The following is a 115,343-nucleotide window of genomic DNA, read 5'->3' on the forward strand; positions in this document are numbered from 1 at the left end:
AGAGAACTGGCCGGTTCTTTCTGACGGAGTAATCATACAAGCCCGGACAGGCGCGCCAGCGCCGCCTCCGGGACGGTGTCGGGGTGATGCATCGGCGCGGCTTTTTCCCGGCTCGCGCTGCGCTTAGCCGGGCTACGGATTGGTAGCCCGAACAGGCGCGCTAGCGCCGCCTCCGGGAGAACGATCGGTGCGAAGCTTAATGCTTCACCAGCGTGGCAAAGTAGTAGACCAGCGGAATCGCAAGGATCCACAGCCCGATGGGGATTTCCCGCCATTTGCCGGCAATCGTTTTAATCACCACATAAAACAGCAGCCCGCCGGCAATCCCGGTCCCGAAGCTATTGGCAATCAGCGTAATCATCACCATCATCAGCACCGGCAGGCCGTCGGTGAAGTTTGCCAGGTCCACTTTGCGCAGGCCGCTGAACATATTCAGGCCAATGAGGATCAGCGCAGGCGCGGTCGCCTCTTTCGGAATCATCAGCGCCACCGGGGTAAACAGCAGCATCAGGAGGAACATCACCGCCGCCGACAGCGCGGTTAACCCGGTTTTACCGCCGGCTTCCGCTGCCGCTGAGGATTCAATCAGCGCGGTCGCCGCCGGAATGCCCAGCCAGGGGCCAACGGCCGCGGCGATCGAGTCAACCATAAACGGGCGATTGATATGCGGCATATTGCCTTCTTCATCCAGCAGGCCCGCTTCGCCGCCTACCGCCAGCGTGGTGCCCATCGTGGAAAAGAACTCTGAGGCGAAAAAGACGAACAGGAACGGCAGGAAGGCGATATTCAGCGCGCCCAGCATATCGATTTGCCCCAGCACCGGCGTCAGCGAATGCGGCATATCGATAAAGCTGCCCGGGAGTCTGGTGACGCCCATCGGAATGCCGACCAGGGTGGCAAAGAGAATCGCCCACAGAATTGAGCCGGGGATTTTTCTCGCCTGCAGGGCAATGGCCAGAAACAGCCCGCAGAGCGCCACCAGCGCCCCCGGTGAGAGAAAATCGCCGAGCATCAGGGCGTTGGTTTTGGCGTTAGCCAGCACCAGCCCGGCGTTACGGAAACCCAGCACCGCGACAAACAGCCCAATGGAGGCCGTCAGGCCGAGCTTGATCGATTGCGGCACCGAACGGGTCACCACTTCACGCAGGCCGAACCTGGTTAGCAGGAAAAACAGAATCCCCGACCAGCAGGCGATCCCAAGACCAATCTGCCAGCCAATGCCTTCGCTGCCTGCCAGCGTGACGCCGACCAGCACCGAGCCGCCGATGCCCGGCCCGACGATAAACGGCAGGTTGGCATAAAACGCCATCAGCAGCGTGCCGCCGACGAACACCAGAATCGTGCCGGTGGTTGCCGCGCCTTTATCCATCCCGCCAACCGCCAGCAGGCCGGGGATAACCACCAGCAGGTAGGCGGCGGCGAGAAAGCCGGTGATGCCCGCGAGGCATTCGGTGCGCAGCGTGCTGCCGCGGGAATACAAGGCAAAACGGCGCTCCAGCCAGCTTCCTTGCGTGGATGAATGAAGGGTATTGTCGGCCATGCTCAGGCTCCCTGATGATTATTGTTGTGTTCTGTGTGTTCCGGGATTTCCCGGCAGTCTATCAGCGGCTCGACGATCTGGCGGGTGCTGCCGTCGGTCAAACCTAAATCGGTCAAATGCGGTCCGGCGTTACAGGCAAGGCAGGTGCCTTCGATAGCCTTAAATACGCGATAGGGCGGCTCCCAGTCGGCGACCTCCGCGCTCAGGTCGCGAAGCTGGCGGAACTGTCTGGCCAGCTCCGGAGCGGGCAAGTCGGAAAGCATTCCGGCAATCGGCATCGCCACGTGGGCAAGGATTTTTCCCTGCTGAGACAGCGCCATACCGCCGCCGGAGGCGATCAGGCGGTTTGCCGCCAGCGCCATCTCGTCGGCATCGCGGCCGAGCACCACCAGGTTGTGGGAATCGTGGGAGTAGCTGGTGGCGATGGCGCCGCGCAGCTCGCCCCAGCCTTCCAGCAGCGCAATTTGCGGCGTCGCCTGGTGACGACCGTGGCGGTGCTTAACCCAAATCAGGCTAAACCCGTCCGGGATTTGCACCCGGCCATCGCGGACCTGCACCTCAACCTCTCCCCACTGGGTAAAGCGCGCGCCGCGAATATGCCGCAGGCGGGCGACGCCGTGGCGAATCGCGCCGACGCGGAGGATAAAATCGTCAGGGCTGAGCGGCGGCATCTGCAGGGTATCGCGCGGCGGGGTAATACCCGCCGCCGGCGGAATCGACTCAAGCAGTGCGCCCTCGCGGGCAATCAGCTTCCCGGCGACGTACACCTCCCGCGCGTCGAGCTTTTCTAATGAATCAAAAACCACCAGATCGGCGCGGCGTCCGGCGGCAATCAGCCCCAGATCGTTACGTTGCAGACGGATCGCCGCGTTTAAGGTGGCGAAGCGCAGGACGTCGGTGGCCGGCAGTCCGTGCTCAATCAGCAGGTTGAGCAGGGCGATAATGCCGCCTTTTTCCAGCAGCATATCCGGCGGCACATCGTCGGTGCAGACGGTGATTTGCGAGGAGAGATGCGGCAGCGTTTTCAGCGCGGTAACGATATCCGGCAGCAGGTAAGGGTGCGAGCCGCGAATTTCGATAGTCAGCCCGGCGCGCAGTTTTTCCAGCGCATCGTCCGCCGAGGTGAGCTCGTGATCGGAGGTGACCCCGGCGGCAAGGTAGGCCTGCAGATCCGCGCCGCGCAAACCGCGGGCGTGGCCTTCGATCAGCTTGCCGCTGTTGAGACCGGCCTGGATAATCTCCTGCATCCGCTCGCTGCCGTGCAGCACGCCGTGCATATCCATCACTTCGGCGACGCCGCAAACTTCCGGCCAGGCCAGCATGGTTTCCATCTCCGCGCCGGCAAAATCGGCGCCGGACATCTCCAGTCCCGGCGTCGACGGCACGCTGGACGGCGCCGCGACCATCACCTGCAGCGGCAGATGGCGGCTGGCGGCGACGGCGTAGCGCACGCCTTCGACGCCCAGCACGTTGGCCAGCTCGTGCGGGTCCCAGAATACCGCCGTGGTGCCCTGAGCCAGGACGATTTCGGCATAGCGTTCAGGCGGCAGGTGGGAGCTTTCAAGGTGGACGTGCGTGTCCATCAGCCCCGGCGACAGGAAATATCCCGCCAGCGAGCGGCGTTCGTGGGCATCGGAGCGGCTGCCGCGCGGGTGCACGCTGGCGATGGTTTCGCCGACGATCCCGACGTCGGCCTCGCGGATCTCTCCGGTGGCCATATCGACAATCTGCGCGTCGGTTAATAAGAGATCGAACGGGGATTCGCCGCGTGCGGCCTGCACGGCGCGGCGGCGGGTTTCAGCACTGCTGGACATAACAACTCCGGCACAAGGATAATGGGGATACTCTAGGGGCAGAGCAAACGTTTGCCCAGATGAATAAATTTATCGCCCGATAACCTCGGGTTATTCTGCATGCTCACCATTGATGAAAACATGATGACTGAACCCTGGCAGCGTCTGCCCGCGCTCTCCCTTAAGCAGATCCAGTACTTTGTGACCCTGGCCCAGCTACGCCACTTCACCGACACCGCTAACCGGCTGGCTATCAGCCAGCCGGCGCTAAGCAGCGCGCTGCGGCAAATCGAGACGGTGCTCGGCGGCAAGCTGGTCAACCGTACCGCCTCGGCGGTGACCTTAACCGAGCTGGGGGCGGCGATTTTGCCCCACGCCCGACGGGTGCTGAGCGTGGCGCAGCTGGCGTTTCAGGATATGCAGCAGATAGTCGAGGCCGGCGGCGACGGTACGGTGCGTATCGGGCTGGTGCCCTCGGTGAGCTCGCTGCTGTTTCCGCTGCTGCCGCAAACGCTGGCCCAGGCGTTTCCGCGCCTGAGGGTGGAGTTTCACGATCAGACCAACGACGCCCTGTTTTGCGAGCTGCAGTCGGGAAAGATAGATTTTGCCGTTGGCGCAATAGACAGTTCGTTACCGCCTGAGCTGCAGGTTTATCCTCTGCGCGACGATCCGTTTGTGGCGGTGCTGCACTGCGACGATCCGCTGGCCGGGCAGCCGCATCTGCCGTGGAAGCTGCTCGCGGGGCGCGATATCGCGGTGTTCTCAAAGGGCAATATTCAGCGTCTGGTCGGCGCGCTGGCGGAGAGCCATCGCCTCACGCTGAATACGCGTTATCAGGTTGACTATATTGAAACGCTTTACGGCCTGGTGCGTTCCCGGCTGGCGGTGGCGATTCTGCCTGAGCTGTATACTACCCACCTTCAGGATCCGGCGTTAAAGGTGGCGCAGCTTCAGCAGCCCGCGCTGACGCGAACCGTGGCGCTGATGCGCGGGCCGCAGCCTTTGCCGCCGCTGATTGAGGAATGTTTCGCATTATTACTAAGTTCGCTGCGCTGACCGGCGCGCGTCGACTCCGGGAGGGGAACCCCGCAGCTGGCCGCCGCGGGAGCTTATTTACGGCGTCACGATATTGAACCAGAACTCAAATTTATCCATATAGCCCAGCATCTCGTCCAGCTTCGCGCCGTCGCCGGTCACTTTGACTTCACCCTTATCCTCCGCCTGTTTTAGCGTTTCCTCTTTCAGGATGATTTTGTTCAGCGTGGCGCGATCCAGCGCGATGGTAGCGTCGGCGTCTTTGGCTTCGGCATCGGCGGTGTGGTTGAGCACGCCGTTTTCCAGCTCTAGCTTATATTTACCGCCATCGTTACCAAGGTCGATATTGAATACCGCTTTGGCGGTTCCGGCTTTTTCGCCGTTGATGTGGACCGCAAGATAGTCGAAAAACATTTCCGGGGTCATGGCCCGCACGGTATCCGGGCTGGCGGTATTCGGCGTCGGGCCTTTCACGACGCCGTTGCGTAGCTCCTGCGCGCCGGTCAGGTAGAAATTACGCCACGGTCCTGATTCCGCCTGATAGCCCAGCTGTTCCAGGGCATCGGCTTCCAGATTACGCGCCTCCAGATTACCGGGATCGGCGAAGACAATTTTGCTGACTACCTGAGCTACCCAGCGATAGTTGCCCTGGTTGTAATCTTCTTTGGCTTTCTTGAGGATAGCGTCGGCGCCGCCCATATAATCAACGAACTTCTTCGCCGCTTCTTCCGGCGGCAGCTCGTCCAGCGTAGCCGGGTTGCCGTCGAACCAGCCGAGATAGAGGACGTAGGTAGCCTTCACGTCATGGCTGACGGAGCCGTAGTAGCCGCGGTTGGCCCAGGTATTGGCCAGGCTGTCCGGCAGCTTGAATTTAGCGGCGATCTCATCGCGGGTCAGGCCCTCGTTGGCCATGCGCAGAGTCTGGTCATTAATGTACCGATACAGGTCGCGCTGGCTCTTCAGCAGGTTAACCACGTTCTCATTACCCCAGGTCGGCCAGTGGTGCTGGGCCATAATGATTTCAGCCTTGTCGCCCCAGCGCACAATGGCGGCGTTGATATATTTCGACCACGGTAGCGGTTCACGAATTTTCGCCCCGCGCAGCGAGTAGGTGTTATGCAGGGTATGGGTGACATCTTCGGCGGATTCAATGAGCTTCTTCTCTTCGATATACCACAGCATTTCCGACGGTGCTTCCGAGCCCGGCGCCAGCATAAAATCGTAGGTCAGGCCGTCGATAATCTCTTTCTGGCCATCTTTCTCGATGATATTGGTGGGAGCAATCAGCGTGACGGTGCCGGCAGAGGTCGTGGTGCCGAGACCTGCGCCAACCTGGCCGGTGGCATCCGGTTTGAGCAGGTTGCCGTACATATAGCTGGCGCGACGGCTCATCACGTTACCGGCCATAATATTTTCAGCAACGGCGGCTTCCATAAAACCGGAAGGCGCGTAGATTTTGACTTTGCCGGATTTGACATCGGCTTCATCGACCACGCCGCGCACGCCGCCGTAATGGTCAACGTGGCTGTGGGTGTAGATCACCGCAACGACCGGCTTATTGCCGCGATTTTTGTAATACAGATCCATTCCGACCTTTGCGGTCTCCGCTGATACCAGCGGATCTACAACCGTGATGCCCTCTTTACCTTCAATGATGGTCATATTGGAGAGATCGAGGTTGCGGATCTGGTACACGCCTTCGGTCACTTCAAACAGGCCGCTGATATTGATGAGCTGGGATTGACGCCAGAGGCTGGGGTTGACCGTATCCGGCGCCTTTTCCCCCTCTTTAATAAAGTCGTACTGCTGCGGGTTCCAGATAACGTTGCCCTGTTCACCTTTAATCACCTCCGTAGGAAGCGCGGCAATAAAACCTTTATGCGCGTTGGTAAAGTCGGTGTTGTCGGAGAAGGGGAGCTGTTTATACAGCGCGTCGTTTGCCTGTTTGGTCGCCGCAGCGGCTTCTTTCGGCGACGTTTCGGCCCAGCTGGTCACAGGGAGAGTCGAGATAATTCCTGCCAGAGCCAGACTTTTCATAATCGGTGTTAATTTCATCGGAATCCTCATGGGTTTACGCTGATTCACTCGTTAATTTCGATATGACGTCGGGTTACATCCTGTAACGCCTCCTAAACTATAAACACGTATCTGCAAAAGTGTTTGTTTTGTTAATTATTTGATTGCTTATTGTTAATTTTGAATTGCCTTGCGCTTGTATACCTACGCCGGGCCGGCTTGCGTTGTCCCGCGACTTACCGTAACCTGCCCGCTGAGAACGTTTTTATCTCTCAATGACTCGGGGTGCCCTTCCTTGTGAAGGCTGAGAAAAACCCGTACCACCTGATCTGGATAATGCCAGCGTAGGGGGCCGAAATTCGGCCTACTTATCATGAGATTGACTCTCTTTTTGTCGGTGCGTAATGCACTTGAGGTACAAAAAGGGTGTATTCATGGGGTACAAAACTCTTCCATACACGTTTCAGCGAAACGGCAACTACTACCTGCAAATCCGGCTTTCAAATGGCAAGATGTATAAGAAATCTCTCCTCACTGACAGCTATCGTGAAGCATCTGCTTTGATGATTGGCGTTACGCCACACATTCCTTTTGTTCAATCATTAGCTACGCCGCTCCTCGTGTTCGAATCATTTTTGTCTAATCTGATTGCGTCAGAACGCAAGGCTGCGAGAAATCCATTTTTGGCCCACCAGCAGATCGCTCCTCCTGTTGAAATCGTGGAATCTCAACCGCCAGCCGAACCGGAAAAAGTGCTAACTCTCTCGGATGCGTGGACGATGTACAAAGACGAAAAGGGACGCAACTGGACGAAATCGATCTCAATGGCAAATGAGCGATACATGGAAGTGCTGTTAACGGTCTTGGGAGGGGAAACTGATGTAGCGACGATTAGCAAACAGAACATTAAACAGGTGATGGAAGTTGTTGAGAACCTCCCTAAGCGCGTTGTACAGCCTTATCGCTCAATGAGCATTCAGCAATTGATAGAATGTGACGATGTCCCAGCTGATGAACTGGTTGGGGTTGAAGCCATCCATAAACATCTAAAGCTCTACAAATCACTGTTCAAAACTTTTCTTACTGAAAGCAAAGACGTTTTGCTGAAATCGCCAACTGATGGAGTAGTGGCTGCACCATCGAAAGCAAGATTTGGCGCATACAGTACAGCCGAGATGAAAAAGTTTGTAGGGTGGGCGCTTAAGCAACCCGATAATTGGCAAAAATGGATCACGTTGTTATTGGCATACACGGGAGCGAGAAGAGGCGAGATAGGAAAGCTGGAGAAGTCACAGATTAAATTTGACGAAGATAGCCAGCGTTACTATTTCCTGATTGCTGAAGGAGGGCAGGGGAAAACTGAGAACGCTACGAGGCAGGTAGTCATCCACCCTAAGTTAATCGAATGGGGTTTCATGGAGTACGTTGATCGCCAGTGGAAAGAGCGGATTTTTTCAGAAGTGGCAGGTACAAACATGACTAAGATCGGTAAAGTCTTTGCTGATGTTCGAGATCAGTTGGGTATTCCTTATCTGGACGATTATGGACAACGGCGATTACTGCATTCCATCCGTCACTCAGTTTGTTCTACAGCTATGGCTGGATGGGTGAAAAACATCCTGCACCTGCAGCAAACAGTAGGCCATGAGAAGAGCGGAGGGATCACTAAACGATATTTACATACGTTTCCTCTATCTACAGTCTCCTATGTAGTTGATGGACTTTGCTGGGTCTAACATCGAAGACATGAGAAATCAATCGTAGGGACGCAAAGTCAGCGATGGCTACTGGGCTATCTTAGCTCATATATGTTTGTCTACATGATTGATTTGTCAAGCAGTCAAGATAGAATGTTCTGACTTATCAGAGGGGGTGACATGAATATCCGGGAATTTATAGGCCAGTATCGCAACCACCCAGTGCTTTTCATCGGAGCAGGTGTTAGTTTGAGATATCTTAACAATTCGCATACATGGGATGGATTGTTAAAGTATATTGCTTTTGAGTTGAAAGGAAATAATGAGTTTTATTTAGATATTAAAGCTGAATGCCAAGTTGATGGTAAATATAACTATTCCCTAATTGCTACTAAATTAGAAAAAGCATTTAACCAAGCATTAGGTGAAGATCGTAATGGTAAATTTAAAGACATAAATGATTATTTCTATGCTGAGATGGAACGTGAAAATAATCTGAGCAGATTTAAAATATACATTTCAAAGTTAGTAGGGAGCCTTGATTATAGAGAGAATAAAAAAGAGGAATTGGCAGAGTTAAAGAAAATCAGGAAAAATGTAGGCTCAGTTATAACTACAAACTATGATGGTCTTGTTGAAGACGTATTTAGCTTTGAACCGTTAGTAGGGAATGATATATTGTTGAGCAATCCCTATGGTTCAGTATACAAGATTCATGGCTGTATTAAAGACCCATCTAAAATCATCATAACTGAAGATGACTATGCTCATTTTGATAACAAGTATGAGTTAATTCGTGCTCAATTACTCTCAATTTTCATTCATAACCCTATTATATTCATGGGGTATGGAATTGGTGATGAAAACATAAAGAGCTTACTGAAAACTATTTTTACTTATGTCGAACCAAACTCACTTACTGCACAACGTATTAGAAATAACTTTCTCTTGGTTGAGTTTGAAAAAGATTCAGCATCACATGATATTACTGAGCATGACATTGATTTAGAAGGTTTTTCCACAATAAGAATTAATAAAATAAAGACAGATGATTTTATAGAAATATATAGATCACTATCTAACTTGAATCTACCAGTGTCTGCTATGGATATACGGAAAGTTCAAAGTATTGTTAAGGATATATATTCTGGTGTACATGATGATGGTACCAGTATAAAAGTCAATATTACAGAGGATATCGACTCTCTGAATAATAGCGATAAAATATTAGTAATAGGATCAAATAATTCTATAAAATACGAGCATAAGAACTCGTCGAATTTCATGACGGATTATTTTGATATAATTGATGAATCAAACCATCAATTGTTACAATTGATCGACAAAATAAATATAACATCTACCCAATGGTTTCCAATATATGGCTTCTGTCAGGTTTGCCATGAGCTTGCTAAGTGTGAACCGCTTAAAAATCAACAAAGAAGAAAAATCGAAGAGTATCTTGCTGGTTTGCCAATTGCTGTGCAAAATACGCATGATAATTGGGGTGATATTTATTCCGATGAATCAATAACTCGAACTAATAAAATAAATTCTATTATATGGTCAACATGGAACAATATTATTGTTCCTGATGATGTCGAAGGGCTTTTACGTTCGATGCCAGACAAAAAAGGAACAGATTATAGGCGTTTACTCTGTGTGTACGACTATAAAAAATATGGTGATCCTCATTAGCAATATAACTGTCAGTTAGTGTTGTATAACTATATGAAATAGAAGATGCCCACATCAGTGGGCATCGTCAATTTACAATTTATATTTCTTCTGCATGTTTTGCTGCTTTGATACGGTTGAATTCTAAGACTTCTTCAACAACATAGCTGATGTGATGATTAGTATCAAATCCGATCCAGTCCTGTGGCCTGCCTTTCAATTTCTTCATACTGCAATCAAGTATTTTCTCATCGCCCCATGAAAATTCCGGCCCTAAGTAATGAGACGAATTTACAATAACCTTGGCGAGGTCATAAATTTGCTCACCTTTATTGCCTTTTTGCTTAGAATGTCCTCGAGCCACAAAATATCTATTAGAAATAGTGTAACGAATTTTCCCATTTGCATGAGTTGCAATAATGTCATCTGCTGCTGAAGGATTTCGTATCCCATAATCCGCGAATATGAGGTTGTGATTACTATCTTCCATAAGTGTTTTCCAAACAACCATTTCACGGCGTTCGACATAGTCAGTAGAATCTTCATCCTTAACGGCTTCGTTAATAATCATTGGAAATGAAGCACCAGCCATCATCACAGTGCTAAATTTATATTCACTGACAATCTTAAGAAGATGTTGCAGATCTGCAAGTAATGAAACGATAGATTTTTTAGTAACATCGCCAAAATCAAGCAAAATGATGATTTGCTGGTTTGTGAGATTTAATCCCTGAATTATGCTGTCAATGCTATCTTTGAAATAATCTTCATCATAAGCATCTTCTATTGTTTCCGAGTCAATACGCAAACAAAAATATGTGTCGTCTGCAATGGATAAATTACACAACGCATTCTGATAATCAACATCATCCCATCGGTCAAATCCCACAACTGGATGAACTTTCAAGCCACTTTCTGAGAGTTTACGATACATGTAACCGTATACATGCTCTCCTGTTTCGGTATATTCATTTGGCTTCCATTCAAAATGATCAAAAAAGATTGCCGAACTTTTACATGATTTTGAAATTTCATTTGAAATCTTATCGAGATAATGTTTTTTAGGCTGGGTGGAGTCACGATAATAAGCCTGTTCACGCATTTTTTGTGTGAATTTAGGGATCTCGAAAAAAGGTGTTATCCTTTGTGAATATGCAGTTTTAAGTTTTTCTAATGCCGCAAATTCACCAGGCTTTGCTTTCAGTATAGGAACATAAGTAGGATACATATAACGGCCTCCGGAAGCTATTCGATAACTGCTGTAGATAAAATTCTACTAACCTCACCCTGACCGATGAGATCTGCAAAAAGACGGTAATTTCCTAACTCTCTTCTTAATCTTCCCGCAATGATTGCTGGTGTTATTTTTAACTCCCTTGATAAAATGTCTATGTTTTCTTTTGTTGGGGATATATAAGCATCACTTCTTTTCCAGACGGCTCTTGGTATAAATGCTTCCCTTGCCAACCTATTTGCTTCTGATTCTTTTTTATCATCCGAAGATGCATCTAAATCATCCAGAAATGTTTCTTCATTATGAACATGCTTCCAGATATGAGCGACTTCATGAAGCAAAGTAAACCAGAAATTATCAAGACGATCATATCTTAGGCTAAGGCCAATGATAGGTTGTCCATCAATATCTTTTAATGCGGCACCATCAATACGAGTACCTTTTAAACTTGGCTCTATTATAATTGCTATCCCATGTTTCTCGAGAAATTCTACCGCAAGAAGTGGGCCTTTTTCGAACCAGCTTAACTGTGCGAGATCTCGTAGAAAACTTGCCGATAACACATTTGGGTCGAAAATCCCGAGAGAGCTTTTTTTCTTCCGCGCTTGCTGCACAACTCTACTAACCCACGCATACAATGCATATTGTGTTGAAGGCGAGTAAGCATCACCAGACAATGTTCTTTTGAAAGAAAGGCTTCCGCTTTGCCAGCCTAACTGGTTTATAAAACCTTTGATAATGTCTTCAGCCGAACTTTTTAGAGCATTTCCGTTTTCAGCAATCCATCCACGGTTGATCATTTCTTTTAAGGGAAATTTGGACCAATCTACACCTTCCTCATGAGATTGATTATCATCTGAATTTATGCCTATCAGTGTATCAGTAGAAATCCCCAATCCAATGGACAAGGCTTTAATCATTGAGACTGTTAAGGGGCGCTTCCGGGAAAGAATTTCAGAAACACGGCTTCTTGTTCCCAAATAGGGAACGAGATCAACCTGTTTTAAACCCTTTTCATGCATCCTAAACAAAATTGCATCAATAGGATCAGGTGGCTCAATCGGATACTTCGAGTTTTCATAGGCTTCTACGACCGTGATTAGAAGCTCGAGTTCTTCATGCTCGTCCGAGCGAGTCGGTGGCATCATAAGCATCAAAGAATGGATTCGCTCCAGGTAGTCCTGATGCTGTTGTTCTGTCTTTATAACTTTAATACCCATTCATGTGACCTTTACAGCAATAATCAATACAGTCAACGCATTGAAATCCATGATGGTTTCAATGACCATATCACAGCCATCAACTTTGAATGTGAACATACAATTCTCAATACAAACGACTGATGGGAATCGATCTTTCACCTCATCAACGGATTTCCAACTGCATGAATCAATCTCAGATGACCATGCGGTTACCCAAACTTTAGTGGCGGAACTCTTACTTTTAAGCTGGTTCAACCGATTTCTTCCAAGCAACTTCATAATTTGTTCCTAATATGGGAACATCTTAGTGTTCTTTGATTGCTATGTCAATGTGTTCCCAAAAGTGGAACTCAATGTGTGAGGGGCTACAGTTTCTATGATAACAATAGGGTCTTTTATGTACTGAATCAATGAAATATTCATATTTATCAAACCGATCCAAGGATGGGTGTTATTGCATTCCTATCCCAAATGGATGTTTGTGAATTTATTTACATCATGGATGATAGAGGCGGAATTGATTGATGATCTACGCGTTTACTTAGACTGCTCAGCACTTTTTTCCTGCCCCCCAATTTTAAACTACACAATTTTCAAATATCGGAGAGATGACCGGATGTCTTTAATCGGTAGAAGGTGGCTTTGCTGATCGCTAACCTTTCTTGGACTGCTGCTGGTGGTAAACCTTGTGCTAACAACTCTTGTACCTGTTCAACTGTCGCTTTAATAGGTCTGCCGCAATGCTTACCTTCTGATTGTGCACGTTTTATTCCTGCTGTTCTACGTTCTGCTATCAGATCTTTTTCCAGGCTGGCAAGTCCTGCCATCATAGTCAGCATCGCTTTACCAACTGGTGTTGATAGGTCGAACCCTTCACGCAAGCTGACAACTTTCACGCCTTTTGTCTGCAACATTTCCACGGTGGAAAGAACATCAATCGTGTTACGCCCCAGGCGGTCTATAGCAATCACGATCAGCGTATCGCCTTCTCGCACATAGCTTAGTAGTTCACCAAACCCTGGACGTTCTCCTGCCTTAACTGCACCACTCACCGCTTCATCGCTGAACCAGCGAGTGACGCTATAACCAGCATCGGCAATCTGCTGCTTCTGGTTTTCAACGTTCTGGTCGCTGGTGGAAACTCGCACGTATCCGATCACAGTAGTCATGATGTTCTCTAAGTCTCAAAAAGTAGTATCAAAATAATAACTGTCTCAAAATAAAAGATCAACCTTTTGAGATAAGGCGAAACCGCATTCTGTGGTTGCGTCGATGTGGTCTTAAAAGGAGATGGTTTTGAGACTTGAAACGAGGAGTTGAATTCGTTTTGACGAGCGAAGATGAAAATGGCGTGATCACACACGCCAGTCGTTGCATGAGATGATTATTCTTTGAAGAACTGTGTGGCTGACCATCCACCATGACCACCTGGGGTAATGAAGAAAACAAACCCCTTATCGTCTACGTTCTGAATCTCAACTGTCATCGATTCTTTTAGGAGACGGCATTTACCGGAAGTGATGAGGCCCATCATACCCTGTTGGTCTTTGTCCTGGATGTAACTGATCATCTCGTAAAAGTCGGTCAGCTTCTTACAGTTAAATGTTCCTTCTTTTAGGGTGGCGGTATCTCCATGACTCAATGCATAAGCGTTCGGTATCACTGACAAAAATATGGCGGCTGCGAATAGTTTTTTCATTACCGCCCCTTATAGCTCAGAGCATTCGCTGAGGTTGTAAGTGCCTTTTCTACCGTCATCATTAACCAGATGCAGAACAAAAATGAGCGGGTTGCCGTCAATGAAAGACACGGCGACACTGCCGTTGTCGGTGCTATAGAGCTTGGCAATTTGCTTCTCCCCGATGTACGAGAGATCCCAGCTTGCGTTATTTAAACTGAAGTGCATCTGAGAACCATCAATTTCAATGCTGGATTGTGCTGTGACTGTCTTCCCATTGCTACCCAGTTGCCCTTGCTGAAGAGCTTCACATTGATAGGAGCTTGCATAAGTTGACAGAGGCAGCAGTAAGAGTGCAGCAAGAGTTATCCCCTTCATAGCGTTCCTTTTTTCGATTGGTGTTAGACATTCATCGGGAATCAGTATAAAACCATCAATTGATAAAAACGATCGGTTTATCATTTATCGATCGATAAAATTGATCAATGTTGAAACTATAATGTCTTGCACAGTTCTTCGCTATGGATGAGTCTTGATAGACGAAAGAGCATGCACAGGAGAAATGCAGTGAGAAGAGCACTGATAGTGATATTTGGGTTACTGGTTTCACAGATGGCAGCAGCAGGACAGATCACAATGACCGATCCCCAGCAGGATACGACCGAGAATGGTAAGACGCTTTGCACCTACGAAAACAGCATCTATCTGTTCACCTACGTTACCAAAGGAAAATGCCCGTATGCGAAGACGTTTGATACTGTAGATTCAGAGTGAAGGGGGCTTAAAATATAGGTTTGTTTAAATTTCCAAGTTAGGTGGAGTTGCTTAGCAAAAGAATCATGTTTTTTTCTTCGATTGTGCTGAAACCCTTATAGAATAAGGGGTGGAGGGATTTTCATCAATAGGTTAAAGCGCTGTAAGAGTGTTATAGACTGGTTAATATGAGTAGAATTAGCATAGATTAAACCTATTAATAATCATCATTTATTAGTTGATTATCGCTTGTAATTTAGTCAACTTTTCCGGCTCTATGGAGAGTTGTTTCATGGTGAGCACTGCGACCATGAAAAGTATGCTGCATGAGTAGCATGTAATGCGGAGCATGAAAGATATCAATTACAGGAGAGCAACCTTTGCACCAGAAGCGATTTTAAGGAGTGATTCTCCTGTAAAAGTAATCTGCTATGCTCGCATTGCTCACATAATGAACATTAAAACCAACAAAACCGCTAACTACTGTTTAAATAATAAACAGTTATTGATTCCATTTTATGTGCTCGTACAACTCGCCCATGCGTTAACTGTGCAAGATACGCTTAAAAAAATGAGTTTATGCAACCACTCCACACCGATAGTGTTCCATTGTAAGCCTTCACTTTTACCGAAGATGCAAATAACTCTAAAGAGACTTTAGACTTTTCTGCACCCTCTGTATCAGGTTACTTGTGCAAATGGCATAGCCATAAGATCGGCTTACTTGCATAATAAGCCGGAAATCTCATTGCTAACATTATCGGAGCTGCCGCCGCGTTAGCGACTTAATGGAGCAGGCGAGCGCCTCTTAACGCATCCATCGTTAGGGTAGTCGGCTGGGCGTAAGTAATGGAGCTACATAATGAAACGATGGTTTCAATGTCCTGGATGGTGATCTGATAGGTTCCAGTGCCGGGGTTGCCAATGTCCCGACAGATTATCCAGCCCGCATTTTCCAGATCGCCAATGACGGTAATCACTCGTTTTTGCGTCATACCGAGGTCACGGGCCGCACAACTTAGGTCGAACATCACACATCCGGCTATCTCGCTCTGTTGGCTTCTGAGGTATGCCCACATCTGTTTATGATCGGTGGTGAAAGTCAGCACCTTGGGGTGTCTGCTGCGTTTCTGTGGATGCGTTACTTCGGTGAAATACGGCACGAGACTATCAAACATCTGTTCGATGGTGTTCGTTACTTGCGTTGGGGTAGTGCTGGAGTGGGTGGTAAATGTCTCTGTGAAGAGTGCTTCAACTTCGGTTGGGGAAAGTCCCTGGTTATCTGTCATATTAATCCTCCTGTATGTTTTGTAGTCAATAAATCCTCATAGTTGAGTTGTTAACGTTCATTTTTTATTTGCTTGTTTTTTTAAAAAGAAGCGTTCAAATAAAGGTTGGCAAAACTAACATTTATTTATGTTAAATGCAATCTCAAATCGTGCTTGTTTTATTAACGTGTTGAAAATGATCATAAAATAGTTGACTTTGCAACCGATTTGATGTACAATGAATAGTAGGTAGTTAACAATCGTTATAATAAGGAGGTACATGTACCAAACGAAAACTGATGTGCTCGAAGCTCTGCGTAGCGGAAAGCTCCTTCCCAAGATTTGCCAGCAATACTCCCACAACAAAAATCTCTCCGACGAACGACGCAAGATGTTCAGGGTGGCCTTGATCAGCTACCGCATTGAGCAGCTTCAAGAGAGTTTACGTAACGAGGAACAACCGAATGAACATCCGATTCACCGATGAAACCCACAAGGCGCTTGTTGAACGTGCCAACCGTGAAGACAAGTCAGCCGCTGCGCTGGTGAGTGAATTAATAACAGCAGTCCTAAACCGAGAGGAACCGAATGACCGAAAAGAAACCAGTAGTAAACTTCGTTAATGCGATTTGCGGCTCAGGAAAGAGCCACCGTCTGAAAGAGTACATCCTGAGCTTCAAGAACGAAGCTGTCCCAGAAAAGTTCTTAATCGTAGTACCAACCCACGCTTTAGCCGATCAGTTCAAGCAAGATCTGAATCATTTTAGAATCTCAAACCATCACATTTTCGTTGAAGGGGCGACTCTCAACCTGAAAAGTACTTTGGCTGATAGCTTCCAGATAAATGTTGTGATAACAACCCATGAATGTTTCACCAACTACTGCCACCTCGCTACGTTCAATCTTGAGATGCGTTCTCTACTGGCAGAACACAATGTGGTGATTGACGAGATCCCTGATGGCTGGTTTGGAGCAGAAGCAACGATCCGTCATGCTGACAGGACGGCAGAAAACTTCCCATTCCTGGAATGGCTGGAAGAACGAAACGGGCTTCTGTACCTGCGCGAAGAGCACTACGACAATCTGTACAAGTATTACCACGAGAAGCACGCTAACAGTGATAACTTGAAGAAGGTTCTTTACGTGGCGCTCGACGGTTGTGGTGTGATGCACACCGAATGTGATTCGTCATACAGCTTCTTTGCCTACACCTATAATCCGATACTGAAGGCCGCAACATGGGCGAAGAGCTTCACTGTGCTCGGCGCTGGCGTGAATCGCAGTGGGTTTGTCTGGATGGCAGAGAACGTCGCTCAGATGGCGGTTCAGGAAGCGGGTGAACACCTTCAGCCTGATCCCGAGAGACGCAAACATAAAAACGTGCCTATCAAAATCGTTGCTGTCCTCTCAGAAGATATCAAAAGAGCGGGGCAGTCAGAACTCGCTAATATCTTTAACAACCACTTGAGGGAAATACGCCAAATCGTCGGAAAGGATTTTATCTTTGCAACCAACAACGACAAAGCTATCTGCGATTTTAAGACCATTGGACTCACTGAACTTGGTGATCGCATGGGTGGTGTTGACGTTTCAATGTCCAGCTACGGGATAAACAGCTATCAGAGCATTCATTGTGCCGTGTTCCTCGGATGTGCAAATCTGGGCGATAAAGACCGTAAGCGATGGGCAGACTATTGCGAACGTATCGGTTGGGATTTTGAAACGGTGATGGAGAAGAAGCGGCAGGCAATGTATTTTGAACGGTGCTACCAGTTTCTTAGCCGAACATCCATTCGCAACACTGATACCGATCACCCTCTCGTGTTTGTCGTTCCCGACATGGCGGCAGCGGAATACCTCAAAAACCATTACTTCCCTGGCTCAACCATCGAATGCCTTGGAATCAAGAAAGCTGGAAAGCAGCATGAAACGCGTTTGAAGGTTCTGGAATACAAGGCGCAAGGACTAACTCAGAAAAAGGCTGCGGAAGAAATGGCGGTGTCTCTGAGGACGGTAGCAACCTACTGGAACCAGGACACTCGCGTATGATCACCGCGCTTTACTGGTATGTGCTGTTCCTGTTTATCTGGGGTGTAATCCGCACCTTTGAACGACGTAGAAAAACAGAACGCAAAACTGAATCTCGGAATCCATGAGATCTTGGGTTATGTCACAAAGGAGCTTAACGGCTCCTTTTTTTGTTTCTGTGGTGGGGTACAAACTGAGGTACAAGCTGGGGTACAGCGTGAAGAAGCGATAACCGGAAGGGCGGGCTTGCTTCAGCAAGCAACTTCCCCTAAGCTGGCAAAAAGTATAGAGATTCAATTTTCATGACTCGGGGTGCCCCATCGCTGATGGGCTGAGAAATACCCGTACCACCTGATCTGGATAATGCCAGCGTAGGGAAGTCAGAGACCGCAGGGTCGTCGCTTCTTCATCGCCTGGCGGGAGCAAACGATGTCTGACCTGCTGAACCCCGCGCATATTGCCCATCTGCGGCACCTTTTTCACCGCCATTCTCCTCTTGTTCACTGCATGACCAACGACGTGGTGCAGACCTTTACCGCCAACGTCCTGTTAGCGATTGGCGCATCCCCGGCGATGGTTATCGACCCGGACGAAGCCAGCCAGTTTGCCGCCATTGCCGATGCGCTGCTGATTAATGTCGGTACGCTGACGGTTGAACGCGCGGCGGCGATGCGTGCGGCGGCGCACAGCGCGCAGCAGGCGGGTAAACCGTGGGCGCTGGACCCGGTGGCGGTCGGTGCGCTGACCTTACGGACAGAATTTTGCCGAGAACTGCTGGCGCTGCAGCCTGCCGCCGTTCGCGGTAATGCGTCGGAAATTATGGCCCTGGCCGGAATGAGCGGCGGCGGGCGCGGCGTCGATACGACCGATACCGCCGCCGCAGCGCTGCCCGCGGCCCAGGAGCTGGCTCGCCAGCTGAATACCGTTGTCGCGGTAACCGGCGAGGTCGATTACGTGACCGACGGCCAGCGCACGCGCGCGGTCACCGGCGGCGATCCGCTGATGACCCGGGTAGTCGGCACCGGCTGCGCGCTATCGGCGGTGGTTGCCGCCGCTGCGGCGATGCCCGGCGATCGGCTGGAGAACGTGGCCGCGGCCTGCGGTCTGATGAAGCTTGCGGGGGGAAAAGCGGCGCTGCAGGGCGGCCCCGGCAGCTTTACTCCCGCCTTCCTCGATGCGCTCTATGCGGGAGGCGATCTGTGAAACGAATTAATGCGCTAACCATCGCCGGCACCGACCCGAGCGGCGGCGCGGGGATCCAGGCGGATCTCAAAACCTTCTCGGCGCTGGGCGCCTACGGCTGCTCGGTCATCACCGCGCTGGTGGCGCAAAATACCCGCGGCGTCCAGTCGGTGTACCGGATAGAGCCTGATTTTGTCGCCGCGCAGCTCGATTCCGTTTTCAGCGATGTGCGCATTGATACCACCAAAATCGGGATGCTGGCGGAAACCGATATCGTCGAGGCGGTGGCGGAACGGCTGGCGCGTTATCAGATTAAAAATGTGGTGCTCGATACCGTCATGCTGGCGAAAAGCGGCGATCCGCTGCTCTCAGCCTCGGCGGTAGAGACGCTGCGCCAGCGCCTGCTGCCGCAGGTCTCGCTGATCACCCCGAACCTGCCGGAAGCGGCGGCGCTGCTGGATGCGCCGCATGCCAGAACGGAACAGGAGATGCTGGAGCAGGGCAGAGCGCTGCTGGGAATGGGCTGCGGAGCGGTATTAATGAAAGGCGGCCATCTCGATGATGCGGAAAGCCCGGACTGGCTCTTTACCCGCGACGGGGAGCAGCGCTTTACCGCGCCGAGAGTCCAGACCAAAAACACCCACGGTACCGGCTGTACGCTGTCGGCGGCGCTGGCGGCCCTGCGTCCGCGTTACGAGGATTGGGGGCGAACCGTGACGGAAGCCAAGGGCTGGCTTTCGGCGGCGCTGGCGCAGGCGGATTCGCTGGAAGTGGGGCACGGGATCGGCCCGGTACACCATTTCCACGCCTGGTGGTAAACGGCAAGACAACGTGTCAGCAGACTATGCTGAAAAAATAGGCTCCCGGCTGGAAAATCTGCTGAGTCGGTACCAGGCTTAACCTGCCCAAAATAATTGGGTTGGGAAAACGCATGCCGGTTTCGACCGGCACTTATGGGAGATCGCTATGACTGATATTACGCAGTTGCTTGGCAAAGATGCCGACACGCTTTTACAGCACCGCTGTATGACGATTCCAGCCGACCAGCTCTATTTGCCGGGGTCGGATTACGTCGATCGGGTGATGGTTGATAACAACCGTCCGCCGGCGGTGCTGCGTAATATGCAAACCCTGTATAACACCGGCCGCCTGGCGGGAACCGGCTATCTGTCGATCCTGCCGGTCGACCAGGGCGTAGAGCATTCTGCTGGCGCCTCTTTTGCCGCCAACCCGCTGTACTTTGATCCGAAAAATATCGTCGAACTGGCCATTGAGGCCGGTTGTAACTGCGTGGCCTCCACCTATGGCGTGCTGGCCTCGGTGTCGCGCCGCTATGCGCACCGCATCCCCTTCCTGGTCAAGCTGAACCATAACGAAACGCTGAGCTACCCGACCGAATACGATCAGACGCTGTACGCCAGCGTTGAGCAGGCGTTCAATATGGGGGCCGTGGCGGTCGGGGCGACGATCTATTTCGGTTCCGAACAGTCTCGTCGTCAAATCGAAGAAATCTCCGCTGCGTTTGAGCGCGCGCACGAACTGGGCCTGGTGACCGTGCTGTGGGCCTATCTGCGTAATTCGGCGTTTAAGAAAGATGGCGTCGACTACCACGTTTCCGCTGACTTAACCGGCCAGGCTAACCATCTGGCGGCGACCATCGGCGCGGATATCGTGAAGCAGAAAATGGCGGAAAATAACGGCGGCTATAAAGCGGTGAACTTCGGCTATACCGATGACCGGGTTTACAGCAAGCTCACCAGCGATAATCCGATCGACCTGGTGCGTTACCAGCTGGCGAACTGCTATATGGGCCGCGCCGGGCTGATTAACTCCGGCGGCGCCGCGGGCGGGGAAACCGATCTCTCCGACGCCGTGCGCACCGCGGTTATCAACAAGCGCGCGGGCGGCATGGGGCTGATTCTGGGCCGTAAGGCGTTTAAAAAATCGATGGCCGACGGCGTGAAGCTGATCAATGCCGTGCAGGATGTCTATCTGGACGGCAAAGTCACCATCGCTTAAGCATTCGCGTGGCGGCGCTACGCCTGGCCGGGCTACGGTTTCGTGCGGTCTGGTAGCCCGGGTAGGGCGTTTACGCCGCAGCCCGGGATCTTGCTTACTCGCGAATCAGCCGCGCCGTGTGCTGTAGCGTTTTATACGCTTCATAGCGCCGCTGATGATCGGCGCTATACTGGGCAACGCAGCGGTAGGTTTTATCCACCCGGGTAAACTGCTTCATCGCTTCCGGCAGGGACGGGGCGATCTGGCCGGCCACCGCGCCGAGAATCGCCGAACCTAACAGCACCGGTTCGTTGGATTCGGTACTCACCACGCTCACTCCGCAGGCGTCCGCCAGCAGCTGGCGCACCAGCGGATGCTGCCCGGCTCCGCCGCTGATGACGATATTCTCGCTGTGGATGCCGCACGCCTTCTGGGCGTCAATAATCTGCCGCAGGCCGTAGCCGATGCCGCACAATCCGGCGACGTAGAGCGCCATCAGGTTGTCCAGATCCCGCTCCATCCCCAGCCCGGCGATAATCGCTTTCGCGTGCGGGTCGGCCAGCGGCGCCCGATTACCTAAAAATTCAGGCACCACGTGCAGCCCGGCGGCGAGTTTGACCGCGGCAGAAGGACGTTCCACTTTCGCCAGCACGCTATCGGCAAGATAAACCGGCAGCGGGACGCCGCGCGCCCTGGCCAGCGCCTTAGCCTCGGCGGCAGCGGGATGGAAGCTCAGCAGCTGGTCGATGGCCGCTCCGGCCGCGCTCTGCCCGCCTTCGCTCAGCCAGAACCCCGGCACCATCGCCGAGTAATATGGCCCCCAGACGCCGGGCACGAACACCGCTTCCTGCGTGGTGGTCATGGTGCAGGAGGAGGTGCCGAAGACGTAGGCCATATTGTTGACCGCGCCGTTAAGCACGCCGACGGTGCCGATACCGCCCGCGTGGGCATCGATCATCCCGACCGCCACCGGAGTACCGACCGGCAGGCCCATCTCCTCTGCCGCCGTGGCGCAAAGGCCGTCGCCGCAGGGGGTTCCCGGATCGACAATCCGCTGGCCGATGCGGACAAAATCTTCATCCGCCAGCTCTTCGAGGCCAATCTGGCGGAAGTAGCTGGCATCCCAGCGTTGTTCATGCGCCAGGTAGGTCCATTTACAGGTCACGGTACAGACCGAGCGGGCTAAATCGCCGGTCGAGCGCCAGGTGAGATAATCGGCGAGGTCGAAGAAGTGGCGCGCCTGCTGATAAATGTGCGGGCGGTTCTCCTTCAGCCAGAGAATTTTCGGCGTTTCCATCTCCGGCGAGATTTTACCGCCGACGTACTGCAGCACCGCGTGGCCCGTGGCGTTGATCTTTTCCGCCTGCCCGGTGGCGCGGTGATCCATCCAGACGATAATGTTGCGCTCCGCATCTTCCGAAGGCCCAACCGCCAGCGGGGCGTCGTTATCGCCAATCACCACCAGCGAGCAGGTGGCATCGAAGCCGATTCCGGCAATCGATGACGGCGCGACCCCGGCGCTGGCCACCGCCGTTTTAATGCAGTAACACACCGCCTGCCAGATCTCGCGGCTCGACTGTTCGACCACGCTTCCGGCGCTGCGAAACAGGGTAATTTCCCGGGTCGCGTGGGCGAGAAGCTCGCCCCGCAGATTGAACACCCCGGCGCGAACGCTGCCCGAACCGACATCGACGCCAATAATATGTTGCGTATCGATTTGCATAACATCCTCTCACACAGTCTGGTTGAACGGTCAGAGATCCACGCTGTTCGGCAGGATCACAATGTCGCGTACGGTGACGTTTTTCGAGCGCGTCACCATAAACAGCACCGACTCGGCCACCTCAATCGGCTGCATCAGGCTGCCGTTGGCCAGCGCTTCGTCCATTTTGGCTTTCGGCCAGTCGTCCAGCAGGGCGGTGACCACCGGGCCCGGCAGCACGGCGCCGACGCGCACACCGTACTGCGAAACCTGGCGGCGGGTAGTATGAACAAACGCCTGGACGGCAAATTTCGACGCGGTATAGATAGGCTCCCAGATCACCGGCACCACCCCCGCGATAGAGCTGGTGAAGATAATGTCCCCGGACTTTTGCGCGATAAGATGCGGCAGGACGCTGCGCACGCAGCGGAAGGCGGCGTTGGTGTTGAGGTGCAGCACGCGGTCCCACACGTCCGGATCGCCCTCGGCCACCGGCCCGCCGATGTAAGCTCCGGCGTTGGCGTGGAAAATATCGAGACGCCCGGTAAGCTGCAAAATACCCTGCAGAATATTATCGACCTGATCCGCCTGCATCAGGTCAACCTGCATGGCGAAGGCGTTTTCGCCGAGTTCGGCGACAAGTTTGTTGAGCTTCTCGCCTTCACGGTCGATAAGCACCACTTTTGCGCCAGCGCCCAGCAGGGTTCTGGCGCATTCGAGGCCGATACCGGACGCCGCGCCGGTAATGGCGGCGACTTTACCGCTAAGGGAAGTATTCATAGAGGAGACAGAGTGGTTCATTTTATAATCCTTTACAGAGTCTGGTTGGAACTATCGAACGCGAGGGCATCGCGTTCGACGCTGGAGACGAAAACTTGTTAAGGTATTGAATATGAGCGTCATTTTTTTGATGTTCGCTGGCGTATTCACGCTGAATGCGTTAATACTTCGGGAAGTAAAATGGAAGCTCAATCGATGAAGCTCATGTTGCGCTAGCTTCATCGATTGAGCAAGTGGGGAAATTAACAGCGAAATGATTTTGTGACGCAAGTTGGGAAAATGAAGAAAATCACGATTTACGACCTGGCGGAACTGTCCGGCGTTTCGGCGAGCGCGGTGAGCGCTATCCTCAACGGCAACTGGAAAAAGCGCCGCATCAGCGCGAAGCTTGCCGAAAAGGTGACGCGGATTGCCGAGGAGCAGGGCTATGCGATTAACCGCCAGGCCAGCATGCTGCGCAGCAAAAAATCGCGCGTCATCGGTATGATTATCCCCAAATACGATAACCGCTATTTCGGTTCGGTGGCGGAGCGCTTTGAGGAGATGGCCCGCGAGCGCGGCCTGCTGCCGATTATCACCTGTACGCGCCGGAGGCCGGAGCTGGAGATCGAAGCGGTAAAAGCGATGCTCTCCTGGCAGGTTGACTGGGTGGTGGCCACTGGGGCAACCAATCCGGACAAAATTACCGCCCTGTGCCAGCAGGCAGGCGTGCCCACGGTCAATCTCGACCTGCCGGGCTCTGTCGCCCCGTCGGTGATATCGGATAACTACGGCGGCGCGAAGGCGCTGACCCACAAAATCCTCGCCAACAGCGCTCGCCGCCGGGGAGCGCTGGCGCCGCTGACCTTTATCGGCGGGCGCAGCAGCGACCATAACACCCGCGAGCGTTTACGCGGCTTCCACGATGCGCATCGGGAGCAGGGGCTGGTCGTGCCGCAGGAAAATATCCTGGCGCCCGGCTATTCAAAAGGCAAAGTTGAGGCCTGCCTGCAGGAGCGGTTTGCTACCGCGAAGACCCCATTGCCGGGGCTATTTGTCAACTCGACAATATCGCTGGAAGGGGTGGTGCGTTGGCTGTCGCAGGCGGGACTTACCGGCAGCGAGCAGCCGCCGATGGGCTGCTTCGACTGGGACCCGTTTGTCTATCTGCTGGGGCACGATATCGACATGGTGCAGCAGGACGTGCCGGCGATGCTGGAAGCGGTGTTCACGATTATTGACGCCGGCGAGGCCGGGCAGCAGCGGATTGAAATCCCGCCGCTGTTGATGAGCAGCCGCTGATCCGGCTGCCGCCGTTAGCGCGTCAGCAGCCAGCGGGCGGTGTGCTCGTCGGTCACCAGGCCGTTGATCCAGCCGCCTTTAAGCGCCGCCAGAATCGCCGGGCGTTTGTACTCGCCGCACGCCACCGCGATGCGCGGGCACTGGTTCTGGCGGATATCGTAGCTGGTGATCATTCTGTTGATTTCGCTCTCCACCACGCCGCCTTCGGCATCGATAAAGCGTCCCATGATCTCGCCGATGCCGCCGCGTGCGGTCAGCTCATCCATCTGCGCCTGATTGATAAAGCCATCTTTGAAGATGGGGCTTTGGGTACCTAATGGCCCAATGCCGACAAAAATAACGTCCGCCCGGCGGGCGACGGCGGAAACGCTGCGAAACAGCCGGCTGGTACACCACATGTCGTACTCGTCCTGGGTCTGCGCGTAGCGCGGCGCGGGCCACTGATAGTACTTGGCCTTAATTTTGCTGGTCAGCAGCAGCGGGACGTCATCGTAATAGTTACACTGGCCGTCGGCGTCCATGGCGCTGATCAGGGCGACGCAGCGGGTGTTCAGACTGTCGAAGTCGATGCGCTGCAGCGCTTTTTTCAGGGTCAGGCCGGAACCCAGGCCGATGATTTTCTCTTTATCATCCTGCAGATAGCGGGCCATCAGCTGATAGCAGCCGAAGGAGACGCTATCCAGGGTGCTTTCTTCGTTAAAGGCGGGGACGATATTGCACTCGATAAGCCGGTACTTCTCCTGCAGCAGCTGCGCATAGTCGAGGCAGTTCGCCACCGGGTGGTGCAGACTAATCGACACAATCCCTTCTTCTTTCGCGGCGGCGATCAGCCGCTGTACCACCGGCCGCGACGTGCCAAGCTGGCTGGCGATCTCGCTCTGATTCTGCCCGGCGATGTAGTACATCCACGCGGCGCGGACCTTTTGATCCAGCCGGATATCATCTTCTTTGCTCATGCTTTCCTGCCCTAAGTGTCGGGCCGCGGCGATAATTTCGCCCGGCGAATACCCGCATTCTCGCCGTGGTCGGGAAAACTGGCAAGCTTTTGCTCTTTTCTGGTCATTTGTAATTTTATTGGGTAATTGTTCTTTTGTGATCCGTGGCTCTTATTTTGGTCAATTGATCATTTACAGTGAGGCCATCAACTCAAGGAGAGCGGAACATGAACAATCAATTCACATGGCTTCACATTGGTCTGGGTTCTTTTCATCGCGCGCATCAGGCGTGGTATCTGCATCGTCTGATCGCTTCCGGAGATAAACGCTGGCACATCGCGGCGGGGAATATCCGCAACGACGCCGAACAGGTGGTTCAGGCGCTGGCGGCGCAGGGCGGGCGCTATGTGCTGGAAACCGTCAGCCCGGAAGGGGAACGTGAATATGAAGAGATCACCTCCATTCAGAAACTGCTGCCGTGGCAGGCCGGGCTGCAGCCGCTGATTAACGAAGGGGCAAACCCGCAGACCAAAGTCATCGCCTTCACCGTGACGGAAGGTGGCTACTACCTGAATACCCGCCATAAGCTGGAAACCAGCAACCCCGATTTGCAGGCCGATCTGGCAGGGGAGTGCAAAACGATTTACGGCACTATCGCGCGGATTCTGGAAAAGCGTATGGCGGACAACGCCGGGCCGCTGACTCTGCTGAACTGCGATAACGTGCGCCATAACGGCGAACGCTTCCACGACGGTATGGTTGAGTTCCTGCAGCTAACCGGCAAGCAGGCGGTGATTGACTGGATGGCCGCCAACACCACCTGTCCGAACACCATGGTCGACCGCATCACCCCGCGCCCGGCGGCGGACCTGCCCGCGCGCATCAAAGCGCAGACCGGCATTGACGATAAAGCGCCGGTGATGGGCGAGACCTTTATCCAGTGGGTGGTGGAAAACAACTTCCGCGATGAACGCCCGAACCTGGAAGCGGTCGGGGTTGAGATGGTGGCGTCGGTGATTCCTTACGAAGAGGCGAAAATTCGCATTCTGAACTCGTCGCACAGCTGCATTGCGTGGGCGGGAACGTTAATTGGCCAGCAGTACATTCATGAAAGCACGCTAACGGATTTCATCTACGCCATTGCCGACCGCTACGTTACGGAAGATGTGATCCCATGCCTCGGCGATAACGGCATTGACCTGCCGGCCTATCGCGACGTGGTGCTCAAACGCTTTACCAACCCATATATCCAGGACACCAACCAGCGCGTCGCCGCCGATGGCTTCTCGAAAATTCCGGCGATGATCGCCCCAACCCTGCAGGAGTGCTACCAGCGCGGCGTTCGCCCGCAAGCCACCGCCATGCTGCCCGCGCTGTTCTTCGTCTTTATGGAGCAGTGGCACAAGGGCACCCTGCCGTATGAGTACCAGGACGGCATCCTCGACGCCGAGGGGGTGCATCAGATGTTTGAAGCCAACGATCCGCTGGCCCTTTACGCCCGCGATAAAGCGCTGTTTGGCGAACTGGCCGAAAACGCCGATTTCCTCGCGCTGATGCGCGAAAAAGTGGCGGCCGTTTATACGCTGATTAACTAAGAGGTGGCTATGTATCTGGGTATCGATCTCGGCACATCGGAAGTCAAAGCGCTGGTCATTGATGAGAACAATGAGGTTATCGCCAGCCATAGCGCGCCGCTGAGCATTCAGCGGCCCCATCCGCACTGGTCAGAACAGTCGCCGCAGTCATGGTGGGAGGCGACGGAGTATCTGATGACCACGCTGCGGGAAAAATGCGCCCAGCACTGGCCGGCCATTAAGGCCATTGGCCTTTCCGGGCAGATGCACGGCGCGGTTCTGCTGGATGCCGACGGGGAGGTGATTCGCCCGGCAATCCTGTGGAACGACACCCGCTGCGCCGCGGAGTGCGCGGAGCTGGAAGAGATGGCGCCGGAGCTGCATCAGGTGGCGGGAAACCTGGCGATGCCCGGCTTTACTGCGCCGAAGCTGCTGTGGGTGCGTCGCCATGAGCCGGAAAACTTTCAGCGCACCGCCACGGTGCTGCTGCCGAAGGATTATCTGCGCTACCGGATGACCGGTAAAAAAGTCTCCGATATGTCCGACGCCGCCGGGACGCTGTGGCTGGACGTGGCGAAGCGCGACTGGTCCGACGCTCTGCTGGATAAATGCGGCCTGGCGCGCAGCCAGATGCCGACCCTGGTTGAAGGCTGCGAGGTCTCCTCTACCCTTGACCCGCAGGTGGCCGAACGCTGGGGGCTGAACGCCTCGGTAGCGGTAGCCGGAGGCGGCGGCGATAACGCGGTCAGCGCCATAGGCGTCGGCGCGGTTTCGCCCGGGGATGCGTTCATTTCGCTTGGTACCTCCGGGGTGCTGTTTGTGGTGACCGACGCCTATCGTCCGGCTCCGCAGTCGGCGGTCCATGCGTTTTGTCACGTGCTGCCGAATCTGTGGCATCAGATGAGCGTGATGCTCAGCGCCGCCAGCTGTTTGCAGTGGTTCTGCCGCCTGACCGGCACCACGGAAGTGGCGCTGCTGGAGGAGATTGCCGAACTTAGCGAAGAGGAGAAGTCCCACGCGCCGTTCTTCTTACCCTATCTCTCCGGCGAACGTACGCCGCACAACGATCCTGACGCGCGCGGCATGTTCTGGGGCATGACCCACTCCAGCCTGCGCGCCCAGCTCGGCTACGCGGTGCTGGAAGGGGTGAGCTTCGGCATCAGCGACGGTCTGCAGGTACTGAAAGAGAGCGGTACGCAGATCGAACAATGTTCGCTGGTTGGCGGCGGCGCCCGCAGCCCGTTCTGGGCGCAGCTGTTGGCCGATATCCTCGATATGCCGGTGGTGACCCACAAAGGCGGTGAGACCGGCGGCGCGCTGGGCGCGGCGCGGCTGGCCTGCCTGGCGGCGGGCAAACCGATTACCGAAGTCTGTGAAAAACCGGAGATCTGGCAGACCTGGCGCGCGGACCCGGTACGCCATCAAACCCTGATGCGGCGCTATGCGCAGTTTAAGGCCCTGTATTTAAACGATCTGAACTATCGGCAGCATTAATTTTTATCACCATAACCGTTCCGGTGAACTGACCGGAGCGGCCTCCTGTACCCTAAAAACGAGGTCATTATGTCCATCAATAATAAACAGTGGCTCGGTTTACCCCTGAACCTGCTCTGGGGATACATCGCCATTGCCGTATTTATGACCGGCGACGGTTTTGAACTGGCATTCCTGTCGCACTACATCAAAGAGCTCGGGTTCTCCCCGGCGCAGGCATCGTTCGCCTTTACCCTCTACGGCCTGGCCGCCGCGCTGTCGGCGTGGATCTCCGGCGTGGTGGCGGAAATCATCACGCCGCTGAAGACCATGATGATTGGCTTCGTGCTGTGGTGCGTGTTCCACGTGCTGTTCCTCGTTTTCGGCCTCGGTCACGCGAACTATGCCCTGATCCTGGTTTTCTACGGCATCCGCGGCTTCGCGTATCCGCTGTTCCTTTACTCGTTTATCGTCGCCATTATCCACAACGTGAAAAGCGATAACGCCAGCTCGGCGATCGGCTGGTTCTGGGCGGTTTACTCGATCGGCATCGGCGTGTTCGGCAGCTATATTCCGAGCTTTACCATCCCGCATATCGGCGAGCTGGGGACCTTGTGGCTGGCGCTGGCTTTCTGCGTCACCGGCGGCATCATTGCGCTGGCTTCCCTGCGCCATATTAAAACGCCGCACCATATGCAGAACCTGACCACCCGCGAGAAGTTTGCCGAACTGGGCCGCGCGGCGACGCTGCTCTATACCAACCACAATATTCTGCTGTCGAGCATGGTGAGAATTATCAACACCCTGTCGCTGTTCGGCTTTGCGGTGATTATGCCGATGATGTTCGTCGATGAGCTGGGCTTTACCACCTCGGAATGGCTGCAGGTGTGGGCGGTCTTCTTCTTCACCACCATTTTTTCGAACGTGCTGTGGGGCATTCTGGGCGAAAAACTGGGCTGGATGAAGGTGGTGCGCTGGTTCGGCTGCATCGGCATGGCGCTCTCCAGCCTGGCGTTTTATTACATTCCGCAGCACTTCGGACATAACTTCGCGATGGCGCTGCTTCCGGCTATCGCCCTGGGGATCTTTGTCGCCGCGTTCGTACCGCTGGCGGCCGTTTTCCCGGCGCTGGAGCCGAAGCACAAAGGCGCGGCCATTTCGGTATATAACCTGTCGGCGGGGATGTCGAACTTTCTCGCGCCGGCCATTGCGGTGATTTTGCTACCGTTCTTCAGCACCATCGGGGTGGTGATCGCCTATACCGCGCTGTACGTGGCGGCTTTTTTCCTCTGTGCGTTTATTCGCGTCGAGCAGCCGGGTTTTTCCCACAAGGAAGCGCCGGCCAGCGAGCAGGTGGAGTTCTCTTAAGGTGATGCGGCCGGCATGCCAGGCATGCCGGCCTTAATGAGGTGGATGATGAGTATTCAGGCAGTGATTTTTGACATGGATGGCGTAATTATTGATTCCGAAGCCCTGTGGCGGCAGGCGCAAATCGACGCCCTCGCGCAGTGGGGGGCAACGGCGAGCGTCGAGGAGTGCGAAACCCTGACCAAAGGCAAACGTCTCGATGATATTGCCCGCACCTGGTGCCGCTATTGCCAGCTTGAGCTTGCCCCGCAGCGGCTTGAGGCCGCGATATTGCAGCGTATTACCGGCCTGATCGCCGCCGAAGGCGAGCCGATGCGCGGCGTGCATGAGGCGTTACGCTATTTTCGCCATACCGGTTATAAAATTGCCCTCGCCACCTCCTCGTCCCGGCAGGTTATCACCGCCGTGCTGAACAAGCTCTCGCTCTGGCACTATTTTGATGTGATTTGCAGCGCGGACGATGAAGCGCAGGGCAAACCGCATCCGGCGGTGTATCTGACGACGTTGGATAAGCTGAATCTCGACGCCAGCCGGTGCCTGGTGATCGAAGACAGCTTCAACGGCTTTAGCGCCGCCCGGGCGGCGGGGATTGCCACGATAGTGATTGCCGAAGATAGCCAGCACGCGCGTTTTCAGGGCGCCGCTGGGCGCTATCGGGCGCTGCCTGAACTGCTGGAAGCCCTTACCGCCGAGGCGGAGGCGGTCGAATAACTCACCCTTTCGTGAGCGCAGAAAATCCCGGGATGTACACGGTCGGTTACTCTCTTTTCTGCGCTCACGCCCCCCTTTTTCACCATGCCGATCCGCCTCACATTTCGCTTATCTTTTGTGAAAACAGTCACGCCTTATTGTGCCAATGCCCAAATTTATTGCCTTGCTTAGCGGTGTTTGTCCGAGGCACTGCTGCGTAATTGTGCTTAGATTAGATATTGAAACATCTTTTCAATAATGTGAAACCACTTTGCCGATTTGCTTCTATCGATCGGATTTGGCCGTGATAAGGACCGAGCATGAAAATTGAATCTGTAAATGTCACCGTTTTCCAGTATCCCACGCGTCGGGTTTCCGACAGCGCCGGGCACTCCCATCCGGGGGCTGAAAGCATGGCCAAAATGGCGATGCTGACCATCACCGCCGATGATGGCGCGCAGGGCTTTTCGTTTGCGCCTCCGGAAGTGGTGCGCCCGTTCGTGGTGAATACCTTTTTCCGCAAGGTGCTGGTGGGGCAGGACCCGTTTAACCGCGAGCGTATCTGGCAGGCTCTTAACCACTGGCAGCGCGGCAGCGCTCACCAGCTGACCGAGCGCGCGCTGTCGTTTATTGAACAGGCGCTGTGGGACCTGATAGGCCGCAGCCTTAAGATGCCGGTTTACAAGCTGCTCGGCGGCTATCGCGACATCGTCCCGGCTTACGGCAGCACGATGTGCGGCGACGATCTGCCGGGCGGTCTGTCGACCCCGGAGGAGTATGCCGCCTTTGCCGAAAAGCTGGTCGCCCGCGGCTACAAGGCCATCAAGCTGCACACCTGGATGCCGCCAATCTCTTTTGCGCCCAATCCCAAAATGGACATTAAAGCCTGCGCGGCGGTGCGCGAAGCGGTGGGGCCGGATATTGACCTGATGATTGACGGCTATCACTGGTACAGCCGCGCCGAGGCGCTGTGGATCGGCAAAGAGCTGGAAAAACTCAACTTCGCCTGGTTTGAGGAGCCGATGGAGGAGGATTCGATGTCCTCCTACGCGTGGCTGGCGGAAAATCTGTCGATCCCCATCGTCGGGCCGGAGAGCTTCGGCGGCAAGCACCGCATGCGCGCCGAATGGGTGAAAGCCGGAGCCTGCGACATTCTGCGCGCCGGCGCTAACGGCGTGGGCGGTATTACCCCGACCATGAAGGTCGCGGCGCTGGCGGAATCTTTCGGCATGGATTGCGAAGTCCACGGCAACGGCGCGGCAAGCCTGGCGGTGGTCGGGGCGATCCGCAACTGCCGCTGGTACGAGCGCGGCCTGCTGCATCCGTTCCTCGACTACGATGAACCGGCGGCTTATCTCAATAGCATTGTTGACCCGATGGATGACCAGGGCTTTGTGCATCTGTCACAACGTCCGGGCCTCGGCGAAGACATTAATTTTGCGTATATCGAAGCCAATACCGTTAGCCACGACTGATTCAAAAAAATAAATGCCCGATGGCGCTGCGCTTATCGGGTCTGCGGCCCGGTAGACCGGATAAGGCGAAAATGCCGTCATCCGGCAACATGTACCCTACAGTACAGGCAAACAGAGATATGAAAAAAACCTCCCGACTGGCAGCGTGCTTGCTCGCGCTCGCCGTGTCGATGGGGAGCGGGGCGGCGATGGCGAAAACGCCGCCCGACCAGCTCATCATCGGTATGAATATGAATAACCTGCTCACCCTGGACCCGGCGGCGATGACCGGTAATGAAGTGGTGGGGATCGTGGTCAACCTCTACGACTCGCTGGTGGAGCTTGACCCTGAGCAGCTCACCAACGTTAAGCCCGCGCTGGCGAAATCCTGGGATATCAGCCCCGACGGCAAAACCCTGACCTTTCATCTGCGCGACGACGTGAAATTTCACTCCGGCAATCCGCTGACCGCCGCCGACGTGGTGTGGTCGATGCGGCGCATCCTGCACCTCAACCTGGCGCAGGCCTCGGTATGGAAATCCTACGGTTTCAGTCAGAAAAACATCGACAGCCAGGTCAGCGCGCCGGACCGCTTCACGGTGCAAATCGAGTTACCCAAAGATAACGATCCGCAGCTGGTGATTTACTCGCTGGCGGCGCTGGGCAACCTCGGAGTGCTCGACAGCAAAACGGTGCAAAGCCACCAGCAGGATAACGACTGGGGTAACCGCTGGCTGACCACCCATGAAGCCGGCTCCGGGCCGTTCACGCTGGAAACCTGGCAGGCGAAAGATGTGCTGCGCATGAAGCGCAATCCTGACTACTGGCGCGGCGAGGCGAAAATGAGCCGCGTGGTGCTGCGCCATTTCCAGGAGTCGCAAACCCTGCGCCTGATGATCGAAAAAGGCGACCTCGATATTGCCAACAATATGGCGGTTTCCGACATCAACGCCCTGCGCAGCGACCCCCAGCTGACCGTCGATGCGGTGCAGCGCGGCACCATGTACTACGTGGCGATGAGCATGAAAGAGGCGCACTTCGCCCATCCGAAAGTGCGTGAAGCGGTGCGCTATCTGATTGACTACCAGGGCATCAATAAAGCGCTGATGCCGGGCTACGGGGTGCTGCACCAGCGGCCGATTAAGGCGGGCATGCCGTCAACGCTGCCCGACCCGGGCTATAAGCTGGACGTGGCGCGGGCGAAAAAGCTGCTGGCGGAAGCAGGCTATCCCAACGGCTTTGATACCACGCTGCGGGTCCTCTCGGATCAGCCGTTCCTGAACATTGCTATCGCCGTGCAGTCGACGCTGATGCAGGCGGGGATTAACGCCAAAATTATCACCGGCACCGGTAACCAGATCTACGGCGCGATGCGCGAGCGTAAATTTGACCTGCTGGTAGGACGCGGCGGCAGCGGAATGGAGCCGCACCCGCACTCCAGCCTGCGCGCGCTGGTCTATAACCCGGATAACAGCGATGAGGCGCGCCTGACCAACTTCCAGGGCTGGCGCACCGGCTTTTACGACCCACAGCTCAACGCGATGATTGACCGCGCCCTGCTGGAACGCGATCCGCAAAAACAGGTGGCCGACTACCAGGCCATCCAGACGCGCTACGACCAGCTGGTCCCGGCCCTCATTCCGCTTTCGCAGATGGTCGATTCCGTGGTGGTGCGTAACGAGGTGCGGCAGTATCAGCCGCACCCCTCTGCCACCACTTTTCTGCGTGACGTCGATAAAGTCCGCGAAGGAGAGAAAGGATGAGTATCGCAATCCTTGCGCCCGGCTCACGCGGCCGGCGCTTATCAAAACGGCTGCTGCAGGTGGTGATTACGCTGTTCGGCCTGCTGTTGTTGACCTTCACTATTGGCCGCGTCATGCCCATCGACCCGGTGCTGGCGATTGTTGGCCCGGACGCTGACCAGAGTACCTACCAGCAGGTTTACCATCAGCTGGGGTTTGATAAATCGCTGACCACCCAGTTTGGCATCTATTTCGTCAACCTGCTGCACGGCGATCTGGGCAACGCGCTGCTGACCGGGAAACCGGTGGTGGACGACATTATCCGCGTCTTCCCGGCAACCATGGAGCTGGCGACGATGGCGATTCTCGTCGGCGCGGGCCTCGGTATTCCGCTGGGCGTGCTGGCGGCGGCGCGGCGCAATAGCGTCTCCGATTATGTCGTGCGCATTATCAGCCTGGCGGGCTACTCGACGCCGATTTTCTGGGTCGGGATGATGGGGCTTTTAGTCTTCTACGCCTGGCTCGGCTGGGTGGGCGGCGCCGGACGGGTGGACCTTGGTCTGGACGGTATGGTGCCGCGCCGCACGGGGCTGATGACCGTTGATGCGCTGCTGGCGGGCAACGGTCAGGTCTTCTGGAACGCAATTAATCACCTGATTCTGCCCGCCTCGCTGCTCGGCTTTCACTCGCTGGCCTACATCAGCCGCATGACCCGCAGCTTTATGCTGGCCCAGCTGTCGCAGGAGTTCATTATTACCGCGCGGGTGAAGGGGCTGACCGAGCGTCAGGTCATCTGGAACCATGCGTTTCGCAATATCCTCGTACAGCTGCTGACGGTGGTGGCGCTGGCCTACGGCGCGCTGCTGGAAGGCGCGGTGCTGATTGAAACCGTCTTCTCCTGGCCGGGTTTCGGCTCCTACCTCACCGGTAGCCTGCTGCTGGGCGATATGAATGCGGTAATGGGCTGCGTGCTGCTGGTGGGGGCGATCTTCGTGATGCTCAACCTGCTCTCCGACATGCTGTATCAATTCTTTGACCCGAGGACAAAATCATGACCGTTTCTCTGGATTCGCCGCTTTCGGGCGGCACGGGCGAAGGCCGTCAGCGGCTGCAACGCGCGGCGGCGCGGGCCGTCGGGTTTATCGGCAAAATGGCGCGCAACCCGCTAACGGCCATCGGCGGCGGAATTATCTTTCTGCTGCTGGTGGTGGCGATTTTCGCGCCGCTGATTGCGCCGTATAACCCGCTGGTACAGGACCTCAACAGCGCGCTGGTCGCGCCGAACGCGCAGCACTGGTTCGGCACCGATGAGTTTGGCCGGGATATCTTTAGCCGCCTGGTGTACGGCTCGCGCATCACGCTCTATATCGTGCTGCTGGTCTCGGTGACCGTCGGTCCGCTCGGGCTGCTGCTCGGCGTCAGCGCCGGCTATTTTGGCGGTAAGGTCGATATGGTGCTGATGCGCGTCACCGATATTTTCATCTCCTTCCCGAGTCTGGTCCTGGCGCTGGCGTTTGTCGCCGCCTTAGGTCCGGGGCTGGAGCACGTGGTTATCGCCATCACGCTCACCGCCTGGCCGCCGATAGCCCGCCTGGCGCGCGCCGAAACGCTCTCTCTGCGCCAGGCCGATTTTATCTCCGCCGTACGTCTGCAGGGCGCATCATCGGCCCGCGTCCTCTGGCACCATATCGTGCCGCTGTGTCTGCCCTCGGTCATTATCCGTATCACCATGAATATGGCCGGGATCATTCTGACCGCGGCCGGTCTGGGCTTTCTCGGGCTCGGCGCGCAGCCGCCGGAGCCGGAGTGGGGGGCGATGATCTCCAGCGGGCGCACTTACATGATGGAGTGCTGGTGGGTGGTTACGATTCCGGGGCTGGCGATTCTGATCAACAGCTTAGCGTTTAACTTCTTAGGAGATGGCCTACGTGACATCCTCGATCCCCGCAGCGAATAATGCTCCGCTGCTCGATGTGCGCGATCTGTGCGTCGACTTTGTTAACGGCAGCGCGGTGACCCATGCCGTGCGCGGCGTCTCCTTCCAGCTGGGGCGCGAAAAGCTGGCCATTGTCGGCGAGTCCGGTTCAGGTAAATCCACCGTTGGGCGCGCTCTGCTGCAGCTGCATCCGAAAAAGGCCCGCGTCAGCGCCAGCCGGATGCAGTTTGCCAACCTCGATCTGCTGCATCTTACTGAAGCGCAGATGCGCGGCGTGCGCGGCAAACGTATCTCCATGATTATGCAGGACCCGAAATATTCGCTTAATCCGGTGGTCTGCGTCGGTAAGCAAATCGCCGAGGCCTGGCTGACCCATCATCCGGGACGCAAAGATGAGGCGAAGGCAAAGGCGCTGGAGATGCTGGAGGTGGTGCGTATTCGCCAGCCGGAGCGCGTTTATCAGCTTTATCCGCATGAGATATCCGGCGGACAGGGGCAGCGCATCATGATTGCCATGATGCTGATTACCGACCCGGAGCTGGTGATTGCCGATGAGCCGACCTCCGCGCTGGACGTGTCGGTGCGCCTGCAGGTACTGGGCCTGCTGGATGATCTGGTTCAGTCGCGCGGGCTGGGGCTGATTTTTATTAGCCACGACATCAACCTGGTGCGCAGCTTTTGCGACCGCGTGCTGGTGATGTACGCCGGACGGGTGGTGGAGTCTATTGCCGCCTGCGATCTCGATAACGCCCGCCATCCCTATACTCAGGGGCTGATTAACTCGCTGCCGGATATGCAGCATCGTCGCCCGATACTGCCGGTGCTGCAGCGCCAGGCCAGCTGGTTAACGGAATAAGGAGTGGATGATGATTGAAGTTCAACGTCTCAACCTCGCGTTTGGCGAAGGGGAGAAGCGTAACCAGGTGCTGTACGACGTTAATTTCCACGTTAAGCCCGGCGAGATCTACGGTCTGGTGGGGGAGTCCGGCTCCGGCAAAACCACGGTGCTGAAGTGCCTGGCGGGGCTGTTTACCCACTGGCAGGGGGAGTTAACCATTGACGGGCAGCGCTTAGGGCATGAGATTAGCCGCGAGCGCTGCCGTCAGGTGCAGATGGTATTTCAGGACCCGTACGGATCGCTGCATCCCCGTCACACCATTGGCGATATCCTTGAAGAGCCGCTGCAGATTCATCGCATTCACGATCGCGACCGGCGGATTCATGCGCTGCTGGACAAAGTGGGCCTCAATCGTGCGTTTCGCGAACGCTATCCGCATCAGCTTTCCGGTGGCCAGCGGCAGCGCGTGGCGATTGCCAGAGCGCTGATCCTTGAGCCGCAGGTGCTGCTGCTGGATGAGCCGACGTCGGCGCTGGATGTGTCGGTGCAGGCCGAGATCCTCAACCTGCTGGCAGAATTGCAGCAGGAGGCTAAACTCACTTACCTGATGGTGACCCACGATTTGGGCGTCATTGCCCATTTATGCCAGAAGGTGGCGGTAATGCAGTACGGGAAAATCCTTGAAACCCTGACGGTCGATGCGCTGGTCAACGGCGAGGCGCAAACGGCCTATACGCAGATGCTGGTTAACGCCAGCCGGCAATATACGCGCGAAATGGCGCGCGAGGTGGCGGCATACTAAGCGATATGGCGCATTGTCTCGCGGACAATGCGCCCTGTTTTTGGATAAAACTTTGAAATGATATGTATTAATAGTTATAAATATCGTCTATTAATGTAAAAGTGGTGTTTAGATCTAAAATGAAAGTATCTGTTGTATGAATGAAAATATATGGAATCATAACTTGTGTTTATTATTCATTTTGAAATAAATAACCAGATTTTCTTCAAATCTCAAAATATTCCATGCTGTAAATTCATTTAAACCTTGTTAATTGCAAGGAAAAACTGCGCATTACGCCTCCAGATCCGCTGAGTAATAGAGTAAACTCGCCTGCGAATAATCTTAAGTTATCAGCTGCGTCATAAAGGATTACCGTATTTAGAGTAGGGTACCCATGCCGCTTATCCACTTGATTACTATTCTCAGGGAACAGGATGGAAAAAACATATACGATTAATGGAATAATTACATTTATTCCTCAACGTGGTGCTCTAATACTCATTGCTGACGAGACGAAAACGGTTTCATTAAATATGCCGGCCAGCCGTTGTTTATTGCTGCTTATTCAGCAGGATGGCAAAACCGTTGCCCGCGAAACCTTTTTCGAGGAAGTGTGGATAAAGCATGGCTCCCAGGTAACCAGCAACGGTTTCTACCAGAATATTTCTCTGCTGCGCCGGGCATTTAAAGAGCTGGGCATGGAGGGCGATATTATTATTACGCTGCCGAGGGTTGGCGTCAGGCTGGATGCGACAATATCGGTGACGGAGTCCCAGCCGTGCGAGATGGAGAAGGCGCCGGAGCCACAGGTGCCCCTGGATGGGCCCGTGCACGAGGAGGTCGCGGCTGCGAGTGTGCCTGAAAAAAAGCGGTTAAGGCCGCGATGCTCTCTGTTATGGGGGCTTGCGGCGCTGCTGAGCTGTCTGGTCGGCGGTTTTGTTGCGTGGCAAACAGAATTCGACTCTTATTTGCAAACTTATTCGCCCATAATTGCTAAACTTTCGCAACAATGTCATTTCTTTGCCAATAATGATGTGGTTGATCACGTTCGTCATGTCAATTTTATCAAGCGCAGCAAATTTGAATGTGAAGAATACTCGTGGATTTATTTGACGCTTTATCCCGGGCAAGCGCGGGTGTCGGTGATTCGCTGCCGTCAGCCATTTAGTCAATGGCGTGATAATCAATGCCTCACCAAATATTACATTAAGGAGGTAGCCAATGCGCCCGCGTGAAATTAAATGGTTAATCGCTATCGTATTTATCGGGGTGCTTAGCGGAATAATGATAAAATCCTGGCAATACTGGCAGCGCAATCATTTCCAGTGCAGCGGCGAGATGCGGCTAATTAACGCAGGCTACCAGGGCGATATTTCCTTACGCTACGTATTTGATAGCAGCCGCGGGCTGGCGATGGTCCGGGGGGAAATTACGCCGCCGCAGGGCGCTGCGTTTACCATTAATCAGAACATCTGGTTTAGCTTTACCCGCGACGGCCAGCACTACTTCCTGCGTTCGGAAACAGTCTCAGCCAGCATCGGCGAGACCGAGCAGGAGGAGCATGTAAAGCGTATCCTGCCAGCGTTTTTCCTCCAGCCGCAGGTGCCGTTTTACCTTAACATCCAGCGGCTCAACGAACGTACCCGGCTGCTGTATACCAGCCGGGCGCCGTCTTTGCTTTGCGAAACCTGATTAACGTAGCAGCGGGCAGTCCGGCGGCAGTCGGCAGCGTAGCGCGGCCGGTAATAGCTCCATACGGAAGGTTTTGCCGGTTAGCGGTTCACCATCGAGATTAAACGTCATCTCGTGGGGAGCGGTGATCTCGAACCACGATGAGACGCCGTCGATAATATTCGGCGAGGTTTCCGGATTGGCCAGGGTGCTGAACAATGCGGGGATTAGCTCTTCGCCGGTGAAAATGCGCAGATGCAGCAGGCCGTCGTTGATTAACGCTTCCGGGCACAGCTGCTGGCCGCCGCCGGCCTGGCGCCCGTTGCCGATGCCGATGACCAGCGCGTCGCCATGCCAGTGAAAGTTCTCGCCGCGGATTTCGCAGCGGTCAGGCTTAAGCGTATCCATGCGCATCAGGCCGTGGATTAAATAAGAGACGCCGCCCAGCGCGGCCTTGAGCTTCTCCGGGGTTTCGGTCGTGATTCGGGTGCCGAAACCGCCGGTGGCCATATTAATAAAACCGGTCTTATCGTTAACCCGTGCAACATCTATCGCCACATCGCGGCCAACGATGGCCAGCTTCAGGGCGCTGGCCAGATCCTGAGGGATGCCGACGCTGGTGGCGAAGTCGTTCGCCGTGCCCAGCGGTAAAATCCCCAGCGCCAGATTGCCGTCGCGCTCCACCAGCGCCGTCGCCACCTCATTGATGGTGCCATCGCCGCCGCCGGCAATCACCGTTTCGACGTTCAGCGTCAGGGCTTCATCGATAAACCGAACGGCATCGCCCTTTTCCCAGGTGACGCGGACGTGAATGTCGATACCTTCGTCGCGTAACAGTTTAACCGCCTCTCGCAGGGACGGTTCATTGGCGCCTTTACCATTCAGAATCAGTAAGCTGGCTGGAAACGTGGACATTATCAGGGGACCTTTGTTGCTCAATGATGCATAAAGTGTACCGCATGCGGAAAGGGAAGGCCGGGAGAGAGATAAAAAAATAAGCCCGCGTAAGGGAGATTACGCAGGCTAAGGAGGTGGTTCCTGGTACAGCTAGCATTTATGGGTTATGTTTTTCAGCGAAATGGATGATATCTGCTTTGAACGAACCGGTATGTGATCCGTTTCTAATATCTTTACATCGTGAAAAAATAACCCAAATTAACTAGTTACTGTGCGGGTTTCGGGTCGTCTGACCAGTAAAATTACGCATCAGCAGCGCATACTGCAGCGCCATATCTTCCGGAACAGGCAACCATACTGTGTGGCCATCGCCCGGCGCCACCGGCATGCGTTCGCCTTTGCCGTTTTCCATATGCTCGAGGGTAAAGTTAACGTTGCCCTGCGGGGTCATCAGCTCAAGGCTGTCGCCGACGGAAAATTTGTTTTTCACTGCCACCGCCGCCAGCTGGCCGTTGCGCTCGCCGGTAAATTCGCCGACAAACTGCTGGCGTTCGGAAACGGAGTAGCCGTGCTCGTAGTTCTGGTAGTCATCGTGCGTGTGGCGACGCAGGAAGCCTTCGGTATAGCCACGGTGCGCGAGGTTTTCCAGGGTATCCAGCAGGGAGGTGTCGAACGGTTTGCCAGCGGCAGCATCGTCAATGGCCTTGCGGTAGACCTGAGCGGTACGGGCGCAATAGTAATGTGATTTGGTGCGGCCTTCGATTTTCAGCGAGTGGACGCCCATCTGGGTCAGGCGCTCAACGTGGGCAATCGCGCGCAGATCTTTCGAGTTCATGATGTAGGTGCCGTGTTCGTCTTCGAAAGCGGTCATGTATTCGCCCGGACGTTTGGCCTCTTCAATCATAAACACCTGGTCAGTCGGCGCGCCGATGCCCAGCGTCGGCTCGACGTTCTGCACCGGGATCGGTTCGTGCTTATGCACGATATTACCGACGTCGTCTTCTTTACCTTCCTGCACGTTATACTCCCAGCGGCAGGCGTTGGTGCAGGTCCCCTGGTTTGGGTCGCGTTTGTTGATATAGCCAGAGAGCAGGCAGCGGCCGGAGTAGGCCATGCACAGCGCGCCGTGGACGAAAATTTCGATCTCCATTTCCGGCACCTGGCTGCGAATTTCGGCGATTTCATCCAGCGACAGCTCGCGGGAGAGAATAACGCGGGTGAGTCCCATTTGCTGCCAGAACTTGACCGTCGCCCAGTTGACGGCGTTGGCCTGTACCGACAGGTGAATATCCATATGCGGGAAATTTTCGCGCACCAGCATGATCAACCCCGGGTCGGACATGATCAGCGCGTCCGGCCCCATTTCCACCACCGGCTTCAGATCGCGAATAAACGTTTTTAGCTTGGCGTTATGCGGGGCAATGTTGACCACCACATAGAATTTTTTACCCAGCGCGTGGGCTTCGTTGATGCCGAGCTGCAGATTTTCGTGATTGAATTCGTTATTACGCACGCGCAGGGAGTAGCGCGGTTGGCCCGCGTAAACGGCATCTGCGCCATAAGCGAAAGCGTAACGCATATTTTTCAGCGTTCCCGCCGGGGAAAGGAGTTCCGGTTTAAACATGATTTTCTCGTTCTGATGACAGGTCAGATTCGCCGCACCCGGTACGGCGAGTTGGGGAGTGCCCCCACATTAAGGGCGGGCATTGTAGCGCCGTGGGGGAGGGGAGTAAACCGTCCGGCTTAATCAACACGCAGATAGCGCCCGTCGGCGTTGACGTTCATGCCAAAACCGCAGTTCATAGGCGTATCGGTCTCAGCCTCGATAGCTTCAGAGGAGAACGCCAGCGAGATATCGCAGTGAATATAATTCCCTTCCCGAAGCGCCACGACGGCATTATTGTTTGCCAGCGTGACCGCTTCGGAGAACTCCCCCATGTTGGGGCCAGCGTAGATCCCCATCAGGCCGAAATAATAGCCTTGGAAATCAACCTGATACTGCGATGGCTTTGGCAACTCTTTTACGATAATTACGTTCCACGAGGCGCGTCCGGCATAGCGCCAGTATTCTCCAGCGGCTGAAGCAGGCAGCGGCATGGCAGCAAGCTTATCTTTGATAAGTCCCAGATTGTAAACCGACTTACTGTCGTTTGGCCTTATCATCAGCCAGGCGCGGGCTTTGCGCCACTCCCCTTCACGTACCCAGGTTAACGCCACGTTGTTGTAGGCCGTGGCGATGGCGCTGTCGTCAAGAGCGCAGCTTTCGCTCCATGCGGCCTGCTGTTTAAAAGCAGCGCGCGCTTTGGCGTAGTTTTTCTCTTTATAGAATTGCTCGCCCTGGCTGGCCCAGGTCGAGATTTTTGCGCAGTCAGCTTCGATTTGCTGTTCCGTGATTTCTGCTCTGGCCGTCGTCCAGAGCAAAAGCAGCCCACAAAAAGAGAAAGTGGTTATTTTTATCATTATTTATTTAATCCATTGAAAATATTCAATAATATCTTTCGCAATATAGCATGCCGTTAGGTCATTTTTTTATTATTGAGGATATTTTCAGATTATGGCGCGCAGGGAGGCGAATTCCCCGGAGGCGGCGTTTGACGCGCCTGTCCGGGCTACCCGGCCCGCAGACGGCGGTGAGCCAGTAGCCCGGCTAAGCGCAGCGCGAGCCGGGGAAAGTCGGGCAGGGGCTAACTATGCCAGCCGGCAGGCGTCGGCTTCCCAGCGGTACCCTACGCCGTAAACGGCGCGGATAAACGACTGCTCGGCGTCCAGCGACTCCAGCTTACGCCGCAGGTTTTTGATATGGCTATCGATCGTTCGGTCGGTCACCACGCGGTAATCATCGTATAGATGATTCAGCAGCTGTTCGCGCGAGAAGACTTTACCCGGTTCCTGGGAGAGGGTTTTCAGCAGGCGGAACTCGGCGGGCGTGAGGTCCAGCAGCTTGTCGCGCCAGGAAGCCTGAAAACGACCTTCGTCGACAATCAGCGGGCTTTCCGCATCCAGCGCCTGCAGATCGCGCTGCGGTTTGCAGCGGCGAAGAATGGTCTTCACGCGGGCCACCACCTCACGCGGGCTGTAGGGCTTACAGATATAGTCATCGGCGCCGATTTCTAACCCCAGCAGGCGGTCGATCTCCTCGATTTTGGCGGTGACCATCACCACCGGTACCTCAGAGAAACGGCGGATTTCCCGACACAGGGTCAGACCGTCGGTGCCGGGCAGCATCAGATCCAGCAGGATCAGATGCGGCGGCGTCTGGCGAACGTACGGGAGAACCCGATCGCCGTGATTAATCAGCGTCGGCGCATAGCCCGCCGCCTGAAGGTAATCGATCAGCAGCTGACCCAGCTTGGGCTCATCTTCCACGATAAGAATGCGTGGCGTGTTTTCATCAACAGGTAATTCAGTCATACGTCTCTCGATAAATTACGTTCCAGAGGTAGTTCTACTTTAATGCTAACCCCGCCCAAAGGCGAATGGCCGGCACGCAAAGTGCCGCCGTGGGCCGCGACAATGTTAAGGCAAATCGCCAGCCCTAAACCAGAGCCGCCGCTGGCACGATTGCGCGACCCCTCAGTACGATAAAAACGCTCAACCAACCGCTCCAGCTGTTCATCGGTGACGCCGGGGGCGCTATCGGCAAAATCGAGAACCAGCATATCCCCGCTCTGGCTGGCGCTAATCTGCAGGCCGCCGCCGCTATCGGTATAGCGCAGGCTGTTTTCCAGCAGGTTATTAAACAGCTGCATCAGGCGATCCCGGTCGCCGAAAATCGTCGCGCTTTCCGGCAGCGAAACGCCGATCGACAGCCCGCGGCTGGCGAAGCGCTCGCGAAACGCGCCGGCGGCGACCTCCAGCAGATTGATGATATCCACCGAGGTTTTCTGGTAGGAGAGGGCGCCTTCATCGGACATCGACAGCTGGTGTAAGTCATCGACCAGTTTGGTGAGGGTGGCGACTTCCGCCTGCAGGGAGGCGATGGAGTCCGGGGTAAATTTGCGGATCCCATCCTGAATCGCCTCCAGCTCGCCGCGCAGCACCGCCAGCGGCGTGCGCAGCTCGTGGGAAATATCGGCCATCAGGTCCCGGCGCATCTGCTGGTTGCGTTCCAGAGTGCTGGCCAGCTGGTTAAAATCTTTGGCCAGACGCCCCAGCTCATCGCTGCTGGTGGCGGCGACGCGGGTGGAGAAATCGCCGGCCGCCAGACGGTGCGTCCCCTCAACCAGGCGTTTAACCGGCGCGAGCAGGCCGCGCGCCAGCGGGAAGGTGGCCAGCGCCGCCAGCAGCGTGGCGAGGGCGACAATCAGCCAGCTGGTACGTTTCTGCTGGCGGTCAAAGTTGATATCGGTGTTGCGCGTCAGGCGTTCAACCGGCGAGGCGATGACCGCGCCAACCTCAACGCCGTCGACCATAATACTGCGCCGGGTACCGTCCTTCGGCACGCGTTCGCGCGGGCCCACCAGTACGCGTCCTTTTTGATCGACCACCCAGAACATGGTGCGCCAGCCGTGCGGAGGCATATCGGGGCCGGGACCGCGGTCGCCACGATCGCCGCGTGGACCGTCGAGCGGCCGGTCCGGCGCGGCGTCCGGCGGCATCTCTTCCGGGCCGGGGCCACCGTGCGGCTCATCCATCGGACCGTGGCCCATACCGCGGCCCGGCGGCGAGCGGTCATCGTTGTCGCGTTCAAAGGTTTTCAGCAGCTGGAAAATAAAGCGGTCGTTGTTGCGCAGGAACGTCCAGCTGCCGTGCTGGGCATACTGCTCGCTCAGGGCATCGCCGAGCATGGTCAGGCGCTGTTCGTTGCCGCGCTTGATATAGTCAATAAAGCCGCGTTCAAAGCTGATACGCACCGCCCAGTGCATACTGATCAGCAGCACGATGCAGGTGGCGAGGATCGCGATAAACAGCTTGCCGGTAATGCCGGGACGCCAGAACTTCAAGACTCACTCCTTTTACGGCGACGAATCACGGTATTGGTCGTGGTGTCATCCGGTACGCGGGAAAAAAGCAGCGCCGGCAGCGCGATAATCACCGCCATGCTTAAGTAGGTATAGAGAAAGACCTGATGAGCGATCGCCGCATCGGCGCTGATATGCTGCTGGCCGTAGAGACCGAGCAGCATCCCGGCGATAGTGACGCCGATACTCATCGACAGCTGCATGACCATCGACAGCAAGCTGTTGCCGCTGCTGGCCAGATCGTCGGGCAGGTCTTTCAGGGTCAGCGTATTCATTGAAGAAAAGCGGCTGGAGTTAATCATCCCCTGCAGGAACAGCACCACCGGCAGCAGCCAGTACCAGCCGGCGAGCGCAACGGCCATAAACAGCAGGCTGACCAGCGCGAGGCCAATCGTCGAGGTCACCAGTACCCGGCGATAGCCGAAGCGGTTGACCACCTGGACCACAATGCGCTTCATCCCCATGCTGCCGAGCACCATCGGGATCATCATCAGCCCGGCGTGGAACGGCGTAAAGCCGAGGCCGATCTGTAAAAACACCGGCGTCATAAACGGCAGCATGCCGCTGCCGATACGCCCGGCGAAGCTGCCGCCAAGGCCGAGAGAAAAGGTGCGGTTGGTAAACAGCTTCAGGCTAAACAGCGCGTTGCGGTTGCCGCGCGCGTGCCACAGATAGCACAGCATTGACGCCGCGCCGATGGCCACCAGCGCCGTCAGCCACAGGGGGGAGAGCCCGAGCCCTTTTTTACCGTCGAGCGCCAGGGTCAGCGTCGCCATGCCGGCGGCCAGCAAAATAAAGCCGAAGATATCAAAGCGCCGGGTTTGCAGGGTGTAGTTGGGCATCAGGCACAGCGTGGCGATGGCGCCGACGATGCCGACCGGAATGTTGATCAGGAAGATCCAGTGCCAGGAGGCGTACTCCACCAGCATCCCGCCGAGCGCCGGGCCGAGCAGCGGACCCACCTGGCCGGGCAGGGTGACGAAGGTCATCGCCGCCATGTATTGACTGCGCGGGACGATTTTCATCACCGTCAGGCGGCCAACCGGCACCATCATCGCGCCGCCGACGCCCTGCAGCACGCGGGCGAGTATCAGCTGATCGAGCGTGGCGGCCTGCGCGCAGAACAGGGAGCCGGCGGTAAACAGCACGATGGCGCTAAAAAAGATATTCCGCACCCCGACCCGATCCGCCAGCCAGCCGCTGGCGGGCAGCATCACCGCCACCGTCAGCACATAGGAGACAATAACCATATGCATATGCAGCGGGCTCTCCCCGAGGCTCTGCGCCATGGAGGGGAGGGCGGTGTTAACGATAGTGGTATCCAGCGCCTGCATAAAAAAGCCGAAGGCCACTATCCACAGCTGCCAGCGCACGCTGGAGGGAAGATCTGTCATGTTATTCGCTTACCGGTTGAGGGACTTTTCGCGAAAAACGCAGCCGCAGACGGTCGAAGAACAGATAGACCACCGGCGTGGTGTACAGGGTCAACAGCTGACTCATCACCAGGCCGCCGACAATGGTAATCCCCAGCGGCTGGCGCAGCTCGGAGCCATCGCCGCCGGAGATAACCAGCGGCAGCGCGCCGAACAGCGCCGCCAGGGTGGTCATCATTATCGGCCGGAAGCGCAGCAGACAGGCCTGGAAGATCGCCTCTTCCGGCGGCAGGTTGCCGTTGCGCTGCGCCTCAAGGGCGAAATCGACCATCATGATAGCGTTTTTCTTCACGATGCCAATTAATAGCATAATCCCGATAAGCGCGATTAGGCTGAACGGGGCATCGAAAAGCTCCAGCGCCAGCAGCGCGCCGACGCCCGCGGACGGAATGGTCGACAGAATGGTCAGCGGATGAACGTAGCTCTCATAGAGGATCCCCAGCACGATATAGACCGTGGCAATGGCTGCCAGAATCAGGATCACCTGCGAGTTCATGGTCTCCTGGAACACCTGCGCGGTCCCGGCGAACGACCCGCGGACGCTGGACGGTACGCCAATCTGGGTCATCGCCCGGTTGATGGCGTCGCTGGCTTCCGACAGAGACTTGCCGGTAGGCAGGTTAAAGGAGATGGTCGACGCCGCCGACAGCCCCTGGTGGTTCACCGACAGCGGCGCGTTAGCCGGCTGCCATTTGGCGAAATAGGAGAGCGGAATCGGCTTGTCTTCGCTGTTGATCACAAACATCTTATCGAGGGCGCTGACGTCCTGGGTGTAGACCGGGTCGACCTGCATCACCACTTTATACTGGTTCAGCGGCTGGTAGATGGTTGAGATCTGCCGCTGACCGAAGGCGTTGTTCAGCAGATTGTTGGCGTCCTGCACGCTGATGCCGAGCCGCGACATGGTATCGCGATCGTAGATCAGATCCATCTCCGCGCCGTTATTCTGGCTGTCGGAGTTGACGTCCGCCAGCTCCGGCAGCGCCGCCAGCGTTTTGCGGATTTTCGGCTCCCATTCCCGCAGCGCCGCAAGGTCGTCCGACAGCAGCGTATACTGGTAGCTGGCGTTGGCCTGACGGCCGCCGACGCGGATATCCTGTACCGCCATCAGGAACAGGTTGGCCCCCGGCTCTTTGGCCAGCTTCTTCCGCAGCCGATCGATAATCTGCTGCGCCGTTTCATGGCGCTCATCGCGCGACTTGAGGGTGATAAACATCATTCCGCTGTTGACCCGCGAGCCGCCGGTAAAACCGGTGACGTTGTCCACCGCCGGATCTTCACGAATGATCTTCATAAAGTCCTCCAGCTTGCCGCGCATCGCCTGGAACGAGATGCTCTGGTCCGCCTGGATACCGCCCATCAGCACCCCGGTGTCCTGCTCCGGGAAGAAGGTTTTGGGAATTGAGATATAGAGCCAGACGCTCAGCGCGATGGTGCCAAGCAGCATCAGTCCGGTTAAGCGGCTGTGCTTCAGCACCCACTTCAGCGATTTGCCGTATCCGCCCTGAATCGCCACCAGCAGGCGGCCAACCCCGCGCTTGCGCGTCGGCTCGTGGGGCTTGCCGCTTTTCAGCAGCCAGCCGCACATCATCGGCGTCAGGGTCAGAGAGACCGCCAGCGAAATGCCAATCGCCACCGACAGGGTAACGGCGAATTCGCGCAGCAGCCTTCCCGGCAGGCCGCCCATCAGCAGCAGCGGCAGGAACACTGCCACCAGCGACAGGCTCATCGACAGGACGGTAAAACCGACTTCCCGGCTCCCCTGCAGCGCCGCCTGCAGCGGCTTCATGCCGGCTTCCAGATGGCGGGAAATATTTTCCAGCACCACGATGGCGTCATCGACCACGAAACCGGTAGCGATGGTCAGCGCCATCAGCGACAGGTTGTTAAGGCTAAAGCCGCACAGGTACATGGCGGCAAAGGTGCCGATCAGCGAAACCGGAACCGCCACCGCCGGGATCAGCGTCGCGCGCCCCGAGCGGAGGAAGAGGAAGACCACGAGGATCACCAGCGCCACCGAGATGACCAGCGTTTGCTCCACTTCCTCCAGCGAGGCGCGGATGGTCGGCGAGCGGTCCTGGGCGATTTGCAGATCGACAGAGGCCGGGATGGTGCGCTGCAGCTCCGGCAGGCGGGCGCGAATGCTGTCCACCGTCTCGATGATATTGGCTTCCGGCAGCTTGCGGATCATCAGCAAAATCGCCGGTTTGGCGTTAGTCATCCCGGCGTTGCGCACGTCCTGCACCGAATCGGTGACGTTGGCGACGTCGCCGAGGCGCACCGCCGCGCCGTTGTTATAGTGCACGATCAGCGGCTGGTATTCGGCGGCGGTCTTCAGCTCGTCGTTGGTCGCCACCTGCCAGCGGTGGGTGGCATCTTCCAGCGCCCCCTGCGGTTTACGTACGTTGGCGTTGCTGATGGCGGTGCGCACCGCGTCCAGCGATACGCCCTGGTTAAACAGCGCCTGCGGGTTGAGGTCGACGCGCACCGCGGGCAGCGAACTGCCGCCGACGTCCACGTCGCCGACGCCGTCAATCTGGGCAATGGTCTGCGCCAGCTGGGTAGAGGCGAAGTCGTACAGTTCACCCTGGGACCAGGTATCCGAGGTGAGGGTGAGGATCATGATCGGCGCGTCTGACGGGTTGGCTTTGCGGTAGGTCGGACGGCTCGGCATGCCGCTCGGCAGCAGACTTTGCGCGGCGTTAATCGCCGCCTGCACGTCGCGGGCCGCGCCGTTGATATCGCGGTCAAAGTTGAACTCAAGAATGATGCGCGTACTGCCGAGCGAGCTGGAGGAGGTCATCTCATTGACCCCGGCAATCCGCCCCAAAGAGCGCTCCAGCGGCGTCGCCACCGAAGAGGCCATGGTCTCCGGCGACGCGCCGGGCAGCGAGGCGCTGATCATGATGACCGGGAAATCCACCTGCGGCAGCGGCGCCACCGGCAGCAGGCGGAAACCGAGGATGCCGCACAGGGTAATGGCGAGCGAAATCAGAATCGTCGCCACCGGACGGTAAATGAAGAGGGCGAAAAACTTCACCTACGCCTCCTCCTCACGCCGCGGGAATCGGCTCTTCATATACAGCGACAGCCGGTCGAACAGCAGGTAGATAACCGGAGTCGTGAACAGCGTCAGCACCTGGCTGAGCATCAGACCGCCGACCATGCCAATCCCCAGCGGACGCCGCAGCTCCGCGCCGACGCCGGTACTGAGCATCAGCGGCAGTGCGCCCAGCAGGGCGGCGAGGGTGGTCATCAGGATCGGGCGGAAGCGCAGCAGGCAGGCCTGGTAGATCGCCTCGCGCGGCGGCATGCCCTGCTCGCGTTCGGCGGCCAGCGCGAAGTCGATCATCATGATGGCGTTTTTCTTGACGATGCCGATCAGCAGAATGATGCCGATAATCGCGATAACGTCCAGTTCGCTCCCCGCCAGCCATAGCGCCAGCAGCGCACCGACGCCCGCCGTCGGCAGGGTGGAGAGAATCGTTATCGGATGAATAAAGCTTTCATACAGCACCCCGAGGACGATATACATCGCCACCACCGCGGCAACCACCAGCCAAACGGTGCTGCCGAGCGCCGACTGGAAGGCCAGAGAGCTGCCCTGGAACTGGGTACGGATATCGCTCGGGAACGCCAGCGCCTGTTCGGCGCCAAGAATCGCTTCGACCGCATCGCCCAGCGAATAGTTGTCCGGCACGTTAAACGAGATGGTGGTAACCGGGAACTGATCGAGATGGTTTATGGATAGCGGGGCAAAGCGCTCCTCGACGCTGGCGATGGATTTCAGCGGCACAATCCCGCCGTCGCTGCTGGTCAGGCGAATATTATCCAGCGCCGCCAGCCCCGGCGTGGCCTGGGTATCATGCTCCAGCACCACGCGGTACTGATTCGCCTGGGTATAAATGGTGGAGATTAAGCGCTGACCGAAGGCGTTATACAGCGCGTTATCGACGTCCGCCATGCTGATGCCGAGACGGCTGGCGCTATCGCGATCAACGTTGATATACGCCGCCAGGCCCTTATCCTGCCAGTCGCTGCTGACGTCGGAGAGCTGCGGCAGCGCCTGCAGCCGGGCCAGCAGCTGCGGGACCCAGTTGCTGAGCGCGTCCAGCGAGTTGGCCTGCAGGGTGAACTGGTACTGGGTGCGGCTGACGGTGGTGTCAATGGTCAGATCCTGCGTCGGCTGGAGGTAAAGCTCAATGCCGGGAATGCCGCTCACCGCGTTCTGCAGGCGGCCGATCACCGTCTGCACGCGATCGTCGCGCTCGTCCAGCGGCTTAAGGTTGATTTGCAGGCGGGCGCTGTTGAGCGCCGGGTTGGTACCGTCGACGCCGACGTAGGAGGTAAGGCTTTCCACCGCCGGATCGTTAAGTATCGCCGCCGACACCTGCTGCTGGCGCTCGGCCATATTGGCGAACGACGCCGACTGCGGCGCCTGCAGCGTCCCCTGGATAATGCCGTTGTCCTGAATCGGGAAGAAGCCCTTCGGAATAAACACCCACAGCATAATCGACAGCACCAGCGTACCGAGGGCCACGCTCAGGGTCAGCCACGGATGATTCAGCACCCGGCTCAGCCAGCGGCCATAGACGGCGATCACCCGCTCAAAGAAACGCTCGCTGGCGCGCGAGAAGCGGTTCTGCTTGCGCAGCGACTCGTGGCTCAGCATGCGGGCGCACATCATCGGCGTCAGGGTCAGCGACACCACCGCGGAAATCAGGATCGCCACCGCCAGGGTAATGGCGAACTCGCGGAACAGACGGCCCACGATATCGCCCATAAACAGCAGCGGGATCAGCACCGCAATCAGCGAGAAGGTCAGCGAGATAATGGTAAAGCCAATCTCTCCGGCCCCTTTCAGGGCGGCGGCCAGCGGCTTTTCGCCTTTCTCGATATAGCGCGAGATGTTTTCAATCACCACGATGGCGTCATCGACCACAAAGCCGGTGGCGATGGTCAGGGCCATCAGCGTCAGGTTGTTAATTGAAAAATCGAGAAATACCATCACCGCAAAGGTGCCGACCAGCGATAGCGGTACGGCGATGCCGGGAATAATCGTCGCCGGGACGTTGCGCAGAAAGACGTAGATAATCATCACCACCAGGGCGATGGCCAGCATCAGCTCGAACTGGGTGTCGCTAACCGAGGCGCGGATATTGGTGGTGCGGTCGGAAAGCACCTGAACTTTAACCGATTTCGGCAGGCTTTCGGTGAGCTGCGGCAGCATCTGGCGGATGCTGTCGGCGGTCGAGATAATGTTGGCCCCCGGCTGGCGCTGGACGTTCATGACGATCGCCCGCTGATTGTTCGCCCATGCCCCAAGCCAGCTGTTTTCCGCGCCCTGTTCCACGGTGGCGACGTCGCCGAGGCGAATCGGCGCGCCGTTCTGATAAGCGATAATCAGCCGGCGGTAATCTTCCGCCGACTGCATCTGATCGTTGGCGGAGAGGGTCACCGCCCGCGACGGGCCGTCAAGGCTCCCCTTCGCCGAGTTGACGTTGGCGCTGGTTATCGCGGTGCGCACCGTTTCGCTGGTCAGCCCGAGGGCGGCGATGGCCTGGGCGTTGAGCTTGACGCGTACCGCCGGGCGCTGGCCGCCCGCGAGGGTGACCAGCCCGACGCCGGAAACCTGGGAGATTTTCTGCGCCACGCGGGTCTCCACCATATCCTCGACCTGGGTCATCGGCACGGCGGAAGAGGTGACCGCAAGGGTCATAATCGGCGGATCGGCGGGGTTAACTTTGCTGTAGACCGGAGGGTTAGGCAGGTCAGAAGGCAGCAGGTTGGTGGCGGCGTTGATGGCTGCCTGTACTTCCTGTTCCGCGACGTCCAGCGGCAGCGTGAGCTGGAACTGGAGCGTGACCACCGACGCGCCGCCGGAGCTCTGGGAAGACATCTGCTTGAGGCCGGACATCTGGCCAAACTGGCGCTCCAGCGGGGCGGTCACCGACGAGGTCATCACGTCCGGGCTGGCGCCGGGATAGAGGGTTACCACCTGAATCGTCGGGTAGTCCACTTCCGGCAGCGCCGAAACCGGCAGGAAACGATAGCCGATAATCCCGGCCAGCATAATGGCCACCATTAACAGCGTCGTGGCGACCGGGCGCATGATAAACAGACGGGAAGGGCCACCCGTGCTGCTCGGCGGTAACACTTGCATCAGGAGCGCGCTCCTTTTTTACCGTACTCGCGGCTGGTGGCTTTTTCCGGCTCGGCGGCGGTTGCCGCATCGTGGGCTTCGACGACCTCAACTTTTGCGCCTTCGGTCAGACGGTCGATACCGTCGGTTACGACGCGATCGCCGGCGGAAAGCCCGGCGTTGATCACCACTTTCAGGCTGTCCTGAATACCCGGCGTGACGGTGTGCTTGCTGACCTTGTTCTCATCGTTCAGTACCCAGACGAAATGGCCTTCGTTACCCATTTGCAGCGCGGCGGTTGGGATCACCACCGCGTTCTGCTCGGTATCGACCAGCATACGGGCGTTGACGAACTGATTCGGGAACAGGGCATCGTCCAGGTTAGTAAAGCGCGCTTTCAGCTTGATGGTGCCGGTGGTGGCGTCAATCTGGTTATCGAGGCTCAGCAGTGAGCCTTCGCTGATTTTCTGTTTATTGGTGCGGTCCCAGGCTTCGACAGCCAGCTTTTTCCCCGCCTTTTGCGCCTGTACCACCGTGGCGATTTGGTTTTCCGGCAGCGTAAAGACCACGTCGATCGGGTGGGTTTGCGTCAGCACCACAATCCCGGTGGTGTCGCCGCTGGCGATCTGGTTGCCGATATCCACCTGTTTTAAGCCGACCCGGCCGTCGATTGGCGCGGTGATGCGGCTCCAGTCCAGCTGCAGCTGGGCGCTGGCGACTGCGGCTTCGTCCGCTTTGATCGTACCCTGGGTTTCGCTGACCAGCGACTGCTGGGTGTCCAGCTCCTGCCGGGAAACCAGATTGGTTTTGACCAGCTGCTGGTAGCGCGCCAGATCGCGACGGGCGTTGGCCAGGGTGGCCCGATCTTTCGCCAGCTGGCCTTCGGCCTGGGCGAGGGCGACTTTAAACTGGCTGGGGTCGATTTCCGCGAGCAGATCGCCCGCTTTGACCTGCTGGCCTTCGGTAAAGTGGATGGCCAGCAGCTGGCCGTCGACGCGGCTGCGGACGGTGACGGTATTCGCCGCCGTCACGGTGCCGAGGCCGGAAAGGTAGCGGGGTACCGCTTCGCTGGTGGCGGTGGCCGCCTGTACCGGCGCGAGGGCGGCGCCAAAACGACCGGGGCGTCCGCCTCCGGGCTCCTGCTGACGCGCGCCTGATGCCGTCGGCGCGCCGCTGTTTGCCGCTTCGCGACCCTGCCAGAACCAGTACGCGGTGCCCGCGACGATCGCGACCACCAGCACCGCAGCCCAACGGCTTTTATTGCTACCTTTCATTAATTTGCTATCTCATCCTGAAACGTTTCACGGAATGATACTAGTTTAGCCAGCGAACGCTGCTTAAAAATGGAGGAATTATGAAAAGACTGTCCAGATATGTCTGTAAAAAACGCTTTTCGCAGAGCCGGTTACGGTGAATAGTTAGGCGTAAAATTCGCTTAATGATTTTGCTTAGCCGGGCGATGAATCCGGTTAGTTATTGCCCGTCATCCGCTGTTTCTTAAGGGTCACAGCGGAATACGTCGAATCTGAACTGATATACAGCGTGAATAAGCGGCCCCGGAAAGTGATTCAGCCTGATTGGCGGCGGCATCTGTTTGATAATCAAATTCACTCACGATTTTGCCTTAAGCAATGCGACCACTACCAGAGGGTTCTTTATGCATTTTACCCAAGCTATCGCCCGTCTTCCGGCCGCCACCTGCGGCGCAGGACAAACTACCGCCCGGCTGGGCGCGCCGGATATCGCCACCACCACCCGCCAGTTTCTCGCCTATGTAGAAACCCTGCTGCAGCTTGGCCTGAAGGTCACCGTACTGCCCGCGGCGGCGGATTATCCTGATGCGCACTTTGTTGAAGATACCGCGGTGGTGATGCCGGAACTGGCGGTGATCACCCATCCGGGCGCGCCGAGCCGTCAGGGCGAGGTCGATACCATTGCGCCGGTGCTGGCGGGGTTCCGTCCGCTGGCGCGGATGAGCGAGCGCGGGCATATGGACGGCGGCGACGTGCTGTTAGTGGATAAGCAGTTTTTTATCGGCCTGACGGCGCGCACCGATGAGCAGGGGATCCGCGAGTTTGCCGCCGCCGTTGAGCCGCACGGCTATCAGGTCGCGGCGATTGAAGTGAGCGCCGGTCTGCATCTGAAATCGATCGTCAACTATGTGGGCCGCAATACGCTGCTGCTGACGGAAGGCTACGTTAACCATCCGGCGTTTAGCGGCTTCAACAGCATCGTGATCCCGGAAGAGGAGGCCTACGCCGGAAATACGCTGTGGATCAACGATACCTTAATTACGCCGCAGGGCTACCCCTATACCCTGGGCGAAATCAGCAAGCTGGGAATGCCTATCGTGCAGCTCGACACCAGCGAATTTAAGAAAATGGATGGCGGCCTGACCTGCCTCTCACTGCGTTTTTAATCACCGCGCCAACACCGGGGAGATCGAAATGAAAATACGCCTTGCCGCACTACTGGCCTGCATGGCGCTCAGCGCGCCGCTGGCCGCCCAGCAGTTTGACACCATCAGCTTTGGCGTCGATGGCGGCTATCCGCCGTTTGACGTGCTGGCGCCCAGCGGTGAAATTACCGGCTTTGATATTGATATCGCCAATGCGCTGTGCACCCAGCTAAAAGCCAAATGCGTTTTCGTGAAGCAGCCGTTCGAAAGCATGATTGCCGCCCTCAACGCGCATAAGTTCGATGCCATTATCGCTTCGCTCAATATTACCGATGAGCGTAAAAAGGAAGTGGATTTCACCGACCGCTACTACCGCAGCGCGGCGCAGCTGGTGGCGCGCAAAGGCAGCCCGCTGCTGCCTGAAGTCGCCAGCCTGAAAGGCAAAACCGTCGGCGTCCAGACCGGCTCCACCCATGAAGCGTTTGCGAAGGCCAACTGGGCCAATCATGGCGTGAAAATTGTCGGTTACGCTAACCAGGATAACGTCTACCTCGACCTGCTCTCCGGGCGAATCGACGCCGCGTTGCAGGATAATATCCAGGCGGCGACCGGCTTTATTGATACCCCGCGCGGGCAGAAATTCGCCTTTGCCGGTCCGGTTATCCAGGACGGCGGCATCTCCTCCGACGTGGGGATTGCGGTGAATAAAGACAACCCGGCGCTGCGCGATGCGCTGAACGGCGCCATTAAGGCAATCCGCGCCGACGGCACCTACGACGCGATCCAGAAAAAATACTTTAGCTTTGATATTTATGGCAAATAAGTCGTGAAGATGCGGGCGCGGGCGATGGCCTGCGCCCCTTTACGACCTCCGCGGAAGGCTGAATATGGTCGCAGACTATTTACCCCTGTTGTTACGCGGCGCGGCGCTTTCGCTGTGCGTGATGCTCTCTTCATTACTGGTCGCTCTGCTGCTGGGGCTGATTAACTCGCTGGTTAAGCTCTTTGGCCCGCCGTGGCTGCGCCTGTTTTCCACCGCCTACACCACGCTGGTACGCGGTATCCCGGAGCTGGTGATTATGCTGCTGCTGTTTTTCGGCGGCGAGATGCTGGTGAACCTGCTGCTGGGTCTGGTGGGGCTCGGGCCGGTGCGCTTCAATACCTTTATCTCCGGCGTGCTGGCGATCGGCTTTGTTTTCGGCGCCTATTACACCGAGACCTTTCGCGGCGCCTTTCTGACCGTCGATCGCGGGCAAACCGAAGCCGCGCAGGCCTACGGGATGCGGCCGTGGACGGTGTTCCGCCGGGTGATGCTACCGCAGATGCTGAGCTTCGCGATCCCGGGCATCAACAACAACTGGCTGGGGCTGATGAAAGCATCGGCGCTGGTGTCGATCCTGGGCCTTGAGGATATGGTATGGCTGGCCGAACAGGCCGGGCGCGCCACGCAAAAGCCGTTCCTCTTCTATTTTCTGGTCTCGCTGATTTACATGGTGATTACCGCGCTCTCCAGCTGGCTTTTCAGCCGCCTGGCGAAGCGTTACGCGCTGCGCTCTTCCACGGCGGGGACGGCCTTATGAATCTGCAAACCTTTCTCGATGCGATCCCGAGCTTTTTGTGGAGCGACGGCAACGGCGCCGCCAGCGGGCTGGCGGTCACGGCGGAGCTGTTTTTGCTCTCCATCGTTCCCGGGATGGCGCTGGCGATAGCGATGGCGGTGGGGCAGGTGTATGGACCGCGCGCGCTGGCGCTGCCCATCCGTGGTTTTACGTATTTTTTCCGCAGCACGCCGCTCTATCTCCAGCTGATGCTGATTTACTACGGCCTGTCGCAGTTCGATATCGTGCAGACGGGCTGGATGAACGACCAGCCGTTCTGGCTGTTGTTCCGCGATGCGACCTTCTGCGCCACGCTGGCGCTGGTCCTCAACACTGCCGCGTACGTCGCGGAGCTGCTGGCGGGGATGATGGTGACCTTTCCGCGCCAGGAGTGGGTCGCCGGGGAGGCCTACGGGATGGGGAAATGGCAGATTATTCGTCGTCTGGTGCTGCCTGCGACGCTCAGACGCGGGATCCCGGCGCTGAATAATGAAATGGTCTTTTTACTGCACGCCACGTCGCTGGCCAGCACCGTCACCCTGCTGGATATTACCGGCGTGGCCCGCGCGTTCTACGCCATGACCTATTCGCCGTTTATTCCGTTTCTGATGGCCGCGGCGCTGTATCTGCTCTGCACCTTTATGCTGATTTTCGCCTTTTCCCGCGCCGAGCGGCGCTGGCTGGCGTTTATCCGGCGCGGCTAGTCAGGAGCGCTTAATGGCCTGCAGTTCGGTCAGGGTGACGATTTTATCGACGTGAAACTTTTTACTGGTCAGCCAGCTATCCGCCAGCTGGCAGTAGTGCGCCATGCTGCGGCAGCCGATGCGTACCAGAAAGTCGAAGCTGCCGCTGACCAGCCAGCAGTCCAGCACTTCGGGCGTCTGGCGCATCTCCTGTTCAAACACCGGCTGCGAGCGCCCGTGGTCGGCCAGCGCGATTTGCGCCTGTACCACAAACGCGTGCTCCGGCTCGGGCAGTTCTACAATGGCGCTGTAGCCGCGAATAATGCCGTCGCGCTCGAGGCCGCGCACCCGCTCCAGGCACGGACGGGCGGTGAGGTTTACCTGCTCCGAGAGCTTCTGATAAGAAATGCGGCCATCCCGGCGCAGAATTTCAAGGATCTTATGATCGATACGGTCAAGCCGGGCTTTCTTTTCCACAACCAGGACGTCCAATGAAAATTAAACACTATACATTACCTGAACATGCACTCGGTGGGCAGCGGCAATTAAGCCATTTTCATTTCGGCGCGCCCGGCACGGGAGAGAAGGTCTATCTGCAGGCGGGGCTGCACGCCGATGAAATTCCGGGCATGCTGGTTCTGCACTATCTTAAAAGATTACTTAGCCAGGCGGAACGGCGCGGCGAACTGCGCGGCGAAATCATTCTTGTGCCGGTAGCCAACCCGCCGGGGCTGGCCCAGGTGCTGCTCAGCGGCGGTATTGGCCGTTTCGATCTGGCGAGCGGGCGCAATTTTAACCGCGATTTTCCCGATCTGGCGGCGCTGGCGCAGGCCGGTTTACCGGCGGATTTGCCCGGTACGCGCCCCGAGTATCTGCAGCGGGTGCGCGCGGCGATGCGGGAGGCGCTGGCGGCGCTTCCCGCCGTGAGCGAGGCGCAGGCCCTGCGCCACCATCTGCTGAGCCTCGCCTGCGATGCCGATCTGGTGCTCGATCTGCACTGCGATGACCAGGCGATTTTGCACCTTTACGCCGACCCGGCCTGGCAACGCGAGGCGAAAGTTCTGGCGGCTTTCCTCGGTATTGGCGCCGTGCTGCTGTCGCAGGAGAGCGGGGGCAACTCGTTTGATGAAGCCTGCGGCCTGCCGTGGCAGCGTCTTTGCGCGAGGAATCCGTCGTGGCGCCAGCAGCAGCCCGGCTGCATGGCGGTGACCGTCGAGCTGCGCGGCCAGCAGGAGGTGAATCACGCCACCGCCTGCGACGACGCCGAACGTATTTACCGTTACCTGCAGTACCGCGGCGTGCTGGCGGGCGCCAGGCCCGAGGTTCCGCAGCAGGAAACGGTGATGCTGCCGTTTGCCGCCGGGGAGATTGTCACCGCGCCGGCGACCGGCATCCTGGTGCTGCTAAAACATCCCGGCGAGTGGGTCAGCGCCGACGATGTCGTCGCGGAAATCATCGATCCGCTGACCGATATGGTCAAAGCGGTGCGGCCGACATCGGGCGGCCTGATTTATGCCAGCCGTCGGGCGCCGTTTGTCACTTTAGGGGCTGAAGTGATGAAAATCGCCGGCGAGCGGCCCTTCAGCGGCGGAGGCGGCCTGGCGCTGTAAGCAGCTTTTATGGTATCGCTCGGCCTAAAAAGTCGTTCACCGTCTTCATGCACAGCTCGCGCTCTTCGACGTGCGGCATATGGCTCGAGGCTTCAAAAATGACCCACTCGGCGCCGGAGATATGGTCCATAAAGGGCTGTACCACTTCCGGCGTGGCTTCATCGTAGCGCCCGGAAAGCAGCAGAACCGGAACCGTAATGCGCGCGAGGCGGTCGATAATCGTCCACGCTTTCATGCTGCCGATAACGTGGAATTCGGTGGGGCCATTCATGGCGTGATAAACCGTCGGGTCGGCATCCATGGCGTCGAAGGTGCGCCGCACTTCCGCCGGCCAGGGATCGAGCCGACAGACGTGGCGTTGATAAAATACAGCGCTTGCCGCCTTATATTCCGCGCTGTCCAGCGTTCCTGCCGCCTCATGGGCCAGCAGCGTCTGCTGGACGTCGGCGGGCAGCTGCGCCCGCAGCTTTGCCGCCCCCTGCAGCCACAGCGCCATCGATGCCGGGGAGTTGGCGATAATCAGCGCCTTTAACCCCTTTGGCTGCGTCACGGCGTGCTCCGCGCCGAGCATACCTCCCCAAGATTGGCCGAGCAGGGCGTAATTATCGGCAATATTGAGATGCAGCAGCAGGTTAGCCAGTTCGTCAAGAAACAGCGCCGGTTGCCAGAAGTCGGCGGGCTGCTGCGGTAAATGGGTTGAACGCCCGTTGCCTAACTGATCGTAGTGGATCACCGCTCGCCCGCTGAGGGCGATATCGCGGAACGCATCGACGTAATCATGCGTGCACCCCGGCCCGCCGTGGGCGACGACCAGCGGCGTGAGTCCGCTATCGATATCGCCGCAAACGCGAAACCAGGTTTGATAGTGCCGAAACGGGGCGTAACCTTCGCGGATGGTATACATGAATCATCTTTACCCTGCTAAGTGGACCGGCTTTCAGGGTAAAGGCTGGCAACCGCGGCTGAACACTAGCAAAAATGCTAGTTCTTAGCTGTCGAGCAGACGGTAGTGCAGGGCGCGGACCACCGCCTGCACGCGGTTGCTGGCGCCCAGCTTTTTGGCCGCGGTATTGAGATGCAGCGTCACCGTCGCCACCGAGCGATGCAGCTTGCGGGCGATCTCTTTGGCGGTAAGCCCCTCGGCGGACCACGCCAGGCATTCGCGCTCGCGGTTGCTCAGCTTGACGTGACGGCAGGTGAGCATAGTGCTGTCGAACAGCGGGAAGGCGGACTCCTGAAACTGCCAGGCAAGCAGCATCAGCTGCGCCAGGGTGGCGCTGATTTCCCGCTCCTGACGCTGGCCGGTATGGATGCCGGTGAGGGTCACGAACCCTCCGTTGGGGAGATGCAGGGGAACCGTCGCGCCGCAGGGCATATTGTGTTCGCGCATATAGTCGGTGACCGCGGTGGGATGATTGTCCAGCCTCCCGCGCAGCATGCTGCTGTCCGGCCGTTGATAGGACCAGACAAAAGGCGCGCAGCTCTCGAGCGCGCAGTGCTGTACCGGATCCACCTGGTAATATCCGCGCTCGCACCATAGCTGGCGCATATCTTCCGGCACGTTGAACGTTTTCAGCAGCGAGGGCGTAATCAGTTCTCCTTCCAGAGAACGCGGAACCGGCGTGTAATCGTAAATCACCGCCTCAAATCCCAACCTCCGGGTGTGCTGAAAAAGCCCGCTGAATGCGTCATCCAGGCTGGCCGCCCGCGCGCTGCCGGGGTGGTCAAACTCCAGTCGCATATAACCCCCTTCACCTAAAACGAGACCTGCGACGGGCACGATTTGTGCAAATCCGTCAGTAGCTGGCCCAAAGATATGCAATTCCGGTGCCGTTCCGGCGCGGCGCAAAACTAGTATTTTTGCTAACTGTTCAGCGTCCGGGGTTGCCGTTAGCGTTAAGACAGACCCCAACCCTCTTACCATCGACGATGAGGAATAGACCATGTGGAGCGAAATAGCGCCCGACCGGTGCCATAACATTGCGGTGGAAGGCTATAACGTCGTGGCCTATCAGTTTGGCGACGGCGATGAAACCATTCTCTGCCTCAACGGCGGACCGGGGCTGCCCTGCGACTATCTGCGCGAAGCCCACGCCTGCCTGAAACAGCACGGCTATCGGGTGATCGCCTTTGACCAGTTGGGGACCGGAAAGTCCGACCGGCCGGATGACGCCAGCCTGTGGACGATGGCGCGCTATGTGCGTGAAGTGGAGACCGTCCGCCGGACTTTGGGCCTTGGTCAGGTGCATCTGCTTGGTCACTCGTGGGGCGGATGGCTGGCGATTGAAGTGGCATTGCACCATCCTGGCGCAATTCGCTCGCTGATTCTGGAAAACACCGTCGCCGATATGCCGCATCTGGTGCAGGAGCTGAACCGTCTGCGCGGGGCGCTGGGGCCAGAAACCGTCGCGATGATGCAGCGCTACGAAGCGCTCGGCTGGCTAGACCATCCGGCCTATCAGGCGGCGATTACGCTGCTGAATTACCGTCACGTGTGCCGCCTTGACGTCTGGCCAGAGCCGGTTATCCGCTCGCTTGGGGACTGGAATATGGGCCCGTATATCACCATGCAGGGGCCGAACGAATTCCTCTATACCGGTAATTTAAAAAACTGGAACCGCAGCGCTGAGCTGGCGTCAATCCGTGTGCCCTGTTTGATCACCAGCGGCCAGCACGATGAACTGACGCCCGCCTGCGCCCTGAAAATGAAGCAGGGGCTGGCGAACGCTGAAATAGCCATTTTTGCCAACAGCAGCCACATGCCGTTTTACGAAGAGCCGCAGGCTTACTACCCGGTGCTGCTCGATTTTCTGGCGCGCCAGCGCGACGCGGGAGGCTGTTAATGCATCGTTACCGCTTTCTGCTTTTTCGCCCGCTACAGCTGCTGCCGGTTCTGCTGGGTATCAGCTTGATCACCTTCATGATGGTGCGCGCGATCCCCGGCGATCCGGCGCGTATTCTGCTGGGGGTGCGCAGCACGCCGGCGGCGCTGGCCCGCATTCGCGCGCAGTTTGCCCTTGATGAACCGCTGTGGGTTCAGTACGGCTATTTTCTGCGCAACCTGCTGCAGGGCGAGCTGGGGAAGTCGATTGTATACCGGGTGGATACCCTGAAGCTGATTGCCTCGCGGCTGGAACCGACGCTGTGGCTGGTGCTCGGCAGCGTTCTGCTGGCGGTAGCGTTGACGGTGCCGCTGGCGGCGATAGCCGCACGCCAGCGCGGGCGTCTCGCCGATCGGTTGATTCGTCTGTTTACGACCGCCGGGCTCGGATTCCCGGCATTCTGGCTCGGCATCATGCTGATTCTGCTGTTCAGTATCGTGCTTGGCTGGTTTCCGGTCTCCGGCTACGGCAGCGATTTTTTAGACCAGCTGCACCATATGGTTCTGCCGTGCCTGACCGTGGCGCTGGCGCTGTCGGCGGTATTGATTCGCAACCTGCGCGCCAGCCTGCTGATGGAGATGAATAGCGACTATGTGGTGGCGGCCCGGGCGCGCGGGCAGCAGGAAAGACGTATCTTCTGGCGGCACGTGCTGCCGAACTCGCTGGTGCCGACCATCAATCTGCTGGCGGTGAATATTGGCTGGCTTATAGGCAGTACGGTGGTGATTGAAAGCGTGTTTGCTATCCCCGGCCTCGGACAGCTGCTGGTTAAGGCGATTTTTAGCCGCGACTATATGGTGGTGCAGGGCGTGGTAATGGTCTTTGCCCTTGCCACCGTGGCGGTCAGCCTGCTGGCGGATATTCTGACCGTGGCCCTCGACCCAAGGATAAAACTATGAAGGCGATAGCGACCTTTTCCCGCCTGCGTCAGCGGGCGATCCCGCGTCAGCAGGCGCTCTTCGCCGGGCTGGCGATAGTCGGACTATGGCTACTGGTCGCCTGTCTGGCGCCGTGGATAGCGCCGTTCGATCCGATTGCCCAGGACGCCTCTTCCAGTCTGCTGCCGCCGGGCGGCGCGCATCTCTTCGGTACCGACAACTTTGGCCGCGACGTTTTTTCCCGCGTGCTGTGGGGGGCGCGGGTCGATCTGCAAATCTGCCTGCTGGGGGTCCTGTTCCCCTTTATGCTCGGCACCACCCTGGGGGCGCTGGCGGGCTATATCGGCGGCGTGGCCGATGCGCTGGTGATGCGGGTTATTGATATCGTGCTGGCCTTTCCGTTTCTGGTGCTGATGCTGGCGATTATCGCCATCCTCGGGCCGGGGCTGAGCAGCTTTTATATGGCGATGGCGATGGTGGGCTGGGTCTCCTACGCCCGGCTGGTACGCGCTCAGGTACTGACGCTGAAACAGCGCGATTTTATTCTGGCGGCCCGCAGTCTGGGCTACGGCCATCTGCGGATTTTGTTCCGCCATCTGCTGCCCAATGCGCTAACCGGAGCCATCATTTTTTCGATGTCCGACTGCGTTCTGGTGCTGCTGAACGGGGCCTCGGTGAGCTATCTCGGGCTCGGCGTGCAGCCTCCTACCGCCGAATGGGGGATTATGGTGGCCGAAGGGCAGAGCTTTATCACTACCGCATGGTGGATAACCACCTTTCCGGGGCTTGCCATCGTGCTGCTGGCGATGGGCTTCAGCCTGCTGGCCGATGGGCTGGGCGATAAGCTAGGGGAACGCGTATGAGCTTGCTGAAGGTAAATCAGCTGACGGTCATGCGCGGCGAGGATGTCGCGCTGGTGGATAACGTCTCGTTAACGCTTGAAGCCGGGGAGATGCTTGGGCTGGTTGGCGAAAGCGGGTCGGGAAAAACCGTGACCTGCCGGGCGCTGATGCGCCTGCTGCCGGGGGCCGGACTGCGGATTACCGGCGGTGAGGTTCTGCTGGACGGCCGGGATATCTTGTCCCTCAGCGAAGGGCAAATGTCGGCGGTGCGCGGCCGGGAAATCGGTATGATTTTCCAGAACCCGACCAGCCATCTCAATCCGGTGATGACCATTGGAGAACAGATTGCAGAAAGTCGCCGCCTTCACTTTGCGGCAAACCGCCGTCAGGCGCGGGAGGATGCGCTGGCCTTGCTGCGCCAGGTCGGTATCCCGGACCCGCAGAATCGGCTCAATAGCTATCCGCACGAATTTTCCGGCGGCATGCGCCAGCGGGCGATGATCGCCGTTGCCCTCGCGCCGGAACCCCGGCTGCTGATTGCCGACGAACCGACCACCGCGCTGGATGTCACCGTGCAGATGCAGATTCTGCGCCTGCTCAGCGATCTGCGCGCCGAGCTGGGGCTGGCGGTCATTATGATCACCCACGATCTCGGGGTGGTGGCGCAAACCTGCGACCGGATTGCGGTGATGTACGGCGGCAGGCTGTGTGAAGTGGGCGGCAAACGCGAAGTGCTTGGCGGGCCCCTGCATCCCTATACCCGCGGGCTCATTGATTGTCAGCCGGCCAGCGAAGGCGGGCAGGGGAGGTTGACGATCATCGACGGCCAGCCGCCCAGCGCCGACCACTTCCCATCAGGGTGTCGCTTTCACCCGCGCTGCCGCCGCGCCGATGAGGCGTGTCAGAGCCAGCCATTGCTGCGTTACGGGCAGGATTGCCATAGCCACGCGGTGGCCTGCCATCACATTTTGCCAGCACGGCAGGAGGGATAATGGTTAACGCTCGCTGGCCGCTGCTTGAGGCCGATAATCTTTGCGTCACCTTCCCGGTTTCCGGCGGCCTTTGGCGGCCGAAGCGGGTCGTACACGCGGTAAACCGGGTCACGATGCAGATCTTTCCTGGCGAGACGCTGGGCCTTGTCGGCGAATCCGGCAGCGGTAAGAGCACGCTTGGCCGAGCGCTGTTACAGCTTGAACGGGTTGCCGATGGCGAGGTGCGGTTCGCCGGACAGCGCATTACCCATGGCTTAACCAGCGATATTGCCCGTCTGCGCCAGCAAAGCGCGATGATTTTCCAGGATCCCTATGCCTCGTTGAATCCCAGGCAGACCGTAGGAGAAAGCATCTCCGAGGTGCTGCGCGTGCATCAGAAAGTCCCGCGCGGGCAGGAAGCGCTGCGGGTTGCGGAACTGCTCACCCTGGTCGGCCTGCGTCCGCAGCAGGCCAGCGCGAAACCGTCTCAGCTAAGCGGCGGCCAGTGCCAGCGCGTCGGTATTGCCAGAGCGCTGGCCATGGAGCCGGGGCTGATCGTGGCCGATGAGTGCGTCGCGGCGCTGGACGTCTCTATTCAGGGACAGATCGTCAACCTGCTGATGGATCTGCGGGAAAAGATGGGGCTGGCGATTCTGTTTATCGCCCACGATCTGGCGATTGTGCGGCGACTCTGCGATCGCGTTGCGGTGATGTATCTCGGGAGAATTGTGGAAGAGGGGCCGGCAGAAGCGGTCTTCACTCGACCGCTGCATCCCTATACCGCCGCGCTGGTCTCGGCGATCCCGGAAATCGACCCGGATAAACCGCTGCCGAAAAATTTGCTGGGGGGCGAGCCGCCCAGTCCCGTAGCCGTTCCACAAGGCTGTGCATTTCATCCGCGCTGCCCTTATGCGCAGGTGCAGTGCCGCACCGGCGCACCACCACCAACCCGGCAGATTGCCGATCGCGCTTATGCCTGCGTGCTCAACCTCGCGGGCGATGAGACCGTTTTTCCTTTAACTGGGGGATCTTTTGATGAAGCACAGGCAGATTAAGTTACTGGCGGCGAGCGTTTTTCTGGCGCTCAGCGTGGTGAGTGAAATAGCTCAGGCGGCCGGCGTATTGACCATTGGCCGCCGGGAGGACAGTACCACGTTTGACCCGATAAAATCGGCGCAAAATGCGGATAACTGGGTCTTTTCCAACGTCTTTGACCCGCTGGTGCGGGTGGATAAAAGCGGGACGAAGCTGGAGCCGGGCGTGGCCGAGAGCTGGACGATTTCCCCGGATGGCAAAGTCTATACCTTCAAAATTCGCGAAACCCGGTTCTCGGACGGTACGCCGCTGACCGCCAGCGATGCGGCGTTTAGCCTGATCCGTATCCGCGATGATGAAGGCTCGCTGTGGCGGGATTCCTATAGCATTATTGCCAAAGCGGAAGCCACGGACCCGCGCACGCTGGTGGTGACGCTGAAATCGCCTTCAGCGCCGTTCTTATCGCAGCTGGCGCTGCCGAACGCTTCGGTGATTTCCCAGCAGGCGATGAAGGCGGAAGGCGAAGAGGCGTTTGCCGAAAAGCCCGTGGGCTCCGGCGCGTTTAGCGTGAAAGAGTGGCTGCGCGGAGAAAAGATCGTACTGGTGAAGAACCCGAACTTCTGGCAGGCGAAAAACGTCAGCCTGGATGGCGTGGAGTGGTTAACCATTCCGGACGACAATACCCGCATGCTGAAAGTGCAGGCCGGCGAACTTGACGCTGCGCTGACCGTGCCTTTCTCGCGCATTGCATCGTTACAAAAGGATGCCAATCTGAAGGTGGAGCTGGATCCTTCTACTCGCGAGGACCATCTGCTGATCAATCATTCTCACGGCGCGCTGGGCAAGGTGGAAGTCCGTCAGGCGCTGGACTTCGCGATTGATAAAGACGCGATTGTGAAAACCGTGACCTTTGGCTACGGTCAGGTGGCCAATTCCTATATTCCCGCCGGAGCGCTTTACCACTATCAGGATAATCTTCGCCGGCCATACGATCCGCAAAAGGCCAAAGCGATGCTGAAAGCGGCGGGCGCTGCCGACCTGAAGCTGAACTATGTGGTCAATGCCGGGGATGAAGTCGATGAGCAAATTGCCATTTTGCTACAACAGCAGCTGGCAAAAGCCGGGGTGACGGTGAATTTGCAAAAAGTCGACCCGAGCCAGAGCTGGGATATGCTGGTGGCCGGGGAGTACGATATATCGGTGATGTACTGGACCAACGATATTCTCGACCCCGATCAGAAAACCACCTTCGTGCTGGGTCACGATGCCAATATGAACTATATGACCCGCTATCATAACGACCAGGTTAAAGCGCTGGTGGCCGCAGCGCGCGTTGAAATGGACAGTAAAAAGCGCGAGCAGATGTATATCGACCTGCAAAAAATGGCTAAGGCCGACGTGAACTGGGTCGATCTGTATTACAGCCCGTACCGCAACGTCAGCCGCAAAAATATCGACGGTTTTTATCAGAATCCGCTGGGACGTTTCTTCCTGGAGGATACCGTAAAACACTAATGCCTCTTTGCGCCGGTTGTCCTCTGACGCCGGCGCCTTTTTCATCTTACCGGCGGCGCGACACGGTTTGATGCATATCAACGAGCACATTAACTTTTACTATAAAAACTAAAAAAGAGTTGTAACCCCGCCTGCTTTTATTCAATTTATGTGGTGAATGTTTAATGTATTCCAATAAATAAAGCATATATACATTAAAAAACAACACGTTAAATAAATCAGGGGTTAATTTTTGTGGCAAGTGCAAACAAACTCACGCTGTTCATCGTCATCTTCATGCTGTTGGGGATCCTCTCCGGCGCGGCCATCCACGCTTACGCCGGGCAAACGACCATTACCGCATGGTCGGAAAACATTACGCTGCTTACCGACGTGTTTCTGCGCCTGATTAAGATGGTCATTGCGCCGTTAGTGTTCAGTACCCTGACGGTGGGTATTATGCGGCTGGGCGAAACGGCGACCATTGGGCGGGTCGGCGGTAAAGCCATGGTGTGGTTTATTACCTCGTCCATTCTCTCCATTCTGGTCGGGCTGGTGATTGTTACCCTCGAGCATCCCGGCGCCGGTTTGAACCTGGCGATCCCGAAAGAGTCCGTGGATACCGGGCTGGCGGTGAGCGGGATGAGCCTGAAAGGCTTTCTGACCCATACCATCCCCACCAGCATTACCGAGGCGATGTCCAACAACGAGATTCTGCAAATCGTGGTGTTCTCGATGTTCTTCGGTATTGCCGGGGCATCGCTGGGGGAGAAATTCAACGCCCCGCTGGTGGCGGCGCTGAACGTGGTTTCCCATATTATGCTGAAGGTGACCGGGTACGTGATGTACGTCGCGCCGCTGGCGATTTTCGCCGCGATCTCTTCGGTTATCGCCTCGCAGGGGTTGGGGATCCTGCTTAATTACGCCTCGTTTATCGGCGGATACTATGTCGCGATTCTGCTGACCAGCGCGGTGCTGCTGGCGGTGGGGTATATGGTGCTCAAAAAAGAGGTTTTTCGCCTGCTGAACATGCTCAAAGATCCGGTGCTGGTGGCGTTCACGACCAGCAGCTCCGAGGCGGCCTATCCGAAGACCCTGGAGCGTCTGGTGGAATTTGGCTGCTCGCGTAATATCGCGTCGTTTGTGCTGCCAATTGGCTACTCCTTTAATCTGGTCGGTTCAATGGTGTACTGCTCTTTTGCCGCCATGTTTATCGCCCAGGCTTACAATATTCAGCTGAGCTTTAGCGAGATTACCGTGATGATGCTGACGCTGATGCTGGCTTCGAAAGGGATTGCCGGGGTGCCGCGTTCGGCGCTGGTGGTGCTGGCGGCGACCATCCCGAGCTTCAATATTCCGGTGGCGGGTATTTTACTGCTGATGGGGATTGACCATTTCCTCGATATGGGGCGTTCAGCGATTAACGTGCTGGGTAACGGGATTGCGACGGCGATGCTGTCAAAAAATGAAGGTCTGTCGCAGAATGAGATACCCGAGGCTGAGGTCGCGCCTCAGCAGGCGCAAGCCTGATCGTCGGGCGGCCTCTCTGACGGGGTCGCTTTTTGCGCAGAAAAAGAGGCCCCTGACAGGCACGCCAGGGGCAATGTGACGAAGTAACAGATTCCCTGGTAGAGGCATTTTTTATTGTATAAAAATACGCTCCGGTATTTTCATACCAGGGAACCGGGTCATGTTACCCGCTGCCCGTAACGCCTGAGTAGATGTTTTTCATTTTACCGATCTTTTTCGGAATCCCGTTCCTCGCAAGCCAGCAAATTCTTAATTTTACGGTACATAATGCGATCGTCGATGGCGCGTGCGCGCGTTTACCAGCGCTCTTTTAATAAGTTAATAAACTGGAAAAAGTCATAATTGTTATTAAGGCTGTATTTTTCCATAATTTTGCTTTTGTGCCAGGTGATGGTTTTGGGGGTGACTTTGTTGAGAGCAGAAATTTTACCGATATCAAAGCCATGAATAATGCCGGTGGCGACGGCTACCTGCGATTTGGACAACATTTTATGCGGGCAGTGAGTGCAAATTAGCGGCGAGTCGATCCTCTGCGTCAGAGGAAGCAGTTCACTTCTTTTCAGCTCGTGGCCAATGATTTCAAACATCTTATCGATATTAACGGCTTTGATTGAGACAAAGATAACGCCCTTAAGGCAGTTGACGATCAGCTCCTTTTCCGGAAGTTTGTCATAGCTGTGCAATATAATCACCGAACTGTTTTTTTTACGGTTCTTTATACTGGTATTGCACAGATAGATCTCGCCGGGAAGAACTTCAGCGATGATGATATCCTTATCTAAAAAATCATTATGCTTATAAGAAAAAGCGGCTTTAAGATTACCGCTGCGGCTGATGAGCTCATTGACTATGGCAACCAACGACTCTCGGAGAAAGGTATTCCTGGTGTTGATGGCGATGTTTATTTTTTTCATGGCGTTATTTCCCTGATAAATCAACATAACGCCATGTTGTGAACAATCCTCCGGGCGTATGCGGTGGCTGCTGCTGGACAGATTTGGTTATTATTCGCGGGGCTTTAGTTATTTTCTGCGCGAAGAATTCTTAGCTGAAAACGGAATTTTTTGTTTTCTCCTGTCTCTGATATAGGAAACAAGGCTGTAAACAGACACGCAAAGGCAAAATATGCACAGCAATAAGGCTAACCATGTTTGCATGGCCATGATAGATATCCTTTAACTTAATTTTAGGTGTTAAAAATGTACCTCGCCGGCACGGGAATATTTTTATACTCTTCTTTAAACCGTGCTCGCGATACGCGGCCGAAAAGCGCACGGCAAGCGTCCTGAATTCAGCTATTGCTGGATCAGCAATAGTCGGTTTGCTCAGGGAGGCTTTGGGCCGGTGTGCTCACGACGCCATGTCAATGTAAGAAAATTCTTAATGTGCTGTCAGTCTCATTTCTCTCATTCCTCTCAAAAACTGAAAAAAATTAACAAGAGCAGCAAAACTGAAAACAACTTCGCAATGACGCCGCGCGGATGGAGGGATACAGACCGGCAGCGCTGCTGCTGCCGGCCGGGGAAAGGTCAGGAGAGAAACGCCAGCCCTTTGCCAAAAATTGCGCGAATCGGCAGGGTGATACCATGAAGGCGGGCCTTGTGGCGCAGGCGGCTGATCACGACGTCGATTCGGTGCAGTTCCGGTTCGCCTTCATCGGTAAACAGAGAGGTGTGCAGGTCAACCTTGCTGCAGACCTCATTGCGGTTACGCATTAACACTTCCAGCAGCCGATACTCTTGCTGCGTGAGCGGCAGGGCCAGCCCAGACGGCGCCACAAGGTGCTCGTTCTGGAGTACCCAGTGAGACGGCGCTGGCCGCTCTGCTGATAGCGCCGGGTTGACACGTTCCGTCGGTTTTTGCTGGCGAAGCCGGGAGCCAAGCGCCTGAATACTCTCCGCGAGGTCGGAAAAGTTGACCGGCTTGATGAGATAGAGATCGGCGCCGGCGTTTAAGGCCTGGAGCCGATCCTGCTCATGCCCTCTGGCGGTCACCACCACCAGGCCGAACTGGCCAATTTCGTGCAAATAGTCCAGCACGCTAAAGCCGTCCTCACCCGGCAAGCCAATATCGATAAGCACAATATCAACCGGATCGCGATGCAGCTGCCGCCAGAAGGCTTCGGCGCTGCCCACGCCCCAGGCATCGAAGCCGCGATGGCGCAGAAAAGCCAGCAGCTCGTCGAGTAAATCAGCGCTATCTTCGATGATTGCGACGCGTAATGTCATGATTTGTCCTTCTGCTGTCCGTTAACCGGGAGCGTGAGCGCAAATTTGCATCCGGCCGACGTGTTCTCTGCCAGCCACAGGTCCCCGCCGTGAGCCTGGATGATTTGTCGGGCGACATACAGGCCAAGCCCGGTCCCGGCCGGCGTTGCGGTATCCGTTTCGCCGCGCCGATAGCGCTCGAAAATATGCTCGACCTGTTCAGGCGGGATGCCGGGACCGCGATCGCCAATGCGTAATTCCACGTGTTTTTCCTGCGGATAAATCTCGATGCTTATCTCCCCGGAAGCGGCATATTTCACCGAGTTGTCGAGCAGGTTGGCGATGGCGATACACAGTAGCCCGCTATCAATAAACAGCACCGGTGAAGGGGAGTCCGGACCTACAGTTTGCCCCTCAAGGGTGACATCCAGATAATGGTTAAGCGAAAGATCCACGACCGTCGCGGCCATATAGATCACCGGCAGCAGCGCTGCATCCTGCCTGTCGGCGTGCAGGTCCCTCGAGGAGAGCCGGGCGTCGGCCAGGCAATTATCGGTAAGCTGTACCAGACGGGTTGTCGCCCGCTGCATGCGGTCGAGGCGCGAGCTCTGCGTCACCGTTGCGGGGCACAGGCGCAGGTTTTCCAGCGCGGCCTGGAGGATCGCCAGCGGCGTTCTGAACTCATGCGCCACCATTCCCATAAACTGGCGCTGGTGGAAGCTGGCCTCGCGTTCAATCTGTAGCTCTCGCGCCAGCTGCTGCTTACGCACCAGAGTCCGGTTTTCCGCCCGCACCCGCAGTACGGCGATGATCAGGACGGTGACGATATGAATAATCAGCGCGTACTGCCAGGTGGAATAGACCCCATTATGAAACGGAATGACGCCATGGATAGAGAGCAGCGCCAGCCCGGCGGAGACGACGTATATCGGCGGCAGCAGCCCCAGCAGCAGCGTATTGATATCAATCGCTTTGCGCCGCCACAGCATCCATGACGTGATCAACAGAATAGGGGCGGCGATAAAAAATATCCCGGCCTCTATCTGCATCGCCAGGCCGTAAAAGCCCAGCGGAATACTGATTTGCAGAACGATGTTTAAACCGATCGCCGCCAGCAGCAGTTGATGCAGCCGCGGCATATTTTTCTTGAGATCGAAAACTTCGCTATGCAGCCACAGCGCGGTGGCGTAGCTCACCAGCGACAGGCAGCTGATCATATAATCCTGAACCGGCAGCAGGGCGCTGCCAAATAACCACTCCGGGTAGCCATGCAGGGCCGCGACGAGCGGATAGTTTAGCGAGAACAGGCAGATCCCCCACAGCAGGCGCCGACGCAGCGCGATGGCAAGCCACAGGGCGATGCCGCTGGCAATTACCGCCAGGCCAAAATAGAAGCTCCAGAAAGCGGTATCGAGCGTGGCCGAACGCACGAACTCCTGCGGCGAGGAGAGCGTCGCCAGCAGAATCAGGGTGCTGCTGCTCTGGAGACGGAATACCATCTCGTAGCCAGCCGCCGTCGGCGGGGGCGGCAAAATCAGTACGCTTTCGCGGTAGTCGAGATCGTTATCCCGGGCAGACGCATGGTCGCCAAACTCTTTCTGTCGCCATGGACTGTTGCTGCCGTAGGGGCGATAAAACACGGTCAAACGATCGACAAACGACGGACCGAGCTGCAGCCAGCGCTGTTCGCCAGCAAATAAGGCCGCCGGGAGCGAAGTACGTAGCCAGTAGGCCTTTGTCGAGTAGCCGAACGACGGGATAAGCGGCGCCGTTTTTAGCGCCTCTTCAGGGAGCGAAAGAAAGGCGTTGAGGGTCAGCGTGTCGCTGGCGTCGGCGTACCAGTAGACCGGAATATCAATACCCAGCTGGCGGACCTCCGCGCGGGCTGGCGCCCCTATCTGCAGAGCGATAATGACGCCGCACCATGCCCAGAAATGCGCGCTGCGGCTCCTGCGAATAAGATCATAAAAAGCGCACAAACGATTCAATCACGCCCCCTTGTGGCATGGATTAATCAATCAGACGGTATAAACGCAGAGGAACGCTGCCGCAGGCACAGGTACCCCTCCGCATTCGCGAAATAAACGTCCAGGGCCGGGCAACGCAGCATTCTGCTGGTGCCGAAGATATTATTCCAGCGTTATCTGCACGCCGGGTAACTGGCCAGACCTGATGTAAGAAGATTCTCAATCAACGTTAACGTAGGAGGGAGGTGCATAATAAGCAACCTGAAAGTTCAGGCACAGCATACGAGTTTATGATGTTATGCCATAAATTGACGCGATAGCTATATAAAATTGGCATTAGATTTTTTAATCAGCGCATATAAAAGCAGCGGGTTATATTCAAGTTTAATTTACGCTGAAATAACGATAACGGACAATATCTGCGGCGAGCGAGGCGCATTTGGCGATGAATCCACCGCGGCTGATGGGATGACCGGTCGCACAGACCCTCATAAAAGACCGCCGACGAGCGTGTGATAAAAAACTGACACCGGCAGTCCATGGCACCACGTGCGAGTAGCGGATTTATGCGGGCAAAAAAATAAAATGGTTATATATTGACCTGCGATGAAATAAAATCAGTATTCTAAGGCGTGATAGTAGAATTTAGACGAGGGTAATTTCGGGGTAAGCGTATTTTATGCGGTTGAAAGGGCGATTTTCTGTTTCTTTCCCACCCATAATAGCGGTCCTTTATCAATGTTTTGGTTATTTACATCAAAGAATCCGCGGACGACTGTGGTTATGTTGGTTATTCCGCCTGGAGAAATGACCAGGTAAATCATTCACTCGTTGTGCAAGGAGACCTGACAGGATGACGACGAAATCGCTAACGCTGTCTTTGGATGAACAACAGTCCATTCCGTTGAGTACGGTCTCAGGGACGCAGGGCTATCCCGGCATGGATATTCGTCCGCTGGCGTCCGCAGGTATATGCAGTTTCGACCCCGGTTTTGCTAACACCGCAGGCTGTACGTCGGCCATCTCCTGGATTGATACCGAAAACAGCGTTTTGCTGCACCGCGGCTATCCGGTCGATCAGCTGGCTCGCCAGTGCGACTTCCTTGAGGTAGCCTGGATTCTGCTGCGGGGCGATGCGCCTGACGAAGCCAGCTATCAGGCGTTCAAAAACACGATTACCCGCCATAGCCTGGTACACGAGCAGATTGGCCGCATGTGCAGCAGCTTTCGGCGCGACTCGCATCCGATGGCCTTAATGTGCGCTCTGGTGGGCACGCTGGCGGCGTTCTATCACGATGTGCTGGACGTTGAAAATCCCGAGCACCGCGCGCTGGCCGCCACCCGCCTGCTGTCGAAAATGCCGACGCTGGCGGCGATGAGCTATAAGTTTTCTATTGAGCAACCGGCGCAGTATCCGCGCAACGATCTTTCCTACGCGGGGAATTTCCTGCATATGCTGTTTGCTATCCCGGCGGAGCCGTATCAGCTGAATCCGGTGATTGAGCAGGCGATGAACCAGATCCTGGTGCTGCACGCCGACCACGGCCAGTGCGCATCGACGACCACCGTCCGGGCGGCGGGCTCCTCCGGGGCGAATCTTTTTGCCTGCATCGCCGCCGGGCTCGCTTCTTTATGGGGACCGGCCCACGGCGGGGCGAACGAAGCCAGTATGCGGATGCTGGAGGAGATCAACACCGTCGACCAAATTCCGGCGTTCCTGAGCAAAGCGAAACGCGATCCGCAGGCGTTTCGTCGTCTGGGATTCGGTAACTCTCGCTACCGTCATCTTGATCCGCGCGCCGCTATTTTGCGCGAAACCTGTCACCGGGTGCTGAAGGAACTGGGGATGTCCGATATGCCGTTACAGGTGGCGATGGCTCTTGAAGAGGTGGCGCTGACCGACCCCTACTTTGTTGAAAATGGCCTGTCGCCGAGCGTGGATTTCTACACCGCGGTGATCCTTAAAGCGATGGGGCTGCCTTCATCGATGTTTGTGGCGATTACCGCCGTAGGCCGAACGCTTGGCTGGGTGGCGCACTGGAACGAAATGCACGAAGCGCCGCTGAATATTTATCGCCCCCGGCAGATTTATACCGGCGAAAAGCGGCGGGATTACGTTTCGCGGCGTGAAGGGTGACAACAGGGGGCAATCGGGAAAATTAAGCCCGGCTCGCGCTGCGCTGAGCCGGGCTACAAATTCACTGCGTTCTGTGGTGCGGGAACGCAGCGGATGTTTAGCGAAACATCACCTGCGCCCAGCGGGCCAGCCCGGCGGTAACCGAGCCAAAATCATCCCCTCCGGCAACCGGAATGCCCGGCAGGTGCGCCGCCAGCGCTTTTTTAATCAACGGCGAGCGAGCGCTGCCACCGGTCAGGTAAATCACGTCCGGTTTTTCATTACTGTTATCCAGCGCCAGCTGAACCTGCTCCATGATCCGGGCCAGCGGCTGATCCAGCGCAGCTTCCAGACCCTGCTGGCTGATGGCTGTCGCCAGCTCGTCGCTAATAAACGGTAGCCCCGCGGTGACGCTCGGCTGCGCGGAAAGGGCGATTTTGCTCTCTTCCGCGCTGCGCACCAGGCGATAGCTCAGGCGCTGACGCCAGACCTTCAGCAGCAGCGCGACTTTTTCGCTGTCTCGGGCGCTGCGTAGCAAATCGTTAAGCAGGCGACCGTTGGCGGCGCTGTAAAAGTCGGTCTGCGCCGGCACGTCGTTAATTGCCACCGCATTCCACCACGGCAGAATCGGCAGCGCGATGCCTTTTTCGGTATCGCCGCCCATCCCCAGCAGCGGCATCAGGCATTTAAAGGCCAGGGCGATATCCAGGTCGTTACCGCCGACGCGGCAGCCGCTGTGGCCGAGCAGGCTTTGCTGGCGATCGGCTTTTTCTCGCCACTGCGGCCCCATCAACAGCAGCGAACAGTCGGTGGTACCGCCGCCGATGTCGACGACCAGCACGCGTTTTTCTTCGCTCAGCGTCGCTTCGAAATCCAGACCGGCGGCGACCGGCTCAAACTGAAACACGACGTCACGAAAGCCCGCGCGCTTTGCCGCACGTTCGAGAATGCCCTGCGCCTGGGCGTTGGCATCATCGCCGCCCAGCCCCTGGAAGTTAATCGGGCGGCCGATAACCGCCTGATCGATGGTTTCCGGCAGCTGCGTTTGCGCCTGGAGTTTGATATGCAGCATCATGGCGCACACTAAGTCTTCAAACAGCGCTACCTGCTGCGGCTTAAGCCCGCTGGCGCCGAGAAACGATTTCGGCGACTTTACAAAGTAGACTTCTTGCGGATCTTCAACGTACTGATGCAGCGAAGCGAGACCAAACTGCACGCTGTTGCCGAGTACGTCGATATCTTCCTCGCGGTTGAAGCTTATCGCGCGACGCAGCAGCGCCTGGTTTTCATCACCGTTGGGCGGGACGTCGTGGTGGCGATAGAGCCACTCGCTGACCGCTTCGCGGGTCGGCGCGCAAAGCATTGATGGCAGTAGTGAACTGCCGTTTTCCAGCGTCAGCAGCTGCGGCGTATTGTCGCGCATCACCGCCACTGAACAGTTAGCGGTACCGTAGTCAAAACCAATAAACATAGCCTGCAAAATCCCCATGCCGGTGAAGAAGGGGGGCGACTTTAGCGGATTGACGGCACTGCGACAACTGGAATTTAAAAGCAAGGCGCAGGCGGCGCGGAGCCGCTATGATTGAAGCGCTAAAAAAGGAGAAATGATGACGCTGCTACCCTGGCATTCCCCCTACGACTGGCAATGGATGTTTCATTTTCTTGGCGCGCGTACGGTGCAGGGAATTGAAACTTTTGCCGGCGACAGCTATTGCCGCAGCTTCGCCCTGAATGGCCACGCCGGACTCATCACGGTGACGCCGGATGACGCCGCGCAGGGCATGCGGGTGACGCTTTCCGCCGGGCTGCAGCCGGTCGCGGAGTTGTGCCTGGCGCGGGTTGCGCGCTTATTTGATTTGTCCTGCGACCCGCAGCAGATCGCCCTGACGCTGGGAAGCCTTGCGCTGCCAAGGCCGGGGCTTCGTCTGCCGGGCTCCCTGGATGCGTTTGAACAAGCGGTACGGGCGGTGCTCGGCCAGCTGGTGAGCGTGGCCATGGCGGCAAAGCTCACCGGGAAAGTGGTGGCCGCCTTCGGGGAACCGTTGACCGACGCGCCGGGCTTTTATCTCTTCCCGAGCGCGCAGCGGCTGGCGCAGGCCGATCCGCTGGCGCTAAAGGCGCTGGGCATGCCCCTGCGGCGCGCGGAGGCGCTGATCCACCTGGCGCAGGCGGCTATCCGCGGCGATCTCCCCCTCTTCGCGCCGGAGAATATCGACGCCGGAATAAAGCAGCTGCAGACGCTGCCCGGGATAGGCCGCTGGACGGCGAACTATTTCGCGCTGCGCGGCTGGCAGGCGCCGGATATCTTCCTGGCGGATGATTATCTGATTAAACAGCGTTTTCCCGGCATGACGCCGGCGCGGATTGCGCGCTATGCCAGCCGCTGGCACCCCTGGCGCTCGTACGCTTTACTGCATATCTGGTATACGCAAGGCTGGTCGCCGGAGGAGGAATAGACCCGGGAGGCGCTTAGCACTGGTATCGACGCGCTGAAATCCCTATAATTGCGGCGTTTGGCGGTCAACCGCCACCCTTCCTACATTCCCAGGTTAATCAGGTCGCAAAAATTTATGACTGATACGTCTCATCAGTGCGTCATTATAGGCATCGCCGGCGCATCGGCTTCGGGCAAAAGCCTTATCGCCAGTACGCTATATCGTGAATTACGTGAACAGGTCGGCGATGAACATATCGGCGTTATTCCGGAAGACAGCTATTACAAGGATCAAGGTCATCTGTCGATGGAAGAGCGTGTAAAAACCAACTATGACCACCCAAGCTCCATGGATCATAGTCTGCTGTTTCAGCATTTGCAGATGCTGAGAAGCGGCCAGCCGATAGAGTTGCCGGTGTATAGCTACGTTGAGCATACCCGTATGCCGGAAACCATTCATATTGAACCGAAGAAAGTCATCATTCTCGAAGGGATTCTGCTGCTGACCGACGCCCGCCTGCGCAACGAACTCAGTTTCTCCATTTTTGTCGACACCCCGCTGGATATCTGCCTGATGCGGCGCATCAAGCGAGACGTTAACGAGCGCGGGCGTTCGATGGATTCTGTAATGGCGCAGTACCAGAAAACGGTGCGCCCGATGTTCCTGCAGTTTATCGACCCTTCCAAACAGTATGCCGATATTATCGTGCCTCGCGGCGGTAAGAACCGTATCGCCATCGATATATTGAAGGCCAAAATCAGTCAGTTCTTTGAATAACACGAACGAATTGTGTAACGTGCAAAGAGAAGCCAATTTGCCCTTATCCCCGGAAGGCGTAGGGGCGCAATGCCTTAAAGGAGAACGTTCATGCGTCTGTGCGACCGAGATATAGAAGCCTGGTTGGATGAGGGGCGTCTGGCCATTAATCCGCGCCCGCCCGTTGAGCGCATTAACGGCGCGACGGTCGATGTTCGGCTGGGAAATAAGTTTCGGACTTTCCGCGGGCACACGGCGGGCTTTATTGACCTGAGCGGGCCTAAAGCGGAAGTCAGCGCGGCGCTGGATCGCGTGATGAGCGAAGAGATTGTTCTGCCGGATGGTGAAGCGTTCTTCCTGCATCCGGGCGAGCTGGCGCTGGCGGTGACCTTTGAATCGGTCACCCTGCCGCCGGATCTCGTCGGCTGGCTGGATGGCCGCTCTTCGCTGGCGCGTCTGGGCCTGATGGTGCACGTCACCGCGCACCGCATCGATCCGGGCTGGTCCGGCTGCATCGTACTGGAATTCTATAATTCGGGTAAGCTGCCGCTGGCGCTGCGTCCGGGGATGCTGATCGGCGCGTTAAGTTTTGAGCCGTTATCCGGGCCGGCGATGCGGCCTTATAATCGCCGCGAAGATGCGAAATATCGCGACCAGCAGGGCGCGGTAGCGAGTCGAATCGACAAGGATTGATAATTTTAGCGGTTTGCTGAGGATGCCATGAGACGAATTCTGACCACGCTGATGATCTTACTGGCGGTAGTTGTCGCCGGTCTTACCGCGCTGGTATTGCTGGTCAACCCCAACGATTTTCGCGCCTATATGGTCAAAGAGGTGGCGGATCGTAGCGGCTATCAGCTCGAGCTCAATGGGCCGCTGCGCTGGCACGTCTGGCCGCAGCTCAGCATTCTCTCAGGCCGCATGACCCTGACCGCGCCGGGTGCTGAAGAACCCGTTATTCGCGCGGATAATATGCGCCTTGACGTCGGGCTGCTGCCGCTGATCTCCCATCAGCTGCAGGTCAAGCAGGTGATGTTAAAGGGCGCGGTGATCCAGCTGACCTCCAAAACCGAAGCCGTGCGTAGCAAGGGGGCTCCGGTCGTCCCGCACGACAATACGCTGCCTCAGGTGCCGGAGGATCGCGGCTGGTCGTATGATGTCCAGAAGCTACAGATTGCCGATAGCGTGCTCTTTTTTCAGCATGAAGATGGCGAGCAGGTTACGGTGCGCGATATCCGTTTGCAGATGGAGCAGGACAGCAGCCATCGCGCCACGGTCGATTTCTCTGGCCGGGTGAACCGCGATCAGCGCGATCTGGCGCTTTCCTTCTCCGCCCAGGTGCAGGGCGGTGATTATCCTCATTCTCTGAAGGCGGATATTTCACAACTGAACTGGCAGCTTCGCGGCGCGGAGCTTCCCCCCGAAGGGATTAGCGGCCAGGCCAGCATGCAGGCCAGCTGGGTCGAGGATGCGAAAAAGCTCAGCTTCGATGGGCTGAACTTAACGGCTAACGGCAGCACCATTGCCGGCAACGGCAGCGTCGTGCTGGGCGACCAGCCTGACTGGACGCTGAACCTTCAGGCGGGCACGCTCAACCTCGATAGCCTGCTTTCTCATGCCTCCGCCTCTGGCGATAATAGCGTTAACCAGCAAGGGCAAAGCCAGAACAGGCAGCTGCGCCCGGTTATTGCGGATAACGATATTCAGCAGGATTACAACGCCCTGCGCGGGTTTAACGCCCGGCTGAACCTGACGGCTGACCAGCTGCAGTGGCGGGGAATGCACTTTACCCAGGTGAAAAGTGAAATCAGCAACCAGCAGGGGCTGCTGACGATTCACCAGATGCAGGGGAGCCTGGACGGTGGACGACTCTCGCTCCCCGGCTCGCTCGACGCGCGGGGCGCAACGCCGCATGCCTCTTTCCAGCCGCAACTCGACAACGTCGAGATCGGCTCGATTCTGAAAGCGTTTAATTATTCGATAAACCTCACCGGCAAGCTCTCGCTGACCGGCGAGTTCTCCGGCGGTAAGATCGATGCCGACGAGTTCCGCCGCAGCTGGCAGGGGCAGGCGGTAACGCAGCTCACTGATACGCGCACTGAAGGGCTCAACTTCCAGAAGCTGGTACAGCAGGCCGTCGAGCGCAGCACCAACGTTCAGGCGCAGGAAAATTACGACAATGCGACCCGACTGGATTCTGTCAGCACCGAGTTTGCGCTGAATAATGGGCTGGTCACCTTGACGCATATGCAGGGCCAATCTGACATGATGGCGCTGACCGGTCAGGGTGAGCTCAACCTGCTGAAAGAAGATTGTGATATGCTCTTCAACGTCCGGGTACTGGGCGGCTGGAAGGGCGAAAGCAAACTCATCGACAGGCTTAAGCAGACGGCGATCCCTTTGCGAATTTATGGTAACTGGCAGACGCTGAGCTACAGCCTGCAGGTTGACCAGATACTCCGCAAGCAGCTGCAGGATGAAGCCAGGAAACGGCTTAGCGAATGGGCTGAACGCAATAAAAACACCCAGGACGGCAAGGATGTGAAGAAGCTGCTCGACAAACTATAAGTTAGCCAGGAAAAGCAGAAGAAGCGCATCGTGCTAAGATTGCCGGCAATGCGCATTCCTCTGGAATTGCCGGCGGCGCTTCGCCTGCGCGGGCCTACGGCTAACGAGGGATGTGTTGAGAATTTAGGTTTTGTCGGCCGGGTAAGGCGATAGCCACTACCCGGCAGAAAGATTAGCAGACCCTTAAAAATCGATTAACCCGCCTGCGTCCGGCTTTTGATGCTTCATCGAAGAGAGCATCACACTTCATAGTCCAGTTCATCTTCATACTGCGCCGGCGGCACTATCAGTACTTTTTGTACCCGATGGCTGTCCACCTGCAGCGTGCGCAGCACGTAGCCGTCAAGTTTCACTTCTTCACCTTCCTGCGGCACATGCTGCAGGTACTCCATCAGCAGACCGGCAACCGTATGGTATTCACGTTTCTCATCCAGCGGCAGAGGAACGGACTGGACCAGGTCTTCCAGCGGCATATGCCCGTTGACCGTCCAGCTCCCGTCGCCGTTTTTGTGAATATCGTGACGGGCATCGATCTCTTCTGCTTCATTAGGCAGATTTCCGGCGATGGTCTCCATGACGTCGCTGAGCGTCACAATCCCCTCTACGGACCCAAATTCATCGACCACAAAGGCGAAGTGGGTTCTGGCTCTGCGGAACTGCTCCAGCGCAGGAAGCAGCGGCAGCGTTTCCGGGAACACCAGCGGCTGACGAATCAGAACCTGCAGATTGAGCGGTTCATGACGTAATGATTGCTGCAGAAGATCGATCACGTGCACGACGCCAAGCATATCCTCGTCATCATCGCCGCCGGTAACCACGAGGCGGGTATGCTGATTTTTGTCGAGTAAGGCGCGAATCTCCTCTTCCGGCGCGCTGAGATCAATATGTTCAATGTCATGACGCGAGGTCATGATGCTGCTGACGGTACGCTGATTGAGATTCAGTACCCGCTCAATCATCCGCCGCTCTTGCGGATTGAAGAGTGGGTTATCGTCGCGATGGGCAACCAGCGAGGCGGTCTCGCTATCCAGTTCGCTACTGTCTTTGCGCCCGCTCAACAGATTCATCACCGCTTCGGTGGTTCGCTGGCGTAGGGTCAGGTTGGCCGAGAGAAAGCGATGGCGGTTAAAAATCGCCAGCTGGTTGAAGGATTCAATCATGACCGAGAAGCCGATAGCCGCGTACAGGTAGCCTTTAGGAATAGGGAAACCAAAGCCTTCGGCAATCAGGCTAAAGCCGATCATCAGCAGGAAGCTCAGACAGAGAATAACGATGGTCGGATGGCTGTTAACAAAGCGGGTGAGGGCTTTACTGGCCATCAGCATCAGGCTAATGGCAATAATCACCGCAGCCATCATGACCGCCAGGTGGTCAACCATGCCGACCGCGGTTATCACCGAGTCGAGAGAGAAGATGGCATCAAGCACCACGATTTGCGCTACCACCCCCCAGAACCTGGCGCCTTTGCGCTGGGTCGGGTTATCGCTATCTTTCCCTTCCAGCCGTTCGTTAAGTTCAACGGTGGCTTTGAAGAGGAGGAATAATCCGCCAAACAGCATAATCAGATCGCGGGCGCTAAAGCTCAGATCGTGCCAGGTCATGAGCGGTTTGGTTAGCGTGACCAGCCAGGAGATCGAAGCCAGCAGCAGGAGGCGCATCACCATTGCGAGTAGCAGACCGGTGACGCGGGCCCGGTCTCGCTGTGCGGGAGGAAGTTTTTCCGCGAGAATGGCAATAAAAACCAGATTATCAATACCGAGTACCAGCTCAATAACGACAAGAGTAATGAGCCCGGCCCAGATAGAGGGGTCGGCAATCCATTCCATATTCAGTTAAAACCTTTACAACCTAAGAGTGCCATGAATCGATCATGGATAAGCTATAGATAAAATGCAATATTTTCTGCTGTTAATTAGCTCAGCCCCGAACCCGCTTCCCAATAAACCAGCAAATAAAAGAGTCAGTTGTGCAGGATATAACCTTTCCACAATGCGCTTATGGGATGGTACTTATTAATTAACGCGCGAAATTTCAGCGATACGGGCGGAGGCGGTACGCTCGCTTGTTAAGCCAGATGTCACCCTAGCGGTGATGGACCATGCTGCTCTGCAGCAGAAGGCGGATACGTTACTTAGATAACGCGAGAGTCAATCAATAGATTTGATGTATATATCAACGATTTTCTTGAATTTGGATTTTTATACTACTTAATGTCGTGGCTTGCCGTAGATCAATTTTTGCAGGACGATGTAATGAGCGTTATATGTGATGGCGAGCGGTAAAAACAGCAGCGAAGAGGGTTTAAGTCAGCGGGCTGCCCGTCGTTTTTTTCAGCAATATCATTGCTGACCGTGAAGTCAAGCGTGACGGGTAATTGGCTGCAATTCAGGCGCTTTTGTACGTTAAATAATTTTATTATCAATATAATTGATTATTTGGGCTGGATTTTTATTTTTTTGCAGTCACTTGTTCTGTGTCAATTCATGATGAAAGATTACAAGGTATTAAAAGAGAAATGATGGAGAAGCGATGAGCGTCATTACGCTACCTTATGAATAAAATAAGGTGCTGCTGGTGAGTAACTCATTGTAATTAAATGGAAATTCTTTAGAAAGTATGCGTATAAGAATTTTCTTAAAACTGTCTATTGGTATGTAGACTTTGCGTGTATTCTTAAATTCAGCGTGTAATTTCAGAATTTGACGGACAGAATGGCAGGTATCAAGCGTGTATCATCACTGATAAATGCCAGTGATACATACAAACTGACAGGATCAAAAGGTTTATAACCATACGGGTGGATATGAAAATGGTGAGTTTGAAAGCAGTTATACCGGTAGCAGGATTAGGGATGCATATGTTGCCCGCCACCAAGGCCATTCCGAAAGAGATGTTGCCGATCGTCGACAAGCCAATGGTGCAGTACATTGTTGATGAAATTGTAGCTGCGGGTATCAAGGAAATCGTGCTGGTGACGCATTCATCCAAGAATGCCGTAGAAAACCATTTCGACACCTCCTACGAACTGGAAGCATTGCTTGAACAGCGCGTAAAACGTCAGCTTCTGGCGGAAGTGCAGGCTATCTGTCCTCCTGGCGTAACGATCATGAACGTGCGTCAGGGCCAGCAGCTGGGTTTAGGTCACTCCATTCTTTGCGCGCGCCCGCTGATTGGCGATAACCCGTTTGTGGTGGTGCTCCCGGATATCATTCTGGACGACGCCAGCGCCGACCCTCTGCGCTATAACCTTGCCGCGATGGTGGCGCGTTTCAATGAAACGGGTCGTAGCCAGGTGCTGGCCAAACGGATGGAAGGCGATCTCTCCGAGTATTCCGTTATCCAGACTAAGGACGCTCTGGAATCGGCGGGGCAGGTTGCCCGAATCGTTGAGTTCATCGAAAAACCTGATGAACCGCAAACCCTGGATTCCGACCTGATGGCGGTAGGGCGCTATGTGCTTTCTGCCGATGTCTGGGCTGAACTGGAGCGTACCGAGCCGGGCGCCTGGGGACGTATTCAGTTAACCGATGCGATCGCCGAGCTGGCGAAAAAACAGTCAGTCGATGCGATGTTAATGACTGGCGACAGCTATGACTGCGGTAAAAAAATGGGCTATATGCAGGCTTTTGTCAGCTACGGGCTGCGTAACCATAAAGAAGGGGCAAAATTCCGCGAGAGTATTAAGAAGCTGCTGGCGTAGTTTTCGCGTCAGTGCTTATTAGCGCGTGAGAGTGAACGGTCCGAATTATCTGATGACGAAAAGAGGATTCGAGGCCGTTCACAACGTCAGATTCACAATATCAGATACTGCGCGTAGAACTGGTTAATAGCCCTATAAATACAATGAGTTAGCTGATTTTATTGTTATAGTGTATCGCTTTTGAACGCAGCAAATGTTCGGAGACTTCTGGTAGTCGAAGAAGACGTAGCATGATGAAATGGTCAGACAAGCAAAATTTACTCTTTGCTGATAATTACTTACTAAGATTTTTCTTAAGTAAGCGGCCCTTAGTCAAGGTGTAACATGAAAATAAAACTTGACTGAGATCATGTTTGCGCATTAAACAACGGTAGCGTGTGCATATTAATGTGAACTTAAGGATTGCATACGCCCACATAAATGTCGCGGGAAAGGCGTTGCTAACTGGAGAGATCGTCAAAGGATGAAAGATAAATGAACTGGCAGGTTGTCACTTTTTTTGGCGATAGCACCGTACTGTTACCCAGTGCGGCAGTATTGTTTATCGTGCTTTTTCTGCGAAAAGATTCAAAGCAGCTGGCCTGGCACTGGGCGCTGCTGTTTGGCATAACTGGCGCAATTGTCTGCGCATCAAAACTGGCATTTATGGGTTGGGGTATTGGGATTCGCGAGCTGGATTTCACTGGCTTTAGCGGGCACACCGCATTATCTTCAGCTTTCTGGCCAATCCTCTTATGGCTGCTGTGCGCGCGTGCTACACCAGCTCTTCGTTTTACTGCTGTCATAGTGGGTTATGCTCTGGCCGGACTGGTTGGCTACTCCCGACTGATGGTCCACGCACATTCAACTTCTGAAGTCATTGCCGGATTACTGCTGGGAGCCGCAGGCAGCGCAATTTTTCTGCTGCTACAGTCACGCGTTCGCGCCACTCATACAGTGCGGTTATCCTTTGGCAGTCTGGCGAGCATGGTGATTATCCCGGTGCTTCTGCTGAATACGGGGGCGAAGGCGCCAACCCAATCTTTGCTGAACGAGATTGCGGTGAAGATTGGCCCACTGGAAAAACCATTTACCCGAGCCGATCTGCATAAGCGATTTTACTGATTCAGACAAACGTGGAAAAGATGAAGGATTCAGAAAGAATCATGTCGTGTTCACATTGTATGCAATATGAAATTTATGATGAAAGTGTCAGTAGCGGCGATATTTCATATCCATGAAATAAATTTGTGATGGGTCATTCTGCGCAATAATTAGCGCAATGATAATCAGCCAGGATGTTTCCTAAATAAGTTTTCTGGCTAAATATCGAATTTATTAATGATAACAACAGCGTGGCATACTTCTTTTTACTATCAATTTTTGTAGTTGACTAACTATAATTAACTTGAAACTAAGTCAACACTCTTTTTGTGGTGAAAAAAGCAATAAAATCATAAAGTTGAGATTATTCAGTTGCTTTGTACTGGTTCCGTTTTTACGTGAAGAGCAGAAAACAATAGCGTTATCGGCAATTGGTTCGTGGCGCTGGCTACGTAACTGATAATGTGAGATTACGCTCCCAATTGAGGGTAGAATCTCGTAAACTTATGGCCGCGAAATTGTTTGCTTTGATGGATTAATCGCCGATTTATCGGAATCTACGATCGAATTTACAGGGAAAGAAGTACAGTGCATTGGTAGCTGTTAAGCCAAGGGCGGTAGCGTACCTGCGGCCAGGCCTTTTCTCTATATCACATCTCATTTTATGCGACAGAAATTCCTAAAGTGGACTCCATGCAGGTGATTCTCTTCGCAACCTGTATATACTAGCGAGTTGTCATCAAATCAGGACGTATTCATCTTGAAGCGGGCAGATAAACTGCGGGTATGAGGTGCGATGGAATAGCCTTCAATAACAATTTCGCATACATTGTGTACTGCAGGTAGCCTGCGAGTAGAAAACGAGCTTTAGCACGGCGTTCCGATCGGCATGCTTTCGTTTTCTCGGGCCAATACCTGTAGACCAAACATAGCAAAGGTTGGCGTCAGAGGGCGCTGCATCTATCAGTGTTCCCCTTGTCGCGCCAGCTTGCGAAAACGGGGCTTTAAATGGATCTTGTACAATGATAAAAATTGCGCGAATCGCACTCGCATTAGGGCTGCTTACTTCTGCCAGCTCACTTGCCTATGCCTCCGGGTTAGTGATGAATGACAACGAACTGCGCAACGATCTGGCGTGGCTCTCCGATCGCGGCGTTATTCATCTCAGCCTGTCGACCTGGCCGCTGAGCCAGGAAGAGATTAACCGGGCCCTTAAGAAGGCAAAACCCTCTTACTCTTCCGAACAGGTTGTTCTGGCGCGAATCAACCAGCGCCTCGACTCTTTAAAAGCGGATTTTCGGGTGAGCGGCTACACCTCAACGGATAAGCCCGGAACGCCGCAGGGCTTTGGTCAGAATCAGCCTGCGGATAGCTCTTTATCATTGGCCTTTAATAACAGCGGCGAATGGTGGGATGTGCACCTGCAGGGCAACGTTGAAGGTGACGAGCGCATCAGCAACGGTTCACGTTTTAATGCTAACGGCGCCTATGGCGCGGTTAAGTTCTGGAACCAGTGGCTCTCATTTGGTCAGATGCCGCAGTGGTGGGGGCCGGGTTATGAAGGCAGCCTGATCCGCGGTGATGCGATGCGGCCAATGACCGGCGTTTTAATGCAGCGTGCTGAACAGGCCGCGCCGGAAACCTGGTGGCTGCGATGGATTGGCCCATGGCAGTATCAGATTTCCGCCAGCCAGATGAATCAATATACTGCCGTACCGCATACCAAAATTATCGGCGGTCGTCTGACGTTTGCTCCTTTCCAGTCCCTTGAACTAGGCGCATCGCGCATTATGCAGTGGGGTGGGGAGGGGAGGCCGGAGTCGTTTAGCAGCTTCTGGGATGGTTTTACGGGTAAAGATAACACCGGTACAGCGAATGAACCGGGTAACCAGCTAGCTGGTTTTGATTTTAAATTTAAGCTAGAGCCAACGCTTGGTTGGCCGATTAGTTTCTATGGTCAACTTATTGGTGAAGACGAGGCCGGCTATCTTCCCTCTGCGAATATGTTCCTTGGAGGGGTTGAAGGACACCACGGTTGGGGTAAAGATGCTGTCAACTGGTATGTGGAAGCACATGACACTCGATCGAACCTGAGTCGTCTCAACTACAGCTATAACCACCACATTTATACCGACGGGTATTATCAACAAGGTTATCCGCTGGGTGACGCAATGGGCGGTGATGGCCAATTGTATGCCGGTAAGGTTGAATTGGTGACAGAAGATAACCAGCGCTGGAGCGCACGCCTTGCCTATGCCAAGGTCAATCCAAGAAGTCAGTCGATTAATAAAGCCTTCCCGCAATCGGATACTCTGAAAGGAGTTCAGTTGGGCTGGAGCGGGGATGTGTATAAATCAGTGCGTTTAAATACTTCTCTCTGGTACACCGATGCTGATAACAGCGACACCGACGACGTTGGTGCCAGTGCCGGGATTGAAATACCATTTAATTTATAGCCCGGCTATAGCGAATTTAGGATATCAGCAGGCTAGTATGTGACCGCCGGTTTCGACAGTCTGTGAAAAGCTAAAAAATGCGCGGTAGTTTGGGAATGAGACACTTTTAGTTTACTGATGATGTGACATTATGAAGAAAAAAATTGTTAGATTTTCGGCATTGGCATTAGCAATAGGGTTTTTATCGGGTTGTACAATCATGCCGGGGCAGGGGTTGAATAGCCTCCGTAAGAACGTGGTTGAGTTGCCGGATAGCGATTACGATCTGGATAAACTGGTTAATGTTTATCCCATGACGCCCGGCCTGATAGATAAACTCCGTCCCGAACCCGTCATTGCCCGTTCGAATCCACAATTAGATAGCCTGTTAAAAAGCTATGAGTATCGCATTGGCGTTGGTGATGTGCTGATGGTTACTGTATGGGATCATCCTGAGTTAACGACCCCAGCAGGCCAGTATCGTAGTGCAAGTGATACAGGTAACTGGGTAAATGCGGATGGGACGATATTTTATCCCTATATCGGTAAATTAAAGGTGGAAGGTAAAACGCTTAGTCAAGTCCGGCAAGATATTGCCAGCCGGTTGACGACGTATATTGAAAGTCCACAAGTGGACGTTAGTGTGGCTGCATTTAGATCGCAGAAGGCTTATGTAACAGGTGAAGTCACAAAGTCTGGACAGCAGCCTATTACAAATATCCCATTAACTGTGATGGATGCAATTAATGCTGCTGGTGGATTAGGCCCAGATGCTGACTGGCGCAATGTTGTACTGACCCATAATGGCAGGGATATAAAAATATCGCTCTATGCGTTGATGCAAAAAGGGGATTTAACACAGAATCATATGCTTTATCCTGGAGATATACTTTTTGTACCGCGTAATGATGATTTGAAAGTTTTCGTAATGGGAGAAGTAGGTAAGCAAAGTACTCTCAAAATGGATCGTAGTGGGATGACCTTGGCTGAAGCACTAGGAAATGCCGAAGGGATGTCACAAGCTTCTAGTGATGCAACAGGAGTATTTGTAGTCCGCCAGTTGAAAGATGCAAAAGAAGGAAAAATAGCAAATATCTATCAACTAAACGCTCAGGATGCGTCAGCCATGGTTCTAGGTACAGAATTTCAATTGCAGCCCTATGACATTGTATATGTGACTACTGCACCATTGGTTCGTTGGAATCGTGTTATATCTCAATTAGTGCCGACGATAAGTGGAGTGCATGACATGACTGAAACCGTAAAATTCATCAAGGATATGCAATAATGTTTGATTCTATACTTGTTGTTTGTACGGGAAATATATGTCGTTCCCCTATTGGGGAACGAATTCTACGCAGACTATTGCCAAATAAAAAGATTGACTCTGCGGGCACTGGGGCATTAGTTGAGTATCCTGCTGACGAAAGTGCGATTAAAGTTGCAGAAAGTCATGGATTATCTTTATTAGGGCATAAAGCACGACAGTTTACTTCGTCTCTAGGGCGTCAATATGATTTGATTTTGGTAATGGAAAAATCTCATATGGAACAGATAGGACGTATCGCGCCAGAGGTAAGAGGGAAAACAATGTTATTTGGCCATTGGTTAGATCAACGAGATATACCAGATCCTTTTCGAAAAAGTGATGAGGCTTTTTTATCAGTTTATAAACTTATTGAGCAGTCCGGAAAAGCTTGGGCTCAGAAATTAGGTGCATAATTCAGGAAACATTGCATGTCATCAGCTACGAGTAAAACTTCATCTAAAGATGTGGAAGGAATTGACTTAGGTCGCCTTATTGGCGAATTCATTGACCATCGTAAACTTATTATCTCAGTTACTTCTCTTTTTACATTAATTGCTCTTGTATATGTTATATTTGCTACGCCGATATACCAAGCAGATGCTTTAGTTCAGGTTGAACAAAAACAGGCAAATGCAATACTCAGCAATCTCAGCCAGATGCTGCCAGACAGCCAACCACAGTCTGCGCCAGAAATTTCACTGATTCAATCACGAATGATTTTAGGTAAAACAGTTGATGATCTAAACTTACAAGCGCGAGTAAAACAAAAATACTTTCCACTATTAGGTCGCGGATATTCTCGTCTTATTGGAAATAAACCTGCTAGTTTATCTATATCACGTTTATACATACCTGAAAGTGGAAACGATGTTCCAGAGATAAAACTGACGGTTTTAGATAAACGAAAATTTGTTATTTCAATCGATGATTCAACTATAACTGGTGAAGTTGGAGAATTGCTTGATGAAAAGGGTATTTCTCTAAAAATTGATGATATTGATGCTCAACCCGGAACTGAGTTTACAATCGGTTACTTAAGTCGATTAAAAGCTATTACGGATTTGCAGGAGAATTTGATTGTAGCTGATCAAGGGAAAGATACTGGAATGCTTACTCTTTCACTTACCGGCGATAATCCAGCATTAATTGAGCGTATTATTAATAGTATTACTGAAAATTATTTAGCACAGAATATTTCACGGCAAGCAGCACAAGATGCTAAAAGTCTTGAATTCTTAAGTAAACAGTTACCTCAAGTTCGTAGTGATTTGGACCAGGCAGAGGATAAATTAAATCAATACAGGAGACAAAGTGATTCTGTTGATTTATCGCTAGAAGCAAAGTCTGTTCTGGATCAAATAGTTAATGTTGACAATCAACTAAATGAATTAACCTTCCGAGAGTCAGAAATATCGCAGCTTTATACAAAGGAACATCCTACATATAAGGCTCTGATGGAAAAAAGAAAAACACTTCAGGATGAGAGAGGAAAGCTTAATAAACGTGTATCATCCATGCCTGAAACACAGCAAGAAATACTACGTTTAAGCCGAGATGTAGAGTCTGGTCGCGCAGTATATATGCAATTGTTAAATCGACAGCAAGAATTAAATATTGCTAAATCCAGCGCCATAGGTAATGTGCGAATCATTGATAGTGCAGTTACACAACCAAAACCAGTTAAGCCTAAGAAAATCCTCATCATACTCATTGGTATTATATTCGGCGCAATGGTTTCTGCCGGCCTTGTTTTATTAAGGATCTTTCTGCGCAGAGGCATTGAAACACCAGAGCAACTTGAAGAATTAGGAATAAATGTTTACGCAAGTATCCCTGTCGCTGAAAGTTTTACGAAAAATATTACTCAAACTAAAGGTTGGCGTAAGAAAACAACAGAAGAAATACAAGGCTTTCTAGCAGTAGATAATCCTGCTGATCTAGCAATAGAAGCTATCCGTGGATTACGTACTAGCCTTCATTTTGCAATGATGGAAGCAAGAAATAATATCCTAATGATCTCTGGGGCAAGCCCAAATGCGGGGAAAACTTTTGTGAGTTCGAACCTGGCTGCTGTAATTGCACAGACAGGTAAAAAAGTTTTATTTATTGACACTGATATGAGAAAAGGATATACGCACAAATTATTCGGTGAAAGTAACGCTAATGGACTATCTGATATACTCTCAGGTAAAATCGGAGTTGAAAAAGCTATAAAAACAATTTCCTCAGCTGGTTTTGACTATATATCTAGAGGAATGGTGCCTCCGAATCCGGCTGAGCTTTTAATGCACAGACGGTTTGGTGAGTTGTTGAGCTGGGCTAGTGTAAATTATGATATCGTAGTATTAGATACGCCTCCTATTTTAGCTGTAACAGATGCCGCGGTTATTGGTAATTATGTTGGTACAACATTATTGGTTGCAAGATTTGAGCTTAATACTGCGAAAGAGATTGAAGTTAGTGTGAAACGTTTTGAGCAAACAGGAGTTGTTGTAAAAGGTTGTATTTTGAATGGAGTAGTAAAAAAAGCAAGTAGTTACTATGGTTATGGTTATAACCATTATGGTTATTCATATACTGATAAAAATTAATGAACCATTGAAGGGAGCTTTTGCTCCCTCCCATTTTTTTTTAACACTGCTTTGTAATAATCTTTCAAATAACAAGAGAGGGGAATATGACGCTTCTCGTCAGGAATATCCTTGTCAGTATTTCATTAGCACTATCAGATTTTCTAAGTTTTATATTTTCACTTTACTTGGCAATGGCTACGTTATCAATAGTGATGAATGATTATGAGAAAATCGTTCCTGCCAATCAAATTGAAGGTTGGATACTCTTGCATTGGCTATTAGCATTTTGTTGCGTAGCTTGGTATTCAATGAGGCTCCGTCATTATTTTTATCGAAAAACTTTTTGGTTTGAATTAAAAGAAATTCTTCGAACTTTAGTGATTTTCGCTGTAATTGAAATCGCTGTCATGGCATTTACTACATGGTCATTTTCACGATTCTTATGGTTACTGACATGGTTCTTTGTTCTCTTGCTGGTTCCTTCATTAAGAATGCTTACAAAGAGGGTTCTCGACGTATTTGGACTATGGCGCAGAGATACATGGATTATAGGAAATGGCACTAACGCATTTGAAGCATATAAAGCTATAAATAGTGAACGTAACCTTGGATTAGTTATTGTCGGGTTTATAGCTAGTGAAGACAGGATATCTGAATTTCAAAATATTGAAGGTATACCTGTTTTAGCAAGTAGTCCGGATTGGCTATCAACTATTGATAAGAAAACGCAATTTATTGTTGCAGTTGAGTCAAATCAGAGTGAAGTTCGTAATAAATGGTTGCGTATTTTCATGATGCGTGGATATCGTTATGTTTCCGTTATACCAACTTTACGGGGGATGCCTCTTGATAGCACCGATATGTCATTTATTTTTAGTCATGAGGTCATGATTTTTCGCGTTCAACAAAATCTTGCAAAATGGTCATCTCGTATACTTAAGCGTCTTTTTGATATTGTAGGTTCTTTGTCAATCATTCTTATGCTCTCTCCTGCGTTAATATATATAAGTCGCAAAGTTAAACAAGATGGTGGCCCGCCAATTTATGGTCATGAACGTATTGGAAAAGGTGGTAAGCCATTCAAATGTTTAAAATTTCGTTCGATGGTTATTAATTCTAAAGAGGTTCTTGAGGAATTATTAGCAAGTAATGAAGACGCTAGAAAAGAATGGGAAGCAACGTTTAAGTTAAAGAATGATCCAAGAATTACTAAAATAGGGAATTTTCTTCGTCGGACTAGCTTGGATGAATTACCACAGCTTTTCAATGTGCTGAAAGGTGAAATGAGTTTGGTCGGGCCAAGGCCAATTATTACAGCTGAACTCGAAAGATATAATGATGAGGTTGATTACTATCTTTTAAGTAAACCAGGCATGACCGGATTGTGGCAGGTTAGTGGGCGTAGCGACGTTGATTATGAAACGCGTGTTTATCTTGATGCTTGGTATGTCAAAAATTGGTCTATGTGGAATGATATTGCTATATTGTTCAAAACTATCGGAGTTGTTTTAAAGAAAGATGGTGCATATTGATTATGTATGACTTCGAATGGCTATCTTAATAAAGAGTTGCAAAAATGAAATATTTTATTGCTATACCAACATATAATGGTGGCGATGTATGGAAGTTGTGTGTCGAGAGTATTATAAAAAATGCGCCTAAAGATATTTTTGTTCATGTAATTGACTCAAGTAGCAAAGATGATACTGTAATGGTTGCAGAGAAGTCTGGCTTTGATATATTAACAATAGCTAGTGCGGATTTTAATCATGGAGGGACAAGGAATAAAGCCGTCTATAATTTTATAAATCAGTTCGATGTGATCATCTTTCTTACGCAAGACTCAATTACTCAACCAAATTTCATTCAGAATATTATTTCAGTTTTCGCCGATAAAAATATCGTATGTGCATATGGTCGTCAATTACCTCATGCAAATGCAAATCCCATAGCAAAGCATGCCAGGTTTTTTAGCTACCCTAGCAAAGGATATATTGGATGTAAAAAAACAATTCCTGAATTAGGTTTGAAAACTGTATTTATGTCGAATTCTTTTTCCGCTTACAGGTTATCTGTATTTAAGGAGTTAGGCGGTTTTCCTTCAAATACTATTTTATGTGAAGATATGTATTTTACGGCCAAAGCTGTACTTGCAGGGTATAGCGTAGCTTATGTACCGGATGCAGAAGTATTACATTCACACAATTACACTCCCCTAGAGGAGTTTAAACGTTATTTTGATATTGGTGTTTTTCATACAGATGAACCATGGATTAGAGAGAGTTTTGGTGGCGCCGGGGGAGAAGGGAAAAAATTTTTAATTTCAGAATTTTTATATTTAATTAAAAATTCGCCTTCATGGGTTTTATTAGCCTTTGTCAATAATTTTATGAAATTTCTTGGATATAAAATGGGGCAGAAATATAAAATACTTCCACATAGGATAGTTTTTTTCCTTAGCATGCACAAAGGTTACTGGAGGCGTAATGGTAATTCATAAATTAATTGCATAAGTGATAATGTCCCTTTTATTTAGTAAAAATTGTGGCTGTGACAGCTTATAACATTAAGATATTTAATGATATTTTTTAAGAGTCATTTCTTAGAAGGGAAATATGAAACGTATAGTTTTTATTACTCATAACAATCAAGATAATAATGATGGCGTCTGGAAAAAAATAGCCTCGCAAGTTCAAGCGATGCGAAATAGCGGTGCTTCAGTAGATTTCTTTTATATGAAAGATAATGTTGTATGTTATAATGATGGGCACATAACTAAAAAAATAATAAATAGATACAAGAATAAATATTTCTTTTATTCATCAATTTCATCATATTTAATAAAAGAGAATAAAAAATATGATTTGGCATATTTAAGAAAACCACATGGAGGTTTGTTTGTTTTATTTTTCAATAAACTAATATCAACTTTAAAAAAACATAACACTTATATTATTGTTGAAGTCCCGACATTTCCTTATAATAAGGAGATGAATACATTTAAGTCTTTTATTAGTAATTGTATTTTTGAACTTAGCCTTCCATTTTTCAAAAATAAAATCACCGAAATATATTATATGGGAGACAAAACTGAGTCAATCTGGGGAGTAAAGGCAAAACGGATATCTAATGGAATTGATGTTAAAACGGTTAAACATGTAGATGAAAAAAATAGATCTGATAATAACTTTAACATTGTGGGAGTTGCCAACATAGAGTTTTGGCATGGTTATGACAGGATTATTTCTGGATTAAAGGAATACAAGGGGAATTTTAAGGTTATATTCCATATTGTAGGATATTCCCAGCCCGAATATAATAGACTTTTAAATATGTCGCATGAGATGGGATTGTCTGATAAAGTTATTTTTCATGGAAGAAAAAGTGGGGACGAGCTAGATACAATTATTGGGAATGCTGACATATGTGTTGATGCCTTAGGGAGGCATCGAAGTGGGAATAATACCAATAGTTCAATCAAATCGAAAGAGTATGCCGCTCGAGGAATGCCATTCGTTAAAAGTCATGAGGATTATGCCTTTTGTAATGAAGAATTTATTTTGGAAGTATTGCCTGATGACTCGCCAATAGATATTGATAGCTTAATTAATTGGCGTAGAAATTTGAAAGAAGGTTTTTCGTTACGCGAAAGAACCTTTGCAGAAAATAATTTATCTTGGGAAAAACAATTTTCTTTTTTGAAGGAGGAATAATGAAGGTATTAGCAGTAGTGGTTTTTTATAACCCTGAGGGTGATGTATATAAGCGTTGCTCATTAATTTCTAGTCAAGTTGATGATTTGATAATTTATGATAACTCAATTCAACCTGAAGTTATAAAAGAAAATAGAATAATTACATCAAAAATTAATAATGCCACATATTATGGTGAGGGGAGCAATAACGGTATCGGTGCTGCTCTTAACTTTGCTGTTAGTTATGCGCAAGAGAATGATTATAAATACCTTTTAACTTTTGACCAAGATACTGTAATTCCAGAAGAATATGTCTCTAGGATGTTATCTTCTTTTCAAAACGCACCAGATGCTGGAGTTATAGGGCCAATTTATAAAGATGTGAATGCAAATAGGGAGTGCCGATTTCCAGTAAAATATGGGCCTTTTACGATAAGAAAAACATTATCAAATGAGAAAGGTATCCAAAATGTAATGAGTATAATAACCTCTGGAACATTGTACCCGACAAAGATTTTTAAAGAAGTTGGATGCTTCGAAAGTGACTATTTTATTGATTATATTGATAATGAATTTTGTTTAAGGCTTTTGCAGCATGGTTATAATGTTTATGTTGACCCCTCGATTATTATAAATCACGCTTTAGGCAATAGATCTTTGACAAAACTTCTAGTTAAGTTTTCACCAACTAATTATCCTTTTTATAGAAAGTATTATATAACCAGGAACAGATTTTTTGTATATAAAAAATATTTTTTGAAATTTCCATCATTTATTGCGTATGACTTTTTGGCATTTAGTTTAGATCTATTTAGAGTTGTCATATTTGAGAACGATAAAAAAAGGAAACTAAAAGCATACTTAAACGGGTTTACAGATTTTATTAAAAATAAAAAAGGTGCAATGTAGACAATTTAAACAATATTATTTATTTAGATCATAATTGGTTAGCTTATTGAGGCTCTATGGGCATACTATCGAATGCAAAATGGGTTGCATTGTCACAGTCAATTAAAATTTTGGTAATATTAATTAACTTGGTTGTGTTGGCAAGATTGATACCACCTGCCGACTTCGGTCTAATGGCAATGGCTTTAGTTGTTGTAAATTTAGCAAATCTAATTCGAGACTTCGGTACGTCTGCTGCAATTATACAAAGACAGTCTTTGTCGGACAAAACAATAAATGCTGTATTTTGGTTAAATGTCATTGTAGGAGGCTTACTTCTAACAATTATTATTGTTTTTTCTCCTGTTATTTCATATGTATTTAATGAACCTCGGTTGATAACTATTCTCTGTTTGTTATCAATAAGCTTTCCAATTGCTTGTTCATCATCAACTCATTTGGCTTTATTAGAAAAGAAATCTAAATTTAAAAGGATTGCTTTTATTGAGGTCTCTTCATCATTGATAGCTGTTACTGGGGCCATTATTCTTGCATATAAGAATTTCGGCGTATATAGCTTGGTTTTTCAAGCAATCACCTCCTCAGTTTTGTCAGCTGTTCAGATCTGGATAGCATCCCGCTGGAGACCAAATTTTAGTAACATAATTGATATTTCTGAAATTAAAAATATCTTTGGCTTCAGTGGTAATTTAACAGCATTTAATTTTATAAACTATTTTTCTAGAAATGCAGATACCATGATTATTGGTTACTATATGTCAGCAAGTATTTTAGGGGCATATTCATTGGCTTACAGAATAATGTTGTTTCCTATTCAAAATCTTACTTTTGTAGCATCACGAGCTTTATTCCCTATTTTTAGTGAAAACCAAGATAACAATCCAGTCTTAAAAAAAACTTATCTAAATGCTGTGTATTTTATATTATTAATTGTTTTACCATTGATGGTTGGATTGGCAACTCTTAGTAGACCCTTTGTAAACCTAGTTTTTGGTCAGCAATGGTTTTTGGTTGGTGAGTTATTGAAATGGCTAGCGCCAACAGCGATTATACAATCAGTACTCAGCTCCACTGGGGTTATTTTTATGACTAAGGGGAGGACTGATGTTTTACTCAAACTTGGGGTTTTTAGTACTGTATTACAAGTACTTGCATTTATAATTGGTGTACATTTCGGTATAGTGAATTTTGCGAAAATTTATTTCTTTGCAAATATAATAAATTTTATTCCAGTAATGTTTTTGGTGATGAAATTAATTGATGGCTCTATAATAGAACTATTAAAGAAAACCTATACGATAGTTATACATAGTGCTATTATGGCCTTTGCATTAATTCTATGTTGTGAATTTTTACCTTACTTCAATAGTATTGAATCATTTATTAAATTAGTGCTAATTTCTCTTTTAGGATGTGGAATATATGTTTCATTGATATTCTTAACTGAATTTGCGAAAATTAAAGAATTTAAAAGTAAGCCAGCCAATAATATCAAGTCTAACTGAAAGGGAATCAATGATGTACGCATCGGAAATTCAAAAACCTAAGTTTTCTATCCTTGTTGTTTTGTATGATAAGGATTTTCATAAATCTAATACACTTAAGATATTAAATGAAAAATTTATACTGAAGAATGTATCATCATTATTTGTTGTCAATAATGGGCCTTGTGCGCTATCGCTTAATAGCCCTTTGATAAAAGAGTTAAAAAATGATTTTTTAGAGTTTAATTACAAAGAATATTTAGATAATAAACCATTAAGTAAGATTTATAATGAGTTTATTTTATCCACAAAATCTCATTATTATATAATATTTGATGATGACTCATGTCCTGAAGAGTCTTATTTTAATCATCTTAAGGAGATTACTGAAGATCTCTGCTTGCCAAGGATAAAGAGCAAAGACGACGGTTTGATATATTATCCTTGCATAGATATGCACCCTGTAATAATAGATGGCGTAGTGGATGTAAACTATACAATGTCTATTTCATCAGGTTTGGTAATAAGCGAATCTCTAGCGCTTAATTTACAGAAACATTATTCTGAAATTTTTGATGAAAGATACTGTCTGTATGGTATTGATACTTCATTTTTCTTTAGATTAAGAAAACTTGCTTCGTCACATTATGCAATTTCGGCTACATGTGCGGGTGACATTACTCATTCTTTATCTCGTGTCACTCAAAATCAGACGGACTTCAGAATACGTGAAAGATTATATGACGTTGCAATAACCACTCGATGGTACAGTGCCTACTATGGATATAAGCCTTTTATACGCAAGTTGCTTGCTAATATAGTAAAGTTTAAATTCCAATTTGCTGTCGTACTCGTTTCAACTTATATTATTGGAAAGCATCCTAGAACATAGTCGCTAAAAAAATCTTGTAGAGTACTTAATGAGGTCTGGAATGGTGATTAATGACACATTATAATTCCTCGCACACAGAATTGTCGTTAATCGTTATCTAAAAGCACTAGATATTAAATGCAGTTGATTTTTTAATTTTTAACTAAGTGTTATAGATAAAAGCCGCACAACATTTGCATGCGGCTTAAAGTTTTAGATGGGATAGGACATTTTTAATAGCTCAGACGTCCATATTGTTAATATACTCAAGAGTATAATACCTATGATATAAAAGAGAGTATAAAAGTTGTTTGTACTGCTTTTTTTGAATGTAAAGAGTAACATAATTAAGCATAAATTTGATGCAATTGGTAACCAATAGAAATTTCTAAAAAACCATGCCATGGAGATAATAGATACTGCATAAATGTTCAGTAGAGATATATAATTACTGGCAACGTAATATAAGGGATTTAACCCCACCTTTTTTTCTTCGCAGACTTTTTTATCTAGTTTGAAAAGGAAAATGGTATTTATCAATAATGGTAGAAATGCTTCTATTGTGAATTTTATTTTTCTTAATATTGATATATCATAAAATGCTGAACCGTCAACTTCAGAATTAAGATAACTCGACATTTTACTTGCAATATTTACACCTACAAATATTTGATCGAGTGACGAACTCAGTGTGCTATATCGCAATATTCTTTGCAATATCAAGATTTATAATAAAGGATATGCTAAAAAGAATTATTGCAAATAAACTTAGATATTTAGTGGCCTTAATGCTTTTAGACAAAAATAGAGATATAACACATATAACTATAGGAATTAATGCTCCCCAATGAATGCTTACAGCAACTACAGAGAGAATAGAAAATTTTAAATAATCTTTCCTTGCTATGTATAACAGCGAAAACATAATAAACAGGAGGGCTATTCCCTGACGATAAGTATTTGTTGCTAAATCAAGCATGTACCATCCATATAGCAATGATATCATGAACAATGATTTATAGGGTTTCGCTTTCAACACAATGCACGTAAAAAATAATAAAATAGTTGCAAAGATAAAAGAGCTTGCAAATATAAAAAATGCATGTTCTGCTGATATGGCTTTTATGGTTTTCATTAGGATATAAAAACCGAAGCCCCAGTTAAAGTCAGCAAAGTTATTAAGAGCATCAAAATTTTCAAGATACATTTTTATATCTGTCGTTCCTGGTTCTCTTAACCCATAAAATAATACCATAGTAATGTAAGCGATTAATAAACCTACCAAATCAATTTTTCGTGAGTTATATTGTATCGCAAAATATGATACGAAAAGGGTAAATATAGAAATACCGAAAAATAGCAGCAGATATAAATTACCAAAAAATAAAGGCATTTATTGTTTACTCCTTGATTACTTTTATATGAGCTAGTACAGGATTAAATAATAACATTCTACTTACTCCTCAATTTATGAATACATAAACAAACTACCACAAAAAAACGAGAAAACCAATTGTATTATTTTTTTATGGGCACAATCAAGTTCTAAGTACTGATATAGTACATGTGTTTTTTTATGTGAATTTGAGTAGGAGTCTAAATGCAGAGACGTCATCTATTTAAACTATTGATTTCTGCAATAGGAATGTTAAGTCTTAATAAGACCAACGCCGCGTCACAAGAAAAAGATATTACACCAAATACTGACATAGATGAAATTGTTAAGAATAAAGGATACGTTGATCCTGAAGACTTTGGGGCTGTTAGAGCTAATAAAAACATCGATAGCACTAGAGCGTTTCAGGATGCTATCGACTATGCAATAAAAAATGGATTTGGTGAAGTTAAGTTCAGTGGTGTTTATTATATTGGTAAGCCGTTACATAAAATAAAACTTCCTGCGGATGATGGTTCGATATCATCACTCTTTGTTAAAGAAGGCGATATAATTTTCTCTGCAGAAGAGACAGTAACGATGAATGCTTGCTTATTAATTACCGGAGATATATCTCTGGTAGCAACTAATATTGAGCATGATATGATAATTGGTCCATGGAATATAAATGAATCACCAATTAATACAGAGCAGCTAGTTGGTATTGCAATTTCATCAGGAGAAGACTACAGCAGAACATCTCGGTACCATTTCTCAAACTTCACTATGAGTAACTATTTTATAGGCCGTATATGTCTATGCATATCGGAAGCAACTTATGAGTCATTGAAGTTTATTGGGTGTGGTATTTCTGGATTGAAACTTGGAATGGAACGTTGTCATGAAGGTGTAATGACCTACTCAGGTTGTATGTCTGGCGATATTATCGGAGGATGGTGGACGAACAGGAATTCAACTTATCAAGATTCTAATTTTTTGCCACCTTATCCTGCTCATGATGTTAATTTAGTTGGTTGGGTCGACTTTTGTTATACTGAGGAAATCCAATACGCACAGATAGATGGTATGTTCTCAACAAGACTTGTTAAACTTGATGCTTTTTTTGATAAATATTTCTTTAAATCAGCTAATAGCAAAAAAAGCTTTAACGGAGGTCGATTAAGTAATAGCGAGAGTACACATGGTGCTATCATGCCAACTTATTATGGCATAGCTGGTAGAGCTCGCCTCTATATTTCGAGGTATGGAAGGCCTATTTCGGGTGTTGTTATTAACAGACTCAAAACTTTAGGTTGCCACCGTACCCCTGTCTCTATTTTTGCACCTAAAATACTTGGGTGCTACATTAATGATGCTTATATTGAACGTAGTGGGTTGTACGATAATAGAAAAACCATTCTGAAAAAAAATGCATTTGGTATAGACTGCGCGGACCTCTATAGAGAAAGCGGTTATGGTATTGGTTATACCGTTGCTGAAGGCTTAGATGTTAAATCCATTATTCTATCCAGCGGCAATCAGATCACAGAAACTCACGATAAGTCAAGCTTTACGGTTACAAAAGGTATTTCTATTAATAGCTTGAATCTTACTGGTGCAAGTGCTTATCCATACATGAATATAACATCATTTGATGGTGAAAACATTCATGAAAAATACGGTATGTATGATGACTTTTTCTTAAGTACTCCTATTAAATTCGCAAAAAATTCTTTGAAATTTGATTATTTAAATGGTGTGTTTAAGCCTGATGTAAATGTTCATGCTGAATCAATTGATGCTTTTTATATTAAGTGTGGAAATGTCGTTAACATCTCAATTACTCTTCATCATGTACACAAAAATAGTGTCAAGGACAGTGTTGAAATTAGTAATCTCCCTTACCCATTACCTGAGGATTGTTGCTTTATATTAAGCACTGTTATTATTCCAGGTATGTGTAAGAATATTAATATTTCTGTTTGCCGCACAGCAGAGGGTGTCTCTCTTATCAAAGATAGTGCCGGTACCTTTTTTTCTAATGTTGACTTGATTGAAGCCATAACGGATTTTTCTATTTCCTTAGCTTATGTTATTGTACCAAGTGAGTGATCATTGGAAATTTTCTGTTGGGGTTAGATATATTTCTTTAAAATTATAGGGCTTTCATTTTTTAAATTTTAACAGTGTGTGATTATATTCCTATTGTCGGACTTTTGGGTTTGTTTATTTTTTGTTAGGATTGTAAATTGATGTGGAAGAAACTAATGAAATCCTCTACAACCTGAGTGATAAGTGAGTTATCATTTTTTCCGGCTTTTTACAGATATCATCGATAGTCTGCAATGTTCAGTGTTTGCAGTTATTTTATACTTCAGCTTGGAGTTAAGTTCATGTCTAAACAGCAAATTGGGGTGGTCGGTATGGCAGTGATGGGGCGTAACCTCGCGCTCAACATCGAGAGCCGTGGTTATACCGTCTCCGTTTTCAACCGCTCCCGTGAAAAGACCGAAGAAGTGATTGCCGAGAACCCGGGCAAGAAACTGGTCCCACATTATACAGTGCAAGAGTTTGTTGAGTCGCTCGAAACGCCACGCCGTATCCTGTTAATGGTGAAGGCGGGCGCAGGCACTGATAGTGCCATCAACTCTCTGAAGCCTTACCTGGACAAGGGTGACATCATTATCGATGGTGGTAACACTTTCTTCCAGGATACGATTCGTCGAAATCGTGAGCTTTCTGCTGAAGGTTTTAACTTCATCGGAACCGGCGTGTCCGGCGGTGAAGAAGGGGCTCTCAAAGGTCCTTCGATCATGCCTGGCGGTCAGAAAGAAGCTTATGAACTGGTTGCTCCAATTCTCAAGCAGATTGCTGCTGTCGCTGAAGACGGTGAGCCGTGCGTAACCTATATCGGTGCCGATGGCGCTGGTCATTATGTTAAAATGGTTCACAACGGTATTGAATACGGTGATATGCAGCTTATTGCAGAAGCCTACGCTTTACTGAAAGGCGGTCTGGCGCTTTCTAATGAAGAGCTGGCGCAAACCTTTACCGAATGGAATGAAGGTGAGCTTAGCAGCTATCTCATTGACATCACTAAAGACATCTTCACCAAAAAAGATGAAGAGGGTAAATACCTGGTCGACGTGATCCTCGATGAGGCGGCAAACAAAGGTACCGGTAAATGGACCAGCCAAAGCTCTCTTGACCTCGGTGAACCGCTGTCACTCATCACTGAATCTGTATTCGCTCGCTATATCTCTTCTCTGAAAGATCAACGTGTGGCTGCTTCGAAGGTTCTTACCGGACCGCAGGCTAAGAGTGCAGGCGATAAAGCGGAGTTCGTTGAGAAAGTTCGCCGCGCTCTGTATCTGGGCAAAATCGTCTCTTACGCTCAAGGTTTCTCCCAACTGCGCGCGGCTTCTGATGAATACCACTGGGATCTGAACTACGGTGAGATTGCGAAAATCTTCCGTGCCGGCTGTATCATTCGTGCTCAGTTCCTGCAAAAGATTACTGATGCCTATGAGCAGAATGCCGACATTGCCAACCTGCTGCTGGCTCCATACTTCAAGCAGATCGCCGATGATTATCAGCAAGCCCTGCGCGATGTTGTTGCATATGCTGTTCAGAATGGTATTCCGGTTCCTACTTTCTCTGCGGCCATCGCCTACTACGATAGCTATCGTTCCGCAGTCTTGCCTGCTAACCTGATTCAGGCGCAGCGTGACTATTTCGGGGCGCATACTTATAAGCGTACCGATAAAGAAGGTGTGTTCCACACTGAGTGGATGGAGTAAAGTTTTTAGTGTCATTTGCCCGGGGTATTAACCCGGGCATAAATTTTCAACAAATAGAATTTCTCTCCTGTAATTAGTACTCACTTATCCTATTTTTTTAAAAACGTAATTTGCAAATATTTTTCTAAAGGAAATCATTTAATATGATATTGATATCCTGATGGATATATTTCGAATTTTTTTTAGGTTCTGGTAATAAAAGGTAAGTTAAATATGAAGATCCTTGTCACTGGCGGTGCAGGTTTTATTGGTTCTGCAGTCGTTCGTCATATCATTGAAAACACCTCCGACGAAGTACGCGTAATAGATTGTCTCACCTACGCCGGTAATCTTGAGTCCCTGACGCCGGTTGCTGGTAATGAACGCTACTCGTTTTCTCAGACAGATATCACTGATGCCAAATCTGTGGCAGAGCAGTTCAGCGATTTCCGTCCGGATATTGTGATGCACCTGGCCGCAGAGAGTCACGTGGACCGCTCTATCGACGGACCTGCTGCCTTTATTCAGACCAACCTGATTGGAACTTTCACCCTGCTGGAAGCTGCCCGCCAGTACTGGTCAGCTCTCGATACGGCCCAGAAGCAGGCTTTCCGCTTCCACCATATTTCGACCGATGAAGTCTACGGCGACCTGCACGGTACCGATGATCTGTTCACCGAAGAGACTCCGTACGCGCCAAGCAGCCCGTACTCTGCCTCCAAGGCCGGCAGCGACCATCTTGTCCGCGCCTGGAACCGCACCTATGGCCTGCCGGTGGTGGTGACCAACTGCTCCAACAACTACGGCCCGTATCACTTCCCGGAAAAACTTATTCCGCTGACCATCCTCAATGCCCTCGCTGGCAAACCGCTGCCCGTCTACGGCAACGGAGAACAGATCCGCGACTGGCTGTACGTAGAAGATCACGCCCGGGCGCTATACAAAGTGGCGACGGAAGGCCGTAGTGGTGAAACGTATAACATCGGCGGCCATAACGAGCGTAAAAACATTGATGTCGTGCGCACCATTTGCGCCATTCTCGATAAAGTGGTTGAACAGAAGCCGGGCAATATCAGCCAGTTTGCCGATCTGATTACGTTTGTGAAAGACCGTCCGGGTCATGACCTGCGTTATGCCATTGATGCGGCGAAAATTCAGCGCGATCTGGGCTGGGTGCCCGAAGAGACATTTGAAAGCGGAATTGAAAAAACGGTTCACTGGTACCTGAACAACACGACCTGGTGGCAGCGCGTGCTGGATGGCTCCTATGCCGGTGAACGTCTTGGCCTGAACAACTAAAAAGGAAAGAAGCATGAAAGGTATTGTACTGGCCGGCGGCTCCGGCACGCGTTTATATCCGATCACCCAGGGTGTTTCCAAGCAGCTACTGCCCATTTATGACAAACCGATGATTTACTACCCGGTTTCTGTTCTGATGCTGGCGGGAATCAAGGATATCCTGATTATCACTACGCCGGAGGATATGCCCGCATTTCAGCGTCTGCTGGGTGACGGTTCTCAGTTTGGCGTGAATTTCAGCTACGCGATTCAGCCGTCGCCGGACGGTCTGGCGCAGGCCTTTATCATCGGCGAGAAGTTTATCGGTAATGATGCCTGTGCATTAGTTCTGGGCGATAATATCTACTTTGGTCAGAGCTTTGGACGGAAACTGGATGCGGCGGCCAGCAAAACATCCGGAGCTACGGTATTCGGCTACCAGGTTCTCGATCCGGAACGTTTCGGTGTGGTGGAGTTTGATGAGAACTTTAAAGCGCTGTCGATTGAAGAGAAGCCGCTGAAGCCGAAATCTGACTGGGCGGTGACCGGACTCTATTTTTATGACACCGATGTGGTGGCAATGGCGAAGGAAGTTAAACCCTCCGCGCGTGGGGAGCTTGAGATCACCACGCTGAACCAGATGTATCTGGATCGGGGTGACCTGCAGGTTGAACTGCTGGGCCGTGGTTTTGCCTGGCTGGATACGGGAACCCACGACAGCCTGATTGAGGCCTCTCAGTTTATCCATACCATCGAGAAGCGTCAGGGGATGAAAGTAGCCTGTCTGGAAGAAATTGCTTATCGCAAGCAGTGGCTGAGCGCGGAAGGGGTGGCGGTACAGGCCGAACGGTTGAAGAAAACCGAGTACGGTGCTTACCTGAAACGTCTGCTGAATGAGCATTAATGGCTGCCGGTCATCATTGGGATATTAACGTATGAAAATTTTACTGATTGGCAAAAATGGCCAGGTGGGCTGGGAGCTGCAGCGTGCGCTGTCCACGCTGGGCGAAGTGGTTGCCGTGGACTTTTTTGATAAAACGCTATGCGGTGATCTTACCAACCTGGAAGGGATCGCGCAGACGGTCCGTACGGTAAAACCGGATGTAGTGGTGAACGCGGCTGCCCATACGGCGGTGGACAAAGCGGAAAGCGAGCGCGAGCTTTCCGATCTGCTGAACGACCGGGGCGTGGCGGTGCTGGCAGTAGAGTCAGCGAAGCTGGGGGCGTTGATGGTGCACTACTCAACGGACTATGTGTTTGACGGCCAGGGAAGCCACTATCGTCTGGAAGATGAGGCGACCGGCCCGCTGAACGTGTACGGCGAAACCAAACGAGCCGGGGAAATCGCGCTGGAGCAGGCGAATCCGCGCCATCTTATTTTCCGTACCAGTTGGGTATATGCCACCCGCGGGGCAAACTTCGCTAAAACGATGCTGCGTCTGGCAGGTGAGAAAGAGGCGCTGTCGATTATTAACGATCAGCACGGTGCGCCAACCGGCGCAGAGCTGCTGGCGGACTGTACGGCAATCGCCATTCGTGAAGAACAGCGCAACCGTGCTGTAGCCGGGACCTATCATCTGGTGGCCAGCGGGGAAACCAGCTGGGCGGAGTACGCGGAATTTGTTTTTGAGGTGGCGCGGTCGCACGGCGCAGAGCTGGCAATCAAAGCAGTAAGCGGTATCCCCACCACGGCCTACCCAACGCCGGCAAAACGTCCGCTGAACTCACGGCTGTCGAATGAGAAATTCCAGCGTGTATTTGGCGTGACGCTGCCGGACTGGCGCCAGGGCGTGGCGCGCGTGGTAACAGAAGTTCTGGGCAAGTAAACGGGCAGAAATATTATGAATATTATTAAGACAGATATCCCTGAAGTGCTGATTTTTGAGCCTCGTGTTTTCGGCGATGCGCGCGGTTTTTTCTTTGAGAGCTTCAGCAGTAAAGTATTTGATGAAGCAGTAGGGCGGAAAGTGGAGTTTGTTCAGGATAACCACTCTCAGTCGCAGAAAGGCGTGCTGCGCGGACTGCACTATCAGCTTGACCCGCATGCCCAGGGCAAACTGGTTCGCTGCATTGAAGGCGAGGTGTTTGATGTGGCGGTCGATATCCGCCGTTCATCGCCAACGTTTGGTAAATGGGTGGGGGCGGTACTGAGCGCGGAAAACAAGCGTCAGCTGTGGATTCCGGAAGGGTTTGCCCATGGCTTCATGGCGTTGAGCGAAACGGTGCAGTTTGTGTACAAGGCCACGAACTATTATGCGCCGCAGTCTGAGCGGAGCATTATCTGGAACGATCCGGAGATTAATATCCAGTGGCCGGAGATTGCAGACTGTACGCTCTCTTTATCTGATAAGGATTTGCAGGCTCATACATTAAAGACAGCTGAAGTATATAAATAAGCATAAAATATAGCTTCATTTACTGTATAGGCCCTTTATAGGCCTATACAGTATTTCAGAGACCTTTGGTGTCTTGCTTGACTTACATTGTTCCTGAGAGTAGAAACATCAACAGTTTTGCTTAATTTGCGGCCATCCGCCGCCGTCCAGTTAACTGATTAAAGTGTGATCGAATGAAAATTACTATTTCCGGTACCGGTTATGTTGGTTTATCGAATGGCATCCTGATTGCGCAAAACCACGAAGTGGTGGCGCTGGATATCATTCAATCCAAAGTTGATATGATTAACCAAAAGATTTCTCCGATTGTCGATAAGGAGATCCAGGAATATCTGGCGGAAAAACCGTTGAATTTTCGCGCGACAACTGACAAGCATGATGCCTATCGTGATGCAGACTATGTCATTATCGCTACACCGACTGACTACGATCCGAAAACCAACTACTTCAATACTTCGACCGTTGAAGCCGTTATTCGTGATGTCACCGAGATTAACCCAGACGCGGTAATGATTATTAAATCCACCATTCCCGTTGGCTTTACGCGTGATATTAAAGAGCGCCTGGGCATTGATAACGTCATTTTCTCTCCTGAGTTTCTGCGTGAAGGCCGCGCGCTTTACGACAACCTGCACCCGTCTCGTATCGTCATTGGCGAACGTTCAGAACGCGCGGAGCGTTTTGCTAATCTGCTGAAAGAAGGCGCGATTAAGCAGGATATCCCGACGCTGTTTACTGACTCTACCGAAGCTGAGGCGATTAAGTTATTCGCCAATACCTACCTGGCGCTGCGCGTAGCCTACTTTAATGAACTGGACAGCTATGCTGAAAGCCAGGGTCTGAACAGTAAACAGATCATCGAAGGCGTGTGTCTCGATCCGCGAATCGGTAATCACTATAACAATCCATCCTTTGGCTATGGCGGCTACTGCCTGCCGAAAGATACCAAGCAGCTGCTGGCAAACTACGAATCTGTACCGAATAACATCATCGGTGCCATCGTCGATGCTAACCGCACGCGTAAAGATTTTATCGCTGACTCTATCCTGGCGCGCAAGCCTAAAGTCGTTGGTATCTATCGCCTGATCATGAAGAGTGGCTCCGATAACTTCCGCGCTTCCTCAATTCAGGGCATCATGAAGCGTATCAAGGCCAAAGGCATCCCGGTCATTATCTACGAACCGGTTATGCAGGAAGATGAGTTCTTTAATTCCCGCGTGGTTCGCGATTTCGACGCGTTCAAACAAGAAGCTGACGTGATTGTCTCAAACCGAATGGCTGAAGAGCTGTCGGATGTCGCTGACAAAGTGTATACCCGCGATTTGTTCGGTAGTGACTAAATCCCCCCTCTGGCCGGGAGATGCGCTGTCGGCCAGAATTTTCCTCTCTTCTGAAGGGGGCACTATTCGCCTGACGAATCGTATTGCTCCTCTTCCCCGACCCAACTCCCTAAAAAACGTGACCTCGCTTAAATTCTTCAATCGATCATCTTGTCCCAACCATTGAGGTCGGATATGTTAAATTCACCTTGTGAAGAGCTACCGTCACTGTGATGTAGACGCTGGAGATAAGCGCCGGAAGGTAAAACAGAGCCTGCTTGCAGGCTTTTGTTGTTTCTGGATCCCGGGTTCTCAGCCGCACTGCGTTGCGATGAGGCGCTGATTGATATTGACACGGGAAGTTGCGGGATCTTTCAAGGCAAGGGCGCAGGCATAGCAAACGCAAGCCATTCATGCCCATGAGAAGAGCGTGCTGATGCTAAGGATATAGTATCAGTTTAATATGACATTTTTATTTTAAAAAGATATCCAATGCCAGCTGTAAAGACTATGCGTATCCCCACCGCTGGCAGTGTTTCATTCTTATATTATTATTTCCTATGCCTGTATTATAATTATATTAAGTTTTCTTTTCACCACTTTCGTTTGTTAAAAGTCAGCTTGGTCTTTTTCTGATCTTTGATATAAGAAATCAGAAAATAGACTGAAACAATCAACAGGATGGCAGCAACTGCTAAGAAAATTATGTTTGCCATAATGCGTACCAGAATGAAAGGAATGTTATAAATCCATTTGCCTGCGAACTAATATCTCTGCAAAAGCATGCCTTTGCCTGCTTAACATAGCCTGAATTTAAGAAAATTCCTATATGGTGTTTGTGGTTTTTTTTTGAGAAAAGTGGAAAAAACTTTTTCATTACCGTTACGTTGAACAATAGCGCTGTGGCCGACTTTGCTGGCAGACTGATGCGCTGGGGATTGTTTGCTTTATAAGGTAATGCTCTTCAGTGAAGGTAATGGAAGTGGCTTAGATGAGAGTTTGATGAAGGTTTTGTTTGCTTCGTGTTAAATCTACGTTTGGGTTTTGTGTGGTTTTCAGCGGCAGGCCATAAATAAATTACGTCTCTCAACTCTCAGCAGGATGGATAAGTTTATCCAATGACCATTTCAGATATAAAAAAGCCGCAGTAGCGTTCTGCTGCGGCTAAATCCACAATACCTGATATGACTACGCCTTGTAATAAGCTTTATACCAGTCAACGAAGTTCTTCACCCCCTGGCTAACCGTCGTTTGTGGCCTGAATCCCACCGCATCATACAGCGGCCTGGTATCTGCGCTGGTTTCCAGCACATCGCCAGGTTGTATCGGCATCATATTTTTCTCCGCCACCATCCCCAGAGCCTCTTCCAGAGCAGTGATGTAATCCATGAGCTCAACCGGTGAGCTATTCCCGATGTTATACACCCGGTATGGCGCCGAGCTATCCGCTGGTGAACCCGTTTCAACGGTCCATTCCGGATTAGGCTGCGGGATAATGTCCTGCATCCTTACAACCGCCTCAACGATATCGTCAATGTAGGTGAAGTCGCGCTTCATCTTGCCGTAGTTGTAGACATCAATACTCTTACCTTCCAGCATGGCTTTCGTAAACTTGAACAGCGCCATATCCGGACGGCCCCACGGGCCGTAGACGGTGAAGAATCTCAGTCCGGTGGTTGGAATGCCATAAAGATGCGAGTAGGTATGCGCCATCAGTTCATTCGCTTTCTTGGTGGCGGCATACAGCGAAACCGGATGATCAACTGAATCCTCCGTAGAGAACGGCATTTTACGGTTCAGGCCATAGACCGAACTGGATGAGGCATAGAGCAAATGCTCAACGTCGTTGTGTCTGCAGCCTTCAAGAATGTTCAGATAACCAATCAGGTTAGCGTCAGCATAAGCGAACGGGTTTTCCAGGGAGTAGCGAACTCCTGCCTGCGCGGCGAGATGGATCACTCGGTTAAATTTCTCGTTAGCAAAAAGCCGGGCAATACCTTCACGATCCGCGAGATCGATTTTGTGAAAACTGAACAGTGGAGATTGCAGTAAATCCAGACGGGCCTGCTTAAGATTGACGTCATAATAGTCGTTCATGTTGTCGAGGCCGACAACCTCATGACCCGCCTCCAGAAGGCGCTTGCAGGTATGAAAGCCGATGAATCCTGCGGCTCCAGTTACTAAAAATTTCATATTCATCCTCTGGGGTGACTGTGTCCCGCTATCTATTCGTTGATTTTACACTGGCTTGCCGCGTGGATCACCTGCTTTACCGTTGCTGATTATGTTCATGTGTTCGCTGGGGAAGCGCTGGCGTCCGGATAGTATCGAGAATGTACTGGCGTTCTGTAGTTTCAATGAAATTCATTATCCGTGCTTTATGATTAGCAAGATAATGATTGCGTATGGTTTGATCGCGTACTCAGGATTCCCTGTTCTGCCTGAACGGTTTATGCCCCGGAGAATTAACGCAGATTAAAATTGATTTTATGTTTGAGTTTACAATTATTTCACATTGAAGGCGGCTTTTTAAGGTTTTCCTTTTTAAATCAAACGCTTATTTTCATTGCTGTATTTTGTTTAAATTATGTTTACCCCCTGAATCATTTGCAATATGAATTGATTGGCAACGTATTTTCATTTTTATTCCTATAGACCAGCGCTATAATGCTGCTGCTCATTTGCATGACCATTGTGTTGTCAGCTTAATCAGCTATCCTGTGCGCAGCATTAAATATGACACTAAACTGATTGTTGGCGTCATTTCAATCAATATTGGAGCACAGTTTGCGCTGATTCATCAGAAGATGAATGGGTAGATAACGGAGACAGAGCCCTGTGACGCATGAAAAACAGGCTTGTCGGAAGAGCGAATTGAGAAATTCCTGATGGATGAGGCGAAAGCAAACAGCGAGAGTGTGCCCCTGCTTGAATCTTTATCGTTTTCAAGCGAGCAACACCCGGTGTCACGGGCGGCCACTTTTTCGACAGCCGCTGTTTAACCTCAGGACGGCGTTGAGCCAGTGCGCTGTGGTTGTGATAACCGGCGCTGGAGATGTTGACAGACAAGATAGATGAATCATTACGCAGTTTGGTTGCGACAGCCAAGGGCGGTAGCGTGATTTAAAACTATCTCATAACATTAAGGGGAGGGGGTATCTGACTGTAAAATAGCAGTTTTTACTGTTTGCCATGAAACAGCACATTAACTGGTCATCTCCAGGTCAGCATCTCACTTGTCCCAGTTCGGTATGCAAGATCTACAATGGTCGGCTGCTGCCAATGCATTAAAGCGGAGACAAAACTCGGGAAAATCTTGCTTTAATCTATGTGCTTAGGTTTTCAGCTCGTATGCTCAAGTCACGGTATCTACCGGCAATCTATAAGTTCGGGCGTTAGAGCTATCGCAGCTGACGGGGGTTTAGTCAGCTACAACGCGAAATCTAAAGTGCATAACAAAATGCTTAAAATTTCGTAGAATAATTTATGAGTATAAAAATGAAGTATAATCTAGGGTATTTATTTGACCTGCTTGTTGTTATCACTAATAAAGATCTAAAGGTACGGTATAAAAGTAGCGTGTTTGGTTATTTATGGTCAATTGCCAATCCTTTGCTTTTTGCGATGATCTACTATTTTATTTTCAAACTGATCATGCGTGTTCAGATACCTAATTATACCCTTTTTCTAATAACGGGGCTGTTTCCCTGGCAGTGGTTTGCAAGCTCAGCAACAAATTCACTTTTTTCATTTATTGCTAATGCGCAAATTATTAAAAAAACTGTATTTCCGCGCTCAGTTATCCCGCTCAGTAATGTCATGATGGAAGGGTTACACTTCTTGTGTACCATTCCTGTCATCGTCGCTTTTCTTTTTGTATACGGTATGCGTCCTTCGCTTTCGTGGCTGTGGGGAATACCGCTCATTGCTATCGGGCAGGTGATATTCACCTTTGGCATATCCATAATCTTTTCAACGTTGAATCTATTTTTTAGAGATCTGGAAAGATTTGTGACTCTCGGTATTATGTTAATGTTCTACTGTACGCCCATTTTATACGCATCCGATATGATTCCGGCAAAATATAGCTGGGTTATTGACTATAACCCTCTGGCGAGTATGATTTTAAGCTGGCGCAACTTATTTATGGATGGGGTTTTAAACTATGAGCATATTTCAGTATTATATTTGACGGGTATAGTGCTGACGGTTATCGGTCTGAGTATTTTTAATAAATTAAAATATCGCTTTGCAGAGATCTTGTGATGGAACCAGTAATTGATTTTAATAATGTGACAAAAGAGTATCCACTTTACCATCATATTGGCTCAGGTATTAAAGATTTAATATTTCATCCCAAAAGAGCATTTCAATTACTGAAGGGCCGCAAATATCTTGCTATTCAGGATGTTTCTTTTACGGTCGGTAAAGGAGAGGCCGTTGCGCTCATCGGGCGAAATGGCGCAGGTAAAAGCACATCTTTGGGGCTGGTTGCCGGCGTGATAAAACCCACAAAAGGATCGGTCACCACGCGTGGGCGAGTCGCTTCAATGCTTGAGCTGGGCGGCGGCTTTCATCCAGAATTGACGGGGCGCGAGAACATTTTTCTTAATGCCACACTTCTTGGGTTACGCCGTAAAGAGGTGCAGCAGCGAATGGAGCGCATCATTGAATTTTCCGAATTAGGAGAATTTATCGATGAGCCGATCCGCGTCTATTCTAGCGGTATGCTAGCGAAGCTTGGTTTTTCTGTTATCAGTCAAGTTGAGCCTGATATTTTGATTATCGATGAAGTGCTTGCCGTCGGCGATATTTCTTTTCAGGCCAAATGTATCAAGACGATTAAAGAGTTCAAAAATCGTGGCGTGACAATATTGTTTGTTAGCCACAACATGAGTGATGTGGAAAAGATATGCGATCGGGTTGTCTGGATCGAAAATCACCGTCTGCGGGAAATCGGTTCTGCTGAAAGAATCATCGAACTTTATAAACAAGCAATGGCCTAAATCTGGTAATTAAATGAATAGTATTAAGATCTATACCTGTCATCATAAGCCGAGCGCATTCCTTAATGCATCGATTATCAAACCATTGCATGTAGGTAAAGCCAACTCCTATAATGATATCGGCTGTATTGGCGATGATACAGGTGATAATATTTCGTTTAAAAACCCTTTTTACTGTGAGTTAACAGCACATTATTGGGTTTGGAAAAATGAATCTCTTTCTGATTATGTCGGCTTTATGCATTATCGCCGACATCTGAACTTTTCCTCAGAGCAGAGCTTTCCCGAAGATAATTGGGGCGTCGTTAATTCACCCGTTATTGATGCAGAGTATGAAAAGCAGTTTGGTTTAACCGACACGGCAATCCAGGATTGTATTTCAGGGTTTGACCTGCTGTTACCAAAGAAGTGGTCTGTGACCTCTGCCGGCAGTAAAAATAACCTCGATCATTATGAGAAAGGTGAGTTTTTACATATAAAGGACTATCTGGCTGCCCTGGAGGTTGTCGAAGAGCTTTATCCGGACTATAAAGCGGCTATTCAGCAGTTTAACAATGCCACAGATGGCTATTACACGAACATGTTTGTGATGCACAAAGATATGTTCGTGGATTATTCAGAATGGCTCTTCGCGATTTTGGCTAATCTTGAAAGCCGCATCTCTATGAATAATTATAACGCGCAAGAAAAGCGTGTTATTGGACATATTGCTGAGCGTCTTTTTAACATTTATATTATTAAGCAGCAGCAAGACCGGGCCCTGAAAGTTAAAGAACTTCAGCGCACTTTCGTGACGAATGAGACATTCAACGGCAAGCTGGAACCGGTTTTTCCTCACGCTGCGCCGATAGTCATCAGTTTTGATGACAACTATGCCATCAGCGGTGGAGCCTTAATCAACTCCATTGTTCGTCATTCTGATAAAAACACCCATTATGATATTGTTGTGCTGGAAAATAAGGTGAGTAACCTTAACAAGCAGCGCTTACTAAAACTGGTCTCGGCCCATACAAACTTTTCACTTCGATTTTTTGATGTGAATGCCTTTACTGAATTGAATGGCGTACATACCCGCGCGCACTTTAGCGCATCAACCTATGCTCGCTTGTTTATTCCGCAGCTTTTCCGTGAATATGAGAAGGTCATTTTTATCGATTCCGATACTGTGGTGAAGGCCGATCTTGCGACTTTGCTTAATGTCGACCTCGGCACAAACCTTGTTGCCGCCGTTAAAGATATCGTGATGGAAGGCTTCGTCAAGTTTGGTGCGATGTCGGAGTCGGCAGATGGCGTGATGCCCGCCGGCGAGTATCTGCAAAAAACGCTTAAAATGACCAATCCGGATGAGTATTTCCAGGCGGGAATTATCGTTTTTAACGTTGCCCAGATGGTGCAGGAAG

General features: G+C 52.3%; 95 protein-coding genes and 2 riboswitches (1 of these 97 running past the window's edge). Of the genes, 61 read left to right on the forward strand and 34 right to left on the reverse strand.

Going from position 1 to position 115,343, the window contains the following annotated elements; genetic code table 11:
* Positions 1-196: 196 nt before the first annotated feature.
* Both ABLV30_RS13830 and ABLV30_RS13835 read right to left on the reverse strand, forming a co-directional pair.
* Complete coding sequence (locus ABLV30_RS13830) at positions 197-1,540, reverse strand: NCS2 family permease (RefSeq protein ID WP_047723259.1); 1,344 nt, start codon at positions 1,538-1,540, stop codon at positions 197-199.
* Positions 1,541-1,542: 2 nt separating this feature from the next.
* Positions 1,543-3,354, reverse strand: a complete 1,812-nt coding sequence (locus tag ABLV30_RS13835) for an adenine deaminase C-terminal domain-containing protein (RefSeq protein ID WP_014839035.1) — start codon at positions 3,352-3,354, stop codon at positions 1,543-1,545.
* 120 nt (positions 3,355-3,474) lie between these two features.
* Here ABLV30_RS13835 and ABLV30_RS13840 point away from each other — a divergent pair, with 120 nt between their 5' ends.
* Entirely contained in the window at positions 3,475-4,389 is a 915-nt protein-coding gene (locus ABLV30_RS13840; RefSeq protein ID WP_162557628.1) for a LysR family transcriptional regulator, read from the forward strand.
* Positions 4,390-4,446: 57 nt separating this feature from the next.
* Here ABLV30_RS13840 and ABLV30_RS13845 read toward each other — a convergent pair whose 3' ends face one another.
* The gene (locus tag ABLV30_RS13845) at positions 4,447-6,423 is read right to left on the reverse strand and encodes an alkyl sulfatase dimerization domain-containing protein (protein ID WP_148850850.1); all 1,977 of its coding nucleotides are present in this window, start codon (positions 6,421-6,423) and stop codon (positions 4,447-4,449) included.
* 232 nt (positions 6,424-6,655) lie between these two features.
* Positions 6,656-6,751, forward strand: a riboswitch (TPP riboswitch).
* A gap of 67 nt (positions 6,752-6,818) precedes the next feature.
* On the opposite strand from ABLV30_RS13845, the gene ABLV30_RS13850 reads away from it, so the two are divergent.
* Both ABLV30_RS13850 and ABLV30_RS13855 read left to right on the forward strand, forming a co-directional pair.
* Positions 6,819-8,120, forward strand: coding sequence for a tyrosine-type recombinase/integrase (locus tag ABLV30_RS13850; RefSeq protein WP_049014287.1), 1,302 nt, complete (start codon positions 6,819-6,821; stop codon positions 8,118-8,120).
* 141 nt (positions 8,121-8,261) lie between these two features.
* Positions 8,262-9,779 (forward strand): SIR2 family protein, encoded by a 1,518-nt coding sequence (locus tag ABLV30_RS13855; RefSeq protein ID WP_049014286.1) that lies wholly within the window; start codon positions 8,262-8,264, stop codon positions 9,777-9,779.
* Positions 9,780-9,858: 79 nt separating this feature from the next.
* On the opposite strand, the gene ABLV30_RS13860 is transcribed toward ABLV30_RS13855, so the two are convergent.
* From ABLV30_RS13860 to ABLV30_RS13885, 6 genes are all read right to left on the reverse strand, one after another.
* Positions 9,859-10,986 carry a beta family protein gene (locus ABLV30_RS13860; protein WP_049014284.1) on the reverse strand — a complete coding sequence of 376 codons (1,128 nt, stop codon included), beginning with the start codon at positions 10,984-10,986 and terminating at the stop codon, positions 9,859-9,861.
* 17 nt (positions 10,987-11,003) lie between these two features.
* Positions 11,004-12,212 carry an ImmA/IrrE family metallo-endopeptidase gene (locus ABLV30_RS13865; RefSeq protein WP_348865609.1) on the reverse strand — a complete coding sequence of 403 codons (1,209 nt, stop codon included), beginning with the start codon at positions 12,210-12,212 and terminating at the stop codon, positions 11,004-11,006.
* Positions 12,213-12,473, reverse strand: a complete 261-nt coding sequence (locus tag ABLV30_RS13870) for a type II toxin-antitoxin system HigB family toxin (protein WP_049014279.1) — start codon at positions 12,471-12,473, stop codon at positions 12,213-12,215.
* Positions 12,474-12,787: 314 nt separating this feature from the next.
* Positions 12,788-13,363: a recombinase family protein gene (locus tag ABLV30_RS13875; RefSeq protein ID WP_049014278.1), complete on the reverse strand. Its 576-nt coding sequence runs from the start codon at positions 13,361-13,363 to the stop codon at positions 12,788-12,790.
* Between the two features lie 215 nt (positions 13,364-13,578).
* Positions 13,579-13,893 carry a hypothetical protein gene (locus ABLV30_RS13880; protein ID WP_046275909.1) on the reverse strand — a complete coding sequence of 105 codons (315 nt, stop codon included), beginning with the start codon at positions 13,891-13,893 and terminating at the stop codon, positions 13,579-13,581.
* A 9-nt stretch (positions 13,894-13,902) separates the two neighbouring features.
* Positions 13,903-14,250 (reverse strand): hypothetical protein, encoded by a 348-nt coding sequence (locus ABLV30_RS13885; RefSeq protein ID WP_008324549.1) that lies wholly within the window; start codon positions 14,248-14,250, stop codon positions 13,903-13,905.
* 171 nt (positions 14,251-14,421) lie between these two features.
* On the opposite strand from ABLV30_RS13885, the gene ABLV30_RS13890 reads away from it, so the two are divergent.
* Positions 14,422-14,646: a hypothetical protein gene (locus ABLV30_RS13890; RefSeq protein ID WP_046275908.1), complete on the forward strand. Its 225-nt coding sequence runs from the start codon at positions 14,422-14,424 to the stop codon at positions 14,644-14,646.
* Between the two features lie 764 nt (positions 14,647-15,410).
* Here ABLV30_RS13890 and ABLV30_RS13895 read toward each other — a convergent pair.
* Positions 15,411-15,914: a hypothetical protein gene (locus ABLV30_RS13895; protein ID WP_008324552.1), complete on the reverse strand. Its 504-nt coding sequence runs from the start codon at positions 15,912-15,914 to the stop codon at positions 15,411-15,413.
* A 259-nt stretch (positions 15,915-16,173) separates the two neighbouring features.
* Here ABLV30_RS13895 and ABLV30_RS13900 point away from each other — a divergent pair, with 259 nt between their 5' ends.
* The 5 genes from ABLV30_RS13900 to fbaB all read left to right on the forward strand — a co-directional run bounded on the left by ABLV30_RS13900 (position 16,174) and on the right by fbaB (position 21,122).
* Complete coding sequence (locus ABLV30_RS13900) at positions 16,174-16,380, forward strand: hypothetical protein (protein WP_008324553.1); 207 nt, start codon at positions 16,174-16,176, stop codon at positions 16,378-16,380.
* A 101-nt stretch (positions 16,381-16,481) separates the two neighbouring features.
* The gene (locus tag ABLV30_RS13905; RefSeq protein ID WP_048221071.1) at positions 16,482-17,942 is read left to right on the forward strand and encodes a DEAD/DEAH box helicase family protein; all 1,461 of its coding nucleotides are present in this window, start codon (positions 16,482-16,484) and stop codon (positions 17,940-17,942) included.
* Positions 17,943-18,219: 277 nt separating this feature from the next.
* Positions 18,220-18,316, forward strand: a riboswitch (TPP riboswitch).
* A 34-nt stretch (positions 18,317-18,350) separates the two neighbouring features.
* Positions 18,351-19,124: a hydroxyethylthiazole kinase gene (gene thiM, locus ABLV30_RS13910; protein ID WP_208923975.1), complete on the forward strand. Its 774-nt coding sequence runs from the start codon at positions 18,351-18,353 to the stop codon at positions 19,122-19,124.
* Positions 19,121-19,921, forward strand: a complete 801-nt coding sequence (thiD, locus tag ABLV30_RS13915; protein ID WP_265800298.1) for a bifunctional hydroxymethylpyrimidine kinase/phosphomethylpyrimidine kinase — start codon at positions 19,121-19,123, stop codon at positions 19,919-19,921. The genes thiM and thiD overlap by 4 nt, the downstream gene beginning before the upstream one ends.
* 148 nt (positions 19,922-20,069) lie before the next feature.
* Complete coding sequence (fbaB, locus tag ABLV30_RS13920; protein WP_004852587.1) at positions 20,070-21,122, forward strand: class I fructose-bisphosphate aldolase; 1,053 nt, start codon at positions 20,070-20,072, stop codon at positions 21,120-21,122.
* Between the two features lie 94 nt (positions 21,123-21,216).
* On the opposite strand, the gene ABLV30_RS13925 is transcribed toward fbaB, so the two are convergent.
* Together ABLV30_RS13925 and ABLV30_RS13930 are read right to left on the reverse strand one after the other, a co-directional pair.
* On the reverse strand, positions 21,217-22,824 hold the full coding sequence (locus ABLV30_RS13925; RefSeq protein WP_265800296.1) for an FGGY-family carbohydrate kinase: 1,608 nt from the start codon (positions 22,822-22,824) through the stop codon (positions 21,217-21,219).
* Between the two features lie 30 nt (positions 22,825-22,854).
* Positions 22,855-23,604 (reverse strand): SDR family oxidoreductase, encoded by a 750-nt coding sequence (locus ABLV30_RS13930; RefSeq protein WP_265800294.1) that lies wholly within the window; start codon positions 23,602-23,604, stop codon positions 22,855-22,857.
* Between the two features lie 258 nt (positions 23,605-23,862).
* Between ABLV30_RS13930 and ABLV30_RS13935 the strand changes: the two genes are divergently transcribed.
* The gene (locus ABLV30_RS13935; protein WP_025107794.1) at positions 23,863-24,864 is read left to right on the forward strand and encodes a LacI family DNA-binding transcriptional regulator; all 1,002 of its coding nucleotides are present in this window, start codon (positions 23,863-23,865) and stop codon (positions 24,862-24,864) included.
* A 14-nt stretch (positions 24,865-24,878) separates the two neighbouring features.
* Here the strand turns inward: ABLV30_RS13935 and ABLV30_RS13940 are convergent, their stop codons facing one another.
* Positions 24,879-25,820 (reverse strand): sugar-binding domain-containing protein, encoded by a 942-nt coding sequence (locus tag ABLV30_RS13940; RefSeq protein ID WP_014839020.1) that lies wholly within the window; start codon positions 25,818-25,820, stop codon positions 24,879-24,881.
* Between the two features lie 206 nt (positions 25,821-26,026).
* Between ABLV30_RS13940 and dalD the strand changes: the two genes are divergently transcribed.
* The 12 genes from dalD to ABLV30_RS14000 all read left to right on the forward strand — a co-directional run bounded on the left by dalD (position 26,027) and on the right by ABLV30_RS14000 (position 39,350).
* A complete protein-coding gene (gene dalD, locus ABLV30_RS13945) occupies positions 26,027-27,394 on the forward strand; it encodes a D-arabinitol 4-dehydrogenase (RefSeq protein ID WP_032693709.1) in 1,368 nt (455 codons plus the stop codon).
* 9 nt (positions 27,395-27,403) lie between these two features.
* Positions 27,404-28,867 (forward strand): xylulokinase, encoded by a 1,464-nt coding sequence (gene xylB, locus ABLV30_RS13950; protein WP_064391714.1) that lies wholly within the window; start codon positions 27,404-27,406, stop codon positions 28,865-28,867.
* A gap of 69 nt (positions 28,868-28,936) precedes the next feature.
* A complete protein-coding gene (gene dalT, locus ABLV30_RS13955) occupies positions 28,937-30,214 on the forward strand; it encodes a D-arabinitol transporter (RefSeq protein WP_122116983.1) in 1,278 nt (425 codons plus the stop codon).
* Positions 30,215-30,262: 48 nt separating this feature from the next.
* A complete protein-coding gene (locus ABLV30_RS13960) occupies positions 30,263-30,925 on the forward strand; it encodes an HAD-IA family hydrolase (protein WP_049070152.1) in 663 nt (220 codons plus the stop codon).
* A 299-nt stretch (positions 30,926-31,224) separates the two neighbouring features.
* Positions 31,225-32,379, forward strand: coding sequence for a mandelate racemase family protein (locus ABLV30_RS13965; RefSeq protein WP_032719864.1), 1,155 nt, complete (start codon positions 31,225-31,227; stop codon positions 32,377-32,379).
* Positions 32,380-32,498: 119 nt separating this feature from the next.
* Positions 32,499-34,121, forward strand: a complete 1,623-nt coding sequence (locus ABLV30_RS13970; RefSeq protein WP_128334766.1) for an ABC transporter substrate-binding protein — start codon at positions 32,499-32,501, stop codon at positions 34,119-34,121.
* Positions 34,118-35,155: an ABC transporter permease gene (locus ABLV30_RS13975; RefSeq protein ID WP_032719862.1), complete on the forward strand. Its 1,038-nt coding sequence runs from the start codon at positions 34,118-34,120 to the stop codon at positions 35,153-35,155. The genes ABLV30_RS13970 and ABLV30_RS13975 overlap by 4 nt, the downstream gene beginning before the upstream one ends.
* Positions 35,152-36,057 (forward strand): ABC transporter permease, encoded by a 906-nt coding sequence (locus tag ABLV30_RS13980; protein ID WP_032719861.1) that lies wholly within the window; start codon positions 35,152-35,154, stop codon positions 36,055-36,057. The genes ABLV30_RS13975 and ABLV30_RS13980 overlap by 4 nt, the downstream gene beginning before the upstream one ends.
* On the forward strand, positions 36,029-36,892 hold the full coding sequence (locus tag ABLV30_RS13985; RefSeq protein ID WP_032719918.1) for an ABC transporter ATP-binding protein: 864 nt from the start codon (positions 36,029-36,031) through the stop codon (positions 36,890-36,892). Before ABLV30_RS13980 ends, ABLV30_RS13985 begins: the two co-directional genes overlap by 29 nt.
* 10 nt (positions 36,893-36,902) lie before the next feature.
* Complete coding sequence (locus tag ABLV30_RS13990; RefSeq protein ID WP_014230105.1) at positions 36,903-37,676, forward strand: ABC transporter ATP-binding protein; 774 nt, start codon at positions 36,903-36,905, stop codon at positions 37,674-37,676.
* 416 nt (positions 37,677-38,092) lie between these two features.
* Positions 38,093-38,893, forward strand: coding sequence for a winged helix-turn-helix domain-containing protein (locus tag ABLV30_RS13995; protein WP_128334765.1), 801 nt, complete (start codon positions 38,093-38,095; stop codon positions 38,891-38,893).
* Entirely contained in the window at positions 38,880-39,350 is a 471-nt protein-coding gene (locus ABLV30_RS14000) for a hypothetical protein (protein ID WP_014230103.1), read from the forward strand. The genes ABLV30_RS13995 and ABLV30_RS14000 overlap by 14 nt, the downstream gene beginning before the upstream one ends.
* Here the strand turns inward: ABLV30_RS14000 and yegS are convergent, their stop codons facing one another.
* The 9 genes from yegS to ABLV30_RS14045 all read right to left on the reverse strand — a co-directional run bounded on the left by yegS (position 39,351) and on the right by ABLV30_RS14045 (position 54,036).
* On the reverse strand, positions 39,351-40,244 hold the full coding sequence (gene yegS, locus ABLV30_RS14005; RefSeq protein WP_009654032.1) for a lipid kinase YegS: 894 nt from the start codon (positions 40,242-40,244) through the stop codon (positions 39,351-39,353).
* Positions 40,245-40,488: 244 nt separating this feature from the next.
* Entirely contained in the window at positions 40,489-41,850 is a 1,362-nt protein-coding gene (yegQ, locus tag ABLV30_RS14010; protein ID WP_025107782.1) for a tRNA 5-hydroxyuridine modification protein YegQ, read from the reverse strand.
* A 119-nt stretch (positions 41,851-41,969) separates the two neighbouring features.
* Complete coding sequence (locus tag ABLV30_RS14015) at positions 41,970-42,689, reverse strand: hypothetical protein (RefSeq protein WP_074194251.1); 720 nt, start codon at positions 42,687-42,689, stop codon at positions 41,970-41,972.
* 225 nt (positions 42,690-42,914) lie between these two features.
* Positions 42,915-43,637, reverse strand: a complete 723-nt coding sequence (gene baeR / locus ABLV30_RS14020; protein WP_014230101.1) for a two-component system response regulator BaeR — start codon at positions 43,635-43,637, stop codon at positions 42,915-42,917.
* Positions 43,634-45,169: a two-component system sensor histidine kinase BaeS gene (gene baeS / locus ABLV30_RS14025; protein ID WP_016946933.1), complete on the reverse strand. Its 1,536-nt coding sequence runs from the start codon at positions 45,167-45,169 to the stop codon at positions 43,634-43,636. The genes baeR and baeS overlap by 4 nt, the downstream gene beginning before the upstream one ends.
* The gene (locus tag ABLV30_RS14030; RefSeq protein WP_014230099.1) at positions 45,166-46,581 is read right to left on the reverse strand and encodes an MFS transporter; all 1,416 of its coding nucleotides are present in this window, start codon (positions 46,579-46,581) and stop codon (positions 45,166-45,168) included. The genes baeS and ABLV30_RS14030 overlap by 4 nt, the downstream gene beginning before the upstream one ends.
* A 1-nt stretch (position 46,582) precedes the next feature.
* The gene (gene mdtC, locus ABLV30_RS14035; protein WP_116280304.1) at positions 46,583-49,660 is read right to left on the reverse strand and encodes a multidrug efflux RND transporter permease subunit MdtC; all 3,078 of its coding nucleotides are present in this window, start codon (positions 49,658-49,660) and stop codon (positions 46,583-46,585) included.
* Positions 49,661-52,783: an MdtB/MuxB family multidrug efflux RND transporter permease subunit gene (locus tag ABLV30_RS14040; RefSeq protein ID WP_014838976.1), complete on the reverse strand. Its 3,123-nt coding sequence runs from the start codon at positions 52,781-52,783 to the stop codon at positions 49,661-49,663.
* Complete coding sequence (locus ABLV30_RS14045; protein WP_064374833.1) at positions 52,783-54,036, reverse strand: MdtA/MuxA family multidrug efflux RND transporter periplasmic adaptor subunit; 1,254 nt, start codon at positions 54,034-54,036, stop codon at positions 52,783-52,785. Before ABLV30_RS14045 ends, ABLV30_RS14040 begins: the two co-directional genes overlap by 1 nt.
* Positions 54,037-54,419: 383 nt before the next feature.
* On the opposite strand from ABLV30_RS14045, the gene ABLV30_RS14050 reads away from it, so the two are divergent.
* The 4 genes from ABLV30_RS14050 to ABLV30_RS14065 all read left to right on the forward strand — a co-directional run bounded on the left by ABLV30_RS14050 (position 54,420) and on the right by ABLV30_RS14065 (position 57,462).
* Complete coding sequence (locus ABLV30_RS14050) at positions 54,420-55,181, forward strand: arginine deiminase family protein (RefSeq protein WP_046877531.1); 762 nt, start codon at positions 54,420-54,422, stop codon at positions 55,179-55,181.
* 28 nt (positions 55,182-55,209) lie between these two features.
* On the forward strand, positions 55,210-55,983 hold the full coding sequence (locus ABLV30_RS14055; protein WP_032719853.1) for an ABC transporter substrate-binding protein: 774 nt from the start codon (positions 55,210-55,212) through the stop codon (positions 55,981-55,983).
* A gap of 64 nt (positions 55,984-56,047) precedes the next feature.
* Positions 56,048-56,740: an ABC transporter permease subunit gene (locus tag ABLV30_RS14060; protein WP_014230093.1), complete on the forward strand. Its 693-nt coding sequence runs from the start codon at positions 56,048-56,050 to the stop codon at positions 56,738-56,740.
* On the forward strand, positions 56,737-57,462 hold the full coding sequence (locus ABLV30_RS14065; protein ID WP_014230092.1) for an ABC transporter permease subunit: 726 nt from the start codon (positions 56,737-56,739) through the stop codon (positions 57,460-57,462). The genes ABLV30_RS14060 and ABLV30_RS14065 overlap by 4 nt, the downstream gene beginning before the upstream one ends.
* Here the strand turns inward: ABLV30_RS14065 and ABLV30_RS14070 are convergent, their stop codons facing one another.
* Entirely contained in the window at positions 57,463-57,918 is a 456-nt protein-coding gene (locus tag ABLV30_RS14070) for an Lrp/AsnC family transcriptional regulator (RefSeq protein ID WP_025107779.1), read from the reverse strand. It abuts the gene before it with no gap.
* Positions 57,919-57,932: 14 nt separating this feature from the next.
* Here ABLV30_RS14070 and ABLV30_RS14075 point away from each other — a divergent pair, with 14 nt between their 5' ends.
* Positions 57,933-59,051 (forward strand): succinylglutamate desuccinylase/aspartoacylase family protein, encoded by a 1,119-nt coding sequence (locus tag ABLV30_RS14075; RefSeq protein ID WP_104876710.1) that lies wholly within the window; start codon positions 57,933-57,935, stop codon positions 59,049-59,051.
* Between the two features lie 7 nt (positions 59,052-59,058).
* Here ABLV30_RS14075 and ABLV30_RS14080 read toward each other — a convergent pair whose 3' ends face one another.
* Together ABLV30_RS14080 and ABLV30_RS14085 are read right to left on the reverse strand one after the other, a co-directional pair.
* Positions 59,059-59,955 (reverse strand): proline iminopeptidase-family hydrolase, encoded by an 897-nt coding sequence (locus ABLV30_RS14080; RefSeq protein ID WP_048260795.1) that lies wholly within the window; start codon positions 59,953-59,955, stop codon positions 59,059-59,061.
* A gap of 84 nt (positions 59,956-60,039) precedes the next feature.
* Positions 60,040-60,792, reverse strand: coding sequence for a LuxR family transcriptional regulator (locus ABLV30_RS14085; protein WP_032719850.1), 753 nt, complete (start codon positions 60,790-60,792; stop codon positions 60,040-60,042).
* 202 nt (positions 60,793-60,994) lie between these two features.
* Between ABLV30_RS14085 and ABLV30_RS14090 the strand changes: the two genes are divergently transcribed.
* The 7 genes from ABLV30_RS14090 (at position 60,995) to ABLV30_RS14120 (ending at position 68,683) form a co-directional block, all read left to right on the forward strand.
* Positions 60,995-61,894 (forward strand): proline iminopeptidase-family hydrolase, encoded by a 900-nt coding sequence (locus ABLV30_RS14090; protein WP_014838968.1) that lies wholly within the window; start codon positions 60,995-60,997, stop codon positions 61,892-61,894.
* Complete coding sequence (locus tag ABLV30_RS14095) at positions 61,894-62,832, forward strand: ABC transporter permease (RefSeq protein ID WP_004852520.1); 939 nt, start codon at positions 61,894-61,896, stop codon at positions 62,830-62,832. The genes ABLV30_RS14090 and ABLV30_RS14095 overlap by 1 nt, the downstream gene beginning before the upstream one ends.
* Positions 62,829-63,674: an ABC transporter permease gene (locus ABLV30_RS14100; protein WP_047723290.1), complete on the forward strand. Its 846-nt coding sequence runs from the start codon at positions 62,829-62,831 to the stop codon at positions 63,672-63,674. Before ABLV30_RS14095 ends, ABLV30_RS14100 begins: the two co-directional genes overlap by 4 nt.
* Positions 63,671-64,645 carry an ABC transporter ATP-binding protein gene (locus ABLV30_RS14105; protein ID WP_014230085.1) on the forward strand — a complete coding sequence of 325 codons (975 nt, stop codon included), beginning with the start codon at positions 63,671-63,673 and terminating at the stop codon, positions 64,643-64,645. Before ABLV30_RS14100 ends, ABLV30_RS14105 begins: the two co-directional genes overlap by 4 nt.
* Positions 64,645-65,679, forward strand: a complete 1,035-nt coding sequence (locus tag ABLV30_RS14110) for an ABC transporter ATP-binding protein (RefSeq protein ID WP_049082627.1) — start codon at positions 64,645-64,647, stop codon at positions 65,677-65,679. Before ABLV30_RS14105 ends, ABLV30_RS14110 begins: the two co-directional genes overlap by 1 nt.
* Positions 65,660-67,174 (forward strand): ABC transporter substrate-binding protein, encoded by a 1,515-nt coding sequence (locus ABLV30_RS14115; protein WP_025107772.1) that lies wholly within the window; start codon positions 65,660-65,662, stop codon positions 67,172-67,174. The genes ABLV30_RS14110 and ABLV30_RS14115 overlap by 20 nt, the downstream gene beginning before the upstream one ends.
* Before the next feature lie 234 nt (positions 67,175-67,408).
* Positions 67,409-68,683, forward strand: coding sequence for a dicarboxylate/amino acid:cation symporter (locus ABLV30_RS14120; protein WP_080528246.1), 1,275 nt, complete (start codon positions 67,409-67,411; stop codon positions 68,681-68,683).
* 296 nt (positions 68,684-68,979) lie between these two features.
* Here the strand turns inward: ABLV30_RS14120 and ABLV30_RS14125 are convergent, their stop codons facing one another.
* The 4 genes from ABLV30_RS14125 to ABLV30_RS14140 all read right to left on the reverse strand — a co-directional run bounded on the left by ABLV30_RS14125 (position 68,980) and on the right by ABLV30_RS14140 (position 72,869).
* On the reverse strand, positions 68,980-69,597 hold the full coding sequence (locus ABLV30_RS14125; protein WP_224384589.1) for a transcriptional regulator: 618 nt from the start codon (positions 69,595-69,597) through the stop codon (positions 68,980-68,982).
* Between the two features lie 108 nt (positions 69,598-69,705).
* Positions 69,706-69,846: a small membrane protein gene (locus ABLV30_RS14130; protein WP_139134470.1), complete on the reverse strand. Its 141-nt coding sequence runs from the start codon at positions 69,844-69,846 to the stop codon at positions 69,706-69,708.
* Between the two features lie 366 nt (positions 69,847-70,212).
* A complete protein-coding gene (locus ABLV30_RS14135) occupies positions 70,213-70,911 on the reverse strand; it encodes a response regulator transcription factor (RefSeq protein ID WP_219538943.1) in 699 nt (232 codons plus the stop codon).
* On the reverse strand, positions 70,908-72,869 hold the full coding sequence (locus ABLV30_RS14140; RefSeq protein WP_265800335.1) for a sensor histidine kinase: 1,962 nt from the start codon (positions 72,867-72,869) through the stop codon (positions 70,908-70,910). The genes ABLV30_RS14135 and ABLV30_RS14140 overlap by 4 nt, the downstream gene beginning before the upstream one ends.
* 841 nt (positions 72,870-73,710) lie before the next feature.
* Here ABLV30_RS14140 and ABLV30_RS14145 point away from each other — a divergent pair.
* Positions 73,711-74,994, forward strand: coding sequence for a citrate synthase (locus ABLV30_RS14145; protein WP_025107768.1), 1,284 nt, complete (start codon positions 73,711-73,713; stop codon positions 74,992-74,994).
* Between the two features lie 97 nt (positions 74,995-75,091).
* Here the strand turns inward: ABLV30_RS14145 and yegD are convergent, their stop codons facing one another.
* Complete coding sequence (gene yegD, locus ABLV30_RS14150) at positions 75,092-76,444, reverse strand: molecular chaperone (RefSeq protein WP_014838962.1); 1,353 nt, start codon at positions 76,442-76,444, stop codon at positions 75,092-75,094.
* A 136-nt stretch (positions 76,445-76,580) separates the two neighbouring features.
* Between yegD and alkA the strand changes: the two genes are divergently transcribed.
* From alkA to asmA, 4 genes are all read left to right on the forward strand, one after another.
* Positions 76,581-77,429 carry a DNA-3-methyladenine glycosylase 2 gene (alkA, locus tag ABLV30_RS14155; RefSeq protein WP_080528244.1) on the forward strand — a complete coding sequence of 283 codons (849 nt, stop codon included), beginning with the start codon at positions 76,581-76,583 and terminating at the stop codon, positions 77,427-77,429.
* Positions 77,430-77,543: 114 nt separating this feature from the next.
* Positions 77,544-78,185 carry a uridine kinase gene (gene udk, locus ABLV30_RS14160; protein ID WP_004122537.1) on the forward strand — a complete coding sequence of 214 codons (642 nt, stop codon included), beginning with the start codon at positions 77,544-77,546 and terminating at the stop codon, positions 78,183-78,185.
* A gap of 90 nt (positions 78,186-78,275) precedes the next feature.
* The gene (gene dcd / locus ABLV30_RS14165; RefSeq protein ID WP_004852489.1) at positions 78,276-78,857 is read left to right on the forward strand and encodes a dCTP deaminase; all 582 of its coding nucleotides are present in this window, start codon (positions 78,276-78,278) and stop codon (positions 78,855-78,857) included.
* Positions 78,858-78,884: 27 nt separating this feature from the next.
* Positions 78,885-80,732 carry an outer membrane assembly protein AsmA gene (gene asmA, locus ABLV30_RS14170; RefSeq protein WP_265800238.1) on the forward strand — a complete coding sequence of 616 codons (1,848 nt, stop codon included), beginning with the start codon at positions 78,885-78,887 and terminating at the stop codon, positions 80,730-80,732.
* A 239-nt stretch (positions 80,733-80,971) separates the two neighbouring features.
* On the opposite strand, the gene ABLV30_RS14175 is transcribed toward asmA, so the two are convergent.
* Complete coding sequence (locus ABLV30_RS14175; RefSeq protein ID WP_265800236.1) at positions 80,972-82,558, reverse strand: TerC family protein; 1,587 nt, start codon at positions 82,556-82,558, stop codon at positions 80,972-80,974.
* Positions 82,559-83,535: 977 nt separating this feature from the next.
* On the opposite strand from ABLV30_RS14175, the gene galF reads away from it, so the two are divergent.
* The 12 genes from galF to ABLV30_RS14235 all read left to right on the forward strand — a co-directional run bounded on the left by galF (position 83,536) and on the right by ABLV30_RS14235 (position 98,811).
* Entirely contained in the window at positions 83,536-84,432 is an 897-nt protein-coding gene (gene galF / locus ABLV30_RS14180) for a UTP--glucose-1-phosphate uridylyltransferase GalF (protein ID WP_016946203.1), read from the forward strand.
* 474 nt (positions 84,433-84,906) lie between these two features.
* On the forward strand, positions 84,907-85,536 hold the full coding sequence (locus tag ABLV30_RS14185; protein WP_116280312.1) for a phosphatase PAP2 family protein: 630 nt from the start codon (positions 84,907-84,909) through the stop codon (positions 85,534-85,536).
* A 1,001-nt stretch (positions 85,537-86,537) separates the two neighbouring features.
* Positions 86,538-87,971: a capsule assembly Wzi family protein gene (locus ABLV30_RS14190; protein ID WP_187227897.1), complete on the forward strand. Its 1,434-nt coding sequence runs from the start codon at positions 86,538-86,540 to the stop codon at positions 87,969-87,971.
* Positions 87,972-88,101: 130 nt separating this feature from the next.
* A complete protein-coding gene (locus ABLV30_RS14195; protein WP_116280314.1) occupies positions 88,102-89,238 on the forward strand; it encodes a polysaccharide export protein in 1,137 nt (378 codons plus the stop codon).
* Positions 89,238-89,672: a protein tyrosine phosphatase gene (locus tag ABLV30_RS14200; protein WP_116280315.1), complete on the forward strand. Its 435-nt coding sequence runs from the start codon at positions 89,238-89,240 to the stop codon at positions 89,670-89,672. The genes ABLV30_RS14195 and ABLV30_RS14200 overlap by 1 nt, the downstream gene beginning before the upstream one ends.
* A gap of 15 nt (positions 89,673-89,687) precedes the next feature.
* Positions 89,688-91,850: a polysaccharide biosynthesis tyrosine autokinase gene (locus tag ABLV30_RS14205; protein ID WP_187227899.1), complete on the forward strand. Its 2,163-nt coding sequence runs from the start codon at positions 89,688-89,690 to the stop codon at positions 91,848-91,850.
* A gap of 86 nt (positions 91,851-91,936) precedes the next feature.
* Positions 91,937-93,364 (forward strand): undecaprenyl-phosphate galactose phosphotransferase WbaP, encoded by a 1,428-nt coding sequence (gene wbaP, locus ABLV30_RS14210; protein ID WP_116280317.1) that lies wholly within the window; start codon positions 91,937-91,939, stop codon positions 93,362-93,364.
* A 44-nt stretch (positions 93,365-93,408) separates the two neighbouring features.
* A complete protein-coding gene (locus ABLV30_RS14215; protein WP_348865610.1) occupies positions 93,409-94,332 on the forward strand; it encodes a glycosyltransferase in 924 nt (307 codons plus the stop codon).
* Between the two features lie 115 nt (positions 94,333-94,447).
* On the forward strand, positions 94,448-95,545 hold the full coding sequence (locus ABLV30_RS14220; RefSeq protein ID WP_116280319.1) for a glycosyltransferase: 1,098 nt from the start codon (positions 94,448-94,450) through the stop codon (positions 95,543-95,545).
* Entirely contained in the window at positions 95,545-96,435 is an 891-nt protein-coding gene (locus ABLV30_RS14225) for a glycosyltransferase family 2 protein (protein ID WP_187227901.1), read from the forward strand. The genes ABLV30_RS14220 and ABLV30_RS14225 overlap by 1 nt, the downstream gene beginning before the upstream one ends.
* 56 nt (positions 96,436-96,491) lie before the next feature.
* Positions 96,492-97,940: an MOP flippase family protein gene (locus ABLV30_RS14230; protein ID WP_116280321.1), complete on the forward strand. Its 1,449-nt coding sequence runs from the start codon at positions 96,492-96,494 to the stop codon at positions 97,938-97,940.
* Between the two features lie 10 nt (positions 97,941-97,950).
* Positions 97,951-98,811: a hypothetical protein gene (locus ABLV30_RS14235; RefSeq protein ID WP_142759547.1), complete on the forward strand. Its 861-nt coding sequence runs from the start codon at positions 97,951-97,953 to the stop codon at positions 98,809-98,811.
* A 673-nt stretch (positions 98,812-99,484) separates the two neighbouring features.
* On the opposite strand, the gene ABLV30_RS14240 is transcribed toward ABLV30_RS14235, so the two are convergent.
* Positions 99,485-100,183, reverse strand: a complete 699-nt coding sequence (locus ABLV30_RS14240) for an EpsG family protein (protein ID WP_348865611.1) — start codon at positions 100,181-100,183, stop codon at positions 99,485-99,487.
* Between the two features lie 207 nt (positions 100,184-100,390).
* Between ABLV30_RS14240 and ABLV30_RS14245 the strand changes: the two genes are divergently transcribed.
* The 7 genes from ABLV30_RS14245 to ugd all read left to right on the forward strand — a co-directional run bounded on the left by ABLV30_RS14245 (position 100,391) and on the right by ugd (position 108,958).
* Positions 100,391-102,277, forward strand: a complete 1,887-nt coding sequence (locus ABLV30_RS14245) for a hypothetical protein (protein ID WP_187227905.1) — start codon at positions 100,391-100,393, stop codon at positions 102,275-102,277.
* 281 nt (positions 102,278-102,558) lie between these two features.
* Positions 102,559-103,965, forward strand: coding sequence for an NADP-dependent phosphogluconate dehydrogenase (gene gndA, locus ABLV30_RS14250; RefSeq protein ID WP_116280324.1), 1,407 nt, complete (start codon positions 102,559-102,561; stop codon positions 103,963-103,965).
* A gap of 213 nt (positions 103,966-104,178) precedes the next feature.
* The gene (gene rfbB / locus ABLV30_RS14255; protein ID WP_116280325.1) at positions 104,179-105,243 is read left to right on the forward strand and encodes a dTDP-glucose 4,6-dehydratase; all 1,065 of its coding nucleotides are present in this window, start codon (positions 104,179-104,181) and stop codon (positions 105,241-105,243) included.
* Positions 105,244-105,256: 13 nt separating this feature from the next.
* Positions 105,257-106,126, forward strand: coding sequence for a glucose-1-phosphate thymidylyltransferase RfbA (gene rfbA / locus ABLV30_RS14260; RefSeq protein WP_004122480.1), 870 nt, complete (start codon positions 105,257-105,259; stop codon positions 106,124-106,126).
* Positions 106,127-106,157: 31 nt separating this feature from the next.
* Complete coding sequence (gene rfbD, locus ABLV30_RS14265) at positions 106,158-107,048, forward strand: dTDP-4-dehydrorhamnose reductase (RefSeq protein ID WP_187227907.1); 891 nt, start codon at positions 106,158-106,160, stop codon at positions 107,046-107,048.
* A gap of 15 nt (positions 107,049-107,063) precedes the next feature.
* Positions 107,064-107,618 (forward strand): dTDP-4-dehydrorhamnose 3,5-epimerase, encoded by a 555-nt coding sequence (rfbC, locus tag ABLV30_RS14270; RefSeq protein ID WP_014230057.1) that lies wholly within the window; start codon positions 107,064-107,066, stop codon positions 107,616-107,618.
* A gap of 173 nt (positions 107,619-107,791) precedes the next feature.
* Positions 107,792-108,958 carry a UDP-glucose 6-dehydrogenase gene (gene ugd, locus ABLV30_RS14275; RefSeq protein WP_025107748.1) on the forward strand — a complete coding sequence of 389 codons (1,167 nt, stop codon included), beginning with the start codon at positions 107,792-107,794 and terminating at the stop codon, positions 108,956-108,958.
* 572 nt (positions 108,959-109,530) lie between these two features.
* Here the strand turns inward: ugd and ABLV30_RS14280 are convergent.
* Both ABLV30_RS14280 and ABLV30_RS14285 read right to left on the reverse strand, forming a co-directional pair.
* On the reverse strand, positions 109,531-109,653 hold the full coding sequence (locus ABLV30_RS14280; protein ID WP_004138729.1) for a small membrane protein: 123 nt from the start codon (positions 109,651-109,653) through the stop codon (positions 109,531-109,533).
* Between the two features lie 472 nt (positions 109,654-110,125).
* A complete protein-coding gene (locus ABLV30_RS14285; protein ID WP_064404568.1) occupies positions 110,126-111,130 on the reverse strand; it encodes an NAD-dependent epimerase in 1,005 nt (334 codons plus the stop codon).
* 1,305 nt (positions 111,131-112,435) lie between these two features.
* Here ABLV30_RS14285 and ABLV30_RS14290 point away from each other — a divergent pair.
* The 3 genes in view from ABLV30_RS14290 to ABLV30_RS14300 are tightly spaced (at most 13 nt apart) and all read left to right on the forward strand, a layout consistent with a single transcriptional unit that may run on beyond the window.
* Entirely contained in the window at positions 112,436-113,203 is a 768-nt protein-coding gene (locus ABLV30_RS14290; RefSeq protein ID WP_004138730.1) for an ABC transporter permease, read from the forward strand.
* Positions 113,203-113,943 carry an ABC transporter ATP-binding protein gene (locus tag ABLV30_RS14295; protein ID WP_004852439.1) on the forward strand — a complete coding sequence of 247 codons (741 nt, stop codon included), beginning with the start codon at positions 113,203-113,205 and terminating at the stop codon, positions 113,941-113,943. Before ABLV30_RS14290 ends, ABLV30_RS14295 begins: the two co-directional genes overlap by 1 nt.
* A 13-nt stretch (positions 113,944-113,956) precedes the next feature.
* Positions 113,957-115,343 carry the 5' portion of a DUF4422 domain-containing protein gene (locus ABLV30_RS14300; RefSeq protein ID WP_064357901.1) on the forward strand. The gene runs 506 nt beyond the window's last position, so 1,387 of the gene's 1,893 nt are visible here — the first part of the coding sequence; its start codon is at positions 113,957-113,959; its stop codon lies beyond the right edge, outside the window.

It is taken from the genome of Klebsiella sp. CN_Kp113, from assembly GCF_040064585.1.
Taxonomy (GTDB): domain Bacteria; phylum Pseudomonadota; class Gammaproteobacteria; order Enterobacterales; family Enterobacteriaceae; genus Klebsiella; species Klebsiella michiganensis.

What these genes read in the sequence shown, in the direction of transcription:
- udk (WP_004122537.1), top strand. Translation starts at nt 77,544, where the DNA reads ATGACTGATACGTCTCATCAGTGCGTCATTATAGGCATCGCCGGCGCA.
- yegS (WP_009654032.1), bottom strand. Translation starts at nt 40,244, where the DNA reads ATGTCCACGTTTCCAGCCAGCTTACTGATTCTGAATGGTAAAGGCGCC.
- xylB (WP_064391714.1), top strand. Translation starts at nt 27,404, where the DNA reads ATGTATCTGGGTATCGATCTCGGCACATCGGAAGTCAAAGCGCTGGTC.
- ABLV30_RS14000 (WP_014230103.1), top strand. Translation starts at nt 38,880, where the DNA reads ATGCGCCCGCGTGAAATTAAATGGTTAATCGCTATCGTATTTATCGGG.
- ABLV30_RS14280 (WP_004138729.1), bottom strand. Translation starts at nt 109,653, where the DNA reads ATGGCAAACATAATTTTCTTAGCAGTTGCTGCCATCCTGTTGATTGTT.
- ABLV30_RS14135 (WP_219538943.1), bottom strand. Translation starts at nt 70,911, where the DNA reads ATGACATTACGCGTCGCAATCATCGAAGATAGCGCTGATTTACTCGAC.
- ABLV30_RS14225 (WP_187227901.1), top strand. Translation starts at nt 95,545, where the DNA reads ATGAAGGTATTAGCAGTAGTGGTTTTTTATAACCCTGAGGGTGATGTA.
- ABLV30_RS13855 (WP_049014286.1), top strand. Translation starts at nt 8,262, where the DNA reads ATGAATATCCGGGAATTTATAGGCCAGTATCGCAACCACCCAGTGCTT.
- asmA (WP_265800238.1), top strand. Translation starts at nt 78,885, where the DNA reads ATGAGACGAATTCTGACCACGCTGATGATCTTACTGGCGGTAGTTGTC.
- gndA (WP_116280324.1), top strand. Translation starts at nt 102,559, where the DNA reads ATGTCTAAACAGCAAATTGGGGTGGTCGGTATGGCAGTGATGGGGCGT.
- thiM (WP_208923975.1), top strand. Translation starts at nt 18,351, where the DNA reads ATGTCTGACCTGCTGAACCCCGCGCATATTGCCCATCTGCGGCACCTT.
- ABLV30_RS13975 (WP_032719862.1), top strand. Translation starts at nt 34,118, where the DNA reads ATGAGTATCGCAATCCTTGCGCCCGGCTCACGCGGCCGGCGCTTATCA.
- ABLV30_RS14145 (WP_025107768.1), top strand. Translation starts at nt 73,711, where the DNA reads ATGACGACGAAATCGCTAACGCTGTCTTTGGATGAACAACAGTCCATT.
- ABLV30_RS13960 (WP_049070152.1), top strand. Translation starts at nt 30,263, where the DNA reads ATGAGTATTCAGGCAGTGATTTTTGACATGGATGGCGTAATTATTGAT.
- ABLV30_RS14080 (WP_048260795.1), bottom strand. Translation starts at nt 59,955, where the DNA reads ATGTATACCATCCGCGAAGGTTACGCCCCGTTTCGGCACTATCAAACC.
- dalD (WP_032693709.1), top strand. Translation starts at nt 26,027, where the DNA reads ATGAACAATCAATTCACATGGCTTCACATTGGTCTGGGTTCTTTTCAT.
- ABLV30_RS14195 (WP_116280314.1), top strand. Translation starts at nt 88,102, where the DNA reads ATGAAGAAAAAAATTGTTAGATTTTCGGCATTGGCATTAGCAATAGGG.
- ABLV30_RS13900 (WP_008324553.1), top strand. Translation starts at nt 16,174, where the DNA reads ATGTACCAAACGAAAACTGATGTGCTCGAAGCTCTGCGTAGCGGAAAG.
- ABLV30_RS14065 (WP_014230092.1), top strand. Translation starts at nt 56,737, where the DNA reads ATGAATCTGCAAACCTTTCTCGATGCGATCCCGAGCTTTTTGTGGAGC.
- ABLV30_RS14130 (WP_139134470.1), bottom strand. Translation starts at nt 69,846, where the DNA reads ATGGCCATGCAAACATGGTTAGCCTTATTGCTGTGCATATTTTGCCTT.
- ABLV30_RS14205 (WP_187227899.1), top strand. Translation starts at nt 89,688, where the DNA reads ATGTCATCAGCTACGAGTAAAACTTCATCTAAAGATGTGGAAGGAATT.
- ABLV30_RS14290 (WP_004138730.1), top strand. Translation starts at nt 112,436, where the DNA reads ATGAAGTATAATCTAGGGTATTTATTTGACCTGCTTGTTGTTATCACT.
- ABLV30_RS13940 (WP_014839020.1), bottom strand. Translation starts at nt 25,820, where the DNA reads ATGAGCAAAGAAGATGATATCCGGCTGGATCAAAAGGTCCGCGCCGCG.
- ABLV30_RS13995 (WP_128334765.1), top strand. Translation starts at nt 38,093, where the DNA reads ATGGAAAAAACATATACGATTAATGGAATAATTACATTTATTCCTCAA.
- ABLV30_RS14295 (WP_004852439.1), top strand. Translation starts at nt 113,203, where the DNA reads ATGGAACCAGTAATTGATTTTAATAATGTGACAAAAGAGTATCCACTT.
- ABLV30_RS14215 (WP_348865610.1), top strand. Translation starts at nt 93,409, where the DNA reads ATGAAATATTTTATTGCTATACCAACATATAATGGTGGCGATGTATGG.
- ABLV30_RS14055 (WP_032719853.1), top strand. Translation starts at nt 55,210, where the DNA reads ATGAAAATACGCCTTGCCGCACTACTGGCCTGCATGGCGCTCAGCGCG.
- yegQ (WP_025107782.1), bottom strand. Translation starts at nt 41,850, where the DNA reads ATGTTTAAACCGGAACTCCTTTCCCCGGCGGGAACGCTGAAAAATATG.
- fbaB (WP_004852587.1), top strand. Translation starts at nt 20,070, where the DNA reads ATGACTGATATTACGCAGTTGCTTGGCAAAGATGCCGACACGCTTTTA.
- ABLV30_RS14050 (WP_046877531.1), top strand. Translation starts at nt 54,420, where the DNA reads ATGCATTTTACCCAAGCTATCGCCCGTCTTCCGGCCGCCACCTGCGGC.
- ABLV30_RS13845 (WP_148850850.1), bottom strand. Translation starts at nt 6,423, where the DNA reads ATGAAATTAACACCGATTATGAAAAGTCTGGCTCTGGCAGGAATTATC.
- wbaP (WP_116280317.1), top strand. Translation starts at nt 91,937, where the DNA reads ATGACGCTTCTCGTCAGGAATATCCTTGTCAGTATTTCATTAGCACTA.
- alkA (WP_080528244.1), top strand. Translation starts at nt 76,581, where the DNA reads ATGACGCTGCTACCCTGGCATTCCCCCTACGACTGGCAATGGATGTTT.
- ABLV30_RS14095 (WP_004852520.1), top strand. Translation starts at nt 61,894, where the DNA reads ATGCATCGTTACCGCTTTCTGCTTTTTCGCCCGCTACAGCTGCTGCCG.
- ABLV30_RS13875 (WP_049014278.1), bottom strand. Translation starts at nt 13,363, where the DNA reads ATGACTACTGTGATCGGATACGTGCGAGTTTCCACCAGCGACCAGAAC.
- ugd (WP_025107748.1), top strand. Translation starts at nt 107,792, where the DNA reads ATGAAAATTACTATTTCCGGTACCGGTTATGTTGGTTTATCGAATGGC.
- ABLV30_RS13850 (WP_049014287.1), top strand. Translation starts at nt 6,819, where the DNA reads ATGGGGTACAAAACTCTTCCATACACGTTTCAGCGAAACGGCAACTAC.
- ABLV30_RS13870 (WP_049014279.1), bottom strand. Translation starts at nt 12,473, where the DNA reads ATGAAGTTGCTTGGAAGAAATCGGTTGAACCAGCTTAAAAGTAAGAGT.
- ABLV30_RS13935 (WP_025107794.1), top strand. Translation starts at nt 23,863, where the DNA reads ATGAAGAAAATCACGATTTACGACCTGGCGGAACTGTCCGGCGTTTCG.
- ABLV30_RS14230 (WP_116280321.1), top strand. Translation starts at nt 96,492, where the DNA reads ATGGGCATACTATCGAATGCAAAATGGGTTGCATTGTCACAGTCAATT.
- ABLV30_RS13835 (WP_014839035.1), bottom strand. Translation starts at nt 3,354, where the DNA reads ATGTCCAGCAGTGCTGAAACCCGCCGCCGCGCCGTGCAGGCCGCACGC.
- ABLV30_RS14105 (WP_014230085.1), top strand. Translation starts at nt 63,671, where the DNA reads ATGAGCTTGCTGAAGGTAAATCAGCTGACGGTCATGCGCGGCGAGGAT.
- ABLV30_RS13865 (WP_348865609.1), bottom strand. Translation starts at nt 12,212, where the DNA reads ATGGGTATTAAAGTTATAAAGACAGAACAACAGCATCAGGACTACCTG.
- ABLV30_RS13880 (WP_046275909.1), bottom strand. Translation starts at nt 13,893, where the DNA reads ATGAAAAAACTATTCGCAGCCGCCATATTTTTGTCAGTGATACCGAAC.
- ABLV30_RS14175 (WP_265800236.1), bottom strand. Translation starts at nt 82,558, where the DNA reads ATGGAATGGATTGCCGACCCCTCTATCTGGGCCGGGCTCATTACTCTT.
- ABLV30_RS13970 (WP_128334766.1), top strand. Translation starts at nt 32,499, where the DNA reads ATGAAAAAAACCTCCCGACTGGCAGCGTGCTTGCTCGCGCTCGCCGTG.
- ABLV30_RS13930 (WP_265800294.1), bottom strand. Translation starts at nt 23,604, where the DNA reads ATGAACCACTCTGTCTCCTCTATGAATACTTCCCTTAGCGGTAAAGTC.
- ABLV30_RS13895 (WP_008324552.1), bottom strand. Translation starts at nt 15,914, where the DNA reads ATGACAGATAACCAGGGACTTTCCCCAACCGAAGTTGAAGCACTCTTC.
- ABLV30_RS13840 (WP_162557628.1), top strand. Translation starts at nt 3,475, where the DNA reads ATGATGACTGAACCCTGGCAGCGTCTGCCCGCGCTCTCCCTTAAGCAG.
- ABLV30_RS14085 (WP_032719850.1), bottom strand. Translation starts at nt 60,792, where the DNA reads ATGCGACTGGAGTTTGACCACCCCGGCAGCGCGCGGGCGGCCAGCCTG.
- rfbD (WP_187227907.1), top strand. Translation starts at nt 106,158, where the DNA reads ATGAAAATTTTACTGATTGGCAAAAATGGCCAGGTGGGCTGGGAGCTG.
- baeR (WP_014230101.1), bottom strand. Translation starts at nt 43,637, where the DNA reads ATGACTGAATTACCTGTTGATGAAAACACGCCACGCATTCTTATCGTG.
- ABLV30_RS13925 (WP_265800296.1), bottom strand. Translation starts at nt 22,824, where the DNA reads ATGCAAATCGATACGCAACATATTATTGGCGTCGATGTCGGTTCGGGC.
- ABLV30_RS13965 (WP_032719864.1), top strand. Translation starts at nt 31,225, where the DNA reads ATGAAAATTGAATCTGTAAATGTCACCGTTTTCCAGTATCCCACGCGT.
- rfbB (WP_116280325.1), top strand. Translation starts at nt 104,179, where the DNA reads ATGAAGATCCTTGTCACTGGCGGTGCAGGTTTTATTGGTTCTGCAGTC.
- ABLV30_RS14040 (WP_014838976.1), bottom strand. Translation starts at nt 52,783, where the DNA reads ATGCAAGTGTTACCGCCGAGCAGCACGGGTGGCCCTTCCCGTCTGTTT.
- ABLV30_RS14200 (WP_116280315.1), top strand. Translation starts at nt 89,238, where the DNA reads ATGTTTGATTCTATACTTGTTGTTTGTACGGGAAATATATGTCGTTCC.
- ABLV30_RS14075 (WP_104876710.1), top strand. Translation starts at nt 57,933, where the DNA reads ATGAAAATTAAACACTATACATTACCTGAACATGCACTCGGTGGGCAG.
- ABLV30_RS14110 (WP_049082627.1), top strand. Translation starts at nt 64,645, where the DNA reads ATGGTTAACGCTCGCTGGCCGCTGCTTGAGGCCGATAATCTTTGCGTC.
- ABLV30_RS14235 (WP_142759547.1), top strand. Translation starts at nt 97,951, where the DNA reads ATGATGTACGCATCGGAAATTCAAAAACCTAAGTTTTCTATCCTTGTT.
- ABLV30_RS14245 (WP_187227905.1), top strand. Translation starts at nt 100,391, where the DNA reads ATGCAGAGACGTCATCTATTTAAACTATTGATTTCTGCAATAGGAATG.
- ABLV30_RS14285 (WP_064404568.1), bottom strand. Translation starts at nt 111,130, where the DNA reads ATGAAATTTTTAGTAACTGGAGCCGCAGGATTCATCGGCTTTCATACC.
- ABLV30_RS13980 (WP_032719861.1), top strand. Translation starts at nt 35,152, where the DNA reads ATGACCGTTTCTCTGGATTCGCCGCTTTCGGGCGGCACGGGCGAAGGC.
- ABLV30_RS13830 (WP_047723259.1), bottom strand. Translation starts at nt 1,540, where the DNA reads ATGGCCGACAATACCCTTCATTCATCCACGCAAGGAAGCTGGCTGGAG.
- ABLV30_RS13890 (WP_046275908.1), top strand. Translation starts at nt 14,422, where the DNA reads ATGCACAGGAGAAATGCAGTGAGAAGAGCACTGATAGTGATATTTGGG.
- ABLV30_RS14100 (WP_047723290.1), top strand. Translation starts at nt 62,829, where the DNA reads ATGAAGGCGATAGCGACCTTTTCCCGCCTGCGTCAGCGGGCGATCCCG.
- ABLV30_RS14115 (WP_025107772.1), top strand. Translation starts at nt 65,660, where the DNA reads ATGAAGCACAGGCAGATTAAGTTACTGGCGGCGAGCGTTTTTCTGGCG.
- ABLV30_RS14030 (WP_014230099.1), bottom strand. Translation starts at nt 46,581, where the DNA reads ATGACAGATCTTCCCTCCAGCGTGCGCTGGCAGCTGTGGATAGTGGCC.
- ABLV30_RS14045 (WP_064374833.1), bottom strand. Translation starts at nt 54,036, where the DNA reads ATGAAAGGTAGCAATAAAAGCCGTTGGGCTGCGGTGCTGGTGGTCGCG.
- ABLV30_RS14060 (WP_014230093.1), top strand. Translation starts at nt 56,048, where the DNA reads ATGGTCGCAGACTATTTACCCCTGTTGTTACGCGGCGCGGCGCTTTCG.
- ABLV30_RS14240 (WP_348865611.1), bottom strand. Translation starts at nt 100,183, where the DNA reads ATGCCTTTATTTTTTGGTAATTTATATCTGCTGCTATTTTTCGGTATT.
- dalT (WP_122116983.1), top strand. Translation starts at nt 28,937, where the DNA reads ATGTCCATCAATAATAAACAGTGGCTCGGTTTACCCCTGAACCTGCTC.
- ABLV30_RS14090 (WP_014838968.1), top strand. Translation starts at nt 60,995, where the DNA reads ATGTGGAGCGAAATAGCGCCCGACCGGTGCCATAACATTGCGGTGGAA.
- ABLV30_RS14190 (WP_187227897.1), top strand. Translation starts at nt 86,538, where the DNA reads ATGATAAAAATTGCGCGAATCGCACTCGCATTAGGGCTGCTTACTTCT.
- yegD (WP_014838962.1), bottom strand. Translation starts at nt 76,444, where the DNA reads ATGTTTATTGGTTTTGACTACGGTACCGCTAACTGTTCAGTGGCGGTG.
- ABLV30_RS14125 (WP_224384589.1), bottom strand. Translation starts at nt 69,597, where the DNA reads ATGAAAAAAATAAACATCGCCATCAACACCAGGAATACCTTTCTCCGA.
- ABLV30_RS14185 (WP_116280312.1), top strand. Translation starts at nt 84,907, where the DNA reads ATGAACTGGCAGGTTGTCACTTTTTTTGGCGATAGCACCGTACTGTTA.
- ABLV30_RS14220 (WP_116280319.1), top strand. Translation starts at nt 94,448, where the DNA reads ATGAAACGTATAGTTTTTATTACTCATAACAATCAAGATAATAATGAT.
- rfbC (WP_014230057.1), top strand. Translation starts at nt 107,064, where the DNA reads ATGAATATTATTAAGACAGATATCCCTGAAGTGCTGATTTTTGAGCCT.
- ABLV30_RS13885 (WP_008324549.1), bottom strand. Translation starts at nt 14,250, where the DNA reads ATGAAGGGGATAACTCTTGCTGCACTCTTACTGCTGCCTCTGTCAACT.
- galF (WP_016946203.1), top strand. Translation starts at nt 83,536, where the DNA reads ATGAAAATGGTGAGTTTGAAAGCAGTTATACCGGTAGCAGGATTAGGG.
- rfbA (WP_004122480.1), top strand. Translation starts at nt 105,257, where the DNA reads ATGAAAGGTATTGTACTGGCCGGCGGCTCCGGCACGCGTTTATATCCG.
- ABLV30_RS13905 (WP_048221071.1), top strand. Translation starts at nt 16,482, where the DNA reads ATGACCGAAAAGAAACCAGTAGTAAACTTCGTTAATGCGATTTGCGGC.
- dcd (WP_004852489.1), top strand. Translation starts at nt 78,276, where the DNA reads ATGCGTCTGTGCGACCGAGATATAGAAGCCTGGTTGGATGAGGGGCGT.
- ABLV30_RS13860 (WP_049014284.1), bottom strand. Translation starts at nt 10,986, where the DNA reads ATGTATCCTACTTATGTTCCTATACTGAAAGCAAAGCCTGGTGAATTT.
- ABLV30_RS13990 (WP_014230105.1), top strand. Translation starts at nt 36,903, where the DNA reads ATGATTGAAGTTCAACGTCTCAACCTCGCGTTTGGCGAAGGGGAGAAG.